Annotated in this window: 107 protein-coding genes, 1 pseudogene and 2 other annotated features; of the genes and pseudogenes, 88 read left to right on the forward strand and 20 right to left on the reverse strand. The window is 55.8% G+C overall.

Translation table 11 applies throughout. From position 1 onward, the window contains the following. From ACTHO6_RS00105 to ACTHO6_RS00115, 3 genes and pseudogenes are all read right to left on the reverse strand, one after another. Nucleotides 1-1,682: pseudogene (locus tag ACTHO6_RS00105) on the reverse strand (hypothetical protein); the annotation flags it as partial. Nucleotides 1,683-1,848: 166 nt separating this feature from the next. Continuing rightward, nucleotides 1,849-3,051 carry a hypothetical protein gene (locus ACTHO6_RS00110; RefSeq protein ID WP_440238093.1) on the reverse strand — a complete coding sequence of 401 codons (1,203 nt, stop codon included), beginning with the start codon at nt 3,049-3,051 and terminating at the stop codon, nt 1,849-1,851. A 108-nt stretch (nt 3,052-3,159) separates the two neighbouring features. Further along, nucleotides 3,160-4,044, reverse strand: a complete 885-nt coding sequence (locus tag ACTHO6_RS00115) for a glycosyltransferase family 2 protein (protein WP_440238095.1) — start codon at nt 4,042-4,044, stop codon at nt 3,160-3,162. Between the two features lie 143 nt (nt 4,045-4,187). Here ACTHO6_RS00115 and ACTHO6_RS00120 point away from each other — a divergent pair, with 143 nt between their 5' ends. Beyond that, nucleotides 4,188-5,612, forward strand: a complete 1,425-nt coding sequence (locus ACTHO6_RS00120) for a hypothetical protein (protein ID WP_440238097.1) — start codon at nt 4,188-4,190, stop codon at nt 5,610-5,612. A gap of 53 nt (nt 5,613-5,665) precedes the next feature. Here ACTHO6_RS00120 and ACTHO6_RS00125 read toward each other — a convergent pair whose 3' ends face one another. Beyond that, nucleotides 5,666-6,769 carry a peptidoglycan-binding protein gene (locus ACTHO6_RS00125; RefSeq protein ID WP_440238099.1) on the reverse strand — a complete coding sequence of 368 codons (1,104 nt, stop codon included), beginning with the start codon at nt 6,767-6,769 and terminating at the stop codon, nt 5,666-5,668. A gap of 93 nt (nt 6,770-6,862) precedes the next feature. Here ACTHO6_RS00125 and ACTHO6_RS00130 point away from each other — a divergent pair, with 93 nt between their 5' ends. Beyond that, nucleotides 6,863-7,207: a DUF1360 domain-containing protein gene (locus ACTHO6_RS00130; protein ID WP_440238101.1), complete on the forward strand. Its 345-nt coding sequence runs from the start codon at nt 6,863-6,865 to the stop codon at nt 7,205-7,207. Between the two features lie 6 nt (nt 7,208-7,213). Here ACTHO6_RS00130 and ACTHO6_RS00135 read toward each other — a convergent pair whose 3' ends face one another. Together ACTHO6_RS00135 and ACTHO6_RS00140 are read right to left on the reverse strand one after the other, a co-directional pair. Beyond that, nucleotides 7,214-8,401, reverse strand: a complete 1,188-nt coding sequence (locus ACTHO6_RS00135) for a glycosyltransferase family 2 protein (protein WP_440238103.1) — start codon at nt 8,399-8,401, stop codon at nt 7,214-7,216. Nucleotides 8,402-8,590: 189 nt separating this feature from the next. Next, on the reverse strand, nt 8,591-9,439 hold the full coding sequence (locus tag ACTHO6_RS00140) for a DUF1698 domain-containing protein (RefSeq protein ID WP_440238105.1): 849 nt from the start codon (nt 9,437-9,439) through the stop codon (nt 8,591-8,593). A gap of 216 nt (nt 9,440-9,655) precedes the next feature. Here ACTHO6_RS00140 and ACTHO6_RS00145 point away from each other — a divergent pair, with 216 nt between their 5' ends. From ACTHO6_RS00145 to ACTHO6_RS00165, 5 genes are all read left to right on the forward strand, one after another. Continuing rightward, complete coding sequence (locus tag ACTHO6_RS00145; RefSeq protein WP_440238107.1) at nt 9,656-10,522, forward strand: hypothetical protein; 867 nt, start codon at nt 9,656-9,658, stop codon at nt 10,520-10,522. 180 nt (nt 10,523-10,702) lie between these two features. After that, nucleotides 10,703-12,073 (forward strand): sugar phosphate nucleotidyltransferase, encoded by a 1,371-nt coding sequence (locus tag ACTHO6_RS00150; protein WP_440238109.1) that lies wholly within the window; start codon nt 10,703-10,705, stop codon nt 12,071-12,073. Beyond that, complete coding sequence (rfbG, locus tag ACTHO6_RS00155; protein WP_440238111.1) at nt 12,070-13,173, forward strand: CDP-glucose 4,6-dehydratase; 1,104 nt, start codon at nt 12,070-12,072, stop codon at nt 13,171-13,173. The genes ACTHO6_RS00150 and rfbG overlap by 4 nt, the downstream gene beginning before the upstream one ends. Further along, nucleotides 13,170-13,937: a glucose-1-phosphate cytidylyltransferase gene (rfbF, locus tag ACTHO6_RS00160; RefSeq protein WP_440238113.1), complete on the forward strand. Its 768-nt coding sequence runs from the start codon at nt 13,170-13,172 to the stop codon at nt 13,935-13,937. Before rfbG ends, rfbF begins: the two co-directional genes overlap by 4 nt. Nucleotides 13,938-13,968: 31 nt before the next feature. Further along, a complete protein-coding gene (locus ACTHO6_RS00165; RefSeq protein ID WP_440238115.1) occupies nt 13,969-14,865 on the forward strand; it encodes an NAD-dependent epimerase/dehydratase family protein in 897 nt (298 codons plus the stop codon). 75 nt (nt 14,866-14,940) lie between these two features. On the opposite strand, the gene ACTHO6_RS00170 is transcribed toward ACTHO6_RS00165, so the two are convergent. From ACTHO6_RS00170 to ACTHO6_RS00190, 5 genes are read right to left on the reverse strand one after another with little or no spacing between them, the layout of a single operon-like run. Continuing rightward, the gene (locus tag ACTHO6_RS00170; protein WP_440238117.1) at nt 14,941-16,368 is read right to left on the reverse strand and encodes an FkbM family methyltransferase; all 1,428 of its coding nucleotides are present in this window, start codon (nt 16,366-16,368) and stop codon (nt 14,941-14,943) included. A 24-nt stretch (nt 16,369-16,392) separates the two neighbouring features. Then, nucleotides 16,393-17,499 carry a glycosyltransferase family 4 protein gene (locus tag ACTHO6_RS00175; RefSeq protein ID WP_440238119.1) on the reverse strand — a complete coding sequence of 369 codons (1,107 nt, stop codon included), beginning with the start codon at nt 17,497-17,499 and terminating at the stop codon, nt 16,393-16,395. Continuing rightward, nucleotides 17,496-18,452: a GDP-L-fucose synthase family protein gene (locus ACTHO6_RS00180; protein ID WP_440238121.1), complete on the reverse strand. Its 957-nt coding sequence runs from the start codon at nt 18,450-18,452 to the stop codon at nt 17,496-17,498. Before ACTHO6_RS00180 ends, ACTHO6_RS00175 begins: the two co-directional genes overlap by 4 nt. Nucleotides 18,453-18,483: 31 nt before the next feature. Beyond that, nucleotides 18,484-19,725 carry a glycosyltransferase family 2 protein gene (locus ACTHO6_RS00185; protein ID WP_440238123.1) on the reverse strand — a complete coding sequence of 414 codons (1,242 nt, stop codon included), beginning with the start codon at nt 19,723-19,725 and terminating at the stop codon, nt 18,484-18,486. Continuing rightward, nucleotides 19,725-20,708, reverse strand: a complete 984-nt coding sequence (locus ACTHO6_RS00190; RefSeq protein ID WP_440238125.1) for a GDP-mannose 4,6-dehydratase — start codon at nt 20,706-20,708, stop codon at nt 19,725-19,727. The genes ACTHO6_RS00185 and ACTHO6_RS00190 overlap by 1 nt, the downstream gene beginning before the upstream one ends. A gap of 284 nt (nt 20,709-20,992) precedes the next feature. On the opposite strand from ACTHO6_RS00190, the gene ACTHO6_RS00195 reads away from it, so the two are divergent. After that, nucleotides 20,993-21,700: a hypothetical protein gene (locus tag ACTHO6_RS00195; protein ID WP_440238127.1), complete on the forward strand. Its 708-nt coding sequence runs from the start codon at nt 20,993-20,995 to the stop codon at nt 21,698-21,700. On the opposite strand, the gene ACTHO6_RS00200 is transcribed toward ACTHO6_RS00195, so the two are convergent. Further along, nucleotides 21,697-23,445 (reverse strand): phospho-sugar mutase, encoded by a 1,749-nt coding sequence (locus ACTHO6_RS00200; RefSeq protein ID WP_440238129.1) that lies wholly within the window; start codon nt 23,443-23,445, stop codon nt 21,697-21,699. The two genes, ACTHO6_RS00195 and ACTHO6_RS00200, sit on opposite strands and share 4 nt — an antisense overlap. Before the next feature lie 291 nt (nt 23,446-23,736). Between ACTHO6_RS00200 and ACTHO6_RS00205 the strand changes: the two genes are divergently transcribed. After that, on the forward strand, nt 23,737-24,705 hold the full coding sequence (locus ACTHO6_RS00205; RefSeq protein ID WP_440238131.1) for a GDP-mannose 4,6-dehydratase: 969 nt from the start codon (nt 23,737-23,739) through the stop codon (nt 24,703-24,705). A 171-nt stretch (nt 24,706-24,876) separates the two neighbouring features. Here the strand turns inward: ACTHO6_RS00205 and ACTHO6_RS00210 are convergent, their stop codons facing one another. After that, complete coding sequence (locus tag ACTHO6_RS00210; RefSeq protein ID WP_440238133.1) at nt 24,877-25,749, reverse strand: LysR family transcriptional regulator; 873 nt, start codon at nt 25,747-25,749, stop codon at nt 24,877-24,879. Between the two features lie 130 nt (nt 25,750-25,879). On the opposite strand from ACTHO6_RS00210, the gene ACTHO6_RS00215 reads away from it, so the two are divergent. The 3 genes from ACTHO6_RS00215 to ACTHO6_RS00225 all read left to right on the forward strand — a co-directional run bounded on the left by ACTHO6_RS00215 (nt 25,880) and on the right by ACTHO6_RS00225 (nt 27,893). Then, on the forward strand, nt 25,880-26,776 hold the full coding sequence (locus ACTHO6_RS00215) for a PhzF family phenazine biosynthesis protein (RefSeq protein ID WP_440238135.1): 897 nt from the start codon (nt 25,880-25,882) through the stop codon (nt 26,774-26,776). 248 nt (nt 26,777-27,024) lie between these two features. Then, entirely contained in the window at nt 27,025-27,261 is a 237-nt protein-coding gene (locus ACTHO6_RS00220) for a hypothetical protein (RefSeq protein WP_440238137.1), read from the forward strand. A 257-nt stretch (nt 27,262-27,518) separates the two neighbouring features. After that, nucleotides 27,519-27,893, forward strand: a complete 375-nt coding sequence (locus ACTHO6_RS00225; RefSeq protein WP_440238139.1) for a hypothetical protein — start codon at nt 27,519-27,521, stop codon at nt 27,891-27,893. 5 nt (nt 27,894-27,898) lie between these two features. On the opposite strand, the gene ACTHO6_RS00230 is transcribed toward ACTHO6_RS00225, so the two are convergent. Continuing rightward, entirely contained in the window at nt 27,899-28,966 is a 1,068-nt protein-coding gene (locus ACTHO6_RS00230; protein WP_440238141.1) for a superoxide dismutase, read from the reverse strand. A 169-nt stretch (nt 28,967-29,135) separates the two neighbouring features. Here ACTHO6_RS00230 and racE point away from each other — a divergent pair, with 169 nt between their 5' ends. The 12 genes from racE to ACTHO6_RS00290 all read left to right on the forward strand — a co-directional run bounded on the left by racE (nt 29,136) and on the right by ACTHO6_RS00290 (nt 43,277). Further along, nucleotides 29,136-29,948, forward strand: a complete 813-nt coding sequence (racE, locus tag ACTHO6_RS00235; RefSeq protein ID WP_440238143.1) for a glutamate racemase — start codon at nt 29,136-29,138, stop codon at nt 29,946-29,948. A gap of 103 nt (nt 29,949-30,051) precedes the next feature. After that, a complete protein-coding gene (locus ACTHO6_RS00240) occupies nt 30,052-31,104 on the forward strand; it encodes a GerMN domain-containing protein (protein WP_440238145.1) in 1,053 nt (350 codons plus the stop codon). A 174-nt stretch (nt 31,105-31,278) separates the two neighbouring features. Next, nucleotides 31,279-32,040 (forward strand): ribonuclease PH, encoded by a 762-nt coding sequence (gene rph / locus ACTHO6_RS00245; protein ID WP_440238147.1) that lies wholly within the window; start codon nt 31,279-31,281, stop codon nt 32,038-32,040. Next, on the forward strand, nt 32,033-32,626 hold the full coding sequence (locus ACTHO6_RS00250; protein WP_440238149.1) for an XTP/dITP diphosphatase: 594 nt from the start codon (nt 32,033-32,035) through the stop codon (nt 32,624-32,626). Before rph ends, ACTHO6_RS00250 begins: the two co-directional genes overlap by 8 nt. Nucleotides 32,627-32,672: 46 nt before the next feature. Then, complete coding sequence (locus tag ACTHO6_RS00255; RefSeq protein ID WP_440238151.1) at nt 32,673-33,197, forward strand: metallophosphoesterase family protein; 525 nt, start codon at nt 32,673-32,675, stop codon at nt 33,195-33,197. Nucleotides 33,198-33,352: 155 nt separating this feature from the next. Further along, nucleotides 33,353-34,645, forward strand: coding sequence for a trigger factor (gene tig, locus ACTHO6_RS00260; RefSeq protein WP_440238153.1), 1,293 nt, complete (start codon nt 33,353-33,355; stop codon nt 34,643-34,645). 170 nt (nt 34,646-34,815) lie between these two features. Continuing rightward, nucleotides 34,816-35,397 (forward strand): ATP-dependent Clp endopeptidase proteolytic subunit ClpP, encoded by a 582-nt coding sequence (gene clpP / locus ACTHO6_RS00265; protein ID WP_440238155.1) that lies wholly within the window; start codon nt 34,816-34,818, stop codon nt 35,395-35,397. Between the two features lie 20 nt (nt 35,398-35,417). Beyond that, nucleotides 35,418-36,683: an ATP-dependent protease ATP-binding subunit ClpX gene (gene clpX, locus ACTHO6_RS00270; RefSeq protein ID WP_440238157.1), complete on the forward strand. Its 1,266-nt coding sequence runs from the start codon at nt 35,418-35,420 to the stop codon at nt 36,681-36,683. Between the two features lie 206 nt (nt 36,684-36,889). Then, complete coding sequence (gene lonB / locus ACTHO6_RS00275) at nt 36,890-38,587, forward strand: ATP-dependent protease LonB (protein WP_440238159.1); 1,698 nt, start codon at nt 36,890-36,892, stop codon at nt 38,585-38,587. 272 nt (nt 38,588-38,859) lie between these two features. Further along, nucleotides 38,860-41,202, forward strand: coding sequence for an endopeptidase La (gene lon, locus ACTHO6_RS00280; RefSeq protein ID WP_440238161.1), 2,343 nt, complete (start codon nt 38,860-38,862; stop codon nt 41,200-41,202). Continuing rightward, nucleotides 41,199-41,873, forward strand: a complete 675-nt coding sequence (yihA, locus tag ACTHO6_RS00285) for a ribosome biogenesis GTP-binding protein YihA/YsxC (protein WP_440238163.1) — start codon at nt 41,199-41,201, stop codon at nt 41,871-41,873. The genes lon and yihA overlap by 4 nt, the downstream gene beginning before the upstream one ends. 51 nt (nt 41,874-41,924) lie before the next feature. Continuing rightward, entirely contained in the window at nt 41,925-43,277 is a 1,353-nt protein-coding gene (locus tag ACTHO6_RS00290; protein WP_440238165.1) for a protein O-GlcNAcase, read from the forward strand. 136 nt (nt 43,278-43,413) lie between these two features. On the opposite strand, the gene ACTHO6_RS00295 is transcribed toward ACTHO6_RS00290, so the two are convergent. Next, on the reverse strand, nt 43,414-44,355 hold the full coding sequence (locus ACTHO6_RS00295; RefSeq protein ID WP_440238167.1) for a DMT family transporter: 942 nt from the start codon (nt 44,353-44,355) through the stop codon (nt 43,414-43,416). 279 nt (nt 44,356-44,634) lie between these two features. Between ACTHO6_RS00295 and hemA the strand changes: the two genes are divergently transcribed. The 7 genes from hemA (at nt 44,635) to ACTHO6_RS00330 (ending at nt 51,637) form a co-directional block, all read left to right on the forward strand. Next, on the forward strand, nt 44,635-45,996 hold the full coding sequence (gene hemA / locus ACTHO6_RS00300) for a glutamyl-tRNA reductase (RefSeq protein WP_440238169.1): 1,362 nt from the start codon (nt 44,635-44,637) through the stop codon (nt 45,994-45,996). Nucleotides 45,997-46,068: 72 nt separating this feature from the next. Beyond that, nucleotides 46,069-46,887, forward strand: coding sequence for a cytochrome C assembly family protein (locus ACTHO6_RS00305; RefSeq protein ID WP_440238171.1), 819 nt, complete (start codon nt 46,069-46,071; stop codon nt 46,885-46,887). 24 nt (nt 46,888-46,911) lie between these two features. Further along, entirely contained in the window at nt 46,912-47,841 is a 930-nt protein-coding gene (gene hemC, locus ACTHO6_RS00310) for a hydroxymethylbilane synthase (protein WP_440238173.1), read from the forward strand. Beyond that, nucleotides 47,838-48,650: a uroporphyrinogen-III synthase gene (locus ACTHO6_RS00315; protein WP_440238175.1), complete on the forward strand. Its 813-nt coding sequence runs from the start codon at nt 47,838-47,840 to the stop codon at nt 48,648-48,650. Before hemC ends, ACTHO6_RS00315 begins: the two co-directional genes overlap by 4 nt. Further along, nucleotides 48,634-49,608 (forward strand): porphobilinogen synthase, encoded by a 975-nt coding sequence (gene hemB, locus ACTHO6_RS00320; protein WP_440238177.1) that lies wholly within the window; start codon nt 48,634-48,636, stop codon nt 49,606-49,608. The genes ACTHO6_RS00315 and hemB overlap by 17 nt, the downstream gene beginning before the upstream one ends. A gap of 5 nt (nt 49,609-49,613) precedes the next feature. Beyond that, entirely contained in the window at nt 49,614-50,906 is a 1,293-nt protein-coding gene (hemL, locus tag ACTHO6_RS00325; protein ID WP_440238179.1) for a glutamate-1-semialdehyde 2,1-aminomutase, read from the forward strand. 260 nt (nt 50,907-51,166) lie between these two features. Then, nucleotides 51,167-51,637: a hypothetical protein gene (locus ACTHO6_RS00330; protein ID WP_440238181.1), complete on the forward strand. Its 471-nt coding sequence runs from the start codon at nt 51,167-51,169 to the stop codon at nt 51,635-51,637. A 25-nt stretch (nt 51,638-51,662) separates the two neighbouring features. Here ACTHO6_RS00330 and ACTHO6_RS00335 read toward each other — a convergent pair whose 3' ends face one another. Further along, nucleotides 51,663-52,355 carry an alpha/beta hydrolase gene (locus tag ACTHO6_RS00335; protein WP_440238183.1) on the reverse strand — a complete coding sequence of 231 codons (693 nt, stop codon included), beginning with the start codon at nt 52,353-52,355 and terminating at the stop codon, nt 51,663-51,665. A gap of 117 nt (nt 52,356-52,472) precedes the next feature. On the opposite strand from ACTHO6_RS00335, the gene ACTHO6_RS00340 reads away from it, so the two are divergent. The 10 genes from ACTHO6_RS00340 (at nt 52,473) to ACTHO6_RS00385 (ending at nt 64,045) form a co-directional block, all read left to right on the forward strand. Next, nucleotides 52,473-53,285, forward strand: coding sequence for an alpha/beta fold hydrolase (locus ACTHO6_RS00340; RefSeq protein ID WP_440238184.1), 813 nt, complete (start codon nt 52,473-52,475; stop codon nt 53,283-53,285). A gap of 64 nt (nt 53,286-53,349) precedes the next feature. Then, nucleotides 53,350-55,224 (forward strand): bifunctional metallophosphatase/5'-nucleotidase, encoded by a 1,875-nt coding sequence (locus ACTHO6_RS00345; RefSeq protein ID WP_440238185.1) that lies wholly within the window; start codon nt 53,350-53,352, stop codon nt 55,222-55,224. Nucleotides 55,225-55,458: 234 nt separating this feature from the next. Next, nucleotides 55,459-56,010, forward strand: coding sequence for an HAAS signaling domain-containing protein (locus ACTHO6_RS00350; protein WP_440238187.1), 552 nt, complete (start codon nt 55,459-55,461; stop codon nt 56,008-56,010). Between the two features lies 1 nt (nt 56,011). Beyond that, a complete protein-coding gene (locus tag ACTHO6_RS00355) occupies nt 56,012-56,860 on the forward strand; it encodes a DUF4097 family beta strand repeat-containing protein (RefSeq protein WP_440238189.1) in 849 nt (282 codons plus the stop codon). 139 nt (nt 56,861-56,999) lie between these two features. Continuing rightward, nucleotides 57,000-58,037, forward strand: coding sequence for a uroporphyrinogen decarboxylase (hemE, locus tag ACTHO6_RS00360; protein ID WP_440238191.1), 1,038 nt, complete (start codon nt 57,000-57,002; stop codon nt 58,035-58,037). 16 nt (nt 58,038-58,053) lie between these two features. Continuing rightward, entirely contained in the window at nt 58,054-58,986 is a 933-nt protein-coding gene (gene hemH / locus ACTHO6_RS00365; RefSeq protein WP_440238193.1) for a ferrochelatase, read from the forward strand. 12 nt (nt 58,987-58,998) lie between these two features. Then, entirely contained in the window at nt 58,999-60,408 is a 1,410-nt protein-coding gene (gene hemY, locus ACTHO6_RS00370; RefSeq protein WP_440238195.1) for a protoporphyrinogen oxidase, read from the forward strand. Between the two features lie 175 nt (nt 60,409-60,583). Further along, the gene (locus tag ACTHO6_RS00375) at nt 60,584-62,050 is read left to right on the forward strand and encodes a LysM peptidoglycan-binding domain-containing protein (protein ID WP_440238197.1); all 1,467 of its coding nucleotides are present in this window, start codon (nt 60,584-60,586) and stop codon (nt 62,048-62,050) included. Between the two features lie 14 nt (nt 62,051-62,064). Next, on the forward strand, nt 62,065-63,063 hold the full coding sequence (locus ACTHO6_RS00380) for a phosphotransferase (protein ID WP_440238199.1): 999 nt from the start codon (nt 62,065-62,067) through the stop codon (nt 63,061-63,063). Beyond that, entirely contained in the window at nt 63,050-64,045 is a 996-nt protein-coding gene (locus tag ACTHO6_RS00385) for a hypothetical protein (protein ID WP_440238201.1), read from the forward strand. Before ACTHO6_RS00380 ends, ACTHO6_RS00385 begins: the two co-directional genes overlap by 14 nt. Before the next feature lie 45 nt (nt 64,046-64,090). Here ACTHO6_RS00385 and ACTHO6_RS00390 read toward each other — a convergent pair whose 3' ends face one another. Beyond that, the gene (locus ACTHO6_RS00390) at nt 64,091-64,276 is read right to left on the reverse strand and encodes a hypothetical protein (RefSeq protein ID WP_025847019.1); all 186 of its coding nucleotides are present in this window, start codon (nt 64,274-64,276) and stop codon (nt 64,091-64,093) included. A gap of 183 nt (nt 64,277-64,459) precedes the next feature. Between ACTHO6_RS00390 and ACTHO6_RS00395 the strand changes: the two genes are divergently transcribed. From ACTHO6_RS00395 to ACTHO6_RS00540, 30 genes are all read left to right on the forward strand, one after another. Next, nucleotides 64,460-65,938 carry a PP2C family protein-serine/threonine phosphatase gene (locus ACTHO6_RS00395; protein WP_440238204.1) on the forward strand — a complete coding sequence of 493 codons (1,479 nt, stop codon included), beginning with the start codon at nt 64,460-64,462 and terminating at the stop codon, nt 65,936-65,938. A gap of 15 nt (nt 65,939-65,953) precedes the next feature. Then, nucleotides 65,954-67,192: an ATP-binding protein gene (locus ACTHO6_RS00400; protein WP_440238206.1), complete on the forward strand. Its 1,239-nt coding sequence runs from the start codon at nt 65,954-65,956 to the stop codon at nt 67,190-67,192. 106 nt (nt 67,193-67,298) lie between these two features. Next, on the forward strand, nt 67,299-67,649 hold the full coding sequence (locus ACTHO6_RS00405; RefSeq protein ID WP_440238208.1) for an STAS domain-containing protein: 351 nt from the start codon (nt 67,299-67,301) through the stop codon (nt 67,647-67,649). Between the two features lie 33 nt (nt 67,650-67,682). Continuing rightward, nucleotides 67,683-67,926: a binding site (T-box leader), on the forward strand. Nucleotides 67,927-67,968: 42 nt separating this feature from the next. Continuing rightward, complete coding sequence (locus tag ACTHO6_RS00410) at nt 67,969-70,641, forward strand: valine--tRNA ligase (protein WP_440238210.1); 2,673 nt, start codon at nt 67,969-67,971, stop codon at nt 70,639-70,641. A gap of 43 nt (nt 70,642-70,684) precedes the next feature. Further along, a complete protein-coding gene (locus ACTHO6_RS00415; RefSeq protein ID WP_440238212.1) occupies nt 70,685-72,058 on the forward strand; it encodes a bifunctional folylpolyglutamate synthase/dihydrofolate synthase in 1,374 nt (457 codons plus the stop codon). Nucleotide 72,059: 1 nt separating this feature from the next. After that, the gene (murC, locus tag ACTHO6_RS00420; RefSeq protein ID WP_440238214.1) at nt 72,060-73,442 is read left to right on the forward strand and encodes a UDP-N-acetylmuramate--L-alanine ligase; all 1,383 of its coding nucleotides are present in this window, start codon (nt 72,060-72,062) and stop codon (nt 73,440-73,442) included. A 223-nt stretch (nt 73,443-73,665) separates the two neighbouring features. Continuing rightward, on the forward strand, nt 73,666-74,658 hold the full coding sequence (locus ACTHO6_RS00425) for a ketoacyl-ACP synthase III (RefSeq protein ID WP_440238216.1): 993 nt from the start codon (nt 73,666-73,668) through the stop codon (nt 74,656-74,658). Between the two features lie 132 nt (nt 74,659-74,790). Beyond that, nucleotides 74,791-76,077 (forward strand): hypothetical protein, encoded by a 1,287-nt coding sequence (locus ACTHO6_RS00430; RefSeq protein WP_440238218.1) that lies wholly within the window; start codon nt 74,791-74,793, stop codon nt 76,075-76,077. Between the two features lie 172 nt (nt 76,078-76,249). Continuing rightward, nucleotides 76,250-76,489 carry a DUF4321 domain-containing protein gene (locus ACTHO6_RS00435; RefSeq protein ID WP_440238220.1) on the forward strand — a complete coding sequence of 80 codons (240 nt, stop codon included), beginning with the start codon at nt 76,250-76,252 and terminating at the stop codon, nt 76,487-76,489. Nucleotides 76,490-76,497: 8 nt separating this feature from the next. Then, nucleotides 76,498-77,088, forward strand: coding sequence for a Maf family protein (locus ACTHO6_RS00440; protein ID WP_440238222.1), 591 nt, complete (start codon nt 76,498-76,500; stop codon nt 77,086-77,088). A gap of 99 nt (nt 77,089-77,187) precedes the next feature. Next, nucleotides 77,188-77,886, forward strand: coding sequence for a RadC family protein (radC, locus tag ACTHO6_RS00445; protein WP_440238224.1), 699 nt, complete (start codon nt 77,188-77,190; stop codon nt 77,884-77,886). 46 nt (nt 77,887-77,932) lie between these two features. Then, complete coding sequence (locus ACTHO6_RS00450) at nt 77,933-78,976, forward strand: rod shape-determining protein (protein WP_440238226.1); 1,044 nt, start codon at nt 77,933-77,935, stop codon at nt 78,974-78,976. Between the two features lie 14 nt (nt 78,977-78,990). Then, entirely contained in the window at nt 78,991-79,956 is a 966-nt protein-coding gene (gene mreC / locus ACTHO6_RS00455) for a rod shape-determining protein MreC (RefSeq protein ID WP_440238228.1), read from the forward strand. Continuing rightward, nucleotides 79,957-80,481 carry a rod shape-determining protein MreD gene (gene mreD / locus ACTHO6_RS00460; RefSeq protein ID WP_440238230.1) on the forward strand — a complete coding sequence of 175 codons (525 nt, stop codon included), beginning with the start codon at nt 79,957-79,959 and terminating at the stop codon, nt 80,479-80,481. 39 nt (nt 80,482-80,520) lie between these two features. Then, the gene (locus ACTHO6_RS00465; protein WP_440238232.1) at nt 80,521-82,965 is read left to right on the forward strand and encodes a peptidoglycan D,D-transpeptidase FtsI family protein; all 2,445 of its coding nucleotides are present in this window, start codon (nt 80,521-80,523) and stop codon (nt 82,963-82,965) included. 109 nt (nt 82,966-83,074) lie between these two features. Next, nucleotides 83,075-83,752, forward strand: coding sequence for a septum site-determining protein MinC (gene minC / locus ACTHO6_RS00470; protein WP_440238234.1), 678 nt, complete (start codon nt 83,075-83,077; stop codon nt 83,750-83,752). A gap of 20 nt (nt 83,753-83,772) precedes the next feature. Continuing rightward, nucleotides 83,773-84,567, forward strand: coding sequence for a septum site-determining protein MinD (gene minD / locus ACTHO6_RS00475; RefSeq protein WP_440238236.1), 795 nt, complete (start codon nt 83,773-83,775; stop codon nt 84,565-84,567). Between the two features lie 57 nt (nt 84,568-84,624). Next, the gene (locus tag ACTHO6_RS00480) at nt 84,625-85,755 is read left to right on the forward strand and encodes an FtsW/RodA/SpoVE family cell cycle protein (protein ID WP_440238238.1); all 1,131 of its coding nucleotides are present in this window, start codon (nt 84,625-84,627) and stop codon (nt 85,753-85,755) included. A 232-nt stretch (nt 85,756-85,987) separates the two neighbouring features. After that, nucleotides 85,988-86,188 carry a cold-shock protein gene (locus tag ACTHO6_RS00485; RefSeq protein WP_005832370.1) on the forward strand — a complete coding sequence of 67 codons (201 nt, stop codon included), beginning with the start codon at nt 85,988-85,990 and terminating at the stop codon, nt 86,186-86,188. Nucleotides 86,189-86,338: 150 nt separating this feature from the next. Then, a complete protein-coding gene (locus ACTHO6_RS00490) occupies nt 86,339-87,118 on the forward strand; it encodes a peptidoglycan DD-metalloendopeptidase family protein (protein WP_440238241.1) in 780 nt (259 codons plus the stop codon). Then, a complete protein-coding gene (locus ACTHO6_RS00495) occupies nt 87,111-87,947 on the forward strand; it encodes a M50 family metallopeptidase (protein WP_440238243.1) in 837 nt (278 codons plus the stop codon). The genes ACTHO6_RS00490 and ACTHO6_RS00495 overlap by 8 nt, the downstream gene beginning before the upstream one ends. A gap of 252 nt (nt 87,948-88,199) precedes the next feature. Further along, nucleotides 88,200-89,687, forward strand: coding sequence for an Rne/Rng family ribonuclease (locus tag ACTHO6_RS00500; protein ID WP_440238245.1), 1,488 nt, complete (start codon nt 88,200-88,202; stop codon nt 89,685-89,687). A gap of 52 nt (nt 89,688-89,739) precedes the next feature. After that, nucleotides 89,740-89,818, forward strand: a sequence feature (ribosomal protein L21 leader region). A gap of 10 nt (nt 89,819-89,828) precedes the next feature. After that, entirely contained in the window at nt 89,829-90,140 is a 312-nt protein-coding gene (rplU, locus tag ACTHO6_RS00505) for a 50S ribosomal protein L21 (RefSeq protein ID WP_440238247.1), read from the forward strand. A gap of 15 nt (nt 90,141-90,155) precedes the next feature. Beyond that, nucleotides 90,156-90,506, forward strand: a complete 351-nt coding sequence (locus ACTHO6_RS00510; RefSeq protein ID WP_440238249.1) for a ribosomal-processing cysteine protease Prp — start codon at nt 90,156-90,158, stop codon at nt 90,504-90,506. Nucleotides 90,507-90,513: 7 nt separating this feature from the next. After that, the gene (gene rpmA, locus ACTHO6_RS00515) at nt 90,514-90,807 is read left to right on the forward strand and encodes a 50S ribosomal protein L27 (RefSeq protein WP_440239379.1); all 294 of its coding nucleotides are present in this window, start codon (nt 90,514-90,516) and stop codon (nt 90,805-90,807) included. Nucleotides 90,808-90,987: 180 nt separating this feature from the next. Continuing rightward, nucleotides 90,988-91,581 (forward strand): Spo0B C-terminal domain-containing protein, encoded by a 594-nt coding sequence (locus tag ACTHO6_RS00520; RefSeq protein WP_440238251.1) that lies wholly within the window; start codon nt 90,988-90,990, stop codon nt 91,579-91,581. Nucleotides 91,582-91,585: 4 nt separating this feature from the next. Next, the gene (gene obgE, locus ACTHO6_RS00525; protein ID WP_440238253.1) at nt 91,586-92,863 is read left to right on the forward strand and encodes a GTPase ObgE; all 1,278 of its coding nucleotides are present in this window, start codon (nt 91,586-91,588) and stop codon (nt 92,861-92,863) included. 5 nt (nt 92,864-92,868) lie between these two features. Beyond that, nucleotides 92,869-93,534 (forward strand): PilZ domain-containing protein, encoded by a 666-nt coding sequence (locus ACTHO6_RS00530; RefSeq protein WP_440238255.1) that lies wholly within the window; start codon nt 92,869-92,871, stop codon nt 93,532-93,534. Between the two features lie 293 nt (nt 93,535-93,827). Then, nucleotides 93,828-94,289: a DUF1641 domain-containing protein gene (locus ACTHO6_RS00535; protein ID WP_440238257.1), complete on the forward strand. Its 462-nt coding sequence runs from the start codon at nt 93,828-93,830 to the stop codon at nt 94,287-94,289. Between the two features lie 30 nt (nt 94,290-94,319). Beyond that, nucleotides 94,320-95,498, forward strand: coding sequence for an NAD(P)/FAD-dependent oxidoreductase (locus ACTHO6_RS00540; protein WP_440238259.1), 1,179 nt, complete (start codon nt 94,320-94,322; stop codon nt 95,496-95,498). 68 nt (nt 95,499-95,566) lie between these two features. On the opposite strand, the gene ACTHO6_RS00545 is transcribed toward ACTHO6_RS00540, so the two are convergent. Beyond that, a complete protein-coding gene (locus ACTHO6_RS00545) occupies nt 95,567-95,719 on the reverse strand; it encodes a hypothetical protein (protein ID WP_440238261.1) in 153 nt (50 codons plus the stop codon). A gap of 186 nt (nt 95,720-95,905) precedes the next feature. Here ACTHO6_RS00545 and ACTHO6_RS00550 point away from each other — a divergent pair, with 186 nt between their 5' ends. From ACTHO6_RS00550 to ACTHO6_RS00580, 7 genes are all read left to right on the forward strand, one after another. Further along, the gene (locus ACTHO6_RS00550) at nt 95,906-96,349 is read left to right on the forward strand and encodes an ACT domain-containing protein (protein ID WP_440238263.1); all 444 of its coding nucleotides are present in this window, start codon (nt 95,906-95,908) and stop codon (nt 96,347-96,349) included. A 24-nt stretch (nt 96,350-96,373) separates the two neighbouring features. Next, complete coding sequence (locus ACTHO6_RS00555) at nt 96,374-97,678, forward strand: homoserine dehydrogenase (RefSeq protein ID WP_440238265.1); 1,305 nt, start codon at nt 96,374-96,376, stop codon at nt 97,676-97,678. Then, a complete protein-coding gene (thrC, locus tag ACTHO6_RS00560; RefSeq protein WP_440238267.1) occupies nt 97,675-98,757 on the forward strand; it encodes a threonine synthase in 1,083 nt (360 codons plus the stop codon). Before ACTHO6_RS00555 ends, thrC begins: the two co-directional genes overlap by 4 nt. Further along, on the forward strand, nt 98,754-99,683 hold the full coding sequence (gene thrB / locus ACTHO6_RS00565) for a homoserine kinase (RefSeq protein WP_440238269.1): 930 nt from the start codon (nt 98,754-98,756) through the stop codon (nt 99,681-99,683). Before thrC ends, thrB begins: the two co-directional genes overlap by 4 nt. Before the next feature lie 22 nt (nt 99,684-99,705). Then, complete coding sequence (pheA, locus tag ACTHO6_RS00570; protein ID WP_440238271.1) at nt 99,706-100,569, forward strand: prephenate dehydratase; 864 nt, start codon at nt 99,706-99,708, stop codon at nt 100,567-100,569. Between the two features lie 112 nt (nt 100,570-100,681). Further along, the gene (safA, locus tag ACTHO6_RS00575) at nt 100,682-102,028 is read left to right on the forward strand and encodes a SafA/ExsA family spore coat assembly protein (protein WP_440238273.1); all 1,347 of its coding nucleotides are present in this window, start codon (nt 100,682-100,684) and stop codon (nt 102,026-102,028) included. Nucleotides 102,029-102,039: 11 nt separating this feature from the next. Continuing rightward, nucleotides 102,040-103,068, forward strand: a complete 1,029-nt coding sequence (locus ACTHO6_RS00580) for a phosphotransferase (RefSeq protein ID WP_440238275.1) — start codon at nt 102,040-102,042, stop codon at nt 103,066-103,068. A gap of 77 nt (nt 103,069-103,145) precedes the next feature. Here the strand turns inward: ACTHO6_RS00580 and ACTHO6_RS00585 are convergent, their stop codons facing one another. Then, a complete protein-coding gene (locus ACTHO6_RS00585; protein WP_440238277.1) occupies nt 103,146-105,134 on the reverse strand; it encodes a bifunctional 2',3'-cyclic-nucleotide 2'-phosphodiesterase/3'-nucleotidase in 1,989 nt (662 codons plus the stop codon). A gap of 268 nt (nt 105,135-105,402) precedes the next feature. On the opposite strand from ACTHO6_RS00585, the gene ACTHO6_RS00590 reads away from it, so the two are divergent. Then, complete coding sequence (locus ACTHO6_RS00590) at nt 105,403-105,972, forward strand: BofC C-terminal domain-containing protein (protein WP_440238279.1); 570 nt, start codon at nt 105,403-105,405, stop codon at nt 105,970-105,972. A gap of 76 nt (nt 105,973-106,048) precedes the next feature. Here the strand turns inward: ACTHO6_RS00590 and ACTHO6_RS00595 are convergent, their stop codons facing one another. Further along, entirely contained in the window at nt 106,049-107,134 is a 1,086-nt protein-coding gene (locus ACTHO6_RS00595; RefSeq protein WP_440238281.1) for a hypothetical protein, read from the reverse strand. Nucleotides 107,135-107,267: 133 nt separating this feature from the next. Here ACTHO6_RS00595 and ACTHO6_RS00600 point away from each other — a divergent pair, with 133 nt between their 5' ends. From ACTHO6_RS00600 to yajC, 9 genes are all read left to right on the forward strand, one after another. Further along, the gene (locus ACTHO6_RS00600; protein WP_440238283.1) at nt 107,268-107,459 is read left to right on the forward strand and encodes a hypothetical protein; all 192 of its coding nucleotides are present in this window, start codon (nt 107,268-107,270) and stop codon (nt 107,457-107,459) included. 127 nt (nt 107,460-107,586) lie between these two features. Next, nucleotides 107,587-108,087: a crossover junction endodeoxyribonuclease RuvC gene (ruvC, locus tag ACTHO6_RS00605; protein ID WP_440238285.1), complete on the forward strand. Its 501-nt coding sequence runs from the start codon at nt 107,587-107,589 to the stop codon at nt 108,085-108,087. Continuing rightward, nucleotides 108,084-108,701 (forward strand): Holliday junction branch migration protein RuvA, encoded by a 618-nt coding sequence (ruvA, locus tag ACTHO6_RS00610; RefSeq protein WP_440238287.1) that lies wholly within the window; start codon nt 108,084-108,086, stop codon nt 108,699-108,701. Before ruvC ends, ruvA begins: the two co-directional genes overlap by 4 nt. Before the next feature lie 4 nt (nt 108,702-108,705). Further along, nucleotides 108,706-109,704 carry a Holliday junction branch migration DNA helicase RuvB gene (ruvB, locus tag ACTHO6_RS00615; RefSeq protein ID WP_440238289.1) on the forward strand — a complete coding sequence of 333 codons (999 nt, stop codon included), beginning with the start codon at nt 108,706-108,708 and terminating at the stop codon, nt 109,702-109,704. Then, nucleotides 109,701-109,919: a DUF2905 domain-containing protein gene (locus tag ACTHO6_RS00620; RefSeq protein ID WP_440238291.1), complete on the forward strand. Its 219-nt coding sequence runs from the start codon at nt 109,701-109,703 to the stop codon at nt 109,917-109,919. The genes ruvB and ACTHO6_RS00620 overlap by 4 nt, the downstream gene beginning before the upstream one ends. A gap of 202 nt (nt 109,920-110,121) precedes the next feature. Continuing rightward, nucleotides 110,122-112,059: a SpoIID/LytB domain-containing protein gene (locus ACTHO6_RS00625; protein WP_440238293.1), complete on the forward strand. Its 1,938-nt coding sequence runs from the start codon at nt 110,122-110,124 to the stop codon at nt 112,057-112,059. Between the two features lie 43 nt (nt 112,060-112,102). Beyond that, nucleotides 112,103-113,131 carry a tRNA preQ1(34) S-adenosylmethionine ribosyltransferase-isomerase QueA gene (gene queA, locus ACTHO6_RS00630; protein WP_440238295.1) on the forward strand — a complete coding sequence of 343 codons (1,029 nt, stop codon included), beginning with the start codon at nt 112,103-112,105 and terminating at the stop codon, nt 113,129-113,131. 117 nt (nt 113,132-113,248) lie between these two features. Continuing rightward, nucleotides 113,249-114,379: a tRNA guanosine(34) transglycosylase Tgt gene (gene tgt / locus ACTHO6_RS00635; protein ID WP_440238297.1), complete on the forward strand. Its 1,131-nt coding sequence runs from the start codon at nt 113,249-113,251 to the stop codon at nt 114,377-114,379. 15 nt (nt 114,380-114,394) lie between these two features. Further along, nucleotides 114,395-114,727 (forward strand): preprotein translocase subunit YajC, encoded by a 333-nt coding sequence (gene yajC, locus ACTHO6_RS00640; protein WP_440238299.1) that lies wholly within the window; start codon nt 114,395-114,397, stop codon nt 114,725-114,727. Nucleotides 114,728-114,824: the final 97 nt, after the last annotated feature.

Below are 114,824 nucleotides of genomic sequence, written 5' to 3' on the forward strand. Positions count from 1 at the left end.
AAAAGCGTGGTCTCGTGATCGCGGGCGGCTTCGAGCTGCTGGGTTGCCGTCTCCAGTTGGCGGGTCGTGGCATCGAGTTGCGAAGAGGTGCTTTGCAGCTGCAAGCTCGCGTCTTCCAGTTGCTTGCTGTTTTCAGCGAGCTGCTGCGAAGTGGTGTCCAGCTGTTGAAGCGTCTGGCCGTGCTTGTCGCTCAGCTCTTGATAGGCGAGGCGAGCGGCTTGCAGCTCGGCGTCTGTTTGTTCCAGCTTCTCTGTCCAGACCAGCTCCTGCTGTTCCCAATGCGTGATGCTCGCTTCAAGCTGTTGCTGCTTCGCCAAAAGCGTGGTCTCGTGATCGCGGGCGGCTTCGAGCTGCTGGGTTGCCGTCTCCAGTTGGCGGGTCGTGGCATCGAGCTGCGAAGAGGTGCTGTGCAGTTGCAAGCTCGCCTCTTCCAGTTGCTTGCTTTTTTCAGCGAGCTGCTGCGAAGCGGTGTCCAGCTGTTGAAGCGTCTGGTTGTGCTTGTCGCTCAGTTCCTGATAGGCCAGGCGAGCGGCTTGCAGCTCGGCGCCCGTTTGTTCCAGCTTCTCTGTCCAGACCAGTTCCTGCTGTTCCCAGTGCGTGATGCTCGCTTCGAGCTGTTGCTGCTTCGCCAAAAGCGTGATCTCGTGATCGCGGGCGGCTTCGAGTTGTTGGGTAGCGGCTTCGAGTTGTCGGGAAGCATCCTCGAGCTGCTGCGAAGCGGTGTCCAGCTGCTGAAGCGTCTGGTCGTGCCTGTCGCTCAGTTCCTGATAGGCCAGGTGAGCGGCTTGCAGCTCGGCGTCTTTTTGTTCCAGCTGTCCTTGCAAATGCTCCAGCTGGGTAAGCTGTTCCTGCTCGATATGCTGGGCGCTCTCGTATTCGTCGTGCATATGGTCAAACGCTTTTTTCCATGATTGCTCTTGCTGCTCCAACCGGGTGATCGTCTCCAGCAATTGCTGGCGTTCCGCAAGCAGTCCTTCGATACTGCTGTGCTGCTGTTGCTGCTGCTCCTGCAATTTGGCATGGATTTGCTCCTGCGAGGCGAGCAGCTGGCTCCACTCCGCTTCTTTTTGCCGCGCAAGCTCCAACTCCCTGTGGGCCTGCTCGTTTGCAGACTCGATTGCCTTCAGCTTCGCCAGTTGCTCATTCCATTGCGCTTCCTTTTTCTCGAAGCTTTCCACCCTGCGCTGGAGCAGTTCAATATGCTCCTGCAAGTGGGCTTCCCGGGCCTCCTGCCTGGAAATCGCCTCTGCCAGGAGAGGGGACTTTTCCTGGTTGTGCTTTTCTTCTTTCAGTTCTTCTTTCAGTTCTTCTATCGTTTGCTTCAGCTTGCCTTCCCGGTCTTGATAGGCGGAAATGGCCTTTTCACGCTGCTGCAGAAGGTTCTGGTAGTGGTCGAGCTTCGTTTCCAGTTCGGCGAGCAGGTTTTGCGACTGATCCGTGTACTGCTGCCATTCATTTGCTTTTTGGTCCAGCGTCGAAAGCGTTTGGTGCAGTTCTTCCAGTTGGGTTCGGTACTCCTGGTTTTCCTGGCTGATCGCTTCTATTTGTTCTTCAAGCTCCACGACGCGCAAACCAAGCTGATTGGCTTTGTCTTCGTAGTAGTACGCCTGCTTTTTCAGCAAAAGGAGCTTCTCGCTCCCTGCTTTGGGCTTGCTCGTGCTGGAGGTTCTCTTTTTAAGCACGGTGTTGTCCTCCTTTTTCCGTAAGATGATCCTCTATAGACATATGTAACGTATCCGAAATGGTGCCTGTATCCAGGGGGAGCAATCGAAACGGCCAAGGAAACGAAAAAAAGGGAGAAGCCATGGCCTTCTCCCGGTAGGAAAACGTCTCTTGTTTGCAGAGGCTTTACGGTGTGGTGATGACGATATCTCCGAAGGTGACGCAATCGCGCACCAGCAGTTGTTCGTCTGGAACGATGGTGATGCTGGCGGTAAAGACGATCACGCCGCTTGTATCGGTCAGGGTCAGGAGGATGACGTCTGGCAGACCCAGTCCTGTTTCGGCGAGAGTGAGCGAGTAGGTCAGGATCTCTTGGGCGCCGGTGGCAGTAAAGGTTCTTACCCCGGTACCTGTCACGACGAGACCCGTCAACAGCTCGATGCCAGGCAGGACGGTAATGCATGTCGGCGAACTGATCGAGGTCGGCGAGAAGCTGAAGCTTTGGTCGCCCAACAGGTCAGTCAAGACAGAGTCAAAGAAGTTAAAGGTAAACGAGCTGCTGGATGGATCGCAGCTTGGGCAGATATCGGCGATCAGCTGGATGGTACCGACGGCGAGTTCGAGCGGGATACCGATGCTGATCGAGACGTTCGGAATCAGTGCGTTTACGGACGCCTGGCAATCGCAGTTGCGAACTGGGAAGATTGGCGGGCATTGTGGCGGGAACGTGATCGGCGGGCAACGGAAGGAAGGCGTTGGCGAAGGAACAGGGATCGTGTTAGGACGTGGCGAGCAGAATTTGGCCAGCACTTCCAGTTTGACTTCCGCTTCGACCTGGATTTCCACGCAGATAATGACATCCAGTTGAACCATGCCGCCGAGGAGGACGTTTCCGGTTGGATTGCACTCCAGCGCGGTGATGCGGCAAACGATGTTGTCCTCGTCAAGTGGTTCAGGCAGGCAGAGTACGACCTCCTGATCGAACTGGACGGTTGTCGTAAATTCGCAGAGCGGCGTTCCGTCTGCGAAGATACGCACCACAACAGTTGCGCTGAACACGAAGCGGACGATACCTACGCGAACGGTGGTTCCGCCGACGGTGATGGTTTCGCGGCGAATGCTGACGACATTGCAAGAAGGTCCGGGAGATACAGGCTCCACGCACGAAATGGTGATATCTTGCCCGGCGCGAATAGCTGCGTCCACAAGCGCTCGACAATCGTCGGGAAGGGCAATCTTGTTTCGGTAGCTGTTAGCAAGAACGACCCAGTCGTACACCTTTTGGACGCGAATGCACTCTTCCTGAAGGTTATTCGGGATCGGAGGAGTAGCTGTCGGAGTCGGTGTAGGGAGCTGGCGACCCATAATGGGCTTCACAGGATGTTTCACCGTTTGAATCCTTCCTTTCCTAGGTGGATTTGCTTTGCAGTTACATACTATGTGGGCAACGGGAAATTTGCTTGTCAACGAATGCCCATTTTTTAGGTGAATGGCGGATCAGAACGGAATCTGGAACTGCTGAAAAAACCAGTTGTCATCGCGCTTTCTCTGGGCGAGGTAGCGGATGCGCTGGGCCGCCGCACCGCTGGTCAGGACGTCGTCTTCGATCTCGTTTGCATTCGCGTACACGATGAGTTTTTTCGTGGCCTCGATCCGCTGTTCGTTAAAATGGCTGTACGCCATCCGCAGCATGTTGTAGTAGATGTGCTCGTGCACCACTGTATAAGGATGGGTTTGCCGGAACAGATGCAAAATTTTCACGGAAGGATGCACCAGACAGGTAAATCCGAACAGCCACATTTTGATGGAAAACTCGATGTCTTCAAAACCCCAGACGCGAAAGCCGCGATCAAAACCTCCCACCTTCAAAAAAGCCTCCCGCGTGACGAGAAAGCAGCCGCCTGGCAGGATCGCGACCGGAGAGGGACGATGCGGGTTCGGATACCAGACGACGCCGAGCTTCTGATCGAGCTTTTGGCCGTAGCCGATCTTGTGCGGCTCGGTCATGGAGGCGATTCCGGGGGCGACACCGTCCGCTTTTTTCGTGAGGACCAGCTCCAGCATGCGGTCGATCCAAAAGTTTTCAAAAGTGAGGTGAGCATCGCAGAAGATCAAATATTTTCCGCGCGACTGCTCCACGCCCAGATTCCTGGCGGCAGCGGCCCCGATTCCTTCTGTCGTAATTAGCTTGATGTTTGGAGCGTTTTCCTGCTGGCGCAAAAAATGACAGCCATGATCGGTAGAAGCATCATCGACCACGATGACTTCATAGCTCATATTCGTTCTGGTGTTGACGAGGGAAGTAATCGTGGAGCGCACATTGTCGCCTTCGTTTTTTACAGGAATGATAATAGAGATCAGCGGCGGTTGCTCGACGGACATATGACCACTCCTTTCTAGTTGCCATGGTATGCCGTACAGCCTGGGAAGGAACGCCCAGTGCCAAAATTGCTCACTTTTGCCACTGGGCATTCATACAATATGGCGGAGCGAGTGAAGGAAGTGTCGTAAGGGAGTGAATGGAGATGGATGTCGAGGTCTATTACAGCGGGCAGCGTGGCGGAACGATGCCATATGCGGCTCTGCCTGCTTTTCGCTTATTTTGCAAGCAAAATGGATTTCAATTGAAGTGGGACCCGAAACAAAAACGAATCGATCTGGATTCGGGGTTGAAAGGAAAGGTTTGTGTTCTGTTCACGGGAAACTCTGCCACGGAAACAGCTTATGAGTGGGAGGTGCTGGGCAAGGTCCAGCGGTTCGTTTCCGATTCTGGCATGGAAGTCGTGCTGACCAAAAACAACCTCGCCCTTGCCAAAAATACCGATGTCGCGATCCGGTTCAGCATGAAGGAGCTGCGTCTGCTGGAAAAACCGCGGCTGGTGCTGTACCCACATGAGAACGAGCGGCAAAGAGAGCTCATCAGGTGTCTGCAGGCAGAGTTGAAGCAGACCGGAATCCCTTGCCATCACAAGGAAAGCAAGGGGGCCAAACAACCGAACGGAATCGTGCATATTCAGCTGCAAATGCCGCTGCGTACCGCCGAGCATCGGCGCAAGGCGTACGGAGAAAAAATTGCCTTCTACCTCGCTTCGGGAATTTTGGAGTATGTGCAGAGCGGCTTGCGCATTCATCCGCTGGCCTATCTCCCCCCGAACATTTTGAAGCTGTTTTATTCCAGCGTATGGACAACGGAGGCAGGTCGTGCCGATAGGACGCCGTTCGCAGAGGAGGAGGCGCAACTCCCCGATGAGACAGAGCAGCCTGATTATGCAGAAGCGGCGCCTACCGATGAACGCGAGGCCATCATGGAAAGCCGGCAGCAGGAAGCCGCTACGCCGGGAGAGAGCGCTGCTGAAGCGGAAGGTAGCGCACAACCGGCGGCGCAGGCAGTAGCGGGACAGGGAGAAGTAGCGCACAGCCAACCTCCCGTTCCCATAGAAGCAACTGTGCAGGAGCATGAACAGGAGCAGTCTGCGGAACCCAGGGCAGCGGCCGAAGTGTTTTTCGACTATACGTTGATTCATTCGGACTCAGCCGAGAAACCGTACCTGTTAATCGGCACGCTACAGGTCAAAAACACAGGGACAGAGACGTTGTACAATCCGGTCGTCTGTCTGCGGGTGACGCCTGTCGATTCGATCAAGATGGGCGGACAAATCTTGCCGCCCAAACTGGTGGAGACGTTGGCTGTGCAAGGAAGCAACGGGTTGAAGGGCTGGAGGTATCTCGATGACGACTGGTTCTCGCAGGCGATGGAGAGAGGCGAATATTGGATCGCTCCCATCCAGCCGGTGGTGATTCCTCCGCAGTCGGCAGAAGCGTTTCAAAATTTCCAGGTTTCCTTCCTGAAGCAAGAGTCGGGTAAAGCGATTGTCGTGGAAGGAATCGTCCTTTGCAACGATCAATCGGTGCATTTTTCCGCCAATAACCGCATCGCTGTATCGTTCTGAGCAAAAAAGCCACCATTTCCAAAGCGAAATGATGGCTTTTCCATTCGATGCGCTTACTTTTTCAAAAACATTTGCACGAACGTTTTTCCATATGGACCGCCATTCACGACCGCAATCCCGACGTGGTCGTAGGTAGGGCTGACGATGTTCGCCTTGTGACCCGAAGAGTTCATGAACATTTGATGAGCGCCGCTGACGGTCGGATTTTGGGCAATGTTTTCCGCGGCCGCAATATAATGAATACCAAAGGTGTCCATCATCTGGAAAGGAGAGCCGTACGTCGGAGAGGTGTGGCTGAAGTAGCCCTTGGCGACCATTTCCTGCGCTTTGACGCGCGCTACTTTGACCAGCTGCATGTCTACCTGATACGGAGCGAGTCCGCGGCTTGTGCGCTCCTGGTTCACCAGTTGCACCATTTCCTTTTCGTCGGCCGTAAGCTCGGCAGGCAACGGCACTTGTGTGCCTGGGCCTGGCTGTTGCGGAGTTTCCGGCTGGGCTGGCGTCGGCGCTGGCGTTACTGGCGGCTTCGGCGTTGGAGCTGGAGCCGGAGCCGGGGCTGGCTTAGGTTGAGGTGGGTTGTTCTTGTACTGGGCTTCGATCGCTTTGTACGTCTTGACATCTGCTTCACCTGTCAGCGTTTGCTGGTTGCGAGATTGGAACAGCATGACGGCAAAACGGGTCGAGTCGTCGAAATGGCCTGTCGCTGTTACCTTGTAGCCCAGGGCGGCGAGCATTTGTTGCAGTTCTTTGACGCGCTCACCGGTGGAACCGAGCTTGAGCGTCGCCGCCTGTTCGGCTGGCTGGGAAGGCTTGGCTGGTGTTTGGGGCTTCGGTGCGGGCTTTTTAGCAAGCGCCTGGTACGTCTGTTTCAGCTTGTCGTAGGTAGCCTTGTTGACGATTCCCGTTTGCTTGAGCTTGTATTTTTTTTGGAATTGTTTGACGTTGTACGCCGTATCGGAGGTATAAAGCTTGTCTACTTTCAGGTTATGGTCGAAGTGCAGGGCATCGAGCATTTTTTCCACTTCGAGTACACGCGTGTGATTCATCCCTTTTTTCAGCGGGGAAAAAGTCGTTTTGGCAAAGGCTGGTTGTCCGATCATGGTGAAGGTGACGGACAGGGAAAGGATAGCTGCCATCTTCGAAATTGTGCGATTCATGTCATCACGCCTTTCTCTGGTTTGTCGCCTCCCATGGTACTAGAGATTGTGCAGCAAGGAAAACCACAAAATATGGAAAAGAGGGAAAAGTGGATGATAGGCATCTCGTGGATTGACCTGGTCATTCTCGTGTTGGCCAGCTTTCGTCTCACTCATTTGATCGTGTATGACGAAATCACATCTTTTCTGCGCAAACCATTTTTTACCGTCGTCTATGAAGCGGACGCCACCGGGCAAATGAACCGTCAGTACCGATTCAAAGGGGGAAAAGTGCGCCGCGTGATCGGCGAGCTGCTTAGCTGCCACTGGTGCGTGGGCATATGGGTGGCCGTATTGACGGTTGCCGTGTATGCGTATGTACCAGCCGCCTATCCGATTCTGCTCCTGCTGGCAATCGCGGGAGCGGCGGCCGTTATCGAAACCAGGCTGTACATGTGAAGTCTGTCACGCTCTGGAAAACGTTTGGTACACGACAAATTCATCGTGAGAAAGCGGGATTACTTCTTCGGCCTGATAGCCTCCGACCAGCTTGTTTTGCAAGTACGGAACAGGCGATGGGGAAATGAGCGAAGAAGCAATGTCTACGCGATGAATGTTGGTGCGCGGATCGAGCGGAATTTCCAGGGCGAACTGCGATTTTTCCACGGTAAACGTTTTGGCTCGCACGCCATTTACGAGCGTAGTGAGCTGGAAAGGTTTTTCCAGCTTTGTGCGAACAGCGGGCACCTTGCCTTTGATGAGCAGGATGTAGGCGGGATTGGCGGGATCTGATTGGACGACAACGCGCAGGACAGGGGGAGCCCATGCGCCGGGAAAACGGTTCATGCTCGTGACCTGTGCGGAATTGGAAGGGAACGACTTGTATCTTTTCAACAGGTCAATGACGCCCATCCCGCGATATTGCGAGACGTGCGACACCCAGCCGCTGGGAATGCTTAAATAATGCTTGGCAAGCGACTTGAACACTTCCGGAATCCCGACCGAGTGCCACTGGGTTGTCGACTTGCAGGTGGCGTGGATGCGTGCGTTGGCGAAAAACTCCGGAACATAGCCGATCTGATGAAATTTGGCAATCCGCATCCAAAGCTCGTAGTCCATGCAGAAATGGAGTTTTTCGTCCACGCCTCCCATCTGCGCGATGACATGGCGGCGAATAAAAGCAGCGGGCTGGCAGATACAGCAGGAGTAGTACAGCTGCTTGGCGTCGGCGTGCGAGGAGGGGAAGGTATTGACGGCCTGGCTGTGTTCATTGATGACCTGGCATTTCCCATGAACCATTCCCCAAGCGGGGTGTTGCAGAAGCGCGGTGACAGCCTTGCGAATCGCTCCGGGAAGATAGGTGTCGTCCGAGTTGAGCCAGCCGATAATGGTACCTTGCGACATGGTAAAGCCTTTGTTGAGCGCATGGGATTGCCCGTTGTCCGGCTCGGAAATATATCGGAAGCGGCTGTCCGCACTGGCGTATTCCTGCAAAATCGCGAGTGTACCGTCTGTCGACCCGCCGTCGACCACGATCATCTCCAGATGGGGATAGTCCTGAAGAAGCACGCTGTTGATCGTCTCGCGAATAAATTTTGCCTGGTTGAAGGAAGGGGTTACGATACTGACGAGAGGCAGTTGCCCACTGGACACTTCTGTCACTCCTTTCCAAGAGTCAGCGCGGCAAGAAACAGCACGCCTGCAATAGAATATGTACAAGAATAGCCTTTGGCATCGGGATACCTTTCTTATTTTTGTGGGCGGAAAAAGCAAAAAGGCGTGGCGCCCTCGCGATGGAGAGGGAGCGCACACCTCGTTGTTCGTCCGCTGTGAATGCGGGCGTTACAGGTAGTCAGGCACCAATCCCGGGTTGCGGTAAATGCGCAGCAGCTCCGCGTACGAATCGGCGGCGGTTTCGCTTCCGCTGATCGCTCTTGCCACCATGGTGACGCGACCGATCGGGTAGTTGTTTTTGGTGCCGGAGCTGATCGTCGTGATGCTTTGCGGCAATACTTCAAAGAGCGTGCTGGCGAGCATTTCCCGCAAGCATTTGATGGAAGGCACCCAGTAGGTGGTGATGTCATGATAAATACGGTTCATGTTGCCGGGAGGGCCGTTGTAGATCATTTTGGATTCACGGTCGTCCAGGATACAGGCGGTCTCCAGAAGCAGATGTCCTCCTGTTTTGATGACACTGCGCGCTTGCGACAAGGTCCACAGCGGATCGCGCACGTGATAGAGGAGACCGGTATGCTGCACGATATCGAACAAGTTGTGGCGGATTTGCTGCGGGAATGGCAGCGGCACGGAAAAATCGTCCATGAGCAGCACTTTCAGGCCCTCCCACAGATTGTACGGAGAAATGTTGTACAGCGGGAGTACCTTGCTGCCGAGAATGTCTTTGCACAACTCAAAATTGGAGTACAAAGGCTGCATGCAATCGGTAGCGACGACCAGCGAGGCGCCGAGCTTCTCCGCCTCGAAGGCCCACATCCCGTCAAAGCTGGCGATGTCCAGAACTCTTTTGCCTGTGTAGTCGATATGCGCCCGGGACTTGCGCGTGCTCTCCCAGAGCGGTTCCAAAATTTTCAGACCGGGGGTGGCGATTCCAGGCCGCAGTTGAATCTTGTGGTACCATGTACGTTTTCCGATCTCGGCCAGGATTTCACTGTCTGTCCATGTTCCTCCCACTCCTATCCCTCCCTCGAGAAAATCGGCTGTCTTCGGCGAGAATGCGATCGTACTACATTACGATATGAATGCCGCAGAGGTCGGGAAACGGGTGTAATCCCCCATTCTCTGGCGCAGGGCGGCGGATTTAGGCAGCAGGTACAAGCAGTGGCCGTTTCCGCCCCGACCAAAATCGCATAAGGTGAAGGAAAAGGAATGTACAGGAGGGGTGCCCCGATGGCCTTGCCTATCATTTTCATGCACAGAGGCAACGACCAGTATCTAGCCTACAGCTTGCGGCAAGCAAAGCTCAGCAACCCCCAATCTCCCGTCTACCTGCTTGGCAAGGAGGGGAATCGCCCATTTGCCGCTCCGGGTATCATCTATGTCCCGATGGATGCGTATCAGCAGACGGCCCAGATGTTTGCGAAGGTGTACCGGCACATGCATGTCATGAGCTACGAATATAATCTGTTCTGTTTTCAGCGCTGGTTTATCCTCCGCGACTTCATGCGTAAAAACAGAATGCAGAGCTGCTTTTACCTGGACTCGGACGTGATGCTCTACACCAATGTCAGTCAGCCCGAATTTCAGTCGTTTTCCATGGAGTTCGCATGGACAAGTTTCATAGGCTTGGACACGCTGGATCGCTTCTGCAACATGACGATGCAATATTTTGTGAACCCGCACATGTTTCGGTTGCTCGTGCAGAAGACGCTCGAATTCGATCAGGTGATCGACGGAGTGCCGCTGGTGTCGGATATGGTGCTCTGCCTGCTGTATTTCCGTTCCTACTCCGGGCGCTCGCATACGCACGGGACGTTTGGCGACGCCTTTTTCGATGAAAATATTAACCGGCCGCTATGGGCCGAGAGTTTGGCAGGCAAGAAAAAAGTATATGCGATCGACGGAAAGCTTTTCTGTAAGGACCCGGTCAGCGGTGCCTTCAAACAGCTGTACTCGCTGCATTTTCAAGGGCTGACGGCCAAAAGCTACATGAAAGACTTCTGGTTCCCGCACATTCCGCAGCAGCCGGGAATCTACTTTTACGACTACGCCGCGAGCCGGTGGACTTTGCAAACGGAAGGCGCCCCCCTTCCATAGAACCCCATGCCCTGATGCCCCGACTAACACGTCGGGGCTTTTGTCTGGTAGGCACAGCATGCTGGAAAAGGGATGGAAAAAGCGGGTGAACAGACCATTTTCACTCGCAAAACAGTCACCCTCTACCATCGCTTCATATGATGATTCATGCATGAAGTTTAACGGACAGAGGTGGCCTGGATGAAACTGGTGTTGCTATCGGGCGGTTCGGGCAAAAGACTGTGGCCGCTCTCCAACGATGTTCGCTCCAAGCAGTTTTTGAAGCTGATTCGCAATCGGGAAGGCGAGCCGGAGTCCATGGTTCAGCGAGTGTGGCGACAGCTTGCTTCCCATCAATGCCTGGGGAAGGCCTTTATCTCGACGAGTCAAGCGCAGGTAGATCTCTTATACAACCAACTGGGGCCGAACGTCCCCTTGATTTTGGAGCCGCAAAAAAGGGATACGTTTCCCGCGATCGCCTTGATTGCCAGCTATTTGCACAGCGTCGAAGGCTTGGGACCAGACGAGGTTGTCACGGTCATGCCCGTAGACTCGTTTGTGGAGGACGATTTTTTTCAAAAGCTCAAGGGGCTGGAGCCTGTCATCAAGGAAACGGGAGCAGAACTCGTGCTGATGGGCGTTGCCCCGACATACCCCTCTACGAAGTACGGCTATATCATTCCGGCTCCCCTCCACAAAGGGCCGAAAAGCTGCCTGCAGGTCGAGCGTTTTACAGAAAAGCCTTCTGTGGAGGAGGCCAATCGGCTGCTTGCGCAGGGTGCCCTGTGGAATTGCGGCGTTTTTGCTTTTCGCTTGGGCTATCTGCTGGACGAATTGCGCAAGCGAAAGCTGTCTCCGAACTACGAAGAGCTGGTTGCGCGCTACGGGGAACTGCCGAAAATCAGCTTTGATTACGAGATTGTCGAGAAAGCCAAGCATGTCGTGGTGGTGCCATACGAAGGAGCCTGGAAAGACCTCGGGACCTGGAACACACTGACGGAAGAGATGAGCGATAGCTCGGTTGGGCATGTGCACTTGAAGGAGAGTGCCAACACGCACGTCATCAATGAATTGGACGTGCCGATTGTCACGATTGGCGTATCCGACGTCGTCGTGGCCGCGAGTCCGGACGGGATTCTCGTCTCGGCGAAAGACAAAAGCCATATCGTCAAAGATATCGCCAACGACTGGTCCCGACGGCCGATGTTCGAAGAGCGGCGCTGGGGCTGGTACCATGTGTTGCAGTTTCAGAAAATGAACGACAAGGTCGAGGTGTTGACCAAACAGCTTCACTTGCATGCCGGAAAAAATTTGAGCTACCAATATCATCATTTTCGCAGCGAGGTCTGGATGATCGTGGAGGGCGAAGGAGATTTTGTCCTGAATGATCGCTTGATCCGGGTAAAGCCAGGCGATGTGGTCGAAATTCCGATAGGAGCCAAGCATGCGATCAAAGCCATAAGCGACCTGGATATTATCGAGGTGCAGATGGGCAGCAAGCTGGTCGAGGATGATATCGTTCGGCTGGGCATGAGCTGGCATGACATTTTGGAAATGGTCAGGGAAGCATGATGGGGCAAGACAGGGCCTTTTGGCAGGGGAAAAGAGTGTTTCTGACGGGGCACACGGGCTTCAAAGGCTCGTGGATGTGCCTTTTGCTGCATGCGCTCGGGGCACAGGTGACCGGGTACGCGCTGGCAGCGCCGACAAAGCCCGGCTTGTTTGAACTGTGCCGCATCGACTCCTTGCTTCATTCCGTGACAGGGGATATTCGCGATCGCCAAAAGCTGGCCGAGACGCTGCTGGCGGCCCGGCCCGACATCGTCATTCACATGGCTGCCCAGCCGCTGGTCGGGCTGTCGTACGCCGAGCCAGTCAGCACGTATGAGACGAATGTGATGGGGACGGTTTACTTGCTGGAAGCGGTTCGTTCTGCGCGAGAGGCCGGGATTCCGGTCAGGGCGCTCGTCAATGTCACCACCGACAAATGCTACGAAAACAAGGAGTGGACGTGGGGGTATCGGGAGGTGGACACGCTGGGCGGGCACGACCCGTACTCCAACAGCAAGGCGTGCGCGGAGTTCGTGACCGCCTGCTACCGGGACTCCTTTTTTCAGAGGGGAAACGCGCGAACAGATTTGCCGCCGATCGGCATTGCGACCGCACGCGCAGGCAATGTCATCGGCGGCGGCGACTTTACGCCTGGCCGCCTGGTTCCCGATCTGCTCCGCAGTCTGCTCGCCGGCGAGCCGATGCAGCTTCGCCAACCGCAGGCGATCCGTCCCTGGCAGCATGTTCTCGAATCGCTGCACGGATATTTGCTGCTCGTGCAAAAGCTGTGCGAAGACAGCCAGCGCTACTCGGGGAGTTGGAACTTCGGGCCGGATGCCGACGATGCCAAAACCGTCGAGTGGCTGGCGGCGCGGCTGTGCGAAAAATGGGGGGCGCAGGCGAGCTATCACATCCCCGAACAAGCCGCCTACCATGAGACGACGTCCTTGAAGCTGGACAGCTCCAAGGCGCGAGCGCTTTTGCACTGGCGGTCGCACTGGACGGTCGAGCAGGCGCTGGATCGCATCGTCGAATGGACAAGAGCCTACCAGCGAAAAGAAGACATGCGGCAGGTGTGCCTTGCGCACATCGAGCAATACAGAAAGGAGGGGGCTTCATGAAGGTCGTCATTTTGGCTGGCGGCTACGGCACGCGCATCGGCGAAGAATCGCAGCTTCGGCCGAAGCCCCTGATTGAAATCGGGGAAAAGCCGATTATTTGCCACATCATGTCCATCTACTCGAAGTACGGGTACAACGACTTTGTCATTTGCCTCGGCTACAAAGGCTACATGATTAAAGAGTATTTCGCCCATTACTTTTTGCACCAGTCGGATGTGACGTTCGATTTTCGCCAGGGCAACGAAGTCATTTTGCACAATCGCTGCCGCGATCCATGGAGGGTGACCTTGATCGATACGGGCAAGGATACGATGACGGGTGGCCGGATCAAGCGCATTCAGCCGTTCATTGGCGACGAGCCGTTTATGCTCACGTACGGCGATGGCGTAGGAAATATGGATATCGCCGCGCTCGTTGCCTACCATCAGTCGCACGGCAAGCTGGCGACGATCACCGCTGTGCAGCCTCCGGGAAGATTTGGCGCGCTCGACCTTGCTGCCACGGGACAGGTCAAGGGCTTCCAGGAAAAGCCGAGTGGCGACGGAGGCTGGGTCAACGCCGGATTTTTCGTGTTGCAGCCAGAGGTCTTCTCCTATTTGGCCGACGACGCGACGGTTTTTGAGCAGGGGCCACTCGAACAGCTGGCGCAGGCAGGGGAGCTGGCAGCCTATCGGCACACGGGCTTTTGGCATCCGATGGACACGCTGCGCGATAAGAATTACCTGGAGTCATTATGGAAAAGCGGAAAAGCGGAGTGGCGGTAGCGCAGCAGGAAACAAGCGAGGGGGTCAGCTCATGAACGTATTGCTCACGGGAGCTACGGGCTTTCTGGGAAGCCATCTGGCACGAGCGCTGCTGGTGGCCGGCCATCAGGTGACGATCCTGAAACGGAGCACGTCAGACTGCTCCCGGCTGGCCGATATCGCCAGTGAGCTTGCCGCCTGCGATGCGGATGCGGCGGCCCCGCTTTCTGCTTTTTCCCGGCATGGCCCTTTTGACGCCGTCATTCATGCCGCAACCGCTTACGGACGCAAGGGCGAGTCGGACGCGGCGCTGGTGGAGGCCAACGTGCTGTTCCCACTGCGCCTGCTTCATGCGTGCTGCGAGCAGGGCACCCGGCTGTTCGTGAATACCGATACGTTTTCTCGTGCTTCGCTCGCCTTGGGCGCGACGCATTTGGCGGGCTATCATCTGACGAAAAAACAGTTTGCGGAGTGGGGAGCGCTCACAGCCGCTCGGCACGGGCTGACGTTTGCCAATATGCGGCTGGAGCATGTGTACGGGCCAGGCGACCAGCCCGACAAATTCATCCCGTACGTCATCCGCCACTGTTTGCAGGACGGAGCCAGGCTTGCCCTTACTTCCGGCGAGCAGAAGCGCGATTTTGTGTACGTGGACGACGTGGTGGAGGCGTATTTGCTCGTGCTGCGGCACAAAGACGCGCTGCCCATGGGGTACCTGGACTATCAGGTGGGTACGGGGAAAGCGACCACGGTTCGCGAACTGGTGGAAACCATTCATTCGCTGACCCGCTCGACGGCAAAGCTGCAATTCGGAGCGCTGGCGCAGCGGTCAGGGGAGCTGATGTGCTCGCAGGCCGACACGCGCATGCTTCAGGCGCTTGGCTGGCAGGGGCGTGTGTCGCTTGCGGAAGGATTGGCGCTGACCTTGCAACAAACAGCGAAAAATTGAAAACAACCCGGCTGCGCCCTTTCGTTTCGGGGGAGGCAGCCGGGTGTTTTTTGTTGGGTGTTCTTTCGCCGGGGATCAGAGCAGGATCGTCTTGTTCGTGCAAAACAGGTCGCCGTGAAACGGCTTGATGGCATCCAGCAGTTGGGTGTACGAGGTGATTTTCATCAGCCCGCCATCCCGTTTGATCAGGTACAGATGCGAGTAGAGCGCGAACAGCCGCAGGAACAGCTCATTCGGGTCCTTGCCAAAATACCCGCGCAGGTTGTCGGGATTGAACTCGATGACGAGGTCGGGGTCGAACGTTTTGAATGTGTCGATGCCCCCTTGCAATACCTGGATTTCAGAGCCTTCCACATCGAGCTTAATCAGATCGATCCGCGACAAGCCGCGGTCGGCGACCCAGTCGTCCAGGCGTGTACACGAGATGGTGTTCGTCGCGACAGAAGTCGCCTCGCTGGCGATAAACGACCAGCCGCCCCCGCGATCCACTTCGCAAAACTCGATGACGCCGTTTCTGTCAAAGACGCCGAGCGGCACAGGCTCGACATTGCTTACGCCATTATCGCGCAAGGTCTGGTGCAAAAAGGCGAGGTTGACGGCAGACGGCTCGAAGGCGTACACCTTGCCTTGCGGTGCCAGATGGCTGAGCGCGAGCGAGATCGTGCCGAGATTGGCGCCAATGTCCAGGCACGTGTAATCGGGCTGCACGACCCGCTTCAGGACGTTGAGCACATATTCCTCGTACAGCCCGCCTGCCATTTCGATGTAGTACAAAACGCTCTGGTCGGTCACACTGCCGTGGACGAGAAACGATTTGTCGTCAAAGGGCAAACGGAAGGTGACCGTTTTTTTTCCATCCTGCGGGATCGGAGCGTAGATGCGGATGATGTCGTCCTTGACCTCGAAGTGCAGATCGGGGCGCAGGTCGGCAACGTATTGCTTCAGCTCGGCGATGGTCGGATAATCCTTCAGGAGCGGGTTCGAACCGATGAAGCAACGGGCGTCATCAATGAGTACGACGTGATTCGGAACGGGGTGGGACAGGATGGCAGCCAGTTCCTCCAGGATCGGCGTATCCAGGCTGCCTTTGGCGGATTCGGCCGACAGCGGGATATAATGTCCGTCCAGCCAGAACAGACACGGCTCGGTGATGGAAGAAAGAAGCTCGGGCAGCACCTTGCCGCTGTCTCCGTGCAGGATGGATACGTGCCCGTCGGCGGCAAAATGGGTTTTGGCGGCGAGGTAAAGGGCCGGATCCAGCTCAATGGAATAAATGCGCGAAAATACCGCCTTTTGCGCATCCACCATGTAACCGCGATAGGTGCCTGTTTCAATGAAGGTGCGAATCTGATAACGTTTGCCGTACTCGGCGACGGCTGCGGTTTTGACCTCGTACGGCGGGGATTCCAGCAACCAGAAATCCCACGTCTCCTGAGCGGTGAGGGGAAACGGAATGCGCAACTCCTGTTTCCAAACCCGCCGGATTTCGTCCATGCGTGACATGAGCATACTCCTTTCGTGATTCGGTTATTTTCCAGCCACCTGATGCAGGACAGCGAGGGTCTGCTGCGCGCATTGAGACCAGGAAAACTTGCTGGCTTGCTGCAATCCTTTGGCGATGAGGTCAGACCGCACAGCCTGGTTTTGTACTTCGACCATTTTTCTGGCGATATCTTCCGGAGACACCGGATCGAATGTCAAGGCGGCGTCTCCGACGATCTCGGGAATGCTGCCGCTATTGGAGCAGATGATCGGCAGTTCGGTGCGCATCGCCTCCACCAGCGGGATTCCGAAGCCTTCAAACAGGGAAGGGAAGCAGAGGAAGTTGGCGTTGCGGAACAGATACGGCATTTCCTCCTGCGGAATGTAATCCAGCCAGGTGATCTGGTCGGACAGCTTGTGCTGGTTGATCGTCGCCATGACCTGTCCGTGCGCTTCCTGGGGCGCCCCGGTGAAGACCATGTGGATTTTGAGCTGGTGCTCGTCACGCAAATAGGCGAGTGCTTGCAGAAGCGAGACGTGGTTTTTGTGCCACCACGTATTGGCCGGATAAAAGCCGTAATGCCCAGGCAGCTTGTATTTGTGCCGGACAAGCTGATTTTTCGTCTCGTGGAACGGCAGAGAGAACTCATGGGCCGCGTCGAGATGGATGGCATGGACGCGATGCGGGGGCACCCCGAATTTGGCGATGATGCTCTGCCGCGAGTACTCCGACAAAGTCAGGACCGCATGGGCTTTCAGCGCCGAGGATTGGTACGTCGTCTTGCGCCACTGCAAGGAGCGCTCATCGAAAAACTGCGGATAGAACTCGTGCTGGATGTCGGGAATGTTGATGACGCTCGGAATCGTGACATCATACGGGTTCAGCACCAAGAGCGGGCAAAACCACAGGTCGAGGCGGAGGCCGCGAATCCAGCTGTGGAACTGCTTGTGCGTATCGAGGTGCTCGTGCACCATGACCTTCTGGATTTTCGGATGGCTGGGAAAGGTGCGGTAGTTCGTGCTGGTCAAAAACAGGAACCACTGGTTTTGATCGCCGCTTTGGATGGAGTACGCCAGCAGGTTTCGCACATACTGCTCCATGCCGCCGATTTTGCCGGGGATGCAGGCAAGCAGATTCACTCCGATTTTCACGGTGCCTTCACCTCTTCGTCGCGCATGTGCTGGCGATACCAGTCGATCGTTTGCTGCAAGCCTGTGAGCAGCGGAGTGGAGGCGGTAAAACCGAACGCCGCTTTCGCTTTATCCGTCGCGAGCTTTCGCCGCGGCTGACCGTCGGGCTTGCTGGCATCCCACACGATCCGTCCCTCGTACCCGCACAGCTGTTGGATCGTCTCCGCCAGATCGCGGATCGTCATTTCCTCGCCAGAGCCGATGTTGACCGGATCAGCGGAGTCGTAGTGCTGCGTGGCGAGCACGATCGCACGGGCGGCATCCTCTACATAGATGAACTCGCGGGTGACGTTGCCTGTGCCCCAGAGCACGATCTCGTCTCGGTTCTGTTCCTTGGCTTCCAGACATTTGCGGATGATGGCCGGAATGACATGGGACGTGTCCAGATCGAAATTGTCGTAGGGACCGTACAGGTTGACGGGCAGCAAGTAAATGGAGTTGAAGCCGTACTGCTCGCGATATGCCTGCGATTGCACCAGCATCATCTTTTTCGCCAGGCCGTACGGGGCATTCGTCTCCTCCGGGTAGCCGTTCCACAAGTCTTCCTCCCGAAAAGGGACGGGGGCAAACTTGGGATAGGAGCAGATCGTTCCGATGGCGACAAACTTCTTCACGCCAAACAGTCTCGCTTGCTCCATGAGCTGCGTGCCCATCATCAGGTTGTCGTAAAAAAATTTGCCGGGGTTTTTTTGATTGGCGCCGATGCCTCCTACGACAGCAGCGAGGTGGATGATGATGTCCGGTGTAAACGTCTGGAGCATGTGGACGATGTCGTCTTCTTTGCGCAAATCAAAGTCGCGGCTTCGCGGCACGAACACATGCTGGCAGTGCCGGGCTTGCAGCTGGCTTCGCACATGCTTTCCGAGAAAGCCTGCTCCGCCGGTAACGACGATTCGTTTGTCCGACAGATTCATGAAAGCAACACCTTCCTTTTCGCGGTTGTGGTCACAACGAAGGGACTGGATTCCTGTTTTTCAACAGCCAGCCAGCGACATCCCGGGGGTTTTTTTTGTATTGCAAATAAAACTGGTATTCCTGCGCGGAGAGGGGAAATACGTTTTGCACCTGAAAGCTGACGGTACCGATGCCGGCTGCCGCTTCGCTATCCGGCAGCACTTGCTGACGGCTGCAAACCAGCTCGACGATCGAGTTGGGTTCGTTGACGGGAACCGGGATGCTGGTTTCAAACGGACCGGCGGGAATGACGTGATAGCCAACGGGCGTCTGGTTGACCAAGACGTGCACATGAACCGGCTGGTGGAACAACAGGTTGGCGCCTTTGATGACCAGGGCGTGCATCGGCTGGGCCGGATCGACGTGCAGGTGCAGCCGATAGCGCGGCGGAACCCAGTGAGAAGGATGGCGGTTGCTGTCTACGAGAATCGGTGTGTTGCCGAAAATCCGGTGGCTTTTGAACAGATCGAGGTACCAGAACACTCCTTTTCCAGGATAGTGGGTAAGAAAATGGTACAGCCAATGGTTCGCGACCGTGCCAAAGTGGCGGACGCTGGCCAGCAAAATTTCCGGCAGGCCCAGATCGACCTCCAAGGCGATGGATTTACAGGCAGGATGCAGGCGGGAGGCGGCGAGAAAGTCTTGGATGTGTCCGACCGTATACGTTTTGGAGATGCGCATCCATAAATCGTAATCCATGCAATAGTGCAAGTTTTCGTCGACGCCTCCGACCGCCTGGAACACCTCTTTGCGAATAAAAGCAGACGGCTGGCAGATGATGCAAAACAGGAACAGCGCCTCGCGGGAAAAAGGCTTCGTCGGGTAGACGCTGGTGATCTTGTCATCGGCATTGATGTGCAGGGCGTTGCCGTACACCATGGCCCAGTGGGGATTGGCTGTCAGGGCGTTGATCGCTTTGGCGACGGCGCCCGGCCAGTATTTGTCATCGGAGTTCAGCCAGCCGACGATCTGGCCGTTTGCCATCGCGAGGCCCTTGTTAATCGCGTGCGACTGGCCGCGATCCGGCTCGGAAATGTAGCGGAAGCGGTTCCCCAGATGCGCGTACTCCTGCAAAATGCCCAGCGTGCCATCGGTAGAGCCGCCATCGACGACGATATGCTCGATGTTCGGATAGTCCTGGCTCAAGACGCTCTCGATGGTTTTGCGGATAAAAGCGGACTGGTTGAACGAAGGGGTAATGATACTGACCAGCGGCAAGTCCTGATGTCCCATCAGCCTTCCCCCTTTTTTCGCGCTTGTGTGTGCAGCGTGTCCCGCCAGTATTGCAGCAGATCGCGCATCGTCTGGTGGAAGGGAATTTCCGGCTTCCAGCCCGTTTGTTTGCAAAAAGCGGTGGCATCGCCGAGCAAGACCTCTACATCCGAGGGGCGCAGTCGGTCGGGATCAACCAGAACCTGAATAGGGGCGGTGGTGAAGGAGAGGAGCGTATCCAACACCTCTTCGATGGTTCGCGTGCTTCCCGAGGAGATATTGTAGACGCTCCCGGGCACGCCTCGTTCCAGTGCCAGCCAATACGCTTTGACGACATCGCGCACATCGGTAAAATCCCGCCTGGCTTGCAAATTTCCTACGTGCACCTGCGGGGGCTGCAAGCCCAGCTCGATCTGGGCAATTTGTTTGGCGAAGTTCGAAGTGGCAAATCGCTCTCCCCGTCGCGGCCCCGTATGGTTGAAGGTGCGCGTGCGAACAATGGACAGCCCGTAGCTCTGATAGTATTGGTAGCCAAGAAAATCCTGCGCGATTTTGCTGACGGCGTACGGACTCTGCGGGCGCAGCGGATTCGTTTCTTGCACGGGCAACTCTTCCGGATAGACCAGCCCGTATTCCTCGCTGGAGCATGCCACCTGGATTTTGCAAGGAATATCCGCCGCTCTGACCGCTTCAAAAATATGCAACTGGCTGACGATGTTGTTCATCATGGTTTCGGCAGGAAAGCTCCAGGAGGCGGGGACGAAGCTTTGGGCAGCGAGGTGGTAAATATGTTCCGGCCTGATCCGGGCAATCATCTGTTCGACAGCTTCGCGGTCTTGCAGTTCGCACTCCACGAGATGGATGCGATCCCGAATCGGCGCGATATGATCCATTCGGCTGCGTGCCCGATAGGTACCGTAGATTTCGACGTCGCCGCGCGAGAGCAGGTACTCTGCCAAATGGCTGCCGGCAAAACCGGTAATGCCTGTAATCAAAGCTTTCAAGAGGCGTCCCCCCTTGTTCGTGATGGGATGGCGAAAGCCGGCGTACCGACAAAAAAGCAAGAAAGCAGATGCTTTATATATAGTAAAAACATGCACATGCTGGCACGGCGAATGTCTTTTGGGTGCGCAAGGATCATCGACAATTGGCAGGAACCGCGAAAAAGGAAGGGGCGGCAGGTGCTTTACGCCTTTTTATCGCGCAAGGGGAGCAAATGACTACGCCTTTTGGCCGCACACCAAATACGATGAAGAAAAGAGCGCCGAAAGGGAGGGGTACCGACCAGATGGACTCCATCAATCTATATGAAAAACGGGTGTTTTCACAAAACGGCGAAGACGGCATCGTGGAGGAGCTGTTTTCCAGGATCGGGACGACGAATCGGTTTTTTGTTGAATTTGGCGTCGAAACGGGCGAAGAATGCATGTCGCGAAATCTGGCGTGCGTGCACAACTGGTCCGGGATCTTGCTGGAGGGGCATCCGCTGAAGCATCGGCTCTTGCAGCAACAGTATGCCGCCTATCCCCAGGTCGTCACTCATCAGGCTTTCATCACCAGGGAAAACATCGCGAGCCTGTTTGCCCGTTTGCGAGTCCCGACCGAGTTTGATTTGCTGACGATTGATCTGGACGGGATTGATTACTGGGTGTGGGAGGCGCTGTTCGCCTACAAGCCGCGGGTGGTCATTATCGAATACAACGCTTCGTTTCCTCCGCCGCTAAAAAGGGTGGTTGCCTATGATCCGGCGTTCACGTGGAAAGGCACGACCTATTTTGGCGCGAGCCTGACGTCGTTGGCCGGATTGGGGAAAAAGCTCGGCTATGCGCTCATCGGGACGGATTCGCGGGGGGTGAATGCGTTTTTTGTTCGCCAGGATTGGCTGGCGCAAGCCGGGTTTGCCGAGCTTACGCCTGAAGCAGCCTACCATCCGCCCAACTACGGCGCTGCCGGAGGGGGCCACCCGCCCGGCGATGGCCCCTGGCTGGAAATCTAGGCGGGCAAAAGCTGCTCCAGATAGGCAAGCACCGCTTTTTTTACATCTGCGAGAGCTTGCAGGGCCGTCTCCTCCGAAGTGTCCTTCACGCCAAAATACAGCTTGATTTTGGGCTCCGTACCGGATGGACGGATGCAAAACCAGCCCTGCTCGCCCAAGCTGTACTTCAAACCATCGCTTGTGGGCAGCGACAAGCGTTCCGACGCGTTCGTGGCCGACAGCCAGCGCATGCCGAGCAAATAGTCCTCCAGCGACGTCACAGGGCGTCCTGCGACAGAGGTCAGCGGCTTGCTGCGCAAAGCGGCGAGGAGGGCAGCCATGGTTTCCATCCCGTCCTTGCCCGGATACGTAATCGAGACGAGATCCTCCCGGTAGTAACCGTACGTGGCATACAGCTCCTGCAAACGCTGGTGCAGGCTGGAGCCTTGCGCGAGCTGGCAGGCACAGGCGTCAGCCAGCAGAAAGGCTGCCTGCACCGCGTCTTTGTCCCGGACAAAATCCCCCCGCAAATAGCCGCAGCTTTCCTCCAGGCCAAACAAAAAGGCATACGCGCCGCTTTGGACGAACTCTTGAATTTTTTCCCCGATGTATTTGAATCCCGTCAGCGTATCAATGGTGGTGACGCCATAGTCGGAGGCGATCGCCCGCACCATTTCCGAGGTGACGACGGTTTTTACGACAGCTGCCTGAGCCGGAAGCGTTCCTGCCTGCTTTTCTTGCGACAAAATATAGTCGAGCAGCAAGACGCCTGTCTGATTTCCGTTCAGGATGAGGTGCTGGTTCGGCCCTGTCCGGATCGCCACCCCGAGCCTGTCTCCATCCGGATCGGTGCAGATGATGAGGTCTGCGCCTTTTTTGCGCGCTTGCTTCAGGGCCATCCGGAAGCTTTCCGGCTCTTCCGGATTGGGGGTGGCAACCGTGGGAAACTGCGGATCAGGCTCCGCCTGCTCGGAGACGATTTTGACCTGCGTAAAGCCCAGCTCCTGTAGCCCTTGCGTGATCGGCCCGAGGGTCGTGCCGTGTAAGGGGGAGAAAACGATTCGCGGTTGATGCGTGCGGAGAGCAAGCTCGGCTGCGGGGAAGCGCAGTTGCTTTTGACAGGCCATGTAGGCGGCAAACACATCGTCTCCGATCATCTGCAAGAGGCCGTTGGCGATGAGCGCGCTCACTTCGCTCGTGCCGATGTGCAGTTCGTCTCCGGCCTGCTCGATTTTGGCAAAAATCCGCGCGGCCGCTTCCGGCGTGATTTGCCCTCCGTCTGGGCCGTAAATCTTGTAGCCGTTGTATGCGGGCGGATTGTGGCTCGCCGTAATGACGACTCCCGCCCGCGCTCCCAGATGGCGGACGGCGAACGAGAGCAGCGGCGTCGGGCACAGCTGCTCGAACAGGCAGGCTGTCAAGCCGTAGTGGCCGAGCACTTTGGCCGTCTCCAGGGCGAATGTGTACGAATCGGCGCGCGAATCGTAGGCAATCGCCACCTTTTGCGCAGCGGGGTCTGTCCCCTGTTCAAGCAGGTGCAGCGCCAGGCCAGCGGTAGCTTTGCGGATCGTGTATACGTTGATCCGGTTGATCCCCGGCCCCATGACCCCGCGCATGCCGCCCGTCCCAAAGGCAATCGGCTTGTAAAAGCAGTCCTCCAGCTTTTTTTCGTCGCCTTCCAGTTGTTCGAGCTGGCGGCGAAGCTCCGGCTCCAGGTCCGGGTATTCCTTCCATCTTGTGTAGTGGTTTCGCCACTCGTTTGTCATGGTTGTCTTCACTCCCCCGATAAATGCTGGTCGATGCTTTAAGATATTCCCGGAGGGGAGGGGAGTGAAGGCTCCGGGGAAAATTGCTTTTGGCTGCGGCCGGCAGGGGCTTGCCCGAAGCTGGTCATGGGAAGAGGCGCAAAACATTTGCCGGTCGGATTGCATATACATAATACAGTGCGAAATAGCCGTGCTGGACAGCACAGGAGCCAGCAAGGCCGACGCCGTGCGCTTTTCGATGGCGGGAGGGCAGTCGGCTCGCTGCTAGGGCAACGAGGGGAGATGTGGCTGATGAAAACCGCTTTCCTTACAGGAGTCACCGGGCAGGATGGCGCGTATTTGGCAAAATTTTTGCTGGAGAAAGGCTATCGCGTGGTCGGACTGGTGCCGCGTCGCAGCACCGTGGACCGTTGGCGGCTGGAGTATTTGGGGATCGCCGACGAGGTGGAGTACAAGGACGGCGACATTTTGGACCTGGCGTCTCTGACGAGGGCGCTCAAGACGGCGAAGCCCGATGAAGTCTATCACTTGGCGGCGCAAAGCTTTGTCGGCTCCTCGTGGGAGCAGCCGATTTTGACGGCGCAGTCGACCGGGATGGGGGTTTTGCACGTCCTGGAGGCGATTCGCGAGACGAATCCGGCGATCAAGATGTACCAGGCCTCCTCCAGCGAGCTGTACGGGCTGATTCAGGAGCCGCAGCAATCCGAGCAAACGCCTTTTTATCCGCGCAGTCCGTACGCCGTATCCAAGCTGTTCGGGTACTGGATGACGAAAAATTATCGCGAAAGCTTCCACATGTACTGCTGCAACGGCATTTTGTTCAACCATGAGTCCCCTTTGCGCGGGCTTGAATTTGTCACCCGAAAAGTGACGCACGCTGTCGCCCGCATTGCCGCGAACAAGCAAAAGGAGCTGCGGCTGGGCAATATCCAGGCGAAGCGCGACTGGGGGTTCGCAGGCGACTTCGTAGAGGCGATGTGGCTCATGCTGCAACAGGAAAAGCCGGACGACTACGTCATTGCGACCGGAAAAACGTCAACGGTCGAGGACATGTGCAAAATCGCCTTTGACTACGTAGGCCTGAACTATCAGGATTATTTGGTGATCGATCCGGACCTGTACCGCCCGGCAGAAGTCGATGTCCTGTTGGGCAATCCGGCAAAAGCGAAGCGGGAGCTGGGCTGGGCCCCGAAGACAAAGCTGACCGAGCTGATTCACATGATGGTCGAGGCCGATCTGCAGCGCGTGGCAAAAGCGTAGCGAGGCGAATTATCGCACGCGACTTAGGTGTCGTGGCGCCCAATTGCGCAGATGGGCGACATGGACGCGGGCATGCTCGCGAAAGACAGAACAATAGACGTGCAAGTAAGCGCAGGAAAGCTGCTGACCGCGCTCCCGGGTCAGCGGCTTTCCTGCGTTTTGTCATCATACTTACGATGGGGCAGAAAAGCGCTGGGCCAGCCGGATCAAAGCGTGAACGGCTGGCGAGGCGTCACGCAAGGAGCGCGCCGCCAGCCCGATTCGCCGGGTCAAGGACGGCGATAGCTCGCGGGCGACGACGGACGGAAGCCGGTCGGGCAGTGTCAGAGCGGGCACGACCGTCACTCCTACGCCGGCTTCGACCATGGCGAGAATGGTAGCGTTGTCCGCCACCTCATAGACGACATGGGGCGCCAGATTAGCAGCGGCAAAGGCCGAGCCGATCAGAGCTTCGCAGCCCGCCATCGGCATGATGAACGGTTCCGCTGCCAGTTGGGACAGCCCAAGCTCCTTCGCTGCCGCAAGCGGATGCCCGGCTGGCAGGACGGCGAGCAAAGGGTCCTGCAAAAGCAAAACGCCTTCCCACTCATCATCTGGCCAGGGGAGAAAGCCAACGTCTACGACGCCCGTCCGCAGCCACTCCTTGATCTCCGGATAGCTGCCCTCAAATAGTCGCGTGTCCAGCTCGGGATAGGAGCCGTGCAGCGCCTTCAACAGCCGGGGCAACAACTGGGTGGAGACGCTGGGAAACGCTCCCATGCGAATCGTTCCGGAAAGAGGAGCGCCGCTCGCTGCTGCTGCCACTCGCTTCATCTGGCTGACCTGGTCCAGAATAATCCGGGCAGAGGCGGCGATTTGCTCGCCGGTGGCTGTCAGTCTGACTCCTCCGCGTTCGCGGATGAACAGGGAGATGCCGAGTTCTTTTTCCAGCGAACGGATGGTGTGGCTGACTCCCGGCTGGCTCAAGCCGATTTGCTCCCCGGCGCGGGTGAAGTTGCCCGTGTTCATGACCGCAATCAATACTTCCATTTGAAACAGCGTCATCGGAGCCGTCATCCTTCCATGCGGTTTTTATCATGTCTGGCATGCCAAAGCTTCATTTTACAAGTCGGTCTTTCCCCCCTAAGATGAGAAGCAAGCACAGCGATTACTGGTGAAAAGGGAGAGGAAGCGAATGAAAACCATACGTGTCTACCATGTGGACGCATTTACCCATGAACCGTTTGCGGGAAACCCGGCAGGGGTGATTCCGGATGCAGGTACTTTGACTGTATCGCATATGCAGAAAATTGCCAATGAGTTGAATCTTCCTGAGTCGGCCTTTTTATTGCCGTCCGAACACCCGGAGGCAGATTTTCGCATCCGCTATTTTTCACCAACAGTCGAAATCAACTTTTGCGGCCATGCCACAGTGGCTTCCTCTTGGGTACTCGCAACCGAGCTAGGCTGGCTTGCCACAAGCAATCGCATCGTCTTTGAAACCAATGTAGGGTTGATTCCAGTCGAGCTGGAAACGGTAGAAGGCCAACTGCAACGGGTGCAGATGACGCAAATCAAGCCGTCGGTCAAAGAAATCGCGCTGGACCGCGAAGCCGTAGCGCGAATGGTCGGCATCTCTCCTGACGATCTGGATGAGCGCTATCCAATAAAGCTCGCATCGACAGGCGGCGTGCATCTGCTCGTTCCCGTCCGCACCCGCGCGGCGATCGACCAGGCCGAGCCTGCGTACGCCGAATTGGGCAGCATGAACAAACAGCACGGAATCACCACGACGCATCTGTTCACAACGGATGCGTCCAGCGGCTTCGATTTGTACACCCGCGACTTCGCTCCGGCAATCGGCATTATGGAAGACCCGGTGACAGGAGCCGCGAACGGCGCGTTGGCAGGCTATCTCGCGTTGGAAAAGCTGCTTCCTGCCGGGAAGCAGCATCAGTTAGTGATCGGCCAAGGGCACGCCATCGACCGTCCGGGGACGTTGTACGTGACGGTCGACATGACTGGGCAGGACCCGATTGTTCGGGTGGCCGGCGCGGCGCATGTGACGATTGCGGGGCAGCTGCGGGTGTAGGGGAAATAGGGGAAAGGCGAATAGATAGAGGAAAGAAAAGACGTTCCTGGGACAGGGCGTCTTTTTTGTTGAGAGGGATGGTGGGGGGAGATAAGAGGCTATCAAGCTGTTTTCTGTAAAAAAATAGAGGATGGCACTATGGAAGGGGTTGTTGAGTTATTTAAGAAGTAAAGGGGATTTATAGTCATTTTGTCTTTTGAATATTCTTCCATATTCGTTATAATGCTACTGGAGGAGGGATAAACATAATGCGTTGGCTATCATTATTGTCTCATTTTCTTGGTATTTATGTTGCTTACAGAGGTTTTGCGCTATTTACAGAGGAGGTAACAGGAACGGGAATTGCAGTTTCAGAATTTGGATTCCTGATAACTCCTCCCTACTTCGATGCGATAGGAATTACGCTAATGCTCGCAGGTATTCTATTCATGATTCTACCTTTTGTCATACGAGCTGCGAATCGATTGGGACGTGTTGAATCTTGATCGCTAGTACCGCCCGAACCGAGTAATCCAACTACCACAGCTACTAGAAAACCTACCTTCCCCCTGATTCCGACATCTTTTTCGAACCAATAGAATCAAGGACGTAAATCGAAGCCAACTCTCATGAAACGTTCCTTGCCCCACAAATATAAAGCTGTACAAGCTCCTTAAAGAAAAACGTTAGCACCAAGATCACGAACTCAAGGGACCACAAGAAAGCCAAGCAGAAACAGTTCCCGGACCAGGCTGTAAAATCGGTGAAACCGCTAGAAACCGTGCCCCGCGACCTGTTCGATTTCCGCGGGGCGCTCAGTACGGGCAACGCAGGCCCCAATACGGAGGGCCTTTTTTCTATCGTTATCGTACGCGTACGCAAATCCCAAGGCAGATCCGAAGTGGCTCCATCTATCCGCGCTCCCATGGAAGCAGAAGCCAGGTACAAAAAAATAGCGGACGGGTCTGCTTGGACAACCGCCACGCGCTATGTGACCGCCGACTTGATAAACGGGAGTCGTCGCCAAAAACACCCCACACAAACGGATGACACCGCCAAGCCGCTGAACAATCCGGTGAAACCGAGTCCCCCTTTCACCCCGATGCTGGGGGAGAACAGGGGGCTTTTGGCGCAATAAACCGCTCAAAACGGTTCCCAGCGCAGCTTCCGAGCCTGCTGGAAGCGCTCCTGCACGTAGGACCAATGGACGATGTTCCACCAGTTTTCCACGTAGTGGTCCCGCTTGTTTTGATACTTGAGAAAATAGGCGTGCTCCCAGACGTCCAGGACGAGCAGCGGAACCGTATCCCATTGCGCCAGGTTTTGATGCTTTTCGGCTGTCAAAATTTCCAGATGATGGGCGCGCGGCGACCAGACGAGAATCGCCCAGCCGGGGCCTTCCACTTTTCCCGCTGCTTGGGAAAACTGCTGTCGGAATGCGTCAAAAGACCCGAAGTACCGCTCAATCGCTTCCGCCAGCTCGCCTGTTGGCGCACCGCCTCCCTGCGGGCTCATGGACGGCCAGAAAAGGGTATGCAAATAATGGCCAGCCCCGTTAAAAGCCAGCTCGCGCTCCCAGTGGCGGATCAACTCGTAGTTGCCGCTTTGGCGGGCTTCGACCAGTTTTTTCTCTGCCGTATTCAGGTCATCTACGTACTTTTGATGCAGCTTCTCGTGATGAATCCGCATCGTCTGCTCGTCGATATACGGCTCCAGCGCGTTGGGCGCATAGGGCAGCGGGGGGAGCGTATGACGGCCAGGGGGAACGGGACGCGCGACGCGAACCGGCTCGCGTGCGGTTTCACGCACGGGCTGATACAGAGCGGCAGGAGGAAGGGCGGCCTGGTTCATCTGGGCGGGTGTTGCTTCGTGTGCCTCCGTGGCTCCCTGCGCCGCTTCTCTTTCCCCAGGCTCCTCGTGGGCGGCGATCGGCTCTTCGAAGCGCTCATCCTCCGTCAGTTGGGCCAGTCGCAAAAAATGGTGGAATTGCTCCTGCACCTGCTCCGCCTGCGCGATGAGTGCCGGAAGGATCTCTTTCGCTTCTGCCTTGCCCATCCGTGTAGCCTGCCTTCCTATTTTGGTAAATGATTCCTCAAATTTGTGCAGATGCCGCTCCAGCTCCCGGTTCAGTGTTTTTTGTTTTCGCAACTGATCGATCCATTGGCAGCCCCACTGACTCCAATCCAGCAATTGCTTGGCTTTCTCTTCCAAAAAAATCCCTCCTCACTTGGGCGCATCTCATCCTCAGATTATGAGCGCAGCCCAGAGAAGGTGCGACTTTCGCGGAGTACAAGAAAATTAAACTCCGCATATGGTAGTAGCACACATGTTTGAGTGGTATGCTGTACTATATTCATTACAACAGGGGAGACACATTTGCATGAGTAGAGATGGAGCGATTGCCGTCATTGATTCAGGAGTGGGAGGATTGACCGTAGCCAAAGAAATCATGCGTCAGCTACCCGACGAAACAATCATCTACGTAGGAGACAACGCGCGGTGCCCGTACGGCTCCAAGTCCCCGGAAGAGATTCGGACATACAGCTTTCAAATGATTGATTACGTCATGAATACGCCGCTCAAGGCGCTGGTGATTGCCTGCAATACAGCAACAGCGGTCGTTCTGGAGGAAGCAATGGCGTATTTGCCGCTGCCGGTAATCGGGGTGATTGAGCCGGGGGCGCGCGCGGCCGTTTCGGTGACGCAAAATGGACGGGTCGGCGTGATCGGGACAGAGATGACGATTCGCACGAAAGCGTACGAGCGTGCCCTCTTGCGTGCCGAGCCGGATTTATATGTGGTGGGAAAGGCTTGTCCGGCGTTTGTGCCGCTGGTAGAGAATCATCTGGCAAACTCGGACCAGGCACGAATGATTGTGGAAGAAGCGCTGGCCCCGTTGCTAGCCGAAGACCTGGACACCTTGATTCTCGGCTGTACCCACTATCCGCTCTTGGCGCCAGTCATCCAGGAGGTTATGGGGGACCGCGTCCGGTTAATCAGCTCTGCCGAGGAAACGGCGCGTGAACTGTCCGCACAGATTGCGCCGCTGACGGATCACGGACAGCAGGAGCCGCCCCGGCATCTGTTTGTCACGAGCGGAGACGCTGCGCGCTTCCGGACGATTGCCGAAGAGTGGCTTGCGCGCAAGGTGAACGTCCTGCATCACTCCCTGGAAACATCGATACAGTCGTAAAAGCGCGGCCGGCTGTCCTTTTTGCCAGACAAACATTCCACGCATAAACCCAAGCCCTGCTCGTATACATGGTAGTACAAAGTGTCTGGAGGAGGCTGGGGAAATGAAGATGGGACACATAGGCAAAATGACGGCCGTTCTGGGGGTAAGTGCCGTGCTTTTGTCGGGCTGCGGTCTGTTTGGCCCGGAGACGGAAACGAGCAGCATCGATGCACCGCCACAGTCACAGGTTTCAGCCGATCAGCCAAACGGCACCGTGTCACCGGATGTCGCCGTGCAAGGCAGCGAGCAAGCGGTCCAACAGACAAGCGAAAAGACCGTCTATCTGCTCGACGCAAACGGCTACGTCGTACCGGTGTCGCTGACGCTTCCGAAGTCGGAAGGTCCTGCCAAGCAAGTGTTGAGCTACATGGTCAAGGGCGGGCCTGTTGAGAGCATGCTGCAGGGAGGCTTTTCCGCTGTGCTACCGGCAGGGACGGAAGTGAAAGGGTTGGTTATCAAAGACGGCGTGGCGACGGTGGACTTTTCCAAAGAGTTCAAAACGTATGAGGAAAAAGACGAGAAAAAAATTCTCGACGCTGTGACACGGGCGCTGACCGAGTTTTCCAACGTGAAGACGGTGCAAATTTGGGTGAACGGAACCCCGCTAACCGAGATGCCGGCCGCCAGCACGCCGATCACGCAGCTGGACCGCAACCACGGCATCAATCTGGAGCTGGCGGACGGAGCGATACCGGGCAATACGTCAGCGGTTACGGTGTATTTCCAGGGACAGCTCGATGACCAGCGCACGTACTACGTTCCGGTCACCCGTCTCGTTCCGGAAACGGCGGACATCGCCAAGGCGACCGTGGAGGAGCTCATCAAAGGGCCGAAGCAAGGCTCGCAGCTGTTCAGCTCCCTGCTGCGGACGACCCGCGTGCTGGACGTGAAACAGGAGAACGATCTGATTACGGTCAATCTGAGCAGTGACATTCTCAAGTACGATGACGGCAAGGAAGCAAGCCCGGACGCGCTGCAATCCCTCGTCCTCTCCTTGACGGATTCGACAGGAGCCAAGCAGGTGCAGCTTCTCGTCGAAGGCAAGCCGCTTGCCAACGGCGAATTTACGAAGCCGGTGAGCCGTCCGCTACAGGTCAACCCGCTCGCGTTTTAATCAAGCCAAGCCTGTCTACCCACGCCCGGATGTTGCGCGCGTGGTTTTTCTTTTCGTCATGCGAATATTTGCAATTGGTGTAAATAAGAGAGAGTCGTTTGGGCAGTAGCAGATCGTTTCCTGCCTCTGGTATAATGAGCGGAGTGTAACAAAGCGATTTAGGAGGAACTTGGAATGAGAGTGGATGGCCGTGCCCATGACCAGTTGCGCCCGGTAACAATTACGCGCAATTACATTAAACATGCAGAAGGATCGTGCCTGATCGAAATTGGAGACACCAAGGTAATCTGTACGGCAACTCTGGAGGATCGGGTACCGCCTTTCATGCGTGGCGGCGGGAAGGGCTGGATCACAGCCGAGTATTCCATGCTTCCCCGCGCGACAGCGACCCGCAACGCGCGCGAGTCTTCCAAAGGAAAAGTCGGAGGACGCACAATGGAAATCCAACGCCTGATCGGACGCGCGCTGCGTTCGGTGGTGCATCTGGAGGCGATGGGAGAACGCACAATCTGGCTGGATTGCGACGTGATCCAGGCGGATGGCGGTACGCGTACGGCCTCCATTACAGGAGCGTACGTGGCGATGGTGGACGCCATGCAAAAGCTCGTGGAGAGCGGCGTCTGGAAGCAACTGCCGCTGAACGATTTTCTGGCGGCGACATCCGTAGGGGTGATCGGTGAAGAGACCGTACTCGATTTGAACTACCAGGAAGACTCGACAGCGACCGTTGACATGAACGTCGTCATGACGGGCAAAGGCAAGTTCGTCGAGCTGCAGGGCACCGGCGAGGACGCGCCGTTTTCTCCGGAGCAACTCCAGGAGATGATCGCACTCGCGAAAATCGGGATCGGCAATCTGATTCAAAGCCAAAAGCAGGCGCTCTCGGATGTTCCCCTGACGTTTGCCGAAAACGTAGCGGAGGAAAGTCATGTCTGATCGAAAAAAAGTCGTTTTGGCGACACGCAACCAAGGAAAAGTCAAAGAGTTTAACCGACTGTTTGCCGATTACGGCTGGGAAGGCATCAGCCTCGCGCAGTACGAGGGCGTGCCGGAAGTGGTGGAGGACGGGGACACGTTTGAAGCCAACGCGCTGAAAAAGGCAATCGAAATCTCTACATACTTGCAGCTGCCGGCTCTTGGCGACGACTCCGGACTGGAGGTAGATGCGCTGGACGGACGCCCGGGCGTCTACTCCGCCCGATACGCCGGGGAGGAAGCGACGGACGAAGAGAACTGGCGCAAGCTGCTAAACGAGCTGGCTGACGTGCCGATGGAGCAGCGCACGGCGCGTTTTCGCTGCACGCTGGCGTTCGTTGTTCCTGGCGAGGAGCCGATTCTCGCGACGGGTGCCTGTGAAGGGCTGATCGCACGCGAGCCGAAGGGAACGAACGGCTTCGGCTACGATCCCGTCTTCTACATTCCCGAGCTGGATAAAAGGATGGCGGAGCTTTTGCCGGAGGAAAAGAACCGGATCAGCCACCGGGCCAAAGCGATGCAGAAGCTGCTGGAGGCCCTGAAATAGCGGGGCGAACAGCCCGACAGAAGAGAACACGGGAGAGTGAGGCGCGATGGGCATTCTCGTCGTAAGCGACAGCCACGGTCTTGTCCGAGAAGTAGCGCAGGTGGCAGGCAGGCATGCTGTCGACAACATTTTGCACTGCGGCGATTTTTGCGTCGATCACAGGCGCGAGCCGTTTTCCCGGATGACGCTGGTGAGAGGAAACTGCGATGCTCCTTCTGAGGTTCCCGTCGAGCAGCAGACCAACTGGCGGGATCTTCACATCCTGCAAACGCACGGGCACCTCTACGGGGTCAAAAGCTCGCTTCTTCGCCTGCATTACCGGGCAGAGGAGGTCGGAGCGAACGTGGTTGTCTTCGGTCACTCGCACGTCCCTGTCTGCGGCGTGGAGCGGGACATCCTGTTTGTGAATCCGGGGAGCCTGCAACTGCCGAGAGGCTTTGACGTGCCGACCTATGCGATCATCGAGGAGACGGGCGTCACGCCAACAACGGTTCAGGTGGCCGTCACCTTTTACGACTGCCAGGGCAACCTGGTGCGAGAATTGGGCGGAAGTTATTCGATTCGACGCTGAATGCCGATGCGAGTGCGAGTGGCTTCTTGTCAAATCAACAATTTATGCTATACTAGAATGGTTATAATGGCTAGAATATTATCATCCGAGCCTGCGAAGATACCATGGCGCGGCTGGCGATGTTCTGTTGATTCGATTTAGGAGGGGAAGTTTACGTGGCAGCAAAATGGGAAAAGGTAGAGAATAACCAGGGAGTCCTGACGGTTGAAGTAGATGCTTCGCAAGTAGACGCAGCATTGGATCAGGCGTTTAAAAAAGTGGTGCAAAAGGTTCAAGTTCCAGGATTCCGCAAAGGAAAAGTACCTCGCAAATTGTTCGAATCCCGTTTTGGTGTAGAATCTCTGTACCAAGACGCGCTCGATATTCTGCTTCCAACCGCTTACGGACAAGCTGTTCGTGAAACGGGCATCGAGCCGGTAGATCGTCCAGAGGTGGACGTAGAGCAAATGGAAAAAGGGAAAAACCTGATCTTCAAAGCGACTGTAACCGTGAAGCCTGAAGTGAAGCTCGGCGACTACAAAGGTCTGGCGATCGAACACAAAGACTTCACCGTGACAGACGAGAGCGTGGAAGCTGAACTGAAGCGCATGCAAGAGCGTCATGCTGAACTGGTTGCCGTTGAAGAAGGCACGGCTCAAGAAGGCGACATCGCCGTCATTGACTTCGAAGGTTTCCAAGACGGTGTCGCCTTCGAAGGCGGAAAAGCAGAAGACTACTCTCTGGAACTGGGTTCCGGTACATTCATCGCTGGTTTCGAAGAGCAACTCGTAGGTCTTGCGATCGGCGAAGAAAAAGAAATCAAGGTAACCTTCCCGGAAGAGTACCATTCTCCTAACCTCGCCGGAAAAGAAGCGGTATTCAAAGTGAAATTGAACAGCCTGAAGCGTAAAAACCTGCCGGCTTTGGACGACGAGTTCGCCAAAGACGTGAGCGAGTTCGACACGCTGGAGGAACTGAAAGCGGACACCAAGAAAAAACTCGAAGAAAAAGCTGCACAAGAAAAAGAACAGTATGTTCGTGAACAACTGGTTCTGAAAGCAGCGGAAAACGCGGAAATCGATCTGCCAGCCGTGATGGTTGAGCATGAGTTGGACCAAATGGTGAACGAGTTCGGCCAACGTCTCCAATACCAAGGCATGACACTGGAGCTGTACTACCAGTTCTCCGGTATGGATGAAAGCCAGCTGCGTGACCAACTGCGTGCAGATGCGACCTCCCGCGTGCGCACATCCTTGACACTGGAAGCAATCGGCAAAGCGGAAAACATCGAAGCGACAGAAGAAGATGTAAACGAAGAGCTGAACAAGCTGGCTGGCGTATACGGCCGTCCTGCTGACGAGCTGCGCAAAATCTTCACGGCCCAAGACAACATGTTGGCTCTGTACCGCGATGTGCAAATTCGCAAAACGGTTGATTTCCTGGTTGCACAAAGCAAAGTAAGCGCATAAGCTTAGGAAGAACGCATGATTGGCCAGTGGTCTGGCTCTCTTGGACACTGGCTGTACCAACTACAAGGCACGATGCACTCGTGCCTTGTTTTTCCACCATCGACTTTTTGGTAAAATCCTTCTCAATCGAAAGGGGAATCCCTTTTACCGCAAAGGAGGAAAGATACATAATGCTAATTCCTATGGTCATTGAGCAAACGAGCAGAGGCGAGCGCTCCTACGATATTTACTCGCGCCTCCTGAAAGACCGGATTATTCTGTTGGGCACCGAGATTGACGACGAAGTAGCCAACCTGGTGGTGGCCCAGCTGCTCTTTTTGCAGGCGGAAGATCCGGAAAAAGACATTTCGCTATACATAAACTCTCCAGGCGGTTCTGTCACGGCAGGCATGGCTATCTATGACACCATGCAGTACATCAAGCCGGATGTGTCCACGATTTGCGTGGGCATGGCTGCCAGCATGGGCGCATTCCTTCTCGCTGCTGGCGCCAAAGGCAAGCGGTTTGCTTTGCCAAACAGCGAAGTGATGATTCATCAGCCACTCGGCGGCGTGCGTGGACAGGCAGAGGACATCCGCATTCATGCGGAATGGATTTTGAAAACGAAGCGCCAGCTGAACCAGATTTTGTCCGAGCGTACAGGTCAACCTTATGAGCGGGTCGAGCTGGATACGGATCGCGACAACTTCATGAGTGCAGAAGAAGCCAAGGCCTATGGATTGATTGACCAGATTATCGAACGCAAAAACTGACCCGTTGTGAGGTGAAGCGCATGTTTAAGTTTAACGACGACAAAGGCCAACTGAAGTGCTCCTTCTGCGGCAAGTCCCAGGAACAGGTGCGCAAGCTGGTAGCCGGTCCTGGTGTCTACATTTGTGACGAGTGTATCGAACTGTGCAACGAGATTGTGCAGGAAGAGCTGGGCACGGAAGAAGAAATCGACATGAAAGAAATTCCGAAGCCTGTGGAGATCCGCAAAATCCTGGACGACTATGTCATCGGTCAGGATCTGGCGAAAAAATCGCTGTCGGTAGCGGTGTACAACCACTACAAACGGATTAACTCCGGGGCGAAGATCGAGGATGTGGAACTGCAAAAATCCAACATCCTGCTGATCGGTCCGACAGGTAGCGGGAAAACGTTGCTCGCCCAAACGCTGGCGCGTATCTTGAACGTGCCGTTTGCGATTGCGGATGCCACCTCTCTGACCGAGGCCGGCTATGTGGGCGAAGACGTGGAAAACATTTTGCTCAAGCTGATTCAGGCTGCTGACTACGATGTGGAAAAGGCGGAAAAAGGCATTATCTACATCGATGAAATCGATAAAGTTGCGCGTAAGTCGGAAAATCCTTCGATTACACGCGATGTTTCCGGGGAAGGCGTGCAGCAGGCGCTCCTGAAAATTTTGGAGGGCACGGTTGCCAGCGTTCCGCCTCAAGGTGGACGCAAGCATCCGCACCAGGAATTCATCCAGATCGACACCTCGAACATTCTGTTCATTTGTGGCGGTGCTTTCGATGGCGTAGAGCAAATCATCAAGCGCCGTCTGGGGAAAAAGGTAATCGGCTTTGGCGCTGATTTTGCCGATGGGGTCAAAGGCGATCTGAAACCAGGCGAGTACCTCAAGTACATCCTGCCGGAAGACCTGCTGAAATTCGGTCTGATTCCGGAGTTTGTCGGCCGTCTGCCTGTTCTAGCTACCTTGGAGCCGCTGGACGAGGAGACGCTCGTGCGCATCTTGACCGAACCGAAAAACTCGCTGGTGAAGCAGTATCAAAAGCTGCTTAGCCTGGACGGCGTCGAGCTGGAATTCGATGAGGGCGCTCTCCTGCAAATTGCCAAAGAGGCGATCAAGCGCAATACGGGAGCGCGCGGTCTGCGTGCCATCATCGAGCAAATCATGCTCGACATGATGTATGAGCTGCCTTCCCGCGAGGACGTGACCAAATGCGTCATCACGGAAGAGACCGTACGCGACAAAGTGAAGCCGCGCCTGATGACCAAAGAAGGCCGCGAGCTGCACGGCGAAACAGCATAAGCTTTGTTGGACCCAACCATCCCGTTTGCACGGGGTGGTTTTTGGTTTTTTCGCGAAAGGATGTCTTTTTCCTTCCATATTCATCCAGTTTGCTTGCGGATTGATGGTTTACGCATACGCTTGCGGGGCAATACTACTTGATATCGTTGAAGAGCGCTTTTGCATATGCGTAAAAAAGCTGCAAGGACGCATGGGAGGGACTGCATATGGACTATACCACGTTGGTCATTGCTGTCATTGAAGTGGTGGTTGGGATTGTGATCGGCACCTACTTCTGGAATTTGCTGCGAGCGCAGAGAAACACGAAGACTTCCACGGAAAAAGAATCGCGAAAAGATCTGGATTCGATTCGCAGAATGAGAATGATCGCCTTGACAGAACCGCTGTCGGAAAAAACGCGTCCCGCGACCCTGGAGGAAATCGTGGGGCAGGAGGATGGGCTGCGGGCGCTGCGTGCCGCGCTGTGCGGACCGAACCCGCAACACGTCATCATCTACGGGCCGCCGGGAGTGGGCAAGACCGCTGCTGCCAGGGTCGTGCTGGAAGAAGCGAAGAAAAATCAGCTGTCGCCGTTTACGGCTGACGCCAAATTTGTGGAGATTGACGCCACGATTGCCCGGTTTGACGAGCGGGGGATCGCGGACCCGTTGATTGGCTCTGTTCACGATCCGATCTATCAAGGGGCGGGCTCGCTCGGTCAGGCGGGCATTCCCCAGCCGAAGCCGGGTGCGGTCACCAAAGCGCACGGCGGGATGCTTTTTCTCGATGAAATCGGGGAGCTTCACCCTGTGCAAATGAACAAGCTGCTAAAAGTTCTGGAAGACCGGAAAGTCATGCTGGAGAGCGCCTATTACAGCGAGGAAAACAATCAGATTCCGTCGCATATTCACGATGTGTTCAAATACGGGCTGCCTGCCGATTTTCGTCTGGTCGGCGCGACGACAAGGCTGCCTGAAGAGCTTCCTGCCGCCCTGCGCTCTCGTTGTCTGGAGATTTTCTTCCGGCCGTTGAAAGGCGGGGAAATCGGCAGCATCGTGCGCACAGCCGTTCCCAAGATGCAGATGACCATCGAGGACAGTGCAGTGGCAGTCATCGAGCGTTACGCCACCAACGGTCGGGAGGCGATCAACACGTTGCAGATCGCAGCGGGAATTGCGCTCACCGAGGAGCGCCGTACGATCATGGCGCAGGATGTAGAGTGGGTGGTGCACAGCAGCCAGAAATCGCCGCGTCCTGAAAAACAGGTACACGATACGCCGCAGGTCGGGCTGGTGAATGGACTTGCGGTCTACGGGCCGAATATGGGCAGCGTCATGGAGCTGGAAGTGACGGCAACGCCTGCCGCTGTGCCCGGCCAGGGCAGAATGACGATGACGGGCATGGCAGAAGAAGAGGAGATGGGCAGCCGCAGCCGCACGATTCGCCGCAAGTCGATGGCCAGAGGCTCGATCGAAAACGTCCTGACCGTGTTGAACCGGATGGGAGTTCGCCCGTACGACTACGATCTCCATGTGAACTTCCCGGGCGGGGTTCCTGTCGATGGACCTTCGGCGGGGATCGCGATTGCGACTGCGATCTACTCGGCGATCATGGAAGTGCCGGTAGACAATTTGCTCGCCATGACGGGCGAAGTGAGCATTCATGGCAAAGTGAAGCCGGTAGGGGGCGTCGTCGCCAAAGTCGAGGCGGCCCGGCAGGCAGGGGCGACGCGCGTGCTGATTCCCGAGGAAAACTGGCAGAGCATTTTCGCCGATATGAGGGGAATCGAGGTCATTCCTGTTTCGACCGTCTCGCAAGTCTTAGAACTGGCTGTGCCGAAGGTCGCCGTGCAGGAGGAGGAAGCGCCAGGGTTCACCCTGCAGATTCCAGCGGAGGATCTCGCCTCCTCGCCGATGACCCTTTAACAGTCGCAAGCGCCCGCGGATTAGACATCGGATGGTGTTTGCGCTACAATGGTAAAAAGCTTCTGCTTGCAAAGAGCCCGGGGCCCTACCCGGCCTGTAACGGGCTCCCCGAATTGGTGGGGATGGACGCGTCGGACCGAGTGTCTTTTCTGCGTGTCGTTTGGGGTGATTCGGATATGCCGGGTGGGCAAAAAACGGCTTTGGGAGCCGTTTTTGTCTGTTATCAGGCTCTTGGCAAGAAGGGATAGATCAACAAGGAGAGGTGCATCCGCTTGGGCGAACGTTCCGGTAAACGAGAATTACCGCTTCTCCCGTTGCGAGGATTGCTTGTGTATCCGACCATGGTACTCCACCTGGACGTTGGACGGGAAAAGTCCATCCGCGCATTGGAGCAAGCCATGGTGGACGATAACAAGATTTTGCTTGCGACACAGGAAGAAGTTCATATAGAAGAGCCAGAGGCAGAGCAAATTTACAGCATCGGTACCGTTGCGCGTGTGAAACAAATGCTGAAGCTGCCAAACGGCACAATCCGTGTGCTGGTCGAGGGACTGCAACGGGCCAAGATCGAGGAATATCTTCAACAGGAAGATTATTTCGTTGTGTCCGTTACATATTTGGAAGAAGAAAAAGCAGAGGAAAATGAAGTGGAAGCCTTGATGCGTTCGCTGCTCAACCACTTCGAGCAATACATCAAGCTGTCGAAAAAAGTTTCCCCGGAGACGCTGACATCCGTGACGGACATTGAAGAGCCGGGGCGACTGGCTGACGTGATTGCCTCCCATCTGCCGCTGAAGATGAAGGACAAACAGGAGATTTTGGAGACGGTCAACATCAAGGAGCGACTCGAAATTCTGTTGGATATCCTGAACAACGAGCGCGAGGTGCTGGAGCTGGAGCGCAAGATCGCCAACCGCGTGAAAAAGCAGATGGAGCGCACGCAGAAGGAATACTACTTGCGCGAGCAGATGAAGGCCATTCAAAAAGAGCTCGGCGACAAGGACGGCCGTCAGGGAGAAGTAGATGAGCTGCGCGCTCAGCTGGAGAAATCCGACGCTCCCGAAAGAATCAAGGCCAAAATCGAAAAAGAGCTGGAACGTCTGGAGAAGATGCCGGTCACTTCTGCGGAAGGGGCTGTCATCCGTACGTATATCGACACGCTGCTTGCTCTGCCGTGGACGAAAACGACGAAGGACAATCTGGACATTCACCATGCGCAAGAAGTGCTGGACGAGGATCACTACGGACTGGAAAAGCCGAAGGAGCGCGTGCTGGAGTATTTGGCGGTACAAAAGCTCGTCAACTCCATGCGCGGGCCGATTCTCTGTCTGGTTGGGCCTCCCGGCGTCGGGAAAACCTCCCTCGCCCGCTCGATCGCCCGCGCGCTGGATCGCAAATTCGTGCGCATTTCGCTCGGGGGCGTGCGTGACGAAGCAGAAATTCGCGGGCATCGCCGCACGTACGTGGGCGCTCTGCCAGGTCGCATCATCCAGGGGATGAAGCAGGCGGGCACGATCAATCCGGTGTTTTTGCTGGATGAAATCGACAAGCTGGCGTCCGATTTCCGGGGCGACCCGGCCTCGGCGCTATTGGAAGTGCTGGACCCGAATCAAAACGACAAGTTCAGCGACCACTACATTGAAGAGACGTACGACTTGACGAACGTCATGTTCATCACGACGGCGAACAGCCTCGACACGATTCCGCGCCCGCTTTTGGACCGGATGGAGGTCATTTCGATTTCGGGCTACACCGAGCTGGAGAAGCTCAACATCATGCGCGGCTACCTGCTGCCGAAGCAGATGGAGGAGCACGGGCTGGGCAAGGATAAGCTGCAAGTACACGAAGACGCGATGCTGAAGCTCATCCGTCTGTACACGCGCGAAGCCGGCGTGCGCAACCTGAACCGGGAAGCGGCCAACGTCTGCCGAAAAGCCGCCAAGCTGATCGTCAGCGGAGAGAAAAAACGCGTCGTTGTCACCGCGAAGACGCTGGAGTCGCTACTCGGCAAACCGCGCTTCCGCTACGGCCTGGCCGAGAAAAAAGACCAGATCGGTTCCGTAACGGGGCTGGCCTGGACACAGGCAGGCGGCGATACGCTGAACGTAGAGGTCAGTATCCTTCCAGGAAAAGGAAAGCTCACCTTGACCGGAAAGCTGGGCGATGTCATGAAGGAATCCGCGCAGGCGGCCTTCAGCTACATCCGCTCCCGTGCCGAGCAGTGGGGGATTGACCCGCTTTTCCACGAGAAAAACGACATTCACATCCACGTTCCGGAGGGCGCGATTCCAAAAGACGGACCGTCCGCAGGGATTACGATGGCGACGGCGCTTGTATCGGCGCTCACGCACATCCCTGTGAAAAAAGAAGTGGGGATGACAGGCGAAATTACGCTGCGGGGAAGAGTGTTGCCGATTGGCGGCCTGAAGGAAAAGTGCATGTCCGCGCATCGCGCCGGACTTACGACGATTATTTTGCCAAAAGACAACGAGAAAGACATCGAAGATATACCAGAGAGCGTGCGAAAAGAGCTGACCTTCTATCCGGTCGAGCATCTGGATGAGGTCTTGCGCCACGCCCTGACCAAACAGCCGACAGCAGGTGAAACCGCATGAAAATCACTTCTGCCGAGTTCGTCATCAGCGCTGTCGGACCCAAGCAATACCCGCAGGACGGCCTGCACGAGATCGCGCTGGTAGGCCGCTCCAATGTGGGCAAATCTTCCTTGCTCAACAAAATGATGAATCGCAAAGGGCTCGCGCGCATCAGTTCGCGCCCAGGGAAGACCCAGACGCTCAACTATTTCCGCGTCAACCAGATGCTCTACTTCGTCGACTTTCCCGGCTACGGCTACGCCAAGGTCGCGAAGACGATCAAGGAACAATGGGGCAAGATGATCGAGGGCTATTTGAAAAACCGGAAAGAACTACGGTTTGTCATTCAATTGGTCGATATTCGTCACGCCCCGTCCAAGGACGACGTGGCGATGTACGAATGGTGCAAGCAGATCGGCATTCCGACGGTCGTCGTCGCGACCAAAGGAGACAAAATCGCCCGCGGACGCTGGCTGCAACACACCAAGATCATCCGCCAGACCTTGAACATGCGCGGTAGCGATACGATCATCGTGTTTTCCTCGGAAACGGGACAAGGCAAGGATGAACTGTGGGGAGAAATCCTTCGCCGGCTGCGGGAAAACGACCAGCCCGCGCAGGCGGAAGCAGAAGCAGCCGAGGCGGCGGACTCTTCGGTTCCAGCCGCCGCTGCGAGCGAGACAGAACAGTAACAGAGATACAGTCAAGGACCCAATCCGCAAGTGGGAAGGGGAGGCAGCTTTGTGAGCAAACGGGCTTGCTTTGCCGTACGCGGTGTGATCGAAGGCTTCTACGGAACGCCCTGGACGCATGCAGAGCGGCTGGACATGATTGATTTTTTGCATCGGCACGATTACAATGCGTATTTCTACTCGCCCAAAGACGATGTGTTTCTGCGGGAGCGCTGGATGGAGCCGCATCCCCAAGAGGCGATGCAGCAGCTGGATGAGCTGATTGACAGCACAAGGCAGCGCCAGATGCAGTTCGTCTACTGTCTCAGTCCTGGTCTTAGCATGGAATATGCGAATCCGGCCCACACGGAGTTGCTTGTGAAAAAATATCGGACGATGTACGACAAAGGCGTCCGGTATTTTTCCTTGTTGTTCGACGATATACCGATGCACCTGCTGCATGAACGGGATATCGCGCAGTTTGCCCATCTGGCAGACGCCCACGTCCAGACGATCCGGCGCGTCTGGGAGTGGATGCAGGAGTGGGGAGAAGCGATCAAGCTGGTCGTCTGCCCCACCCAGTACAACGGGATTGGCACAGAACCGTACATCCAGTATCTGGGCCAGCATTTGCCCGAAGAGATCGACTTGTTCTGGACGGGGCGGTTTGTCTGCTCGCCGTACCTGACGGATGGCGACGCGGTGCGCTTCGGCGCGTACACGGGCCACAAGCCGTTTTACTGGGACAACTACCCGGTCAACGACCTCGCGATGGCAAATGAGCTGCACATCGGTCCCTTGCGTCATCGCGATCCGGACTTGTGGCAGCACGCTGCGGGATACGTAGCCAACGCGATGTCGCTGCCCGAATGCTCGAAAATTCCGTTGATCACGACGGCCGCCTATTTGCGCGATCCGCAAGGCTACGATCCGTGTCAGGCCTGGAAGCAGGCGGTGGCGGAGGTAGCGGGCGAGGACGATGCCGAAGCCTTCTTCACGTTTGCGGATAACGTGCAAAGCTCGTTTTTGTGCGAGATAGAGTCGCCGCGGCTGCTGGAAGCGTTTCTTTCCTTTCGCTTTCAGTTTTTGCAGGGAGACCGCAAACGGGCTGTCTCCGAGTTGACTCTGCTGTTCCGGCAAATGGAACAAACCGCTCACCAGCTGCTCGGCGGAATGAGCAATCTCAAGCTCGCGAAGGAAGCGCGGCCATGGATCGAGAAATACCGCCATTGGGCCAAGGTCGGCCAGTCTGCCGTCGCCTTGATCGACCACGGAACGAGCGGCAAAATTCCGCAAGCCGCCTATCACCTGATGCGGCTCAAGCAGTGGATCAGGCGCACGGAGCGCTTGCCGCAAAAAGTATGCGGCCAGGTCATGCAGTTGTTTGTGGACGCCATTTTGCAGGAGGTCCGAAAGAGCAACTGAGCAAGCGGCGGCTTGGCCTGGGGTCGTCTGCGGTTTCATGAAAAAAGGTTCCTTTCCCTTGGAGGAGAAGGAACCTTTTTTGGTGGGGGGCTGCGCCAATGGCTTGGGATTGGCCCAGCCAGGTTTGGCGAACCATTCAGGCCGACTCGCGGCCTTCCGTTGCCTTCCTTTTCCGCGAGCGCGCTTGCGCAAGCCATTGCCCGACCGGAAGCTCTGCCAGAATCATGCCGGCAAAAATCATCAGACAGCCGGTCAGCTGTCTGCCGCTCAGTACCTCGTGGATAAAAACGTACGAAGTCAGTGCGGCGAACACCGGCTCCAGCGCGAAAATGAGCGCTACCCTTGTCGAGCTGGTTTGCTTCTGCAAGGCCGTTTGGGCCAAAAAGGCGAGGGCCGTTGCGAAGATCGAAGTGACGACCAACCCTGTCGCTACTTCCGGGATGAACAGGATCGCCGGATCAAACGCCCGGCTCCAGTCTTCGAAGAAAAAGGCGTAGAGCCAACTCATGAGCGCAACCGTCCCGAGCTGGATGATCGCAAGCGGCCATGCCGCGAAGCGCGGCGCGTATTTTCCGGTAAAGACAATCTGCATGGCGAAGCAAAGCGCACAGCCGAACACGAGCGCGTCTCCCAGGTTGAACGAGAAGGTCTGATTTTGTGTCAATAGATACAAGCCCGCTGCTGCCAGAATGACGCCAATCACCGCGACAGGCTTGATTCTGTCGCGCAAAAGCCAAAAGGAGAACAGCGGAACCAATACGACAGACAAGCCCGTAATGAATCCGGCTTTGGACGGCGTCGTGTACAAGAGGCCGACGGTTTGCAGCGCGTAGCCGAGACAGAGCCAAAAGCCGAGGATGATCCCGGCGCGAACAATCGGGCCGCGGAATGCTGCGAGCTGACGGCGGGAGCGAATCAGGAAGACGACGAGCAAAAACAGGGCAGCCACCGTGAAGCGGACAGCGTTGAACGTGTTGGGGGGCAGCGAGGCGATCGCCTGCTGTACGATCAAAAACGTCGTCCCCCAGACCAAAGCGATAAGAAACAGCGTACTATCTGCCATCCATGGTTTTCTCAAGGCTTTCTCTCTCTCCTCCCCGCTTGTTTGCGAAACGTTCGTTTGGTAGACGTATAGCCAGCATCATACGTGATTCGCCCCCCGATTTCAAGCAGCTTCGTTCGCCATTTGTCGCTTTTTGCCGCGAGTGAAAAGCCGGGGTTCGACTCTATCAGCGTCAAGTCTACGGTCCGTTAATAAACTTTTCACAATTACTCGTGGCCGATTCGGGACATAATGTTATAATAATAGTGCATTTTACATATGGCGTATGCATGTATGTCATTCTGGGAGGACATTATGGATATTCTTTTGCTGGGCTTAAACTACAAAACGGCACCTGTCGAAGTACGCGAAAAGTTTACATTTAGCGATGATGGGACTGCGCGCGCTCTTCATCTTCTCTCCCAGACGAAGAGTATTGCGGAATGTGTCATCCTGGGGACATGTAACCGTACGGAACTGTATGTGGTCTGCGATCAGGCCAATATCGGCCGTGACTATACACGTCGCTTTTTGGCAGAATGGTTCGGCGTGGACAAAGAACAATTCAAAGATCACCTGTATATAAAAGAAAATGAACAGGCCATCGATCATTTGTTCCGCGTGTCTGCCGGTCTCGATTCCATGGTGATGGGAGAGACGCAGATTCTCGGACAAGTCCGCGATGCGTTTTTGATGGCGCAGGAGCTGAAAACGACCGGAACGGTGTTCAACACGCTGTTCAAGCAAGCGATTACATTTGCCAAGCGCGCGCATACAGAGACGGCAATCGGCCAGAACGCCGTATCAGTCAGCTATGCAGCCGTGGAGCTGGGGAAAAAGATTTTCGGCTCCTTCGCCGGAAAATCCGTCCTGATTGTCGGAGCAGGCAAAATGAGCGAGCTGACGGCCAAGCATTTGCACGCCAACGGCGCCGAGCGCGTCATGGTCGCGAACCGCACGCTGGAGCGGGCGCAGCTTTTGGCGGAAAAATTCAAAGGGGACTCCTGTACGATGGAGCAGTTGCCCGAAGCGCTGCTCACTGCCGACATCGTCATCAGTTCAACGGGAGCGAACGGATACGTCCTCGGCAAAAAGGACCTGGCCCCCATCATGAAGCAGAGAAAGCACCGTCCGCTGTTCATGGTGGATATCGCGGTTCCCCGTGACCTGAATCCCGACCTGCACGATCTGGATAACGTCTTTTTGTACGATATCGATGATCTGGAAGGAATCGTCGCGAGCAACGTCGCGGAGCGCTCGCGGGAAGCGGAGCGGCTGAACGTGATGATCGAAGAGGAGATTGTGGCCTTCACGACTTGGTACCAGACGCTGGGCGTAGCGCCGCTGATTGCCGCGCTGCGCGAGAAGGCGCTCAGCATCCAGAGCGAAGCGATGCGCAAGATAGAAAACAAGCTGCCGAACTTGACCGAGCGCGAAATGCACATTATTCGCAAGACGACCAAAGGGATCGTCAATCAGCTCATGCACGATCCGGTCGTGCGCTTGAAGGAAATGGCAGCTACCAAATACGGAGATGAAGTGCTGGATATTTTCACCAAAATGTTTGCCCTGGAAGAAATCCTGGAACGCAAAGAACAGGAAGCGATCTGGGCAGACGATACAAGCAAGCAGCCAGCAGCTCGCGAGCAGGTCCTGGCTTCCCGTGTGCCGAAATAAAGACCTTCTCTTCTTTGCAAAAGATGATACTGCCATCGATAGAAACCGATAGGGAAAGAGGGGAGAGAGTGCATGGCCGAGGTGAGATGGATCTACGACCTGACGATCTTTCTCTACGCTGCAAGTGTTCTCTTCTATTTTAACGACTTCTTGCAAAGCAACCGGAAAGTCAATCGTTTGGCTTTCGGGTTGCTTGTTGTCGTTTGGGCCTTGCAAACCGCTTTTTTTGTCTCGCAGACCGTGATGAAAGCTTATTTTCCTGTCATCACACTGTTCGAGACACTGTTTTTTTACTCCTGGGTGCTGGTAAGTCTATCACTTGCCCTCCACTATTTTTTTCGTATCGATTTACTGGTTTTTTTTACAAATATTATCGGCTTTGTCGTCTTGGTCATGTCGATGTTCCTGCCGGAGACGCCGATCGTCGCGGTATCGGATGTCTTGACCTCCGAGCTGCTCTTGACGCACGTGACGCTGGCGATGTTCAGCTATGGCGCGTTTTCGCTGTCAATGATCTTTTCCGCGATGTATCTGTTGCAGCATAAAATGCTCAAGGAGCGGCGCTGGACCCCGCTTCTGCGCAGACTGCCCAGCCTGGACCAGTTGGAGGGCTACGCCTACCGGATGAACATGCTCGGCGTGCCGATGCTGCTTCTTTCGATTGTACTGGGGATCATTTGGGGAAAAATGGTGTTGCCGGAAAAATTTTTACTGGACTCCAAGGTGGTCACTTCCATGCTTGTGTTGGCTAGCTACTCGTTCTGGCTGTACAAGCGCTATCGGGATACGCTGCAAATGCGCAGACTGGCCCAGTGGAACGTCCTGGCGTTTTTGCTTTTGCTCATCAATTTTTTGGGAATCACGCCATCTACATTTCACAGCTGGTGGTAGTGGCTGTTCATCAAGGAGGCTGTCATGGGAAAATGGAGAGTAGGGACGCGTCGCAGCAAGCTGGCGCTCACCCAGACGAATTGGGTCATCGAAAAGCTGAAGGCGCTCGCGCCGCAGGCTGAATTTGAGTTGCACGAAATCGTGACGAAGGGCGACCGCATTCTCGATGTTACGCTGTCCAAAGTTGGCGGAAAAGGGTTGTTTGTCAAAGAAATCGAGCAGTCTCTGTACGAGAAGGAAACGGATTTTGCCGTGCACAGCCTGAAGGACATGCCGGCTGAATTGCCGGAGGGTCTCGTGATCGGAGCGATTCCGAAGCGGGTTGATCCGCGGGACGTCCTTTTGTCCCCGGACGGAAAGACGCTGGATGAGCTGAAAGAGGGGGCGCTGATCGGCACCAGCAGCTTGCGCCGCAGTGCGCAAATTCTCGCCTATCGCCCGGACGTTCAGATCGAATCGCTTCGCGGCAACATTGATACGCGTATCCGCAAGCTGGAAGAAGGCAACTTCGATGCGATCATCCTGGCGGCAGCGGGACTGGCGCGCGTCCACTACGAAGGACACATTTCGCAATTTTTGCCGGTGGAAATCAGCCTGCCCGCCGTCGGCCAGGGAGCGCTTGCGATCGAATGCCGCGCCGATGACGAAGAGACGCTGGCCCTGTTGAAACAGCTGGACGACGAGCCGACGCGGCTGGCGGTAACTGCCGAGCGCAGCTTCCTGCACAAGCTGCAAGGCGGCTGCCAGGTTCCGATCGGAGCCTACGCGATCGTAGGAGAAGACAAGCAGATCACCTTGACCGGGATGGTCGGCTCGCCGGACGGAAAGCAGATGTTCAAACAGACGGCGACTGGCCACGATCCACTGGCGCTCGGCGTTCAGGTAGCGGAAGCGCTCCTGGCGCAAGGGGCTGGCGAGGTACTCGCACAGGTGCTGCGGGAGAATCAGGAATGACAGTCGGCGGATCGCGCGGGCCGCTTGCGGGCAAGCGCATCATGGTGACTCGCGCCAAAAGCCAGGTGCAGGAGCTTGTGGACAAAATCGAGCGATTGGGCGGGGCGGCATACGCCTTTCCGCTTCTGAAAATGATTCCTCCTGCGGACACAACAAGGCTCGACGAAGCCATCGCCGAGCTGCCGAGCTACGACTGGGTGATGTTCACCAGCGTCAATGGCGTGCGTTTTTTTCTGGAGCGCATGGAAGAGGTGGGCGTCGGCTTCGACAGCTTTACGGGGAAGATTGCGGCAGTCGGGCCCAAGACAGCGCAAGCTCTGACCAAGCACGGACTTGCGGTTGCGGCCCTCCCCTCCGATTATGTCGCCGAGGGCTTGCTCGCGAGTTTGCGCGGTGAGCTTCAGCCCGGGCAGCGCGTGCTGCTGCCGCGAGCCGATATCGCACGCAAGGCTTTGCCGACGGAACTGAGAAAGCTGGGGCTTGCGGTAACGGAGGTAGACGTCTATCACACGGTGATCGACGGGTCACTCGCGCCGGAAGCGGCCAAAGAACTGCAAGAAGGCCGAATGGATGTCATTTTGTTTACCAGCTCATCTACCGTGACTCATTTCATCCAGGCGATGTCGCCGTTTGCCTCGCCAGGCTGGCTGGATCGGGTGCGGATTGCCTGTATCGGTCCGATCACGGCCGAGACAGCCAGAAAAAACGGGCTTGCTGTCGACGTGGTCGCGAGCGAGTACACCGTGGATGGACTGCTAGAAGCTTTACTAGAGAATCTGGGAGGGAATGGACATGGCACTCACATTTGATCGTCATCGCCGTTTGCGCAAAAGTGCGGCAATGCGCAATCTGGTACGGGAAAATCACGTTCGCGTGGAAGATCTGATTTACCCGCTGTTTGTAGTGGAAGGGACCGGCATTAAAAACGAGATTGCTTCCATGCCTGGCGTGTATCAGCTCTCTCTGGACGTTTTGGCGGAAGAAATGAAGGAAATCGTCGAGTTGGGCATCCAGTCCGTCCTGATGTTTGGCGTACCGGAGCACAAGGACGCCTGCGGAAGCGAAGCGTACAACGACGAGGCGATTACACAGCGAGCCATCCGTCAGATCAAGGAAGCCCATCCGGAGATGATCGTGATTGCGGATACGTGCCTGTGTGAATACACCGATCACGGCCATTGCGGCATCATTCGCGAAGGCGAAGTCGTCAATGACGAGACACTGGAGCTGCTGGGCAAGACAGCCGTGTCCCAGGCCAAGGCCGGGGCAGACATTATCGCGCCATCCAACATGATGGACGGTTTTGTGATCGCGATTCGCCAAGCGTTGGACGAAGCGGGCTACTCGCACATTCCGATCATGTCCTACGCCGTGAAATACGCTTCCTCCTTCTACGGACCGTTCCGCGATGCGGCTGGTTCGACGCCGCAGTTTGGCGACCGCAAGAGCTACCAGATGGATGCGGCAAACGCGCGGGAAGGCTTGCGCGAAGCGGCTTCCGATGTGAAGGAAGGAGCAGACTTTTTGATCGTGAAGCCAGGGATGGCCTTCATGGACATGGTGCTTCGCCTGCGCGAGAACTTCAACCTGCCGATTGTCGCCTACAACGTCAGCGCCGAGTATTCCATGGTCAAAGCCGCCGCGCTAAACGGCTGGATCGACGAAGAGCGGATTGTGATGGAAACGCTGGTGGGCTTCAAACGGGCTGGCGCGGACCTGATTATTACGTATCACGCCAAAGATGTCGCAAAATGGCTGGCGAGGTGAGAGAGATGACAAGAGAAAAATCGGCGCTGTTGTTTGCAGAAGCGCAGCATTACATACCAGGCGGGGTGAACAGTCCGGTGCGGGCGTTCAAGAGCGTCGGCGGCGACCCTGTCTACATCGCCAAAGGCGAAGGCTCGCGGATTTTTGATGTGGACGGCAACAGCTATATCGACTACATCGGTTCGTGGGGACCGCTCATTCTCGGCCATGCGCATCCGCGCGTGCTGGCCGCGATTACGGAAGCGGCGGCACTGGGCACGAGCTTCGGGGCGCCGACAGAGCGGGAAACCGAGATGGCCAAGCTCGTATGCGAGCTGGTGCCATCCGTAGAAGTCGTGCGCATGGTCAACTCCGGTACAGAGGCGACGATGAGCGCCCTGCGTCTCGCGCGCGGCTATACGAAGCGCAACAAAATCATGAAGTTCGAAGGCTGCTACCACGGCCACGCCGACAGCCTGCTGATTAAAGCCGGCTCCGGTGTCGCGACGCTCGGTCTGCCGGACAGCCCCGGGGTGCCGGAAGGAACGGCGTTGAATACGATCACGGTGCCGTACAACGATTTGGACAGCGTGAAGCTCGCCTTCGAAACGTTCGGCGACGATCTGGCGGCCGTCATCGTCGAGCCGATTGGCGGCAACATGGGGGTCGTCCCGCCACAGCCCGGCTTTTTGGAAGGGCTGCGCGAAATTACCGCGAAATACGGCACGCTGCTGATTTTCGATGAAGTCATGACGGGCTTCCGCGTCGCGCTTGGCGGAGCGCAGCAGCTGTACGGCATCAAGCCTGACCTGACCACGATGGGCAAAGTCATCGGCGGCGGTCTGCCGGTAGGGGCCTACGGCGGCAAACGGGAAATCATGCAGCAGATTGCCCCGGCAGGACCGATCTACCAGGCGGGAACGCTTTCCGGCAACCCGCTGGCGATGGCGGCAGGCTTGGCCACGCTGCAAGAGCTGAGCAAGCCGGGCGTGTACGCCTACCTGGAAAAACTGTCTGCGCGTCTGGGCGAAGGGCTCGCGGAAAATGCGCGCAAGCTGGGGATCCCGCACACGCTCAACCGCGTGGGCTCCATGGTGTGCCTGTTCTTCACCGATACGCCTGTCATCAACTACGAGACAGCGAAAACGGCTGATCTGGAGCGCTTCTCCGCCTACTTCCGCTACTTGCTGGACGAAGGCATCATGCTCCCGCCGTCCCAGTTCGAGGGAATGTTCGTCTCGGTGGCGCATAGCGAGGAAGATATTGAACGCACGATCGAAGCAAGCTACCGCGCGATGCAAAAAACGTTGAAAGCGTAAGGAAAGCGTGGACGAAAAACAGAAGCAAACACCTCTTGTCGGAAGGCAGGAGGTGATTTTTTTTCTGTAAAGAAACCTGTCATCTAGCAGGAATTGGCAGGGCGTCTGAGAATACAGTAGCGACGGTTCCTTCCCCTCCGCTAAAAGATGAGGGATCAACACCTGTTTTTCCTGTCGGCCAAAGGTCTTGTTCGTTTTGGTTTCACCATTTCGAACCCAGGTCCGTATGCTGTAAAAAAAGCAGGGACGAGGTGTAGAAGGTGGCGACAGTCATCCAGGCCCACGTGCGCGGCCCGCGCGGCCGGATCAAGCGCGGCCAGGTCATTCCGTGGAAAAAGGCGAAAAAGAAGCTGCTGAAAAAGCCGCACAAGTGGTACGGAATCGATCATGGGATTTCCTTGTTTGGTAATCCTACTAAATGGAATCTCCGGCGGGCCAGGAAGACGTTTTCCTGCCAAAAAGCCTACAAGTATTGCCTGCATGCCGGCGACAAGAAAAAGCAGCGCATTCCGAGAGCCTTGAAGCGGTTTACACGCGACAACCGCAAGCAACTGGAGAAAATGGTGAAAAAGATTCAGGCGATGCCCAAAGGAAAGCTGAGAAAAGCAATCAGAAGCGTACCCAAGGGGTTGCTGACCTGGGCGGAAAAAACGTTCATCCGAAAAGTGCTGCTCTGCCGCCGCAAGCATCTAAAAAAAGCGTGGAAGCGAGTCTCCAAGCTTTTTGCCTGAGCCGCGCTCTGCCAGGCGGTGGCTGTCAGCTTCCGACACGGGTGTCCAGTTGTTGCCCTACAAAGCTGTCCAGTTCGTCCATGACCGACTGCAATACGCCCAGAGAACGGGAAACATCGAGTCCCACGTCCAAGGAATGCTTGGCCCCCTCAGGCAGATACAGACGAACGTTTGGCCGGGAGCAGGCGATTTTTTCAAGCGCAGCCGGATGGTAGTAAGGGTCTTGCGTGCCGGAGACAAGCAGTATGTGCTGCTTGACAGCAAGCAGATCGGCTGCGAGCGATTCCTCTGTCAGCAGGGGCGTCAACAGAACGGCTGACGAGCGGGAAAACGCAGAGGCGTGGAGCAGGCCGCACGCAATCGGAACCGTCCCGATGGATTTTCCCAGGAAAAAAATCTGTTCGTACGCCCGCTTGGCGAGCAGATGAGAGACAAGCTGCTTCGCGTCTGCTTGCAGCCACGCGCTTTTTTCGGCGAACGGACTGTTCCAAAAGGCCGCGTCGCCTTGTCCGAACGAGTAGTGTACGTGGACGATATCTACCTGCTTGCGCAAAAAAAGCATCGTCGAGTAGTACAAATACGGTTTGTCGAAGGAATAGCTGGCGCCGGGAAAGACAAAGCAGAGTGCCCGGGACGGCGACTCGCCAGCCTGGATCAGGGTGTAACGAAGGGGACGGCCTTCTAAGCCAAGCAGGGAATCTTCCATGGTCTGAATCATCGAGGAAAGCCTCCTTCTTTTCTCAAAATTGCACATGGGTTATTTTTCCAATCATACGAACATAAGCAGCTGCTGGCAAGCAAAAAGTGGAAAAAAAGCAGAAAGGAGCAAGTTCAAATGAAAAAAGAAGCACAACTGACAAATGGCATCAAACTCGCGTATGTGGAGGAAGGAACGGGAGAGACCATCGTCCTGCTGCATGGCTTTTGCGGCAGTCTGCATTACTGGGACAAGCTCGTGCCGCTGTTGGCCCGCTCGTACCGCGTGCTGGCCGTCGATTTGCGAGGCCACGGACATAGCTCCGCGCCTGACGAAGCGTACTCCATAGAGCGGTTTGCCGAAGACATTGCGCTCTGGGCAGAGGAAGTCGGGCTAGAAAAGTTCCATCTGTTCGGCCACTCGCTCGGTGGCTACATTACGCTCGCTTTCGCAGAAAACTACGCGGACAAGCTGCTCAGCTTCGGACTGGTTCATTCCACGCCCTATCCCGACGACGAAGCGGCCAAGGCCAATCGCGACAAAGGAGCCGACAGCATTCGCGAGAACGGCATGGAGCCGTTTATCAAGGCGCTCGTCCCCAAACTGTTCGCCCCGCAGCATGTCGCGTCGATGACAGCGGAAGTCCAGGCTGCCAAACAAATAGGCGTGGCGACCAGCCCGATCGGGGCGATCCGGACGCTTTCCGCCATGCGCGATCGAAAAGACCGCAACCACGTCTTGCAGGAGACGGCGCTGCCTGTGTTGTTGGTCGCAGGCGCAGAAGACCAGATCATCCCGGTCCCCAAAACGTTCGTGCTACAAAAAAGCAACGTGGTTCAAGCGCTTTTGCCTGATGCCGGACATATGGGGATGGTCGAAGCACCGCAACAATTGGCAGGGGCAATAGGCGATTTTGTCGAAAATATCAGGAAAAAGTCCCCATTGTTCTAGCAAATTTTGTTATAATGGAAGAGATATCCTATCATGTTTACATAGACGAGAGGGGAATTCGGGAATGAAAAAAGCACGTCGAATCATGATGACAGCGTTTGCATCTGTCGTATTTGCATCGCTCTTGTCTTCTTCCGCACTCGCGGCTCCGCTGCATCCTGTCCGGCACGTGGACTGGATGGTGAAAAAAGCGATTGTAACAGCTGGACAAAATGGCGACCTGGCGCTGGACCGCGCGGTTACGCTTGCAGAGGCGACGGTTGTTTTCTCCAAGCTCAAAGGCGCCCAAATCGGGGTGGCCGCAAAAGGCGCGCACTGGGCGACTCCTTATCTGGACTGGGCAAAAGCACAGGGCGCGGTAAGCCAGGACGACTTCAAAAATCCGGGCCAAGTGCTGACTTCCACCAAACTGGCGCAGGTGGCGGAAAAGCTGGGCTACAAAATCGCGCTCGACAAGAAAGCAAGCGTGACGCGCGGCGAATTTTTCCAGGCATTGGGTGATGCGGCTACAACCCATGTCACGATTGCCCATACGAACGATACGCACGGACACATTCAGGAAGACAAGGCCCAAAAAGAGTTCGGCTTCGCCAAAATCGCGACCTTGCTGAAGGAATGGCGTGCGGAAAACGACAACTTCCTCCTGCTGGACGCGGGTGATACGTTCCAGGGCACGATTTTCGTGAACCAGTTCAAGGGAGAGTCGGTCGTTCCTATCCTGAACAGCCTCGATTACAACGTCATGGCAGCGGGCAACCACGAGTTTGACTTCGGCTACGAGCAATTGCTCAAGCTGCGCGACCTGCTGGAGCATCCGGTCATTTCCGCGAACGTGTTCAAGGCAGATGGCAAAGAGCTGCTCTTGCCAACCTTCCAGGCGGAGATCGGCGGCAAAAAGTTTGCGTTTGTCGGCCTCGTAGCCGAAGACACGCCGGTGCTGACTCACCCTGACAACGTCAAGGGCCTGACCTTCAAGAACCCGGTCGAAGTAGCGAAAGCCGTTGTCCCTGAACTGAAAAAACAAGTAGATCACGTCATCGTCGTTTCCCACGTCGGGGTGGACGTCGACCGCGAAATCGCGAAAAACGTACCTGGCATCGACCTGATCGTTGGCGGTCACTCCCACACCCCGCTGAAAGGGCCTGAACTGGTCAACGGCACCTATATCGTACAGGACTGGGAGTACGGCAAATCGCTGGGACGCGCTGACCTGTACTATCTGGGCAAAGAACTGGTAGCATTCAGCGGCGGTCTGAAAGAATACGATGAGACCGTCGTGGCAGACCCGGAAATTGACAAAATGGTTCAGGAGATTGTGAAAAAAATTGATACGGTCATGAACGTGGTGATTGCGAAAACCGAGGTTCCGCTCGATGGCGACCGCACGCTGGTTCGGGCGAAGGAAACCAATGTCGGCAACCTGATTGCCGATATCATGCTGGAGCGCACCCAGTCCATCAAAGGATACGAAGCGGATGTAGCGCTGGCAAACGGCGGCGGTATCCGCACGCAGCTTCCGGCTGGCGACATCACGAAGAAAGATTTGTACACCCTGCTCCCGTTCGAAAACAATACGCTTTCCATTGTGGAAGTGACGGGAGAAGAGCTGAAGCAGGCGCTGGAAAACGGCGTAAGCCAGGTGGAAACAGGCGCGGGACGCTTTCCGCAAATCAGCGGCATGAGCTTTACGTACAACCCGACCAAGCCTGTCGGCGAGCGCGTTCTGGAAGTAAAGGTAGGCGACAAGCCGCTTGATTTGACCAAAACGTACAAAGTCGCGACCATCGACTTTTTGGCAGCAGGCGGAGACGGCTACGAATCGTTCAAAAAGCCGTTCTTCAATACAGGCTTGTCCATGTACAGCATCGTGGAAGAAGCGCTGATGAAACAGAAAGTAGTCAATCCGAAAACAGAAGGCCGCATCGTCGAAGTGAAATAAGCGTGCCCGCAGGAAAAAGGACAGGGACAAAACAGCTCCCTGTCCTTTTGCATCAGAAAGTACCTTGCGATATCCAGTACCTGTTTGGTAAGCTGTGACACGGGTGAAGGACATGGACGTACAGTTGAAAAAAGAAGTCCTGGCGCTGCGTTTGCTCGCCTGGACAACAATTTCGCGGGGAGTGGCGAATCTTCCATCGCGGCGTCAACGAGATGATCGAGGAGGGACTGGGAGATGACAAGGCGTGAATTTATGGACGAGCTGGGTGCGCTGCTTGGCGATTTGCCGGACAAGGAGCGTCTGGACATTCTCGCCGATTATACGGAGCATTTTTTGATCGGGATCAAGCAGGGAAAAAGCGAACAGGAAATAGCCGACAGCCTGGGCAGTCCCCAAGCGTTGGCGCGCGAGCTGCTCGCAGGCTACCGGATCGACCAGGCGCAATCGAATGCGTCCGTGGGCAATATGTCCAGGGCGATCATAGCCACCATCAGCCTGGGCTTTTTCAACCTCGTGTTTGTCCTGGGGCCGTTGCTCGGGCTGGTTGGCGTATTGATCGCCTGTTACGCGATCTCCCTCTCGCTTTTGGTGGCGCCGTTCGGCATTTTACTGGAGTACGGAGTTCCCGCGCCGTCCCAGGAGCGGCTTCTGCTTTTGTTCGGAAGTCTGGTTTCAGTCGGGCTGGGAGGAATGCTGGCGGCAGGCTTGCTGCGTTTGAGCAGGTGGCTGTACCGTCTATTCCTGAAATACCTCCAGTTTAACGTGCAGATGATTAGGGGGAAATAAGATGGGGAATGGGGGAAAGAAGCTGTTCGGCATAAGCTTGCTGCTGTTCGTCGTGGGGGTGTGCGGTCTCGTCTGGCTGTTCTCCAAGCAGGAGTACTTCGCGTTTTCCCTAAAGAAAATCGAGGAGCAGCGTACGATCGAGCAGCCATTCCAGTCGGTGGTCGTAGAGGCGGGAACAGCGGATCTGGTCATGATGCCTACGACAGCGGCACAAGCGACTGTGCGCTTGACGGGTGAACTATCGGAGCAGCAGAAGGAGTGGCTACAGCTGACGAGCGAGGTCACGGCGGACGGAACGTTGCGCGTACAGGTGCAGGAAAAGCTGCATGTGACGCTGTTTTATCCGGGCAGTGGGGAGTTGAAGCTGGAGATCAGGCTGCCGGAAAAAGCGTACGAGAGCATTCGGCTGGAGACGGCGACGGGAGATATCACAAGCGGAGCGCTCACAGCGAAAACGGGGGAAGTATTTTCCGACACCGGCGATGTGGAGTTGACCGGGTATGCGGGAGAACGCCTGGAGGTGCAGACAGATACGGGCGATGTGAAGCTTGCCGATATTCGGGCGAGACTGGACATCGACAGCTCCACTGGCCAAATCGACAAGTTGGTTTTACCCGAGCTGACGCACGATGTAACGATTCGCACGGACACGGGCGATGTGCGGATTTTGGTGGAAAAGCAGCCGGAAGCCGCGCAACTGGAGCTGGAATCCGATACGGGAGACATCGAGGTCAACTGGGCGCCTCTCTCCTATGCGAAAAAAGAGGAGCGCAGCATCGAGGCTTCCATCGGGACAGCGGGTCCCAAGCTGTCCGTGAAGAGTTCTACCGGAGATATCCGCATTCAATAGAAGAAGTTTGGCAACAATGATGGATAGGATTGGAAATGGGCGAAACGAAAAGATTTTGACACAAAAGAGTCATTCCTTGTCGAATAGCCAGTGGTATCATATGGAGGGGATAGATTATTGTGCAAAGAGAGGTTTATTCATGACTTCCAAACCGTTTAACGATACGTTTCTGAAAGCATGCCGCGGCGAGGCGACAGAGCATGTCCCTGTCTGGTACATGCGCCAGGCCGGACGCTATCAGCCCGAATACCGCGCCATTCGCGCGAAGTATAGCTTTTTTGAGATGAACTACATACCGGAAGTATGCGCGGAAGTGACGCGGTTGCCCGTAGAGCAGCTGGGCGTGGATGCTGCGATTCTGTTTGCCGATATCATGACGCCGTTAAAACCGATTGGCGTCGACGTAAACATCGAGTCGGGCATCGGACCCGTGATCGGCAATCCGATTGAATCGTTGGCAGATGTAGAGCGCCTGCTCGACCTGGAGCCGGAGACGCATGTGCCGTATATTTTGGAATCGATCAAGCTGTTGCGCGAGCAGCTGTCTGTCCCGCTGATCGGCTTTGCGGGAGCGCCGTTCACGCTCGCCAGCTACATGATCGAAGGCGGCCCTTCCAAGCATTATCACAAGACCAAAGCGTTCATGTACACCGCACCTGCTGCGTGGCAGGCTCTGATGGAAAAGCTCGGCGACATGACGATCACTTACTTGAAGGCACAGATCAAGGCGGGAGCCCAAGCGGTTCAGGTGTTCGATTCCTGGGTTGGCGCGTTGAACGACGAAGATTATCGCGAGTACATAACGCCTGTCATGACGCGAATTTTCCAAGCGCTGAAAGAAACCGGCGTGCCGACGATCTATTTCGGAATCGGGGCGGGCCATCTTCTGCCGGATTGGAACCGCTTGCCTGTCGATGTGATCGGCCTCGACTGGCGCACCTCGATTACGACTGCGCGCAACATGGGCGTGACCAAGACGTTGCAGGGCAACCTCGACCCGACGCTGCTGCTGGCTCCGTGGGAGAAGCTCGAAGCCAAAGCGAAAGCCATTCTCGACGAAGGCACGAAACAGCCGGGATTCATTTTCAATCTGGGGCACGGTGTATTCCCTGACGCCAAGGTAGAAACGCTGCAAAAATTGACCGCGTTCATCCATCGCTACAAAAGGGACGTGTGAGCAGGAGGGGAAAAAGATGGCAAAGCCAAAAACGGGGCTTTTGTTGATGGCGTATGGAACGCCGCGCAGTCCGGAAGAAATTGAGCCGTACTACACGCACATTCGCCGTGGCCGCAAGCCGCCGCAAGAGCTGCTCGACGACCTGAGAGCGCGCTACGAGGCGGTAGATGGCCTGAACCGGTTTGCCGACATTACGGACGAGCAGGTGCGCGCGCTGGAGCGGGAAATGAATCAGCGCTATCCGGATCGGGAGTTTGTCGGCTATCTGGGGCTCAAGCATATCGCGCCGTTCGTGGAGGACGCGGTGGAACAAATGAAGCGCGACGGAATTACCGAGGCGATCAGCCTGGTGCTTGCTCCGCATTACTCCAGCTACAGCGTCAAAGAGTACAACAGGAGAGCTTGTGAGCATTCCGAAGCGATCGGCGGACCGAAAATCGAGAGCATCGACAGCTGGTATTTGGAGCCGGGCTTCATTGGGTACTGGGCACAAGCGATTGGGGACACGCTTGCCGCGATGCCAGCTGAAGAACGCGAACAAGCCGTCGTCATTTTCTCTGCGCACAGCCTCCCGGAGAAAATCCTGAAGGCCGCAGACCCGTATCCACAGCAACTGGAGGATACGGCCAAGCTGATCGCCGAGCAGGCGGGCATTGAGCGCTACGCCATCGGCTGGCAGAGCGCCGGCAACACGCCGGAGCCGTGGCTTGGCCCTGACGTCCAGGATTTGACGAGAGAGCTGTACCAGACGCATGGCTACCGTTCCTTTGTCTACTGTCCGGTCGGCTTCGTAGCGGAGCATCTGGAGGTTTTGTACGATAACGATATCGAATGCAAGGCAGTGACGGAAGAGCTGGGTGTTCAGTACCATCGTCCCCCGATGCCTAACGCCAGACCTGCGTTTATCTCCTGTCTGGCTGATGCCATCGGGAAAAAGCTGTCGAAGTAGGGGATGGATTGCATGAACGAGAAAGCTTGTCATGTAACGATTGTGGGCGGCGGCATCACCGGATTGACCGCTGCTTTTTACTTGCAAAAGGAGATCGAGGCGAAGCGCCTGCCGATCCGCTTCCAACTGATCGAGGCGGAGGACCGTCTGGGCGGCAAAATCAGGACGTGGCGGCATGAAGGCTTCGTCATCGAGCTGGGGCCGGATTCCTTTTTGGAGCGGAAAACAAGTGCAGGAGAGCTGGCGGCTGACCTCGGGCTAGCCGATGAGCTTGTCCGCAACAGTACAGGGCAGGCGTACATCTGGCACAAGGATCGGTTGATGGCGATTCCGGAAGGGGCCGTGATGGGCGTGCCGACCCGGCTGATGCCTTTTGTGACGACCGATCTGATTTCCTGGCCGGGAAAAATCCGCGCAGCACTCGATCTGGTGTTGCCTGCTTCCAAAGGGAACGAAGATGTTTCCGTGGGAGAGTTATTCCGGCGCAGGCTTGGCGATGAGGTCATTGACAACCTGATCCAGCCGCTTCTGTCCGGCGTCTACTCCGGCGATCTCGACAACCTCAGCTTGCTCGCGAGCTTCCCGCAGTTCGCGCAAATGGAAAAACAGCACCGCAGCCTGATTTTGGCGATGAAGCATTCCCGCCCGCCGGCGAAGACACCGGACAAGCCAAAAGGCATTTTCCTGACGCTGGCCAACGGCTTGCAATCGCTCGTGGAAGCGATCGAGAAAAGCTTGCCTAGTGAAGTCGTGCTGAAAAACAGCGGGGTAGCCAAGCTGGAAAAGCAGGCGAACGGCACGTACACGCTCGTTTTGACAAACGGACAGGTAATCGAGACGGACGCCGTTTTGTTTACGGTGCCGCATGCGGTCTCGGAGCCTTTGCTCAGACCGTATGCCAGCGTGCCTGCTCTTCCCGCCGCCAAGCCGCATATGGTCGCGACGATTGCGATGGCCTTTTCCGAGAGCGGGATTGAACTGGGGAGGGAAGGGACAGGCTTCATCGTGCCGCGGCACTCTGGCGCGACGATTACGGCCTGCACGTGGGCCCATCGCAAATGGCCGCACATGGCGCCGAAAAACAAAGCGCTTTTGCGCAGCTTTGTGGGGAGAGCGACAGAACAGGCGTTCATGCAGATGACCGATGAGGAGATTGTAGAGGTCGTGCTGCGCGATTTGCGCAAAATCATGACGATTCGCGAGCAGCCCGAATTTTATCGGGTGACGCGTCTTTCCAATGCCATCCCGTACGTAGTCGGCCACCAGGCTTGGGTGCGGGATGTGAGGCAGAAGCTGCAAGCGAACCTGCCGCGGGTGTTGGTGGCAGGCGCCTCCTATGATGGAGTCGGCGTGCCAGATTGTATCGCGCAAGGAAAAAAGGCCGTTTCGGAATTGATCGCATCTTTGCAACCGGGGAGATAACCCCGGTTTTTCCTTTTTTCGGTGCTAAACCGCTCGTCCTGTCCATATAGTATAGGGAAATGTCCTGCACTTGGTCGACAAGAGGCTGATTGTCTTGCGTATCGACCTTGGCGCAACAAGGCGTTGCCCAAAAACAGCTTGGCAAAGCCAAGTTTTCGAAAAAGGAGGAGCACGAATGGCGTTACAGGATGGGCTGCTTTCGTTTGCCATCAAGGAGACCATTTTCCTCTCATCCGATAGAGCCGGGATCGGCGAGTTGCAAGAGCTGGAATTGGTACCCGATGTCGAGGTTTTAGAAAATGATTCCTACGTCTCCATCACCGGCTGCTTGCAGTTGATAGGAAAATACGAGCCGATCAGGGAGGCCGCAGAAGCGAACGGCGGCGGGACGGAAACCTTGGTTGAGGCTGTCACTTTTCCGCCATTTCGCCAGGAGGTGTCGGAGGAGGGGACGTATGGCTGGGAGGAACAAATCGGCCATCGCATCCCGTTGAACATTACCATTCCGTTGGATCGGATTGCGGAAATCGGCGATATTTACGCCATTGTGGACAGCTTTGACTACAAGCTGGAATCGCCGCATCAAATGCTGATTGACGCCGACCTGAAAATTATGGGGATTCTCCTTGGCGAGAATCAGGCGCAGCCGGCTTCCGCCCATCAGGAGTCAGCGGAGGGGGCGCAGACCTGGGAGTATGCCCATGTGGCGGACGAGACGCCGCAAACGTACGCCGCGCCTTCTTCCCTGGACGATATCGAGGAAAAGTTGACCGCTTTGGAGGAAGAGTTGAAGCGGCAAGCCTTGCCGACGTCCTACGATTCGCCTGAAGCGCCTTCCGTATTCGACGCCCCTGCGATCGCCTACAACCGGCAGGAGGAGTACCAGCAGCAATACGGGGAAGTGCAGGAGCCGTACGGCGAGGTCCAGGAGCTGGCCAGGAGCGAGTCGCAGCAGCCCTGGATCGCGAATCCTGCCTCCTACGGGTCAGATGGGCAGGCAGAGGCCCAGTACGATTCCCCGGCGTACGATGCGCTTGCCTATCGCGACCTTCAGACGACAGAGCCTGTCAACAGGCAGCCGGAAACAGAGGAGCCGACTCTGGCCATTCACGAAAAGGACGATGTGGATTACGCGCGGGTCGCTACCGAGCCAGCCGATTCTGCGTCTCCTTACGAAGCGGAGCAGGTGCAGGAAGTGCATGCGGAAGGCGAGGAAGAAGCGGCAGAGCCGGTCGTCGCGCAGCCGGAAGTGACGGAGGAGACAGAGCTCAAGGTAGCCATCTCCGGCAAGGCATCCCGCGAAGAGCGAAGCAATGTCAATATTACGTCCATTTTCTCGCAAGCCACTCGCGCCAAGCAGGACGCGCAGGCCAGCGAGGCGGACTCTTCGTCCGGCTCTTCTCGGCACAGCGCGGCTGTCAGCACCAGTCCGGCGACCATGGAGGCGGTGCAAAATCTCACTTCCTTTGTGCGGCGCAAGGAAGAGAGTACGAGTCAGCTGAAAGTGTGCATCATCCAGCGCGATGAGACGCTGGAGCATATTTCCCAGCGCTATTCGCTGCCCGTTTCCAAAATCGTGGAAGTGAACAGGCTGGCTTCCGAGCAGGTTGTCGCGGGACAGATTTTGTACATCCCACAATAAAGGAGTGGGGGACCGTGGATAAGATCGATCTCTCCGAAGTGTGCCAGCATTATCGAGCGCGCGTGATCCGTATCACGCCGCTCGATGACTGCTATTTACTGGAGACTAACCGGGGCCCCAAGGAACTCCACGTCTGGCCGCGTGTGGATGTGATGCGCTGGTCGTTTGCCTGGCGCGAGCGATTGGCTCGTCAGGGGTTTCGCGCAGTGGAAAGGTTTATTCGGACGCGGGACACCAAGCCGTTTCTCGTGGTGGGCAAGCGCGGTGTCACCATGACCGATCACGTCCGGCATATCGAAGCCTGCGAGCCTCGCGCCGAACTCGCCCGAAGCTGCGGAAGAGTCATCGCGATGATGCATCTGTCCCAGCAGGAGAGTCCGCTTCTCTCCGGCGCGGATTACTTGAAGCAGGAGCAAATCGCTGCCGATGCAAAGTGGACGCGGGCCAAGGCTTTTGCAGAAGCGTTCCGCAGCAAATACGGACGCGAGCCGGGAGAAAATAGGTGGGTAGCCGAGCTGATGCAGCCGATGCTCAAGCGAATGGAACGTTCCTCGGCCATGCTCTCGCATGAGAGTGTGACGCCAGATACGGTCAGCGTATCGCACCGGGAATTGCAGCGGGACAATTGGGGCATGGTGAAGGGCGAGCTTTACTTGCGCGGCTTTTTCCGGCCAGCTTTGTCCGTGCAGCAGCGGGATGTGGCGAGCTTTTTGCGGGATCACTACCTGACGCACAAAGACATCAGCCAGATCGATGCCTTTTTGGACGGCTACGAGGAGGTCAAGCCGCTTAGCTACAGTGACTATACCTTGCTGCTTGCCTTTATGGCTCGTCCCCGGGAAGTATTCCGAAGCATCGAAGCCTATACGAAGCGGGTGGCAGGCAAGGAAGAGGCTTCCGTCAAAGCGATTGAGCAGGCCCTGCGCATTCAGGAGTCTGTCGACCAGTTGCTCCAGCATATTGCCTACCGGGCAGAGCAATCGAGGAGGGAGGGAGTACATGAGCCGCTATGAGGACATTTATCCGTTGTTCCAGGAGTACGACATGTACGCGCAAAGCATCGAGCTTTTGAAGGAACCGAACGTGTACAAGGCGGCGACTCCCTATGGCTCCTACGTCTGCAAACGGTCCAATATGCCTGCCAAGCGGCTGATTTTCGTAAGCGACATGCTGCGCCAGCTACAGCAGCGAGGCTGGGACGGGGCGGTTCCGTTTACGTACACGAAATTCGACGATCCGTTTGTGGCGCTCGGGGACTCCTTGTACTATGTGACCCCGTGGCAGCCGGGAAACGAGGAGTGGAAGGAACAGCCGTTGGCCTGGGCTACCCCGGCGATCGAGCGGCTCGCGGAACTTCACCACCTGACGCAAAATTACCGGTTTGACGACCCGCGCCAGGTGGAGCCGCTGATCGATTCGCTCTTGCATCGCTGGCAGTATTGGCAAAACCAGATGGAAAAAGCGGCTGAGGTAGCGGGAGGACGGCAGTACCCGTCTCCGTTTGATCTGGTGTTTTTGGCCAACAAAGGGTTTATTACGGAAATGAGCCAGACAGCGACGGAGCTGTTGACGGACTGGAAGGAGCGGCACGAGACACATGCGCATTTTCGCTTGTCGCTGATTCACGGCTATCCGCACCCGGCCCATATCGTGCCGGATCGTCAAGGCAAGGGAAAGCTGCTCAATTTTGATCGGGCCAGCTTCGATACGCCTGTGCGCGACCTCACGCTGTTTTACCGGACGTATTTTCAACTGGCGGGAGATGAAGCAGGCGCTTCCCAGCTGTATCATCGCTATGCAGCCATCTTCCCGTTGCGGCCGGAGGAAATCGAGCTGCTGGCATCGTTTCTCTCGTATCCGGAGCGAATCATGAGAGACATCGACATCTATTACTACAATCGCCGGGATTGGAGCGAACTGTACGCGGTGAAGCGCCTGGAAAAAGATATGGACCGCCTGATGCGTCTGCATCGCTGGGTCCAGCAAGCCTTTTAACGAGCAACGTCTCACAAGGTGGGGCGTTGCTTTTTGTCTGTTGCATTACAACCACTCCAGGACGATGGCGACGTACAGGACGGCGAGCAGGCCGAGCAGAATGACGTCAAACGAGGTGGGAAACAGGACGGTGCGGATGAACTGAAAAATCATCAACGGGATCAGCACTTGCTTGCATCCATATTTGATTCGCAGGTAGGTAGGATTATACTTCCAGCGAAAATTCATCATCGTACATCACCTCATTTCAGCATATGCGAGGTTTCCTGGGACAGTGCCTATATTTCCTGCGGACAAACGCCGCTTCACCCTACGGGGATTTTCGCTCGGTCACGGGCGACACAGGTTTGAGAAGGGGAGGAAACGGGAACGTATAGGGCAGGAAGGCCAGGACGAACTTGTAAAGGTGAGCAGATGATCTGGAAAATAGCACTCTACTTGTCTGGAATCGGTGTAGGAGTGTATGTGCTGTCCGGGATGCCGTACGATGCGAAAGGAGGATTGGCGATTGCCATTGCGTGCATGAGTGCTTGGGCATATGTATACAATCGGGACAACCGCCAGCTGATGAGGGAGACGCTGTCGTCGGTCAGCACGCTTGAATCCAGGCTGACTCAGCAGCTTGCCCGCACGGAGTGGATGAATCGGCAATTGGCGCATGTCGCAGAGCTGAAGCAGCGTTATGAGGAACTTTTGATTGCCAGCAACAAAATCAGCGTGAGCGACGTCCATTACGATAGGATTCATCAAGTAACCAGTGAGCTTGCAGACGCCTGGTTTGGCAAAATCCATACGCTTGTGTATTTAGGCATCAGCTGGGAGTCCGAACAGGGGGATGTCTATTTTCGCATCGAACGAGGCAAAAGGGACGATCACGCTGCGGTGCAGTTGATCGAGGAGCGCGTTGTCGTCTCGGAGCAATGGGATACGGCAAAAACGCCGCGTTACGTCCGGCTGGTCGCGCAAACCGCCATCGACGCGTACGTCATGGAGACAAAAGAACTGGAACAATCTTTTTTTCAGTTGCTGCTCGTGAATGTGCGGGGGCTGATTTTGCGGTGTCTGCATGAGCATCAGTCGACAGAGCTGAAGGAGCTTGAACGGGAGATGGGCCTCGCCCGCAGAATCCAGTCGATGCTGATTCCGAAAGAGGAATGGCAGGTGAACGGCCTGCGCGCGAGGACGGTTTACGTTCCCGTCACGTACGTAGGAGGAGACTACGTCGATTTCGTGCAGATCAATGAGCGCTACACCTGTTTTATCGTGGCGGACGTATCGGGACACGGTTTGCCGGCGAGCATTTGGGCGACGGGAATTCGGATTGCGGTTCGGGCCGTTTTGCAGACGAGCTCGGCCCCGGAGGACATTTTGCAGCGGCTGAACCGGCTTTTGTACGCCGATCTGGCGAAAACCCGCTCGTATATTACCATGCTGGTCGCCGTCTACGACGCAGCGGACCACCGGTTGCTCCTTGCCAGGGCAGGTCATCCGCAGCCGCTCTATTTGTCTGCCACCCAAAAAAACGTGCTTCGCTGTCGGGGCGGGGTAGGACTAGGGCTTTTGGCCGATAGCACCTATCAACGGGAGGAAGTACCCTTAACAGAGGAAGGGATCTTGCTGCTCTACACCGATGGATTGCTGGATACCGGAAGAAAAGAGGTGCAGCGCAGCTCTCACGGCCTTCTCGAAGATCTGGCCGCCTTGCTGGACGAGCCAGACAAGCAGGGGACGATGGAGCGCGTTGAATCGTATCTGTGGGCGAAGACGCGCCAAGGCCAGCAAGCAGATGACATTTCCGTTTTGATTTTGCAGTTTCAGTCCGGTTCGCATGCTGGACCACGGAGAATGGAAACTCCTGCACTGATGGGAGTACCCGAGCTGAAGCGCCCGTGAATAGGAGGATGAACGGTGATTCTGTGTGAACAGTGTCCGGACAATCCCGCTTGTCGCACCTGTCTTCTTGAGCTCCGTTCCGGCGGGTCTGCCCAGAAAGTGCTGCCGCCCCGCAAGGTGAAGGTGACGGAGCTTGCGACAATGGAAACAAGTCAAGCCCAATTGATAGCCGTCAGCCGGACAGCTATCGGCCTGCTAAGTCCGGCCAAACCGTTGCATGGACGCCTGGAGGTCGAGCTCGCTTTCGATTTTCGCATTATCGGCAGCGGGCTGCAGGGAATCAACGGTGTTTCTTACTATGTCGTGGATATCGAAAAGGTATTGCGCAAGCAAGAAGTGCTGGAGCGGTTGCTTCTGGAAGAGTTTCATACGTGGCATCTGCACAGCGAGCTTGACCCGACAGACGTATTGCATCGTTGGCAGAATCAGGATGACGAGCGAGGACGTCTCATCAAGCAGGAGCTGCAAAAGCTGTCGATCCTGCGCCAGATCGAGACGATTTTTCTGTATCTGTTTGACGATGGCAAAGTACGTCCGCTTGGCTCGAACCGCGCGGACCCCGATATCGAGGCAGAAATGCGGCGGCTGATGGGCGAGGCGATCATCCACGGCAGCTCGTTGCGGGAGCAGATTGTCAGTCGCGACGGGAAAAAAGTATTTGAAATGTACGCGTCGATCTTGCCGGACAAAACGTGTGGGATTGCGCTGATTGATGTGACGGTTGCCATCGCGGAAGAACGCAGAAGAAAGCGGCGCGAGTGGGAAATATACAGAGATATTCTCGGGGTGGCCACCTCGGGCAAGCTGTTGCTGCTCAGCGACGAGGAGCTGTTTATTTTGCTGCGCGAAGGATACAAATCGCTTGCGATGGACGTCCAAAGACCGGAGGATTTGGCTTTGCTCAGGAGTGCGTTCAAGCGCAAGCTGGAGCCGCTGGGATTTGTCGCCAATCGCTTTTTGCACTTTTTGGTAGCCGTCAACGAGGCCGCCTCGAATACGCTCAAGCACGGCAGCGGGGGAACGATCACGCTCTATATTGCCCACGATCAACGGCTCTGCCGGGTGGTGATTCACGATCAGGGCCAGGGGATTTTGCTGGAGGATTTGCCGCGCGCGACGCTGCAGCAAGGATTTTCCACGCGCAATTCCATGGGAGCGGGCTTTCACGTCATGCTGCAATACTGCGACCGAATCTATTTGAGCAGCACGGCGGCAGGAACGAAGCTGATCCTGGAGTGTGCGCTGTCAAGCTGATGAACATTGGGGAAAATGCCAAATGTTTGCAAGCGGGATGAAGCGGGTAACATGAGGGAGAGAGACAAAATCAGGTGACCCAATACCTATTGAGAGGAGTTTGAGCATGGACTACCGAGCAACAGAGACGAACGGGCAGGCTACGCTGTTTTTCGCCGGAGAGCTGGACATGGCGGTGGGAGATCGAGTGGGTGAATTGCTCCAGCAGTACGGGGGACGCAATCATTCCGTTACCGTCGATTTTCAAGGTGTATCCTTTGTGGATTCTTCCGGTATTGGAAGTCTGTATTTTACTACAAAAGAACTGCTTGCTTCCGGAAAACAGGTAGAGATTGTCAATGTCCGCGAAGAAATTCTCGATATTTTAAGCGTACTCGGCTTCACGGAGGCGCTTGGCATCACGGTGGGAAAAGCGGACGAAACCGGGTTTGACGCGAAACAGCGTGATTGTATATAATAAACAAAGGCAACGATATCACAACTGCATATCGGATCAATGATGATCGGGAAGAGTAGGTCAGGACCCCTTTGCAGAGAGGAGAATCAGTTGCTGGAAGATTCTCTAAGGAGAGCCGGACTGAAGGTCGCCCGGGAGTTGTTTTTGGTGAACACGATGTGTCTAGCCGAAAGCGGTTCGCAGCCGTTATCTTGTTTGAGGGAACATACGCCGGGCTTTTCCAGCCGTATGTATGTTAACAAAGGTGGTACCGCGAAATAATCCTTTCGTCCTTTGGATGAAGGGTTTTTTTATTTTTCCTAGAGGAGGAAGCCTACCCATGTCAACTCAGCCAACAACCGACATCGACCAATTGCTGCCGAAGAACTACGACCCGAAGGCAGCCGAAAGCAAATGGTATCCGTACTGGATCGAAAAGCAATTTTTCAAAGCGGAACGCGACCCGGCGAAGCGTCCGTTCACGATCGTCATCCCGCCTCCGAACGTAACGGGCAAGCTGCACTTGGGCCATGCGCTCGATACGACGCTGCAAGACATCATTACCCGCGCGAAGCGGATGCAAGGCTACAGCACGCTGTTTTTGCCTGGGATGGACCACGCCGGGATCGCCACGCAAGCTCGCGTAGAAGCGACATTGCGCGAAGAAGGCATCTCTCGCCATGATCTCGGACGCGACAAGTTCATCGAAAAAGTATGGGAATGGAAGCACATTTACGCTTCGCATATCCGCGAGCAGTGGGAGAAGCTGGGTCTTGCGCTGGATTACTCCCGCGAGCGTTTTACGATGGATGAAGGCTTGTCCAAAGCCGTGCGCGAAGTATTCGTTCGCCTGTACGAAAAAGGGCTGATTTATCGCGGGAACCGCATTATCAACTGGGACCCGGTTGCCCGTACCGCCCTGTCCGATATCGAAGTGATTTACAAGGAAGTAAAAGGCGCTCTGCACCATATGCGCTATCCGCTCGCGGACGGCACCGGCTACATCGAGGTGGCGACGACCCGTCCGGAAACGATGCTGGGCGATACGGCTGTCGCCGTCCATCCGGAAGACGAGCGCTACAAGCACCTGATCGGAAAAACCGTGATTTTGCCGATTGTCGGTCGCGAAATTCCGATTGTCGCGGATACGTACGTCGATCCTGAGTTTGGCTCCGGGGCGGTAAAAATCACGCCAGCGCACGATCCGAACGACTTCGAGCTGGGACTGCGCCACCAACTGCCGCAAATCGTCGTCATGGACGAGACTGGCACGATGAACGAGCAGGCAGGCATCTACAAAGGACTGGACCGTTTTGCCTGCCGCAAGCAAATCATCAAAGACCTGACCGAGCAAGGCGTCATGTTCAAGATCGAGGAGCACATCCACCAGGTAGGTCACAGCGAGCGCAGCGACGCTGTCGTAGAGCCGTATTTGTCTACGCAGTGGTTCGTGAAAATGCAGCCGTTGGCCGACCTCGCGCTGGCCAACGCCAACAGTGAAGAGAGCGTCAAATTCGTTCCGGAGCGCTTCAAGACCAACTACCTGCGCTGGATCGAGAACATTCGCGACTGGTGCATTTCCCGCCAGCTCTGGTGGGGCCATCGGATTCCTGCCTGGTACTGCCAGGAGTGCGGCGAGACAATCGTATCCCGCGAAGATGTCACCGAATGTCCGAGCTGCCACAGCCACAAGCTGGAGCAGGACAATGACGTGCTCGATACCTGGTTCTCCTCTGGTCTGTGGCCGTTCTCCACGCTCGGCTGGCCGGAAGAGACCGAGGACATGAAGTATTTCTATCCGACCAACGTCCTCGTAACCGGCTACGACATCATTTTCTTCTGGGTGGCGCGCATGATGTTCTCCGGTCTGGAATTCACCGGAAAAAGCCCGTTTGAATCCGTATTGATTCACGGCATTATCCGCGACTCCGAAGGCCGCAAAATGTCCAAGTCGCTCGGAAATGGCGTCGATCCGATGGAGGTCATCGAAAAATACGGCGCGGATGCCCTTCGCTTCACACTGGCGACGGGCAATTCGCCAGGGAACGACCAACGCTTTTACTGGGAAAAAGTCGAGGCAAACCGCAACTTCGCCAACAAGATCTGGAACGCCTCGCGCTTTGCCCTGATGAACCTGAGCGGATTTACGTACGACGATATCGATCTCAGCGGCGAGCTGTCCACCCCGGACAAGTGGATTCTCTCCCGTCTGCAAGCGACCATCGCCGATGTGACGCGCCTGACCGACGCGTTTGAATTCGGAGAAGCGGGCCGCATCCTGTACAACTTCATCTGGGATGACCTGTGCGACTGGTACATCGAGATGGCGAAGCTGCCGCTGTACGGCAGCGACGAAGCCGCGAAAAAGACGACGCAATCCGTGCTCGTGACCGTGCTGGATCAAACGCTCAAGCTGCTCCATCCGTTCATGCCGTTCATCACCGAGGAAATTTGGCAGGCCTTGCCGCATCAAGGCGAGAGCATTACCGTAGCTCCTTGGCCGACGGTGAACGACCAATGGATTTTTACCGAGGCAGAGAGCGAGATGACCATGTTGATGGAAATTATCCGCAGCGTGCGCAATATCCGTGCAGAAGTCAACGTGCCGATGTCGAAGAAAATCGAGCTGCTGATTAAACCAAGCGATGCGACCTCCGCGGCTCGCCTGGCGCGCGGCGAAGAGTACATTGCCCGCTTCTGCAATCCGGAGACGCTCACGATCAGCGAGGAGCTGGCCATCCCGGAAAAGGCGATGTCTGCCGTTGTGACGGGAGCGGAGCTGTTCTTGCCGCTGGCTGGCTTGATCGACATCGAGCAGGAGCTGAAGCGCCTGGAAAAAGAGCTGGCTACGCTGCACGGCGAAGTGGAGCGGATTGAGAAGAAGCTGAACAATCCCGGCTTTATGGCGAAAGCGCCAGAGAAGGTCGTGGAAGAAGAAAAGGCGAAAATGGCTGACTACATGGAAAAACGGGATAAGGTCATCGCTCGCCTTGCCGAACTGAAGGGCGAATGATCCGCCGTACCCACGCATATTTTTGAGAATGGAGCATTTTGGTATGCATGCAGAAGCACAATTTGTTGAATACAAAGAGGCGCTCGACTGGCTGCATGGACTGCTTCGCTTTGGTCAGCGGCCCGGGCTTGAGAGAATGCAGTGGGCACTTGCGCAACTGGACCATCCGGAACGGAGAATTCCGTTCATCCATGTGGCAGGCACCAATGGAAAAGGTTCAACGTGCGCGTTCCTGACGCACATGCTGATGGAGGCCGGCTACAGTGTCGGTACATTCACCTCGCCTTATCTGGTAGATTTTCGCGAGCGCATTCGCTACAACGGGAGCATGATCGAGGAAGCCGATTTTCTCCGGTTGGCCAATGAGGTCAAGCTCGTAGTCGAGCGCTGCGAGCGCGAGACGGCATATGGCTCGCTTACGGAGTTCGAAGTCATCACGCTGATCGCCATTCTCTATTTTTCGAGAGTGGCGAGACCGGCTGTCGTCGTCTGGGAGACGGGGCTGGGGGGACGCTTGGATTCGACCAATGTCGTGCTGCCGCTCGTTTCCGTTATCACAAATATTGGCATGGACCATACACAGGTGTTGGGCGATACTCTGGAGGAGATTGCCCGTGAAAAAGCTGGCATCATCAAGCCGGGCGTACCTGTCGTCACGGGCGAGACCCGCCCGGAAATACTCGCTGTGTTCAAGGAGCGGGCTGTCGAGACGAAGAGTACCGTATACAGCCTGCAGGAGCATTTCTTTGTCGAACAGCTCGAAGAAAAGCTGGGGCAGCAGCGGATTCGCTACCACAGCATTCATCGGCGCGAGGAAGCAACCTATCGCTTGACCCTGAACGGCATTCATCAAACGACAAATGCAGCGGTCGCGTTGATGACCATTGATGTCTTGCGCAACTATTTCTCTTTCCTGCTGGAGGAAGAAGAAATATCCCGTGGTTTGCAACAAACACGCTGGCCTGGTCGTCTAGAAGTCGTCTCGCCAAGACCGCTTGTGATCTTGGACGGGGCACACAACCAGGAGGGAATGGAAGCACTCGCCAATAGCCTGGAGCGGCTTTTGCCGGAAGAGGCAGGGCTGCACCTGCTGTTTTCCGGATTGGCTGATAAGCCGCTTTCCGCGATGGCAAAAGCGCTTGCGCCCGTGAAGGCGAAAATCAAGTCGCTGAACGTGACATCATTTGACTTTCCGCGTGCAGCAGAGGCAAGCGTGCTACGCGAGGCGTTTTTGCAAGGCGGATGGGCGGAGGAAACCCTCGAAACCGTTCCGGACTGGCGAGCGTTTCTCCTTTCTTGGATGCGGGAGAAGCAATCAGCGAAAGCGGATGACTGGTTGGTCGTCTGCGGTTCGCTCTACTTCATCGCCCAAGTACGCGCATTCTTTCCGACTACAGTAGAAGAGGCAGGTGAATAGGGTGGATCAGGCTAGGCACGTCCACTTTGTGGGCATCGGCGGATATGGCATGAGCGCCATTGCCCGCGTCTTGATCGACCTTGGATACAAGGTAACCGGCTCCGATGTCGCCATGAACGAATTGGCGAAGAAGCTGGAAGCGAGAGGGGCGGTCGTTCATATCGGCCACAACGCTGCCCACGTGGAGGGAGCAGACATCATTGTTTACTCGACCAGCATCCCCAAGGACAACCCGGAGGTCGTCGCAGCGGAAGCGAAGGGAATCCCGGTCATGCACCGCTCCCAGATGCTCGCCCGCATCTTGAACGAACGAACAGGGGTAGCCGTTGCCGGAGCGCACGGCAAGACGACCACGACCTCCATGATTTCGCATGTGCTGGAAGAGTGCGGGGTAGACCCGACCTTCATCATTGGCGGAGAGCTGATGAATGCGGGCACGAATGCCAAGGCAGGGACGAGTGATTTTGTCATTGCGGAAGCGGACGAGAGCGATGGCTCCTTTTTGGAATACAGACCGATGTACGAGATTGTGACCAGCATCGAGCCGGACCATCTGGAGCACTTCGGTGGCGATTTCAACAATTTGAAACAGGCGTACGTTCAGTTTTTGAGCCATCTGAAGCCGGGGGGCAAAGCGATTTTGTGCATCGACGATTCGCATGTGCGCGAAGTGATGTCTTCTGTCGCAAGCACGGTAGTAACGTATGCGATCGATCCGGCTTTTGTGCCGCAGGCCGAGTTTCGCGCCGTCTCGATCGAGTGCGGAGATCGCCGCAGCACATGTCAGGTGTACCATCGGGATCAACTGCTTGGGACGCTCGCGCTTACCGTTCCGGGCAAGCACAATATCGCCAACGCGCTGGCGGCGATCATCGTCTGCCTGGATGCGGGGCTTACGTTTGAACAGATTGCCCATGCCCTGACTACCTTCCGGGGAGCGAAGCGCCGATTCCAGATCATCGGAGAGGCGCGCGACATACTCGTGGTGGACGATTACGCACACCATCCGACGGAGATCATCGCGACGTTGAACGGAGCCAAGGCGTCCGGCCGGCGGGTCATCGCCGTTTTCCAGCCGCAGCGCTACACGCGGACGTATTTTTTGATGGATGAGTTTAGCCGCGCGTTTTCGCAGGCGGACGAAGTCATCATTACGGATATTTACTCCCCGGCTGGCGAAGCCAAAATCGAAGGGGTAAGCTCCGAGGTGCTGGTTGAAAAAATCCGCACCAACAGCCATCCGCGCGCGCAGTACATTCCGACCAAGGAACAGATGCAGGAGCAGCTGGTCAAAGAATTGCAAGCTGGCGACCTGGTGCTGACTATGGGCGCGGGAGACATTTGGAAGTCCGCTTACTGGCTGGCAGAAAAGCTGGAAAAATAAAAGCAGCACGCGTTTCTGCAAGAAGAAAGACTTGGTTCGAAATTGGAGCCAAGTCTTTTTTTTTTATACAGATATGAATGGATAAGGATGACCCCGTATTAGAAGGCTTGGGTCAAAGGCTTGGCGCAGCCACGCTTTCCATGTGGTAAAATAAAAATTAGTATCAGGTATTAATATCTGGTGATATAATGTAGTCACAAACAAGCGGAGGTGATGATTCGATATGGTGAATACAAATGTAACTTCTTCCCGGATCACGGCGATCGGCACCTATGTGCCAAGCGGTGTGCTGCGCAATGCCGATCTGGAAAAGATGGTGGAGACATCCGACGAATGGATTGTGCAGCGAACGGGCATCCACGAACGGCGCATTGCAGCAAAAGATGAGTTTACAAGCGATTTGGCGATTGCGGCCGTAGAGAACATGGCCGCTGCCTATGGCAAAAATCTCACAGACGTCGACTTGATCCTCGTGGCCACGAGCACGCCGGATTTTCCGTTTCCGAGCGTCGCCAGCCAAATCCAGGCTCATTTCGGCATCGCGCTGGCGGGCGCCATGGATCTTTCCGCCACATGTGCTGGGTTTACGTACGCGCTGCACACCGCGAACGCGATGATCGCCTCCGGGCTGCACCGCAAAGTGCTGGTGGTGGCAGCCGAAACGCTTTCCAAGGTGACCGACTACACCGACCGCACGACCTGCATCCTGTTTGGCGATGGAGCGGGTGCAGTGCTGGTGGAAGCCGACCCGGACGCTCCCGGTTTTCTCGCCGCCTATTTAGGCTCGAAGGGAGACGGCGGCATTCACGTCTACCGCTCGGGGCTTGCGACGAGCATGGATGGCAGAGCGCTTGCGGGGAACGGCTGTATCGTGCAAAATGGCAGAGAAGTGTACAAGTGGGCGGTCACAACGGTACCGGCAGGCATGCAGGAGGTTGTGAGCCGCGCGGGCATGACGCTGGATGAGGTGGACTGGTTTATTCCGCACAGCGCCAATTTGCGCATGATCGAATCGATTTGCGAGCGCAGCGGCTTTCCGCTCGAAAAGACATTGTACAGCTTGGCCTACTACGGCAATACATCGGCGGCTACCATCCCGCTTGCGCTCGAACTGGGCATCGAGCAGGGCAAGGTCAAAGCCGGAGACAACATTTTGCTGTACGGCTTCGGCGGGGGACTCGTCCACGCCGGACTGCTTGTGACCTGGCAGCCGTAAGCTTGTTTCGCAGAGCGGCTTTGTGCCGTGCCGTGCGGCCATTTGGCCATTTGCTAGATTTGCTAGAACAACAGTCATAACCCGTCCCGGCCAGGCGTAAGCTAGTACAAAGAGCCTGCAAGCTGGGAGGGCATGAGCGTGAACGGAGACAAGAAAAATCATGTAACAGTCAAAATGAACGGCAGGTTTTGGGATGAAAAGCGCGAGACAGGCAAGCAGGAGGCGAGCGTGAAGCGCACGCCCAAAGACGATACGCCACGGGTAAACATTCAGGGGCCGCCGATCTCTTTTCCCGGCGTCCTTCCTCCGAAAAAGGAACATGACGCCTGGGAACGAATGATGCAGCTGAGAGGGGCCGCCCAGAGGGAAACGAGCAGAGAGCCGGGGCCGATTCTGGGCGATGCGCCCGAACCCGAAGCGATGCCGCAACAGGAGGAGCTTTTCGCGGCTTACAGCAGCTCCGGTAACAATCCGGCCAAACGCTTTCTGGCTTTTTGGCCGAAAACCCCCATGTGGCGCACGGCGCTGACGACAGGAGGAGCAGTCGCGATCGGGCTGCTATTCGGCTTCTTGGTGCTGTCGGTGTTCACGCAGAAGGAATTTTCGCAATCGTACGGATCGTTTTTGAGCGACACCGTACAGACGCTGACGGCATCCGATGCAAAAGGCGGACAGGAGACGCCTGCTGGCCCCGGTTCGTCCGAGGCAGCCGCTGGCGCAGGGACAGCAAACGGAAAAGGTCCGGCTGTCGCGGAGCAAAAGGTATCCTTGCAAATGCCGCCGATCAGCATGTTCGTCGCCCAGGCAGGCGTGTTTCAGCCGGACGCCTCGCCGCAGTCTGCGGTGGAGCCGCTGGCGAAAGCGGGAATCCCGCACCTGTTATACAAGGATGGCGGCAAGCAGTACATGTTCGCAGCCGCAGCGCCGACGCGAGACGCCGTATTGGGCTTTGCCGCCAGCCTGAAAAACAAAGGGATGGATGTATACGTCAAGGAGTTTGCTTTTCCTGCCTTCCAGGGAGCCGTTCCGGTGAGCAAGGCAGCTGCGGCCGCAGAAGGGCCGAATGTGCAGGCGTTCTTCGACAACGGCGTGAAGCTGGCGCAGGCGCTCTCTGCCCAGTCCGGCCTGATTATTACAGCCGGACAACTCTCTGCCTCCGCGCAGGAGACGGCTGACCTGAAAGAATGGCATCGCCAATTTCTGGAGGAAAGCCGACTGATTCAGGTGCAGGATGCGTGGAAGCCGCTGTTCGAAGGGATGGTCAACGGAATCAATCAGGCGTTGGCGGCCCGCGACAAGATGGCGGAAGCGAGCGCCGGAAAAAAAGGGGGAAGCGCCGAATCGTACGCATGGCAAGTACAGGCGGGCGTGCTCGGATATTGGGAGAGCTACGCAAGCTGGGTGCAGCTGGCCCGCTGAAACGGATAAGCGAGTGCCGATCAGGCTTCCGCAAGATTTCTTGCAGGAGGCCTTTTCTTTTTATACAGTAACTACCAGGAGCAATCAGGGATTGTTTCACCCCTTCCCATTTGCTAAACTTATGGTTGGCAAAAAGAGAATCCCTTCATAAAAAGGGAGTTGGGAACAAGGAATGGGGAAAGAAACGCTTACGCTCGTGTTTCTACTGGTGAGTGGTCTTTTGGGCGGTAGCATCGTCGGGGAAATTCTCGGTCCCTGGGTGCCTTTTCTGACCAAAAGCGAAATGATTAGATGGTCACCTGCGGCAGATTTAGAAATTTTGAAGTACGACCTGAACTTTCAGGTCAAACTAAATCTAGCCAGTATCGGGGGGCTTGCCCTCGCGTTTTGGATACATCGACGGATAAAGTAGGTTGAAACATGACGACAGAAAAACACGACACGCTCATTCTAGCTTCATCATCGCCTCGCCGACGAGAGCTGCTACAGGCGCTGGGTATTCCGTTTACGGTCATGACCAGCGATGCGGACGAGACGACGGCGCCTCATCTAACTGCCGAGCAAGTGGTAGAGGAGTTGTCCTTGCGCAAGGCAAAGGCAGTAGCCGATCGCCTGTCGGAAGGTCTCGTGCTCGGTTCGGACACGGTTGTCGTACTGGATGGACAGATTTTGGGCAAGCCTGTAGACGAAGCGGACGCGTTTCGCATGCTGTCCATGCTCCAGGGGCGAGAGCATACCGTGTATACCGGCGTGGCCCTGGTGGATGTAGCGACTGGACGCACAGAAGTGGCGCACAGCCACACGGATGTGAGAATTCGTCCGCTGAGCGAAGCAGAGATCAAGTCGTACATTGCAACGAAAGAGCCGATGGACAAAGCGGGTTCTTATGCGATTCAAGGGATTGGAGCGACAATCGTGGAGGGGATAACCGGGGATTACTTTACGGTGGTCGGCCTTCCGCTTGGTTTGACCTCCAACCTGCTGGCGCGTTTCGGAATGCCCGTTTTGTAGGAAAGCTGCGCTTGCGTGCAAACGACAACGGCCAACCGCCTCACGACCTACTTCCTGTCAGCCGTTGACGATCATGAGATAGGTGGGAGGCGGCGAGAAATGGCAGTAAATACCTGTAACAAAACAGACGTCAAAAACGTCCCTTACTATGACCGTCCACGTGAACGACTGCTTCGCGAAGGAGCGGTCCATCTGTCTGATACAGAGCTTCTTGCCATTTTGCTTAGGACAGGCAGTGAGCAGGAGTCAGTCTATCAGTTGGCTCAGCGCTTGCTAGCCAAATTCGGCGACCTGCGTGGATTGGCGCAAGCCTCTCATGCTGAGCTGAGAGAAGTGAAAGGGATCGGCCCGGTAAAAGCGGTGGAACTGCATGCGGCCTTTGAACTCGGTCGCAGAATGGTTGGCGTACCGCGGCAAGGGCGCCCCTCCATTCGTCTGCCTCGCGATGTGGCTGACCTGATGTCGCCTGAACTTGCTCATTTGACACAGGAGCACTTTGTTTGTCTGTTTCTAAATACGAAAAACCACGTGATTGGCAAGCAGACTATTTTTGTAGGCAGTCTGGACGCTTCCATCGTGCATCCGAGAGAAGTCTTCAAAGAAGCGATCCGTCGCAGCAGCGCATCGGTCATTTGCCTACATAACCATCCAAGTGGGGATCCGACACCTAGCAGGGAAGATATCGCGATCACGCACACGCTGCGGGAAGCGGGGGAACTGGTAGGGATTTCCTTGTTGGATCATGTGATTATCGGGGATGGCAGGTACGTCAGCTTGAAAGAGCAAGGGTACATGTAGGCTGTAACATCGCTTGTCATTGTATAATATTGGAAGGAGTTTTTTTATGTTTGGTGGATTTACACGTGACTTGGGGATTGACCTCGGCACTGCCAATACACTCGTTTTCGTAAAGGGAAAAGGAATTGTCGTGCGTGAACCTTCGGTAGTAGCGATTCGCACGAACAACAATTCCATTGAAGCCGTAGGGAATGCGGCCAAAAGCATGATCGGCCGCACGCCTGGCAACATCGTAGCTGTACGTCCGATGAAGGACGGGGTTATCGCGGATTTTGACACGACCGCAACGATGATGCGCTATTTCATCAATCAGGCCCAAAAAAACCAGGGGTTGTTCAGCCGTCGCCCGAACGTGATGGTCTGTGTGCCGTCGGGAATTACCGCTGTAGAAAAGCGCGCCGTTGAAGACGCGACAAAGCAGGCGGGCGCACGCGAGGCGTACACGATCGAGGAGCCGTTTGCCGCTGCGATCGGAGCCGACCTGCCTGTATGGGAGCCAACGGGAAGCATGGTGGTCGATATCGGCGGCGGTACGACAGAAGTGGCAATTATTTCGTTGGGCGGGATTGTCACGTCCCGTTCCATTCGCGTGGCCGGAGATGAGATGGATGAAGCGATCATCCAGTACATCAAGCGCCGCTACAACCTGATGATCGGGGAACGCACAGCGGAAACCTTGAAGCTGGAGATTGGTTCAGCCATCGCGCCAGAGGAACCGGAAACCGTGGACATTCGCGGTCGCGATCTGGTGACAGGCCTGCCGAAGACGCTTTCGGTCAGCAGCACGGAAATTGCAGAAGCGTTGGCAGAAACCGTCGCGGCTATTATTGAAGCGGTGAAGGTGACCCTGGAGAAGAGTCCGCCGGAGCTTGCCGCAGACATTATGGATCGCGGGATCGTATTGACTGGCGGGGGAGCGCTTCTGCGCAATCTCGACCGCCTGCTCAGCAAGGAAACAGGTATGCCCGTGCATGTTGCGGAAAATGCGCTGGATTGCGTAGCGATCGGGACAGGTCGAGCTTTGGAGAATATCCACCTGTTCAAATCGAAACAAGGCATCACCTCTTCCCGGCAAAAACGGGGCAAATAAACGGAGGGTAGGGCATGTCGTTTTTCGGGAATAAGCGGCTTATTATCGTACTTGTAGGCTTGGTCCTGCTCATCTCCGTCGTGGGCTTTACTTCCCGTGAACGGGCTAACCTGACTTGGCCAGAAATGTTTTTCAAAGATACGTTCAGCGTGGTGCAGGGCTTGTTTTATCGCCCTGCCCAAGCTGTTTCTGGCTTTTTTCGGGAAATAGAAGACGCGTACAGCGTCTACGAAGAAAACAAGGCTCTCAAGGCAGGGTTGGATCAATATGCCCGGCTGACGGCGGAACTCCACGATCTCCAGGCAGAGAATGAACGACTGCGAAAACAGCTGGATGCGAAAAACAGGTTCAAGTCGTCGTACAGTCTTCTCTTTGCGGAAGTCGTGGCGCGCAATCCCGATACGTGGAACAACGTCATTACCATCGATCTGGGGCTGAAGAGCGGCATTAAAAAAGATATGGCGGTCATCACGGAAAAAGGGATGATCGGACGTGTACAGAGTGTTGCCAACTTTTCCGCTACGGTTGAATTGTTGACCAGCTATGAACGGCGCGACCACATCTCCGCCGACATTCAGGCCACGTATATCGTCGACGGCAAGCCTGTCCATGAGCCTGTCAGCGGTGTCATCGAGGAATACGACCCGCAGGAGCGATTGCTGGTCATGCGCAAAATTCCTTGGGGCAAAAAAATCGAACCGAAGCAGCAAGTCATTACCTCCGGCCGGGGGGGAGTGGTTCCGCGAAATCTGCCGATCGGCTACATTGTCCGGGTGGTGCCGGACGACTACGGATTGACGCAAACGGCTTACATACAGCCGAGCGCAGACTTTTCGCAATTGAGCGAAGTGATGGTGGTAGAGCGCGACTTTACCATTTCGCCTAACGGTGACCTGATCCCCAAGCAGTCGACTACTCAGGGACAACCGTCCCATTCGACGGGGACTTCCTCCGCAACGACTGGCGGAGGTGGGCAATAAATGGCGCGGTTTTTATTGACGCTGGGTGTCGTGGTCTTGTTTGTTCTGGAAGGGACAGTCATGCAGGTCCTCTCACCTGATTTATGGGGACTGTCATGGATGACAGTCCCTCGCTTCGCGCTCGTATGCTGCATCTTGATTTCCATGTATCTCGGGAGACGGGAAGGGCTGTACTACGGGCTTGCCTTCGGCTTTTTACAGGATGTCCTGTTTGGGCAGATGATTGGGATCTACACGATGTCGATGATGGTAGCCAGCTATTTTGCCGGCCTGATCGTGCTGTTGTTTCAGCGCGGACTCGGCATGATATTTGTGACGAGCTTTTTGATCCTGTTCGGGCACGAGTGGCTCTTGTACTCCCTCTACCGTCTGTTTTCGGTCGCTCCCTATGATGTGCAATGGATTCTGACCCATCAAATTTTGCCCACTGTATTGCTGAATCTCGTCTTCGGCCTGATCGTGTACGTACCGATCAAAAACGGCTGCAACAAAGTGCTCGCCAACAGGGAAATGCATGTGGAGTAAAAAGGAGCAAGGGATGATCCGGAAAGGAGAGAATGACACGTGGAAGAGCCCAAAGAATCCCAATCGCACATACCCATGCGGCTTAACGTTTTGTTTTTGATCGTCTTTTTGTTCTTTGCCGCCATCATTTTACGGCTCGCCTTCGTTCAGCTGGTAGAAGGGGAGCAGTATCGGCACGAGCTGGAAAAGTTCAGTATCCGCGAGCTGCCGATCCCAGCGCCGCGCGGCCGGATTCTGGACAAAAATGGCGAAGTGCTTGTGTCCAATAAGCCTGTGTACACGGTTCAATACGTAGAAGAGCAAGGGCAGGACATCGATGAAGAAAAAGTAGCGGATCGTCTGGCGAAAATTTTGCTGCCTGACGGAGAAAAAATCGGCACGGACAAGGAACTGCTCAAAAAGACCATCGAGCTGCGCTCCACGTTGCCGATCGCCTTCAACAGCGAGGAAACGAATGCGCTGAAAAGCAGGATAGCCGCCAAACTGCAAGCCGTTCCGAAGCAGGAGGCTGTCGACAGCATGTCGGACTTCGAACTGGTCAAGACGGCTCTGTACGTCGGTTTGCGCGTGCGCTCGCCTTTTGACGACAAGCAGCGCAACGATGTCATCAAAAAGCTCAATGCCAGCACAAAAGGAGCAGGAAAGATACTGACGGAAGACAACACCACGGACCTGGAACTGCTCAAAATGGCGATCAGCCTGAACATGAAGCTGGTGCTTACGCTGGACAAGGAAGACCGCGACGCGCTGGTGAAGGAAGTGAAGGCACAAATTCGCAAGCTTCCGGCTCCGGACGGCTTGTCGGACAAATCGGACATGGACTTGCTGCGCTACGCTTCCTTGTTTGAACTGGATGTCCAGCTGCCGCTCACCGCGGAGCAGCGGCAATTCCAATGGCACAAGCTTTCGCTCTTGCAGGAAATGCGCTCTCCGCAGATGCCGAGCTATATTCCGCGCCGGGTGAAGGTGAACATCAGCGAAGAAGAAATGTTCCAAATCGAAGAGCGGCGCACGGAGCTGCCGGGGATTAGCGTCGTGCTGGAGCCGGTCCGACAGATTTTCCAGGACCCGGACGGCTCTGCTTTCGGGACCCATTTTCTCGGCTATATCAACGCCATTCGTCCCGAGAGCCTGAAAGAGTATCAGGCACAAGGATACAACGCGATTGACCGCGTCGGCGTAACCGGACTGGAGAGCTACTATGAACGGTATTTGCGCGGCAAAGACGGGATCATGGACGTCTACGTGAACAAAAATTCAGAGACGATCAAAAAAGAAATGCGCCCCGGAAGGGAACCGGAGCCAGGCAACGATCTCGTGCTGGCGATGGACTGGCGCTATCAGAGCAAAGTGGAAGCGATTTTGAAGGAAGAAGTAGAAGCGTTTAAAAAACGGCCGAATACGCCGAAAGAATTCAAGGATGCGCACGTCCTGGTGATGAATCCGAACACGGGCGAGATTTTGGCGATGGCCAGCTACCCGGATTACGATTTGAACCTGTACTACGATCGCAAAAAGTTCAATCAAAATTACGCATCGCTCATTTTGCCGAACGAGTCCAATCGGTTCATCTATACGCCGTATCCTCCTGCGTCCACCTACAAGCCGTTGTCCGTCATGATTGCCTTGCAGGAGGGGCTGACGACTCCGAACGAAACGATCTACGACCGTGGCGGGCTGGAGGTCGGTGCTTCCTACAAGCGCAACTGGAAGCCTGGCGGGCACGGGGCCGTCAACGCTCGTCGTGCGCTGCAAGTATCGAACAATACGTATATGTACGAAATGGCGATCCGTCTTGCCAGAAAGGGCAAGGAGGGCTGGGAAAAGCAGTTTTCCGTGCTGGATTACTACAATGCCCAGTTTGGTCTCGGGGTGAAGACAGGGATCGACCTGCCTGGCGAGAAAACGGGCTGGGCGAACCCGAACCTGTACTACGGAAACCTGGCCGACGCGATGATCGGGCAGTACGATTTGTTCACTCCGATGCAGATCGGCCAATATATCTCCACGATTGCCAACGGCGGTTACCGGGTTCGTCCGCACCTGGTGAAGGAGATTCGCAAAGGGACGACCGATCCGAAAAAACCGGGCCAGACGCTTGCGCAAATCGAGCCACAAGTATTGAACCGGGTCAACATCGATCCGAAGTACATCCAGGTCGTCAAAGAAGGGATGCGCATGGTGACGCAGCCAGGCGGTACGGTTCAGCGCTTCAACGGCTTGCCGTTTACCGTGGCGGCGAAATCCGGTACCGCGCAGACAGGCAGAAGCGCGGAAAACGCCCTGGTTGTAGGCTTTGCACCGTATGAAAATCCGCAAGTAGTGTTCGTCGTCATCGCGCCAAACAGCTTGCGGGACGGAACCTCCAGTTCCGATGCGACGGGGCCGATTGCCCGTCGCCTGCTGGAAGCATACAACGAGTTGAATCCCGGCGTTCTCACAAACGGAGTTCCGATTTCCAATCCGCCCTCCACACGGAAATAACGAGGCGAGGCCCTCTTCTGGCAGCATTTGACCCGATTCGGCAAATTTTTCATGCAGAGCAGGAGAAATCTTTCTGTATGGCGAATGGTAACGGTCGAGGTGAAACCGGGTGACGACTGTGAAAAGCAAGGTCACAATCAAAGGGACGAAAGAGGGGCTCGTCTTCTTTATGGATGATGCCTGTTCCTTCGACGAACTGCTGGAAGATGTGCGTGAAAAAATAGAGCACAGCCACCAGCAGATATTGTCGGGGCCACTCATACGGGTATCGATCAAATTAGGAAAACGTTACTGCTCGCCTGAGCAGCAGGAGCAGTTGACACAAATTATCCGGCAAAAGGGAAACCTCGTGATCCACACGATCGAAGCAGACGTAATCACGCGGGAGGAAGCTTTTGCTGAACGCCTAAAAACCCAATTTTCCCTACAGGTAAACACCGTACGCTCTGGTCAAGTGTTGGAGTTTGACGGCGATTTGCTTTTGCTAGGGGATGTCAATCCCGGGGGAACGATTCGCACTACAGGAAGCATATACGTGTTGGGACATCTGCGCGGGTACGCCCATGCAGGTATTACCGGCGATACGCAAGTCATTATTGCTGCTGCTGCAATGAGCCCGACCCAGCTGCGGATTGCCGATGTCATCAGCAAGCCGGGGGAGGAATGGACGAATCAATCCGGAGGCACAGAGTTTGCCTATCTGGAGAATGAGACCATGCTCGTGGCAAAAATGAACTACCTGTCGCGAATACGCCCGGATCTTGGCGCGAAAAAGCGTGAGGGTTGAAGGGAATAGGAGGAACGGACGTGGGTATTGGAATAGTCGTAACTTCAGGAAAAGGCGGCGTGGGCAAGACGACCACATCCGCGAATTTGGGAACAGCGCTTGCTTTACTGGGCCAAAAGGTGTGCATGGTGGATACGGATATCGGCTTGCGCAATCTCGATGTCGTCATGGGACTGGAGAACCGGATCATTTACGATCTGGTAGACGTGGCTGAAGGGGTATGCCGTCTGCCGCAAGCGTTGATTAAGGACAAGCGGTTCGAAAACCTGTCGCTTTTGCCAGCCGCCCAGACCAAAGACAAATCGGCGGTCTCTCCCGAACAAATGGAGGAAATCGTCACGCAGTTGAAGCGCGAGTTTGATTACGTCATTATTGACTGCCCGGCCGGAATCGAGCAAGGCTTCCGCAATGCCGTAGCAGGGGCGGATCAGGCAATCGTCGTCACGACTCCCGAGAAAGCGGCCGTGCGTGATGCCGATCGCATCATCGGCCTTTTGGAGCGGGAAAAAGTCGGGATGCCCAAGCTCGTCATCAACCGCGTGCGCTCCCATATGGTGAAAACGGGCGACATGCTCGATGTGGAAGACATTTTGGATTTGCTTGCCATTGACTTGATCGGGGTCGTACCCGATGATGATTATGTCATCAAGTCCGCCAATCAGGGAGAACCGGCCGTCATGAATCACGAATCGCGGGCGTCGATCGCGTATCGCAATATCGCGCGGCGCTTGCTCGGAGAAGCCGTCCCCCTCCAGCCGCTGGAGGAAAAGGCGGGCGTGTTTCATAAAATGCGTAAGTTTTTTGGGTTAAAATAGGGTATACATGGCTCCCCTTCGTTTGCAGAGGGGAGCCACGTTTTCTAGGAGGAAAACATGGACCTGGAAAAACGTCACTTAAAATCGATTGACTGGACCATTCTATTGATTTTGGCAGGGCTGGGCGTGTTCAGCTATCTGGGGATCTCCGGTTCGGCTGCCGGAGTGGAAAAGGCCCATCAGCAGGTGATGTGGTATGTGATCGGGTTTGTTGTGCTCGGCGTCACGCTGCTGTTTGACTATCGGCTGTTTCACAACCTCGCCTACGTTTTGTATGCGCTTGGCCTGATCCTGTTGATCGGGGTCTTCCAGACAGAGCCGATCAACAATACGACCAGTTGGTACGATCTGGGGCCGGTTCTGTTTCAGCCATCGGAGCCGATGAAGCTGTTTACGATTTTAACAGTCGCGCGCTACATGGCCAAAAGGGCGGAGGATCCGGACCGCTTCTACTATTTTTACCAGCTGATCCCCGTAGCGATGCTTGTCGGCGTTCCGTTGTTGCTCATTTTGGTTCAGCCTGACCTGGGGACGGCGATGGTGTTTACGGGAATGCTGGCCACCCTGCTCATCGTCGGCGGAATCCGCATGAAGCACGTCTTGTACCTGGGAGGCATTATTGGCAGCTTCTTTGCCGTCATGACGCTTCTGTACGAGTACAGGCAGGACATTTTTTTCAAGATCATCAAGCAGTACCAGTGGGATCGCATCGTCTTCTGGATGGACCCTGATCTGGAGCCGATGGGACGTGGCTTCCAGTTGAAGCAGGCATTGATTTCGATTGGCTCGGGTCAGCTTTTCGGAAAAGGCATCGACACCCCTACACAGGCGAGCTTTGGCTGGGTACCGGTCGGGGAAAGCGACTTTATTTTCACGGTGATTGCGGAAAAGCTTGGCTTCGTGGGTGCCGGTCTGCTGATGATCCTGTTCTTCGCCTTGATTTACCGCATGATCCGCATTGCGATGGAAGCCAAAGATCCGTTTGGCTCGTATGTCGTAGCTGGCGTGGTCGGGATGCTCACCTTCCAGATTTTTGAAAACATTGGCATGACGATTCAACTGATGCCGATTACGGGGATTCCGCTGCCGTTTATCAGCTACGGTGGAAGCTCGCTGCTGACGAACTTTTTAATTATCGGGGTCGTCCTCAATATCGGCATGCGCAAAGATAAATTGAGATTTGACTAAATGCGTGACAAATCGAAAATCATGTGATAAAATCATCCTAAGTTAACCATTTTTACAAGTTATAGTGGTTTGGATGATTGGTTATGGAGTCGTACGATTGGGAGAGACGTCACCATTGTCAATCGCAATTGTACGGCTTTTTTCCTTGACGCAAAAGGCTTATCTGTAAAAAAGGGGTTAACGCTACACTTTTTTCGCCTCATGGGGCGAATGTTCAGGGAGGTTTTGCTTTATGCAACAAGGTATCGTAAAATGGTTTAACGCTGAAAAAGGGTACGGATTCATCCAAGTTGAAGGTGGAGACGATGTATTCGTACACTACAGCGCAATTCAGTCTGAAGGTTTCAAATCTCTGGACGAAGGTCAAAAGGTTGAGTTCGAAATCGTTCAAGGTAGCCGTGGACCACAAGCTGCTAGCGTAACCAAACTGTAAACGTAACTTCGACACATTCAAAGGCAGTCTCTCAATGGGGAGACTGTCTTTTTTGCGTAGTCGGATAGGGATAAGCTTGGGAGCAGGCGGCATAAAGCAGGCAGACAAGTCATAACATGGAACAAAGGCTTGGCCTGCGGAGGGATGGACATGTTCGGTGGAGCAAATCGTGTAAAAGAAAGACGGCGGGAGCGACTGGAGCGAATCCGTACCCAATCACGAGACAGTTTCTCTCCCTACGTGGACGACTGGAAAGACCCGATCGAAGTGGAGACGGACCCATTCGGGTTTTCCTTGAAGGAAAACGACGAAGGGAGACAGCCGCCTTCTCATGAAAAATGGGGACTGCAAATGTTTGGGGCCGTCCTTTTGCTGGGGATGGCGTACGTCTTGTTCCAAACGTCGTTGATCCCCGCCAACTGGAAACATTCCGCGCGAGAGGTCATGACGCGGGATTTTAACTTCGCAGGAGTGGCGAATTGGTACGAAGCCCGATTCGGCCCGATCCCTACCCTGCTGCCCCAGGTTCCGGGTCCAAGCGCGGTGCCCGCCACCAGTACGGCCAAGGAGGTGTCGATCTGGCGGCTGCCTGCCAGCTGGAAAGTCGTGAAAGCCTATGAAGCGGACAATCCGAAGGTGGTGCTGCGTACAGGCGCGGGCGAGCAGGTGAAAATCGGGGAGGCGGGCTGGGTTTCCTACGTCGGGGAGCAGCCTGGCTTTGGCACGACTGTCATCGTCCGGCTGACAAAAGGACGGGAAGTGTGGCTGGGCAACCTGGACAGCGTCGGCGTGGCAAAAGACGAGGTGCTGTCACCCGGACAGGTGATTGGAACGGCACGGGTGGTGAACGGAAACGAGCGGCATTTGTACTTCGCAGCCAAAACGGACGGCCAGTTTGTCGATCCGCTGGAAGTGATCCCGTTTGAATAGCGGCGGATGGCTGGGCATACGCTTTCGCATTCACTTGCTCTTTTGGGCGGTAATCGGTGTATCCGTGCTTACCGGCCACTTTCTGGAAGTAATTACGCTGTTCGTGATCGTCCTCATTCACGAGCTGGGACACGTGGCGATGGCGCGCGAGCTGGGCTGGAGAGTCCAGGAGGTCCAGCTGCTCCCTTTTGGCGGGGTGGCGACGGTAGAAAACAGCTACGCGACAGACCCGCTGGATGAGATTGCAGTGGCGCTTGCCGGGCCGTTTATGAACATGGTCATGATGGCGGCCTCGTACCTGTTTTGGTACACGGGAGTTTGGACGGAAGACTGGTCCCGGTTTTTTCTGGTGAGCAACGCTACGATCGCGCTCTTCAACCTGTTGCCGATCTGGCCGCTGGATGGCGGGCGGATCGTGCTGGCGACGCTATGCTGGTTTATGTCCTATCGCCAGGCAGCGCTCGTCTCGCTGACGGGCAGCACCTTGCTGGCGGGCATCCTCGTCGGGGTGTCGGGTTTCGATCTGAAGTTCAATCTGCTCATTATCGGGGTGTACCTGCTCGTGACGAACATCCAGTCGTTTTTGCGCTTCCCGTATCAATTCTTTCGCTTTTTGGTAGAAAAGTACGGCCGCAGGCAGGAAGCAGCGGCTGTGCAGGCCATCCGTGTCCACCCGGAGGAGACGGTACTGGCGGTGTCCCATAAGCTGCGCCGAGGCCGGTCCCATCTTTTTTACGTGCAGGGAGCGGGACTTTTGGCAGAGGAACAGCTGCTGCACGCCCTGTTATTCGAACAAAAGCACGATGCTGCGGTGGGCAAGCTCCTGTAACGGCTAACGCTCACCGGATGCTGGCGGACGCCGTTCCAGCAGCAGGCAATCGCGCAAGCTTCCTTCGTGCCATGCCTGGCGGGGAAGCTTTTTTCTTTTGGCGTAGCCGTCTGCTCTTTGGCCAAAGCGTCGAGCGGGACGGGGGACATCGCGCCTTTCTTTTTCCGAATGCCTATGGTAGATTACTCCTGTGTGTCCGGTCAACCTGCTGGGGCTGCCGGAAAAGGACGGAAAAGACGGAGTGTGAATGCAGTGAGGCAATTGGCAATAAGCGGCAAGGGCGGCGTGCGGATCGCTTATCTCGCGGATGAACAGCTGATCGAGTGGCGGACGCAGGAGACAGGCGAGCACGTCAGCGCAGGGGATGTTTACTACGGACGGATCGCAGACGTAAAGCAGGGAATCCAGTCTGCTTTTGTGGATATCGGATGCGGGCAAAACGCTTACCTGTATGTGGATGATACGCTGCCAGGCCCCGCTATGGGCAAGGGCAAGCCGAGCATTTCCGAGCGTGTGCAAGCAGGGCAGTATGTCATCTGCCAGGTCATCAAGGAAGGTTCAGAGCGCAAGGCGCCGAAAATCTCGCTGAAAATCAGCCTGCAAGGGCGCTATCTCGTGTACCTCCCGCTGGAAGAAGGGTGGTCGCTTTCCCGTAAAATCAGCGCCTCCGAGGAGCGGCAGCGGCTGGAGCAGATCATCTCGCCGTTGCTTGGAAGCGGAGAAGGCGTCATTGTGCGGACGGAAGCGGCCGGCGTGGAGCGGGAGCGGTTGACGAGCGAGCTGGCCTATTTGCGCGCGCGCTGGGAAGGCGTGTGCCAGCAGGCGCATGCACAAAAGACACCAGGCCGAATCGGCGGCGATCTGGATGTGGTGGAAGCGGCGCTGCGCGATGCGTTGGCGGAAGGGCTCGATGAAGTGGTGGTGGAGGATGCCACTACGTATCGGCAGGTACAGGCGGTGCTGGACGTCTTCGCGTCAGATGCGCAAAGACTGCTACGCAAGCACACGGGCAAACAGCCGCTGTTTGACGAACTGGGCGTGGAGGCCAAGCTGGAACAGGCGCTCCGGCGCGAGGTGCCGCTTGGAAACGGCGGCTATCTCGTGATGGACAGGACAGAGGCCATGACCGTGATCGATGTGAATACCGGATCGTTTACCGGAGGGGGCGGGCAGCAAAGAGAGCAGGCCGTCACCGCAACCAATCTGGAGGCGGCAAAGGAAATCGCCAGACAGCTTCGGCTGCGCGACATCGGAGGTATCGTCATCATTGATTTTATCGATATGAAGGAGCCGACCAACAAAGAAAGGGTGCTGGCGACGCTGAAAAAAGAGTTGGCTCGGGACGTAGCTCCATCGACCGTGCATGGAATGACGGCGCTGGGGCTGGTCGAGATGACGCGAAAACGGGTGAGAGCCAGTCTTGCGGAGCGGTTGACGGAGCCTTGCGCAGCGTGCCAGGGACGCGGGCGAGTCTTGCGCGCCGAGGAGAGTATTCGGCGGTTGCACACCGAGCTTGCCGGGCTGGCCCGTTCGCAGCAGGCAGAGGCGGCTGTCGTGGAGCTGTCCGCCAGACTTTTTCCGCTCGTGGATGACGAGGAAGCAGCCGCTGAACAGAGCTGGCCGCTTCGCATCTACAAGCGCGAAGAACCGCGGCTTGCTCCGGACAGCTACCGGATCACGTATGTGGGACAGGCGGCGGAGGCAGAGCGTTTGTCCGAAAGCAACCGGAAAAGGACTTGACTGGGCGACAACAGCTATGGTAATCTAGTGTTTGTCATGCAGCTATGTCTTGTGCATACTGTAACCGCACGAATCGGGTACAGAAGTCGCCGCCAGACGGCGCACCCGTAGAGGCGAGTCTGAGTATAGGAGGTGCACACAGTGTACGCAATTATCGAAACCGGTGGAAAGCAATACAAAGTAGAAGAGGGTTCCGTTCTCTTCATCGAAAAACTGGCTAGCAACGAAGGAGAAGTTGTTACTTTTGACAAAGTTCTCTTCGTAAGCAAAGACGGCAAAGTTACTGCAGGGGCTCCTACAGTAGCTGGTGCAACGGTAACTGGTAAAGTAGAAAAACACGGTAAAGGCGCGAAAATTATCGTGTACAAATACAAAGCCAAGAAAAACTACCGTCGCAAACAAGGTCACCGTCAACCGTTCACCAAAGTTGTGATCGAAAAGATCAACGCGTAATTTTGGTGTCCTGCTATGATCGAAGTGATCGTGAGCCGTGCGCAGCACGGTATCCATGAAATTTGTATTTCCGGACATGCCAATGCGGGTGCCTATGGGGCGGACATCGTTTGTTCCGCCGTATCCGGCATCAGCTTTGGTATATTGAACAGCGTGCAGCCGCTGACAGGACTTGCGCCGCAGGTTTCAGTCGCCCAAGAAGGCGGCGGCTTTCTGAAGTGGACACTCGCTTCCGCGGAAGCGGCGGACATACTGGAAAAGCAGCAGCTTTTGGCTGAAAGCATGGTGATTGCCCTGCTGTCGGTTGCGGCACAGTACGGGAAGTACGTAAAAGTGAATGACCAAAAATGGCAGGGAGGTGTCTGATATGAACATGCTGTTTCAATTGGACCTGCAATTTTTCGCATCGAAAAAAGGGGTAGGTTCCACAAAGAACGGACGCGATTCCATTTCCAAACGTCTGGGCGTGAAACGCGGTGACGGTCAATTCGTTACTGCCGGAAACATCCTCGTTCGCCAACGCGGAACGAAGATTTACCCAGGTGCGAACGTAATGAGAGGCGGAGACGACACTCTGTTTGCAACAGCAGATGGCGTTGTTCGTTTCAAGCGTCTGGGCCGTGATCGCAAGCAAGTCGTGATCGAGCCGGTTGCTTCCGAAGCGTAAATAGTTGATGAGGGAAAACCCAGCGTCGAGGCTGGGTTTTCTTTTGCTTTTCGCGCAAGCGAAGCGCCGGGGAACGGCTTGCCGTCAAAATAGTTGGCGCAGCCAAGTTTTCTCATTGTCCCGGCGGCTTTTATGGTACAATGGGTACGAAAGAAATTCTTATCGACTTGGGTGAATGTGATGGGGGACGAGCGGAGGCTGTTTACGCATCAGACCGACCAGCTGTTGGCCGTACTGAACCGGCAGCGGCATGACTGGTTGAACCACGTTCAGGTTCTGCTCGGCTATTTGCATATGAACCGTACTGAGCAGGGAGAGGCGCATCTGAAACGCATCGCGCAGATGGCGATGCAGGAATCCATGATCGCCCGTTTGAATAGCTCCCTGTTGTCCGTCTTCTTCTTGACATTCAATGCGCTGAACAAGGAAATGCTTTTGGAAGTAGACGTGTGCAATGATGTGGATCTCACGCGAATAGCTTTGGACGAGCAGCACTTGTTTCAGTTGGTGTCAGAGATATTGTGCACAGTGAACGATCATGTGGACCAAGATGGCTACGAGCCAGCCAGTATGCACGTAAGCTTGCAGGCGGACCAACGAGGCGTTCATTTTCGTTTTGACCTGGCCGGAGAGCTGAATGCATCCGGAATGGAAAAATTGGAAAAGCTGATACGGGATAGCGAACAAAGTACGGTGGAGGTCACCGAGTGGATACATACGAAAGACGAATGGGTTCTGGACTTATTGATCCCATTCGCGCAAGGAGAGAGGTGACACCATGTTTGTCGATCAGGTAAAAGTGTATGTAAAGGGCGGAGACGGTGGTAACGGAGCCGTTTCTTTTCGCCGGGAGAAGTACGTGCCGCTTGGCGGACCGGCAGGCGGCGATGGCGGAAAAGGCGGCGATGTCGTGTTTGAAGTCGATGAAGGACTGCGCACGCTCGTCGATTTCCGCTACCAAAGACACTTCAAGGCGCCGCGCGGAGAGCACGGACGCAACAAGTCGCAGCACGGAGCCGGGGCGGAGGATCTGATCGTCCGCGTACCGCCGGGCACGACCGTCATCGATGATGATACAAAAGAGGTCATCGCCGATCTTGTGGAGCACGGCCAGCGCGCCGTCATCGCCAAGGGCGGGCGCGGCGGACGAGGGAATATCCGTTTTGCCAATGCGTCCAATCCGGCGCCGCATATTTCGGAGAACGGAGAACCGGGGCAGGAGCGCTACATCGTCATGGAGCTGAAGCTGATTGCCGATGTCGGTCTGGTTGGGTATCCGAGTGTAGGAAAATCCACGCTGCTTTCCAGTGTGACAGCGGCGAAGCCCAAAATCGCAGCGTACCATTTTACGACGCTGACGCCGAATCTGGGCGTTGTAGATTTGGGCGAGCAGAGCTTCGTCATGGCTGACTTGCCCGGTCTGATTGAAGGCGCACACGAAGGCGTGGGGCTGGGGCACCAGTTCCTGCGGCACGTAGAGCGCACGCGCTTGATTGTTCACGTCATCGACATGGCCGGGGTGGATGGACGCGATCCGTACGAGGATTACTTGCAGATCAACCGCGAGCTGAAACTCTACAACCTGAAGCTGGAGGAGCGCCCGCAAATTATCGCTGCCAACAAGATGGACCTGCCGGAAGCGGCGGAAAACCTGCGGCGCTTCCAGGAAAAAGTACCGGATGCGAAAATATTCGAGATTTCGGCAGCGACCAGACAGGGCGTGCAGGAGCTGATGTACGCCGTGGGCGACATGCTTTCTGCGATTCCGGCCAAGCCGACGGTCGAGGAAGTCGTGGAAGCGGAAGAACGCGTGGTGTTCCGGGCGGAAAAAGAGCCGGAGCCATTTGCGATTACCCGCGATAACGATGTGTTCGTGGTCAGCGGCGAGAAAATCGAGAAGCTGGTGCGGATGACGAACCTCAACAGCTATGATGCCGCTCAGCGATTTGCGAGACAGATGCGCAGCATGGGCGTGGACGATGCCTTGCGCAGGCACGGTGCAAAAGACGGGGATACCGTTCGGATTGGCAAATTAGAGTTTGACTTTGTGGAGTGACAAACATGATTGATATCCCATCCCTTACCCCTTTCATGGCGGACAAACGCTTCCAACGCGGTGCTACTTTGCCGATGATGATCGCAAGACAGGTCCAGGCGCCCATTCAAGTCATGGTAGAGCATGTCAAAAGCAGTTATCTCGTTGTCTCGCTGGAGATGAAGGCGGAGGCCAGAGCCGAACTGCTCGGATCAACAGTACGTGTTCGGTGGGAATCGGATGCGGCGGTGAACACGATTGATCTGGAGGTCATTTCAGAAGAGACGGTGTGGCCCATCAAGCTGTTGGCGATGGTTCCGGTCAGCGTCGGCGTCGAAATTGTGCCAAGCCGCAAGCAGGAGCCTCTCTCTCCGGGAATCGACATCCGTGTCCCGTACAAGGTGATGGGAGCAAGACCGATCGAGGAAAAAGGGGAGGCTGTGCTGCTGAAATTTTCCCCCACAAGGCTGATTCTCGGAACAGAAGGCTACGTGGCGAAGGGAGAGTTTCTCCACCTCTCGTTCACGGTTCCGTCGACCGGCCAGGAAATCGTCACGATGGCCAAAATCGTGGAGAAAACCTTCGACGACAAGCAGACCGTGATCGAGTTGATTTTTACGGATATCAATGATAAACATCACCAAGTCCTCAAAGAGTATTATAAATCTCTCGCGTCTGCCGCTTCTTCCTAAGGAAGCGGTTTTTTTCCTTTGCTGTTCCGGCGAAGAAAGTATATAGTAGAATACGTAGAGTTCTGAATCGAGCCTGTTCACTTGGTGAATTTGTTTTGTGCGCTTTCCTGAATATCACTTTGTGAAATCTTGCACTTTTTGATTCTTCCACGCTGTTGTACATTTCGCTTTGTGAAAAATGTTACAAGCACACACTTGTTTGTCGGTATTTGGGGAGAATGGCGGCCGTTACTCGTATGAACAGGCATCGAGAAAGAAGGCCTCTATCCCAAAGCAAAGGAGGACGTTTTTTCATGTCTCAAGCAACCACGCACCCAGCTCATGCTGAAGTAGCCAGCACCAGCACCGCTACCCTGGCCCCTCAGCAAAAGGATGTACTCGATCAGCTGATGAAGCCGGAAGTTCAAGAATCGTTGAATGTATTGGTGGCAAACCTGCCGAAGCTGGCCGAGATGACAACCATCCTCACCAAAACGTACGACCTGGTACAAACCGTAGCCAACGACGAAGTGCTCATCGACGACATCAAGAACGGCATGAAAGAGTTCGTAAAACCGATCTCTGACAAGGCAAAAGGCATCGCACAGGCGGCGATCGAAGCCAACGACCGCGCGCACGCAGAGGAAGCTACCATTGGTTTGTTTGGCATGCTCAAAATGCTGAAGGACCCGAACGTACAAAAAACATTGCGTTTCGCCCAGGCATTCCTGGACGTTTTGGCCGAGCGCGAGCAGCAAAAACGCGAATCACGATAACCAACGAGAGACAAGGACGGAGGATTGGGCATGGCGAAGCATATTCTCATTTTGGGCGGCGGCTACGGCGGATTGCTGTCCGCTTTGGCTGCACGCAAATACATGACGGCGGAAGAAGCGGAAATCACGCTTGTGAACCGTTTTCCTACTCACCAGATCATTACGGAGCTGCACCGCCTGGCAGTAGGAAACCTGTCTGAGCAAAACGTGGCGCTGCCGCTGGAAAGACTGTTGCGAGGCAAAGACATCAACCTCGTGATTGATACCGTGGAAAAAATCGGTCTCGAATCGCAGCGCGTGACGCTGGCGAGCGGCGAGTCCATCAAATACGATGCGCTGGTGATTGCGCTGGGCAGCGAAACGGCATTCTTCGGCATTCCTGGCCTGCAAGAGTACAGCTTCACGCTGAAATCCGTAGAGGAAGCAAACCGTCTGCGTGCGCACCTCGAAGAGCGCGTAGCTGCATACAGCAAGAGCAAAAACAAAGCCGATGCCACCTTCGTGGTTGGCGGTGGCGGTCTGACCGGGATCGAGCTGGTTGGCGAATTTGCAGACATGCTGCCGGACCTGTGCCGCAAATACGGCGTTGATTTTGCGGATCTGTCCATCTATTGCGTAGAAGCAGGACCATCCATCCTGGCAGGCTTTGCCCCTGATCTGGTAGAGCGTGCGAAAACAAGCCTGGAAAAACGCGGCGTCCAGTTCCTGACGGGCGTTCCTGTAACGGAAATGAAGGAAACCACTGTGTGCCTGAAAGACGGCCGCACCATCGAAACCAAAACCATGGTGTGGACAGGCGGCGTACAAGGCAACCGCGTAGTGGCGGAATGCGGCATTGAAGTGAACCGCGGTCGTGCAACGGTTACCGAATACCTGCAATCCACTTCTCATCCGGAAGTCTTCCTCGCGGGCGACAGCGCGATCGTGATGGGACCAGAAGGCCGCCCGTACCCGCCGACTGCTCAATTGGCATGGCAAATGGGCGAAGTAGTGGGCTACAACCTGTTCGCACACTTCAACGGGTCCAAAATGGACACGTTCAAGCCAGTATTCTCCGGTACGCTGGGAAGCCTAGGCCGCAAAGACGCCATCGGAACGATCGGCGCAAGCCAACTGAAGCTGAAAGGCTTGCCTGCTACCTTGATGAAGGAAGCGAGCAACGTGCGCTACCTGACGCATATCAACGGCCTCTCCGCGCTGGCCTACTAATTTCTTTCATACGAGTAACACGCATGAACCCGGGATCTGGTATCCCGGGTTTTCGTCTGAGTAGCCGATTACTTGTTGCCGCTCGGGTCTTCGACGATGTTCGGCGATTGCGCCATTTTTTTGCCCCGCAGGTCAGCGCCAAACTGCTCCAGATTGCCTGGCTTACCCGCCGGGTGATTGTTGCGACGCTCCGATTTGTCGGTCTTTCCACGTCCTGCCATCTGCTCACCTCCTATCCACCAGCCGCCGTTAGTTTGTGCGAAGAAAGACAGGCTCATGTAACGAGAGAGAAGGAGTCGAACAAGATTTTCTGAAAAAAGAGGCGGCCAAGGATTGTCATTGCGCGCGCGATCCGTTATAATGTCCTCTATGCAGAAACAATTGTTTTTCTCAGGAGGACATTACGCGTGAAACGGGACGAAAAGTTCTACTTGATACGATCTGACATCTTACCGGAATCGATCGTGAAGACGATTGAAGCGAAAAAGATGCTGGAGTCCGGCGAAGTGGACACCGTGAATGAGGCAGTGGAGCGGGTAGGGCTGAGCCGAAGCGCCTTTTACAAATACAAGGACGGTATCTTTCCCTTCAATGCCATGATGAGCGAAAAGATCATGACGATCACGTTTTCGCTGGAGCACATGTCCGGTTACTTGTCCAAGGTGCTTACGTATGTAGCAGAGCAAGGCGGGAACGTCCTGACGATCAATCAGACGATTCCGTTGCAGGGGGTTGCCAACATTTCCATGTCTGTCGATATGGCCAACCTGCGCGTATCCAGCACGGAATTTCTGGAGAGCTTGCAAGAAATCCCCGGCGTTCGCAAAGCGATGATCGTCGGTAGAGGGTAAACGAAGGGTAGGAGGAGAGAAACCATGGAGAAAGAAAGCATCAAGCTGGGGTTAATGGGGTTTGGCACAGTCGGAACAGGAGTTGTCCGCATCATCCAGGCGCATCAGGACGATTTGCAAAAGCAGACAGGTCTGGGAATTGAGATCGCGAAAATTCTTGTGCAGGACAGAGAGAAATCCCGCACGATTTCTTCCCTGGAAAATCGGCTGACGACAGAGCCTGCTGAGCTTCTGGATGATCCGGACATTGAGGTGATCGTCGAGGTCATCGGCGGCATTCATCCGGCGAGGGAGTACATTCTCGCGGCATTGGAACGCGGCAAGCATGTGGTGACGGCCAATAAAGACCTGATGGCGCTGCACGGAGCCGAAATCTTGAACAAGGCGCAGGAAAAAGGCTGCGATGTGTTTTACGAAGCGAGCGTGGCAGGCGGCATTCCGATTTTGCGCGCCCTGGTGGAAGGCTTTTCCTCTGACCGCATCACAAAAATGATGGGCATTGTCAACGGGACGACCAACTACATCCTGAGCAAAATGAGTCAGGAGGGAGCAGACTACAGCGACGTGTTGAAAGAGGCGCAAGCCCTGGGATACGCGGAAGCCAATCCCGAGTCTGACGTGGAAGGCTTCGACGCTGCCCGCAAAATGGCCATCCTGGCTACACTCGGCTTTCGCGTGCCGATGAAGCTCGAAGACGTGGACGTCAAAGGAATCAGCTCGGTAAGCAAGGAAGACATCGCCTACGGCAAGCAGTTGGGCTACGAAATCAAGCTGTTGGGTCTGGCCAAGCGCGATGGCGAAGCGATCGAAGTGAGCGTGCAGCCGACCATGGTGCCCAAATCGCACCCGCTGGCTTCCGTCAACGGCGTGTTCAATGCGGTGTACGTCCATGGCGAAGCGGTTGGCGAGACGATGTTCTACGGGCCGGGCGCAGGCGAGCTTCCAACGGCAACTGCCGTGGTGTCCGACCTCGTTACGGTCGTGAAAAACAGCAAGCTGGGGGTGAACGGACGCGGAACAGTCGCGCCGTACAAGGAAAAAATCCTCAAGGACGACAGCCAAAAGCAGTCGAAATATTTTCTGCGGATCGTGGTGGCAGACAAGCGCGGCGTTTTGGCGCAGATCACCCAGCTTTTGGCTGACAAAAACATTTCCCTGGAGCAAGTGATCCAGCAGCCGTACAGCAAGGGCGGCGAAGCGGAAATCATCATGGTGACGCATTTGGCTGCGAAAAGCGACATGGACAGAGTCATTGCCTACATGGAACAAATGGACATCGTATCCAAGATTGCAAGCTGCTACCGGGTAGAAGGGGGAGACAAAGAATGAATGCGGATCGACAATCTGGCATTATCGCGCGCTACCGGGAGTTTCTCCCGGTTACGGACAAGACGCCGCTCATCAGCCTGCACGAAGGAAATACACCGTTGATTCACGCGCCCAACCTGTCCAAACAGCTTGGCGTCGAGCTGTACGTGAAATACGAGGGGCTGAATCCGACAGGCTCGTTCAAGGACAGGGGCATGGTCATGGCCGTCGCCAAGGCAGTAGAGGAAGGCAGCAACACGATCATGTGCGCTTCCACCGGCAATACGTCGGCTGCCGCCGCTGCTTACGCTGCACGCTCCGGCCTGCGCTGCATCGTGCTGATTCCGAGCGGCAACATCGCTTTGGGCAAGCTGGCGCAGGCGATTGCGTATGGCGCGGAAGTGATCGCCATCGACGGCAACTTCGACGAGGCGCTGAACATCGTCCGCGACATTACCGCGAAAGAGCCGATCACGCTCGTCAATTCCGTCAACCCGTACCGGATCGAAGGGCAAAAGACAGGAGCGTTCGAGGTGTGCGACGCCTTGTCTGACGCTCCGGACATCTTGGCGATTCCCGTTGGCAACGCCGGAAACATCACCGCCTACTGGAAAGGCTTCCAGGAGTACAAGGAAGCGGGCAAATCCAGCCGCTTGCCGCATATGTACGGCTTCCAGGCGGCGGGAGCGGCGCCTCTCGTGCTCGGACAGTCTGTCCCCAACCCGGAGACGATCGCAACGGCCATCCGTATCGGCAACCCGGCAAGCAAGGAGGGCGCCCTGAAGGCGATCGCCGAATCGAGCGGACTCGTCGACAGCGTGACCGATGAGGAAATCATGCAGGCATACCAGCTTTTGGCGAAAACGGAAGGCGTCTTCTGCGAGCCGGCATCTGCCGCTTCGCTGGCGGGCATCATCAAGCTGCATCGGGCCGGGAAGCTTCCGCAAGGGGCCAAAGTAGCTTGCGTCTTGACCGGAAATGGCTTGAAGGACCCGAATATCGCCCTGAAGCTCGTAGGAGAAGAGCCGCGCTCGGTGCCTGCGACACACGAGGCCGTCATGGAGCTGGTTCGCCAGAGCGGGAGCGAAGTCGCGTCATGAGCGGACAGCGCGTAAAAGTAACGATTCCCGCAAGCACAGCCAATCTGGGTCCGGGCTTCGATGCTGTGGGAATGGCTTTTCAACTGTATTCGGTCGTGGAAATGGAAATCAGTGAGCGGACAACCGTCGAGCTGGTTGGCAAGGAGCTGCAAGGAACCCCGGCGGACAAGAGCAACCTGTTGTATCAGGTAGCCGCCGGTTTGTTTGCCGAAGCCGGGCTGGCAGTACCGGGGCTTGCGATACGGGCATCGAGCGAAGCTCCCCTGACGCGCGGGCTGGGAAGCAGTGCCGCAGCGATTGTCGGTGCGCTGGTGGCGGCGAATCAGCTTGCCGGGGAGCCGTTTACCCGCGAAGAGCTGTTCGACCGGGCGACAGCGCTGGAGGGGCACCCCGACAATGTAGGGGCCGCCATGTTTGGCGGTATCATCGTGGCGACTATGCCACAGGAAGCGGGAGAGACTGTGCCGTATGTCCGTTTCACTCCCCCCGTCGGCCTGCAAGCGCTCGCGATCATCCCGGATTTTATGCTGGAGACGCAAAAAGCGCGCCACGTTCTGCCGCAGGTGTACAGCAAAGAAGATGTTGTATATAATGTGGGACATAGCAGTTTGCTCGTTGCCGCATTGGCACAGGGCAGACTCGACCTGATGGGACGGGCCATGTCGGATCGGCTGCATCAACCGTATCGCGCCAAACTTGTTCCAGGCTTGACGGAAATTCTGGAGAAAGCGACGGAACACGGTGCCATAGGCGCTGCCCTGAGCGGCGCGGGGCCTACGATTCTTTGCTTCTTTTCTTCCGAGGAGGAGAAGAGGCAGTTGAGCGCATTCGTGGACAGGGTAATGAACGGACACGGCATTGCCTACCGTGAATTGATTTTGCAGCCGGACGACAATGGCGTACAAGTAGAAATCCATCAGAGATAGAACATAGTGGATAGGAGAACGCATGGAGAAGAAACTCGCTTTTCTCGGACCACGCGGAACGTTCACGGAAGAGGCGGCTCGGGCTTTCGTACAAGACCAGCCGATCTCGCTCGTTCCGTACCCGAGCATTATCGATGTGCTGAACGCCGTTTCCGGCAAGGAAGTGGCATTCGGGGTCGTGCCGATGGAAAATTCCATCGAGGGAACTGTCAATTCCACCCTGGACTGGCTCATTCACGAAGTCGACCTGCCGATTATGGCCGAGCTGGCGCTGCCCATTACGCAAAACCTGCTGGTGGCAAAACGAAACGAGCCATTGCCGCTGTCTGCCATTACGAAGGTCTTGTCGCATCCGCAAGCGATCGCCCAAAGTCACAACTTTTTGCGGGAAAACTTGCCGCACGCCCAGATCGAGTACGTAAACAGCACAGCGCTTGCAGCAAAAACCGTGAGCGAGCATCCCGAAGAACCATGGGCCGCTGTCGGCACCAGGCTGAATGTGGACATTTATCCGCTGGAATTCGCGCGCGAGCAAATTCAAGATTATTCGAATAACTACACCCGCTTTGTGCTCGTCGGTCTTGAGCCGCTTGCGCTGCCGGCGTCTGCGCGCGAAAAGACGACGATTCTCGTCACGCTGCCGGAAGACTTTCCGGGGGCCTTGTACCAGGTGCTGGCGGCGTTTGCCTGGAGAAAGCTGAACCTGTCGCGGATTGAATCCCGCCCGACGAAAAAGGGATTGGGAAGCTACTATTTTGTCATTGATATCGAGCAAAAAATGGACGATGTTCTGCTGCCGGGAGCCTTTGCCGAGATTGAAGCGATCGGCTGTCAGGTGCGCCAGTTGGGAACGTATCCGTTTTACCTGCAAGAAGCCAATTTGTAGAAATTGGCTTCTTGCTTTTTTCTCCCTCGCTCAAGAAAGCAAAGGCGTAAAGGAGCAAAACGCCCATGGGTGCATACCATGGTAGGGAGTTTTCACGCGAGGGAGGAGAAACATGAGGATTCACATCGTACAAAAAGGCGAGAGCATGTGGAAGATCGCCAAAAAATACGGCGTCGATTACAAGGAACTGCTGCGCTTGAACAGCCAGATCAAAACTCCCGACACGATCTATCCAGGAGCGAGAATCAAAATTCCGGCAAAGCGCGTTCCTGTCAGGCCACAGCCACGAACAACGCCTCACCCGATGAGCGAGGCGGCTCCATATGTGAAAGAACGACCGATTACCGAACCAGAGTCGGATGACGTGCCGATGCAGATTGAGCGGCGTCCGATTGAGCGGGAAGAAGAAGAGGAGGTACGGATTGAGTCGGAATCCAAACCACGAGTAAGCTCGGAGATTCCGCATACGCCGCCAGCGAAGGAGAGGCCCCCGGCTTCGCCAGCCCCGTCTGTGTCGCCAGAGACGATCCGGCCAACGCCTACACCTACACCTACACCGAAAACGCTGCCGGAGAGGGTCGTTCCGAAAGCGCCGACTGGACCGAATCTCAACCTGGAACCGCAGAGGCCACCAGTGCCAACGATGCCAGCCCGGCCCACCGTTCCGCCCGTGCAGCCAACGCAGGTAAGCCCGTATATCTACCAGCCTCCCAGCCCGCCGAACATCCCGATGCCGAATCTACCGCTGCTGCCGCCTACACAGATCAGGCCGCTTCAGCCGCAGACACCGCCTGCTATCCAGTGCCCGCCATGCCCGCCTGCTCCGATTCAGCCAAACAGACCGCCAGCCCAGGTGAGGCCGTTTTCGCCGCCGCCACCGCCGCAGATGCGCCCGATGCCGCCGGCACATCCGCAGCAGCACATGAGACCGCTGCCGCCTGCGCCACAGTTTCGGCCATGCCCGCCTGTGCGACCTTGCCCGCCGTGCGCAGCTCCGAGAATGCCTTGGCCGCAGCAGCCGGGAAGGCAGCAGCTCAGCCCGCAGCACGTGGGGCCAGGACCGTGGCCAAGGCCGTTCGCAGGACCGGGACAGCCCATGCCGCCATTTCCGGGGATGATCCCATTCGGAATGGCTCCGATGCGTCCACTGCCACTGTATCCGCAACCGCCGATGCATCCACCGCATCCGCCCATGCCGATGCCATATCCACCGCCTCTGCCAAGACAGCCTCATGCGAAGTTGCCTGCATGCCCAGAACAAGTGGAATCATCGTCATCATGTGAGTGTTCTTCGGCCAGCCCGGTGTACAGAAAGCGCAGACGCGTGAAAAGCAGCCGTGGCCCGCAGCCGTTTCCCAACAACATGATGCTTCCCCCTACCCAGTGCGTCGCCTCCATGCCCGAACAAGGCGCATGGCCAAACTGGGGAGACGGACTCGATGAATCCTCTTCGTACTGAGAGGGACGGCTATGAACAAAGGACTCATACCGGCGATCGAAAAAGCGTTTCGTTGTCAGGTGCATGGGGTTAAGCCGAAGAGGAACGTCAATTTGCTCAAAACAGACCGGGGACACTGGATCCTCAAAGGGTATAAGCAGGTGGAGAAGGCAGTATGGGTCACGGAGTTAGCCGACGCCTTGAGGCAAAAGGGCTTTATTCACACGGTGCACTACGTCTCCGATACGGACGGGGCCAAAATCTTTCCGTTCGAAGATCGTTATTACACGATCATGAAGCTGATCGACGGCGAGGAAGCCGATAACGCGTCCCTCTACGACGTGAAAAAGACAGCGGAGACACTGGCTCGTTTTCATGTCGCGGCGCAAGGCTTTCCCGTCTCTCACTCGTATGCGTACGAAGGCAAGCCGAATTTGCTCGACAAATGGGAGAGCCGCCTGGAATACTTCGAGCGTCTCACTTGGATGATCGAGCAAAACGGCCCGCAAAACAAGCTGGAGCAAATCATCGCTCACGCTGCCGATGAAGTGTTGCGCGACGGTCAGCAGCTATTGCAGTCTGCCTACAAGCTGCCGTTGACGCCGGAAATGTTCGCGGCCATGGAGAGAGGGACGCTTGCGCATCGTGACGTTGCGAGCCACAACTTTTTGCTCACCCAGCGAGGAAGCTGCTATCTCATCGACCTGGATACGGTCGGCCACGACATCCAGCTCGTCGATCTCGTCCAGCTGATGTCGCGTATGCTGCTGATGCAGGACTATCGCATGGAATCGTTTGTGGAAGCCATGGAAGCGTACAGCAATGTCAATTACTTGAGCGACACGCAAATCTGGACGGTTCATCAACTGCTTCGTTACCCCGATAATTTTTTGCGCGAGGTGACAGGATTGTACAGCAGGCGACCAGGCTACCATATGCGCGGGGTCCTGCAGCTTGTGATGCTAGAGGGAAGACTTGCCCAAAACCGGCAAAAATTTTTGAATGACGGGGAGCGCATCTTTCAGCGCTCGCCGTGGGGAGAATATCATTTTGTTGGATAAACGTGCGCTTGCGCGATTACGGAAAAAACATCCCTCTTTCTTTGCAAGAGGGATGTTTTTCATGGGAAACGCCATGCTTACTTGGAAGCTGACTTGGACAGATCGATGGAGAACTTGGCAAAGCCGGATTCCAGTTGGCCGATGAATTTCAGGTTGGACAATTTTTCTGCGAACGGCTTCGCGTCAGGCGAAGAAGTGAAGGTTACGTTGACTTTTTCTTTGATAGGCGCAAACGTCCAGTTGTTGTCTGCTGCCGGATTGATGTCTTTTTGGCTCAGAATGTAGTCGATCACTACTTGGCGGTTTTCATCCGGAGAATCGATGACGATGTTCTTGCCGTCCAGACCGGGGAAGTTGCCTCCGCCGCCTGCGCGGTAGTTGTTGGTGACGACGATGAACTTGTCTTCCGGTTGGACTGGCTTGCCGTTGTAGGACAGGTTTTTGATGCGGTTCGCGTCTTTGTTTTCCAGCTTGCCATCAACCGCGTATCGGGATGGCTGTGTCACGTCGATCTGGTAGGTTACGCCATCGATCACGTCATAGTTGTAAGTAGGGAACGCTTCGTTTATGAGCGGCTGTTCTTCCGTTTTCTTCACATCAATCTGGTTGAATTGGCCTGCGGAGCGCTCCAGCCATTCTTTCAGTTGGGAACCGTCGATCAGGACAGCCTTCAAGGTATTGGGATAGATGTACAGGTCCGATACGTTTTTGATGGCGATTGTGCCCGCCGGGATGTTGGTGTAGTAGGTTGCGCCGTTGCGGCCACCTGCCTTGAACGGAGCCCCTGCGGACAGAACCGGAATGCCGTCGTATTCCGTGCCTTTGATGTTTTTCTCGACGAACCATTTTTGTGCATTCGTGACGATCTGGATGGACGGGTCATCCTGCACCAGGGCGAAGTAGCTGAAGATCGGGGAAGATGTTTTCCCTACGGCGGAGCGCACCCACTCCACTGTGTGATCGTGGTCTTCTTTTACCGCATCGAGAACGGCCTGGTCTGCATCGGCCAGGGAAGTCTTGTTCGTTTTGTCGTAAATCGGAATCGTTTTGGTAACCGAATCAGCGACCTTCCATTTGCCGTTTTCCTGTTTCAGCGTCAGGTCGATCACGCCGAGGTTGTTGCCCCAGTAGCCAGGCATGACAGCCGGTTTGCCGTTGATGGTGCCTTTTTCGCCGTCAACGCCGGGGATGTTTTGGAAGTCGGGTCCGGGGAACACGAGGTGGGAGTGACCGAACAGAATCGCGTCAATGCCCTCTACTTTGCTCAGCTGGTAGCTCGCGTTTTCCAGGTTGGCTGCCGGTTCTACCGGGCCGATGCCGGAGTGGGGAACCGCGACGATGATGTCGGCGCCTTTTTGCTTCATCACAGGGATGAACGTTTTCGCGCTTTCCACGATGTCTTTCGCGATCACCTTGCCTTCCAGGTTGGCTTTGTCCCACTGCATGATTTGCGGAGGAACGAAGCCGATGACGCCGACCTTCAAGGTTACTTCTTTTCCGCTTTCGTCCTTGAACGTGCGCTCAAGGATTTGATAGGGAGTGAACAAGTTTTTGTCGTTGGCCGGATTGTTGTCCTTGTCGTCGATGTAGACGTTGGCGTTGATATAAGGGAATTTCGCACCCTTCAGGCTGCGATCGAGATGCTCCAGACCGAAGTTGAACTCGTGGTTCCCGATGTTGCCGACATCGTAGCTCAACAGGTTCAGCGCCTTGTACACGGGGTGGGTTTCGCCGTCTTGCAGCGGATCGATTTTGGCCACGTAGTCGCCCAGCGGGTTTCCTTGCAGCAGATCGCCGTTGTCGATGAGGATGCTGTTTTTGGCTTCTTCCCGCGCTTTTTTAATCAGCGTAGCGGTTTTGGCGAAGCCAAACTCATCTGTGGATTTGTCTTGATAATAGTCGTAGTTGACGATGTTGGTATGAAGATCGGTTGTCTCAAGCAGGCGAAGCTTCAGGGTGGAGCCGGTTTCGGCGTTGGCAGGGGTGACGGGGAAAGCGAGAGCGCTGACAACGAACGTGGTGCTGAGGAGAAAAGCGGCCAGCGATGGTTTGTTTGCTTTTTGCATGTTTGGATTGCCCTCCATAAATTCGCAATAAATTCGCAATAAATGCCAAGCAAAAATAGTTTATCACTAGAATCTAGCAATTGGTAGAGAATTGCAGGGAAAGATGATGAAATTTTCCCCATTGACAAAAAAGAGAGAAGGTTGGCTCGATTTGTCGTTTGCCCTCGATCCATTTCTCGCCAATTACGAATCCTTGAGAGATTCGCGTATGTGCCCCTTCGAATATGGCAAAACTAGGAAAAAAGGCATAAGAAGGGGTTCATCAACCATGCGGGAAAAATGGATGGTGTACGCATCGTGGAGCGCAGCGCTGCTCACAGGTGTCGTCGTGGGCATCCTGCTGACAGGCAGCGGAGGCAAGGTGAACGGGCTGATCGGACTGCTGCATGCAGACGTCGGCAAGACGGCAGCCGTGGCAGGAAAGCCGTATGAAATGGTGCTTGCGCGCAGCTATCTGTGCGGCGTCCGGGATGAAGAGCGTCAGCCGATCGCGGCCGGGCATTTGCCGGAAGTGATCGGGGATTATAAAGGCTGGGAGATCGTGGCAGCCGGTCCGAGCCAAATGATTCTGATGAAACGGGAGCAGGACATTTCTCCTGCATGCAAGGCGAACGGCCATTTTGGCTTGTCGGCGGACGGCATGCTGACCTTGTTTCACGGGGTGCCCGCGGAGCAGGACGTCATCCAGACCTTTTACCGGATCAATACGGCGAAAATGGAAGCGAGCCTGCCCAAAGAAGAGCTGGAGAGCTTGAAGCGGGGCATCCGCATTCGCAATCTCGCAGAGTACAACAGCGTGCTGTCGACGTACGGAGAGTTTCAATTGGACAGCGAATAAAAACCAGAGCAAAAAGCCGGCGCTCCCGCAGGAGGATGGTCGGCTTTTTGCTGTGCTGCTCGCGGCTCGTTACGTGCTACAAGTCAAGCGCGGTAATCCGCCACCTGTCCCACGGCGTGGAACGGCGCAGCACAAATGTCCACTCTTCCTTTTTTTCGTGGTGGTCCGGCGTGAAATAGGTCAGATGGACATGGACTTCCGAGAGCAACGGCCCCCGTTCGTCAGCGGGAATGACGATCTCGGTCTTGCGGACGGATTCGACATCCGCCAGCCGGGCAGGCAGCGTGAAGCCGTCTGTCGTCATGTGCAACACATGGCTGTCCTGTTCATGCAGGGCGGTGAGGAAATAGCCGACCAGTTCCTCGGCAGAAGCGCCCATGATCGTCGTCGCCAGAGAGCCGGACGCTTTCTGGATCATCAGACTGTGGCTGGGATCGGGTTCCTTGCGTTTATGGGTCGAGCTTCCGAAAAAGTGGATGCAAAAATGGCCGGGAAAGTCATTGCCCGCAATCGCCCCTGCCCCGTGCGGCATGCCGTGCATGGAAGCGGCAAAAGAAACACCGTTGACCTCGACCCGAATCGCCCTGCGCTTCCAACTCCATTTGCCTTGGTACACGTTTTTCATTGTCTGCGTATCCGTGCGCGTCAGCGGCTGCACATCGGCATGCCTGCTGCCTGCGCGGCGCTGGACGAGGAACCGCTCGCCTGTCTCCAGGTCGATGACGGTGGCGTAGGCCATGCGTCCGAAGGTGTGTTTGACTTGCTCCCACGGTGTCGCGTTGGCATAATGCACCCGCTCCACCTGGGCGACCAGTTCCTCGATGCGCCGCTGCACATCGGTCGGCAACAGATATTGCAGCGGCTTGTTGCTCTCGAACAAATGCCCGTCGTGGTCGTACACAAACGAGTGTTTGTTGACGGTCAGGGTGGCGCGAACCCAGTGAGGATTCACGAAGGCCGCCACCTTTTTCGCGGCAAACAGCCGCTTGACGAACGAATGCGGGGCGGGAAAGCGGAGCGTAGAGTGAAAAGGCGAGGCTGGCGAGACCGAGACAGACACCGTAATCGGCTCTTTGCCCTTCGCTTCGGCGGGATGCGTCAGGCTCAGGCAGAAGACGGCGAGAAGAGTGACGAGCAAGAAAGCGGCTGGTAAGCGTCGCACCGGATCAGGCACCTCCACCTGATATGGTTTCTCGACACAGATGCGGCCATGAGCTGTAAATCTTGGCATCATAAGGCCAGATGCGGGGCGCCATACTGTATGCATACGGCGATCGAAGGAGGAATCTTTGCAGATGTCTACCATGCCCAGAGGTAGCTACAAAGACCAGTTCCACCAGCGTTTGTACGTTCAGCTGAACCAAGGACACAACAAGCTCAATTACCGACAACTCAACAGGATCCAAGAGCAGATGCAGAGCGGCGTAGATGAATACGCGCACATGCAGCATGATGTGTCGGACTCGCTTGGAATGAACAAACACTAAAAACGACGCCGTATGACGACCCGTTCCTTTTTCGAGGAGCGGGTTTTTGCATGGAAATACACGTTCGCTTTTTGGCCGCTTTGTGATACAGTAGGGAATAGAAACTTTGCACACCGGAGAGTGGACCATGCGCATAATAGGAATCGACCCTGGCATAGCGATCGTTGGCTTTGGGGTTGTGGATAAACAGGGCAGCCAGTTGCGCCCCGTCCAGTACGGAAGCATTCAGACAGAGGCAGGCTTGCCCGTCCCGCTTCGCTTGAAGCAGATTTTCGAAGCGATGCAAAGCCTCCTGGAAACGTACCGACCGGATGAAATGGCAGTCGAAAAGCTGTTTTTCAATAAAAACGTGACAACGGCCTTCACGGTGGGGCAGGCGCGCGGCGTCATTCTGCTTGCGGCGGAACTGGCCGGGGTGCCCGTGTACGAATATACGCCGATGCAAGTCAAGCAGGCGGTGACCGGCTACGGCGGGGCAGAGAAAAAGCAAATCCAGGAAATGACCAGGCTGCTCCTGCGGCTGAAAGAAACGCCGAAGCCGGACGACGTGGCGGATGCATTGGGCATCGCGATTACGCACGCACAGTTTCGGGCGTTCATCTCCATCTCGGAAGGAGCTCAAACATGATTGATTTTATAGAAGGGACACTCTGTTACCTCGATTCGGAATACATAGTAGTAGAAGCCGGAGGGATCGGGTATCGCCTGTTTTGTCCCAATCCGTACCAGTTTGTCCGCTACGAGGGCAGCAAAACCAAGCTGTACACGCACCACCACGTCCGCGAAGACGCGATCTTGCTCTACGGCTTTGCCACCCGCGACGAGCGCGACCTGTTTCGCAAGCTGCTCGATGTGAACGGCATCGGGCCAAAGGGCGGCCTGGCGATTCTCGCGGCGGCAACTCCCGAGCAGTTGGTCATGGCGGTGCAACAGGAAAACGTGACCTATTTGACGAAATTCCCTGGAATCGGCAAAAAGACCGCGCAACGCATCATTCTCGATCTCAAGGACAAATTGGTCGGATACACGCCCGCGGCGATTTTGACTGTCGCGGCGGGCGATCTGACGGCAGGCGGGCAGGCGGTTTCCGCGCTGAACGAGGCGCTCGACGCTTTGACGGCACTCGGGTACTCGGACGGCGAGCTGCAAAAAATCCGAAGCGCACTGGCGGAAAAAGCAAAAGAGGGCGAGCGTGTGGAAACACTCATCAAACAGGGGCTTGCCCTTCTCATGAGGGGGTAGGATTTTGGATCAGCGCATTATTACGACGCAGATGAACTGGGAAGAAGATGCGGCGGAGCTGAGCCTCCGTCCTCGCTATTTGAATGAGTACATCGGGCAGCAGCATGTCAAGGAAAACTTGAAAATTTTCATCGAAGCGGCGAAAATGCGTAAGGAGTCGTTGGACCACGTCCTGCTGTACGGACCGCCAGGCCTGGGGAAGACGACGCTGTCGCAAATTATCGCCAACGAGCTTGGGGTCAACATCCGCACGACATCCGGGCCTGCCATCGAGCGGCCCGGCGATCTGGCGGCGATTTTGACCAATCTCCAGGAAGGCGATGTGCTGTTTATCGACGAGATCCACAGGCTGAACCGGAGCGTGGAGGAAGTGCTCTATCCGGCCATGGAGGACTTTGCGCTCGATATTATCATCGGCAAAGGGCCGAGTGCCCGCAGTGTGCGTCTCGATTTGCCGCCGTTTACGCTTGTGGGCGCGACGACGCGGGCAGGGATGCTCTCCGCACCGCTGCGCGATCGCTTCGGGGTGGTGAACCGCCTGGAGTTTTACACCGTTCCCGAGCTGACCTTCATCGTCTCGCGGGCAGCGGATATTCTTCAAGTGGTGATTCGCGAAGACGGCGCCGAAGAAATCGCCAGACGCTCACGGGGGACGCCGCGTGTGGCCAATCGCCTGTTGAAGCGGGTGCGTGATTTCGCCCAGGTAAAAGGAGAGGGCGTCATCACTGCGGAGATTGCCAGGGAGGCGCTGGAACGCCTGCAAGTAGACGCCTGCGGTCTGGATCATATCGACCATAAACTGCTTCTCGCCATCATCGACCGCTTTGACGGCGGTCCGGTCGGTCTCGATACGATTGCGGCCACGATTGGCGAGGAAGCGCAGACGGTGGAAGACGTGTGCGAGCCGTACCTGATGCAGATTGGCTTTATGCAGCGGACGCCGCGGGGACGTGTGCTGACCCCGAGCGCGTACCAGCACTTTGGGCGGGAGATGAAATCATGAATCCAATAGCCAAGCTTCTCATTATCGGCGGAGCCGTGCTGATCGTCATCGGCCTGCTGTGGCAGGTGGGCGGCCGCTTTTTGCCGTTGGGACGCCTGCCTGGGGATATTGTGGTGGAAAAGGAAAACGTCAAATTTTACTTTCCCATCGTAACGTGTATCGTCATCAGCATCGTGCTGTCTCTCGGGATGTATTTGTTCCGGCTTTTCAAATGAAGCCGAGCGTTTTAGGCACATCTAAGTATTTGTCTGCCATCGGGGCTGGATTTCCCGGTGGTTTTTTTGTTTGCGCGGCCGGGGGCCCATTTTGCGGACAAGGGCAGGAAAATCGCCGGTGATTGTCGAAAAGGATGGGAGTACATGCCAATTTTCGACGAAAGACGAAACAGATCAGGAGAAAGGAAGGACGTTGGACGACATGAACAAGAAGTGGATGGGGAAAGTCCTTTCGGTGAGCCTGATGACAGTTGCTCTCCTGGGGGGACCGGCGCCGGCCGAGGCGGCTTCTGACCAGATCCGGGTCGCGCTCTTCGTGGATACGGGAAAAGGATACAGGGGAGTGGTTCCTTCCGTTACGCTGACAGCGGAGAAAGGAATGGAAGTGACGTTGGCAGGACCGGGAGGCAAGGCAGAGCTGCCGGAATTAAACGGAGAAGCTGCCCGTTACCGGGTGGATGAATATCATCTGATCGTGGCGCAGACGCCAAACTGGAATGACGCGCAGCAAATCGCCCAGCTGTTGAGCCAGCGAAAATACGAAGGCTCGATTCAGGTGGCGAAACGGAGCGGACAGACCGTTTACCAGGTTGTCAGCGGTACATACGATACGTATCAGGCGGCAGCGAATCAGGCGGCTGTCGTGGCTCAGGCGACGGGGCAAAAGCCGATCGTCCAGGGACCGCTCCGGCTGGAAGCGGGACAATTCAAAAGCTTGAGCGAAGCCCGCAAATGGCAGGAGGCGTTTACGCAAAAAGGAATACCGGCATACCCCGTGCTTTTGGCCGACGGCGAAAAAGTCAAATACGCCGTCTGGATCGGCGACGAGGTCAGCCAGGAAGCGCTCTTCGCATTGGCGCGCAAAGCGAGCAGCGCTTTTTCAAATTTTGCCTACAAGGCGCCTGCCAGCCAGGCGTACGTCGTATTGAAGCAGGATGTGTACGGTTCGCCAGACGAGCCGATCTGGAAGTACGTATTTTCTCCGCAAGCCAAGCTGACGGTCGAGGCGAAAAAGGCAGAGCCGGAAGCGTTGGTCGGCGTCGTCGAGCGTGATCAGCGGAAGTACCGCGGCGAGATCGAGCTGTCGGAATACAACGGTCACCTGACGGTTGTGAATGAACTGCCGCTGGAGAAGTATCTGTACGGGGTCGTCGGTTCGGAAATGGCTCCCGGCTGGCCGCTGGAAGCACTGAAGACGCAGGCGGTTCTGTCGAGAACGAGAGCGCTGTGGCAAGGAAACAAATACGGGATCGCCAATGTCTCGGATACGGTGACAGAGCAAGCGTATTACGGCTATGGAAAAGAGTCGGAGGATGTGCGCAAGGCGGTGGATGCAACCGCAGGGGAAGTCATCTACTACCAAGGCAAGCTCGTCGAGTCGCTGTTCTACTCGAATGCAGGCGGGATGACAGCCGATGGCACCGAAGTATGGGGAAATCCCGTTCCGTATTTGCGGCCTGTCGAGAGCGACGACACGTATCCGCTGGAGACGGCGAACCTGTGGTATCGGGTACAGCTTGCGGATGGAACGATCGGATATGTGCGAAGCGACCTGGTGCGGCTGACAGGCACTGATGCCAATGGCGCGAGAATGGCCGTCATTACGACGGAAAACACGAATTTGCGTACGGGTCCAAGTACCACGACCCACAAGGTGCTGTCTACCCTGCCGAGCGGCGCCGAGGTGACGATTATCGCCGAGGAGGCAGAAGAAAACGCCTATGCGTGGACACGCGGCCCGTTTACCTCCGCTGAACTGACGGCCTTGCTCAATGCGAACCAGGACAAAAACAAGGCACCGCGCATTCCGGGAAACGTCACCAGCCTGAAAGTGACGAAGCGAGGACCGTCCGGGCGTGTGATGGCGATGGAGGCGAACGGGGTACAGATTGCCGTTTCTTCTCCGGATGCCTTCCGCTCGCTGTTCCAGCAAGGGGGCAGCCCGCTTCGCAGCACGAAGTTTGATGTCGAACTGATTCAGGGCGGCAAGCAGGGAGAGCCGCAGTTCCTGTTCCGCGGCTTCGGTTTTGGGCATGGCCTCGGGGTATCGCAATACGGCGCGCGTGCAATGGCAGAGAGCGGGTATGACTACAAGCAGATTTTGCAACACTATTACCAGGATGTGACAATTGGCAAGTAAGGCTTTTGCCACATGAACTGGCATAAAAGGAGTTACGATTTTTGTGGACGTGCAACAATTTGATTTTGAACTGCCGGAGCATCTGATTGCCCAGCATCCTTTGGAAGACCGGACCTCTTCGCGTCTGCTCGTCTTGGACAAAGAGACCGGAGCCATTTCCCACCGGCGCTTTACCGACCTGATCGACCATTTGCAGCCGGGAGACGTGTTGGTCATGAATGACAGCCGCGTGCTGCCAGCGAGATTGATCGGGGAAAAGGCCGAGACGGGGGCGAAAATCGAGGTTCTCTTGCTGAAATCGCTCGGGGATGATCGCTGGGAGACGCTGGTGAAGCCAGGCAAGCGGATGAAGCCGGGAACGGAAGTCGTCTTTGGCAACGGACTTTTGCGCTGCGTATGCGAAGAAGTCACAGAGACAGGCGGGCGGATCGTACGCTTTTTGTACGAGGGCATTTTTTACGAGATTCTCGATCAATTGGGGTCCATGCCGCTGCCTCCTTACATTCATGAGCAGCTCGAAGACAGCGAGCGGTACCAGACGGTGTATGCGCGCGAGCGGGGTTCGGCCGCTGCGCCGACAGCCGGGCTGCACTTCACCAAGCCTTACTTGGAGCAGATCGCCGCAAAAGGCGTACAGCTCGCGTACGTGACGCTGCATGTCGGACTGGGAACGTTTCGGCCTGTAACGGCTGACACGGTCGAGGAGCATGTCATGCATGCCGAGTATTACGAGATTCCGGAAAAAACCGCCGAGCTGGTGAACCAGGCCAAGGCGGAGGGGAGAAGGGTCATCGCGGTGGGAACGACCTCGTGCCGGACGCTGGAGACGGTCGGGCGCGCAAACGGCGGCAAGCTGATCGCGACGTCGGGCTGGACGGACATCTTTATTTACCCGGGATATACGTTCTCCATTCTCGACGGGCTGCTGACGAATTTTCATTTGCCAAAGTCGACGCTCGTCATGCTGGTCAGCGCGCTTGCCGGCAAGGAGCATGTCATGCGCGCGTACAAGGAGGCTGTGCGGGAGGAGTACCGCTTCTTCAGCTTTGGGGATGCCATGCTGATCGTCTAAAAAAATGACACATTTGACCGCATAAGTGTATACTTATAAGGCGGGTGGGTTTACTTCACTCTCAAGTTTTCTTATAATAGGAAAGACTTACATACATAGCTTGAGGAGTGCGACGATTTGGCTGTACGCTACGAATTAATCAAAACATGCAAGCAAACAGGCGCCCGTCTCGGAAAGCTGCACACTCCCCATGGGACGATTGACACTCCTGTCTTCATGCCGGTCGGCACGCAGGCGACGGTCAAGACGATGAGTCCCGAGGAGCTGAAAGCGATCGGAGCGGGCATTATCCTCAGCAACACCTACCATCTGTTCTTGCGTCCGGGGCATGAAATTGTCCGCGAAGCAGGCGGGCTGCACGGTTTCATGAACTGGGATCGCGCCATTTTGACAGACTCCGGCGGATTTCAGGTATTCAGCCTGAGCAATCTCCGCAAGATTACAGAGGAAGGGGTTTCCTTCCGCTCACATCTGAACGGGGAAAAGCTGTTTATCGGCCCGGAGGAGGCCACCCAGATTCAAAACGCGCTCGGAGCCGATATTTTCATGGCGTTTGACGAGTGCGCTCCCTATCCTGCGGAGTACGATTACGTGAAACAATCGATGGAGCGCACGACCCGATGGGCGGAGCGTTGCCTGAAGGCGCATGCGCGTCCCAACGAGCAGGCGCTGTTTGGCATCGTACAAGGCGGGATGTTCAACGATCTGCGCGAGCAAAGCGCCAAAGATCTCATCTCCCTGGATTTTCCGGGATATGCGATTGGCGGGCTGAGCGTGGGGGAACCGTTTTCCTTGATGTACGAAGTGCTGGAGCATACCGTTCCGTTGCTTCCGGCAGGCAAGCCCCGCTACTTGATGGGCGTAGGCTCGCCCGACGCTCTCATCGAAGGCGCGATTCGCGGCATCGACATGTTTGACTGCGTCTTGCCGACGAGGATCGCTCGCAACGGGACATGCATGACGAGCCAGGGACGACTGGTCATCCGCAATGCCAAGTACGCGCGCGACTTTACTCCGCTCGACCCGAATTGCGACTGCTACACCTGCAAGAACTACACCCGTGCGTACATCCGCCATCTGATTAAGGCGGAGGAGACCTTTGGCATCCGTTTGACCACCTACCACAATCTGCATTTCCTCGTGAAGCTGATGGAGCAGGTGCGCCAGGCGATTGCCGATGACCGCTTGCAAGATTTCCGGGACCAGTTTTTCGCTCAGTATGGATTGAGTGAAGATAGATCTTTTTAATCGAGGGGGATTTTTATGGACGGCTTGACTCAGTTTTTACCGATTATCATCATGTTTGCGATTTTCTACTTCTTGCTGATTCGTCCGCAACAGAAGAAAGCCAAACAGCGCAACGCCATGCTCGCCGCTCTGAAAAAGGGCGACAAGATCGTCACCATTGGCGGCATGCACGGTACGATTCAAGATTTGAACGACGACACGGTGACACTGCGCATCGCGCATAACGTCAACGTGACGTTTGATCGCGGCGCTATCAACAGCGTGGTTTCCAGCAGCAACGAGCCGACCAAAAACGAACCGGCCAAAGCGGAGGCAAAAGGGGAAGCAGAAAAGGAAGAATCCAAATAAAACGCAAAAAAAGCAGGCGGGGTGCAGTTCACTCCCGTCTGCTTTTTTATGCGTTGATGCGGCAAAAGGCATCAGGACCGTTTGGCCCGCGACACGT

Source organism: Brevibacillus sp. SAFN-007a, from assembly GCF_051967035.1.
GTDB lineage: Bacteria > Bacillota > Bacilli > Brevibacillales > Brevibacillaceae > Brevibacillus.

What these genes read in the sequence shown, in the direction of transcription:
- ACTHO6_RS00115 (WP_440238095.1), bottom strand. Translation starts at nt 4,044, where the DNA reads ATGTCCGTCGAGCAACCGCCGCTGATCTCTATTATCATTCCTGTAAAA.
- ACTHO6_RS00120 (WP_440238097.1), top strand. Translation starts at nt 4,188, where the DNA reads ATGGATGTCGAGGTCTATTACAGCGGGCAGCGTGGCGGAACGATGCCA.
- ACTHO6_RS00125 (WP_440238099.1), bottom strand. Translation starts at nt 6,769, where the DNA reads ATGAATCGCACAATTTCGAAGATGGCAGCTATCCTTTCCCTGTCCGTC.
- ACTHO6_RS00130 (WP_440238101.1), top strand. Translation starts at nt 6,863, where the DNA reads ATGATAGGCATCTCGTGGATTGACCTGGTCATTCTCGTGTTGGCCAGC.
- ACTHO6_RS00145 (WP_440238107.1), top strand. Translation starts at nt 9,656, where the DNA reads ATGGCCTTGCCTATCATTTTCATGCACAGAGGCAACGACCAGTATCTA.
- ACTHO6_RS00150 (WP_440238109.1), top strand. Translation starts at nt 10,703, where the DNA reads ATGAAACTGGTGTTGCTATCGGGCGGTTCGGGCAAAAGACTGTGGCCG.
- rfbG (WP_440238111.1), top strand. Translation starts at nt 12,070, where the DNA reads ATGATGGGGCAAGACAGGGCCTTTTGGCAGGGGAAAAGAGTGTTTCTG.
- rfbF (WP_440238113.1), top strand. Translation starts at nt 13,170, where the DNA reads ATGAAGGTCGTCATTTTGGCTGGCGGCTACGGCACGCGCATCGGCGAA.
- ACTHO6_RS00165 (WP_440238115.1), top strand. Translation starts at nt 13,969, where the DNA reads ATGAACGTATTGCTCACGGGAGCTACGGGCTTTCTGGGAAGCCATCTG.
- ACTHO6_RS00170 (WP_440238117.1), bottom strand. Translation starts at nt 16,368, where the DNA reads ATGTCACGCATGGACGAAATCCGGCGGGTTTGGAAACAGGAGTTGCGC.
- ACTHO6_RS00180 (WP_440238121.1), bottom strand. Translation starts at nt 18,452, where the DNA reads ATGAATCTGTCGGACAAACGAATCGTCGTTACCGGCGGAGCAGGCTTT.
- ACTHO6_RS00185 (WP_440238123.1), bottom strand. Translation starts at nt 19,725, where the DNA reads ATGGGACATCAGGACTTGCCGCTGGTCAGTATCATTACCCCTTCGTTC.
- ACTHO6_RS00195 (WP_440238127.1), top strand. Translation starts at nt 20,993, where the DNA reads ATGGACTCCATCAATCTATATGAAAAACGGGTGTTTTCACAAAACGGC.
- ACTHO6_RS00200 (WP_440238129.1), bottom strand. Translation starts at nt 23,445, where the DNA reads ATGACAAACGAGTGGCGAAACCACTACACAAGATGGAAGGAATACCCG.
- ACTHO6_RS00205 (WP_440238131.1), top strand. Translation starts at nt 23,737, where the DNA reads ATGAAAACCGCTTTCCTTACAGGAGTCACCGGGCAGGATGGCGCGTAT.
- ACTHO6_RS00210 (WP_440238133.1), bottom strand. Translation starts at nt 25,749, where the DNA reads ATGACGCTGTTTCAAATGGAAGTATTGATTGCGGTCATGAACACGGGC.
- ACTHO6_RS00215 (WP_440238135.1), top strand. Translation starts at nt 25,880, where the DNA reads ATGAAAACCATACGTGTCTACCATGTGGACGCATTTACCCATGAACCG.
- ACTHO6_RS00220 (WP_440238137.1), top strand. Translation starts at nt 27,025, where the DNA reads ATGCGTTGGCTATCATTATTGTCTCATTTTCTTGGTATTTATGTTGCT.
- racE (WP_440238143.1), top strand. Translation starts at nt 29,136, where the DNA reads ATGAGTAGAGATGGAGCGATTGCCGTCATTGATTCAGGAGTGGGAGGA.
- ACTHO6_RS00240 (WP_440238145.1), top strand. Translation starts at nt 30,052, where the DNA reads ATGAAGATGGGACACATAGGCAAAATGACGGCCGTTCTGGGGGTAAGT.
- rph (WP_440238147.1), top strand. Translation starts at nt 31,279, where the DNA reads ATGAGAGTGGATGGCCGTGCCCATGACCAGTTGCGCCCGGTAACAATT.
- ACTHO6_RS00250 (WP_440238149.1), top strand. Translation starts at nt 32,033, where the DNA reads ATGTCTGATCGAAAAAAAGTCGTTTTGGCGACACGCAACCAAGGAAAA.
- ACTHO6_RS00255 (WP_440238151.1), top strand. Translation starts at nt 32,673, where the DNA reads ATGGGCATTCTCGTCGTAAGCGACAGCCACGGTCTTGTCCGAGAAGTA.
- clpP (WP_440238155.1), top strand. Translation starts at nt 34,816, where the DNA reads ATGCTAATTCCTATGGTCATTGAGCAAACGAGCAGAGGCGAGCGCTCC.
- clpX (WP_440238157.1), top strand. Translation starts at nt 35,418, where the DNA reads ATGTTTAAGTTTAACGACGACAAAGGCCAACTGAAGTGCTCCTTCTGC.
- lonB (WP_440238159.1), top strand. Translation starts at nt 36,890, where the DNA reads ATGGACTATACCACGTTGGTCATTGCTGTCATTGAAGTGGTGGTTGGG.
- yihA (WP_440238163.1), top strand. Translation starts at nt 41,199, where the DNA reads ATGAAAATCACTTCTGCCGAGTTCGTCATCAGCGCTGTCGGACCCAAG.
- hemA (WP_440238169.1), top strand. Translation starts at nt 44,635, where the DNA reads ATGGATATTCTTTTGCTGGGCTTAAACTACAAAACGGCACCTGTCGAA.
- ACTHO6_RS00305 (WP_440238171.1), top strand. Translation starts at nt 46,069, where the DNA reads ATGGCCGAGGTGAGATGGATCTACGACCTGACGATCTTTCTCTACGCT.
- hemC (WP_440238173.1), top strand. Translation starts at nt 46,912, where the DNA reads ATGGGAAAATGGAGAGTAGGGACGCGTCGCAGCAAGCTGGCGCTCACC.
- ACTHO6_RS00315 (WP_440238175.1), top strand. Translation starts at nt 47,838, where the DNA reads ATGACAGTCGGCGGATCGCGCGGGCCGCTTGCGGGCAAGCGCATCATG.
- hemB (WP_440238177.1), top strand. Translation starts at nt 48,634, where the DNA reads ATGGCACTCACATTTGATCGTCATCGCCGTTTGCGCAAAAGTGCGGCA.
- hemL (WP_440238179.1), top strand. Translation starts at nt 49,614, where the DNA reads ATGACAAGAGAAAAATCGGCGCTGTTGTTTGCAGAAGCGCAGCATTAC.
- ACTHO6_RS00335 (WP_440238183.1), bottom strand. Translation starts at nt 52,355, where the DNA reads ATGATTCAGACCATGGAAGATTCCCTGCTTGGCTTAGAAGGCCGTCCC.
- ACTHO6_RS00340 (WP_440238184.1), top strand. Translation starts at nt 52,473, where the DNA reads ATGAAAAAAGAAGCACAACTGACAAATGGCATCAAACTCGCGTATGTG.
- ACTHO6_RS00345 (WP_440238185.1), top strand. Translation starts at nt 53,350, where the DNA reads ATGAAAAAAGCACGTCGAATCATGATGACAGCGTTTGCATCTGTCGTA.
- ACTHO6_RS00350 (WP_440238187.1), top strand. Translation starts at nt 55,459, where the DNA reads ATGACAAGGCGTGAATTTATGGACGAGCTGGGTGCGCTGCTTGGCGAT.
- ACTHO6_RS00355 (WP_440238189.1), top strand. Translation starts at nt 56,012, where the DNA reads ATGGGGAATGGGGGAAAGAAGCTGTTCGGCATAAGCTTGCTGCTGTTC.
- hemE (WP_440238191.1), top strand. Translation starts at nt 57,000, where the DNA reads ATGACTTCCAAACCGTTTAACGATACGTTTCTGAAAGCATGCCGCGGC.
- hemH (WP_440238193.1), top strand. Translation starts at nt 58,054, where the DNA reads ATGGCAAAGCCAAAAACGGGGCTTTTGTTGATGGCGTATGGAACGCCG.
- hemY (WP_440238195.1), top strand. Translation starts at nt 58,999, where the DNA reads ATGAACGAGAAAGCTTGTCATGTAACGATTGTGGGCGGCGGCATCACC.
- ACTHO6_RS00375 (WP_440238197.1), top strand. Translation starts at nt 60,584, where the DNA reads ATGGCGTTACAGGATGGGCTGCTTTCGTTTGCCATCAAGGAGACCATT.
- ACTHO6_RS00385 (WP_440238201.1), top strand. Translation starts at nt 63,050, where the DNA reads ATGAGCCGCTATGAGGACATTTATCCGTTGTTCCAGGAGTACGACATG.
- ACTHO6_RS00390 (WP_025847019.1), bottom strand. Translation starts at nt 64,276, where the DNA reads ATGATGAATTTTCGCTGGAAGTATAATCCTACCTACCTGCGAATCAAA.
- ACTHO6_RS00395 (WP_440238204.1), top strand. Translation starts at nt 64,460, where the DNA reads ATGATCTGGAAAATAGCACTCTACTTGTCTGGAATCGGTGTAGGAGTG.
- ACTHO6_RS00405 (WP_440238208.1), top strand. Translation starts at nt 67,299, where the DNA reads ATGGACTACCGAGCAACAGAGACGAACGGGCAGGCTACGCTGTTTTTC.
- ACTHO6_RS00410 (WP_440238210.1), top strand. Translation starts at nt 67,969, where the DNA reads ATGTCAACTCAGCCAACAACCGACATCGACCAATTGCTGCCGAAGAAC.
- ACTHO6_RS00415 (WP_440238212.1), top strand. Translation starts at nt 70,685, where the DNA reads ATGCATGCAGAAGCACAATTTGTTGAATACAAAGAGGCGCTCGACTGG.
- ACTHO6_RS00425 (WP_440238216.1), top strand. Translation starts at nt 73,666, where the DNA reads ATGGTGAATACAAATGTAACTTCTTCCCGGATCACGGCGATCGGCACC.
- ACTHO6_RS00430 (WP_440238218.1), top strand. Translation starts at nt 74,791, where the DNA reads ATGAGCGTGAACGGAGACAAGAAAAATCATGTAACAGTCAAAATGAAC.
- ACTHO6_RS00435 (WP_440238220.1), top strand. Translation starts at nt 76,250, where the DNA reads ATGGGGAAAGAAACGCTTACGCTCGTGTTTCTACTGGTGAGTGGTCTT.
- ACTHO6_RS00440 (WP_440238222.1), top strand. Translation starts at nt 76,498, where the DNA reads ATGACGACAGAAAAACACGACACGCTCATTCTAGCTTCATCATCGCCT.
- radC (WP_440238224.1), top strand. Translation starts at nt 77,188, where the DNA reads ATGGCAGTAAATACCTGTAACAAAACAGACGTCAAAAACGTCCCTTAC.
- ACTHO6_RS00450 (WP_440238226.1), top strand. Translation starts at nt 77,933, where the DNA reads ATGTTTGGTGGATTTACACGTGACTTGGGGATTGACCTCGGCACTGCC.
- mreC (WP_440238228.1), top strand. Translation starts at nt 78,991, where the DNA reads ATGTCGTTTTTCGGGAATAAGCGGCTTATTATCGTACTTGTAGGCTTG.
- mreD (WP_440238230.1), top strand. Translation starts at nt 79,957, where the DNA reads ATGGCGCGGTTTTTATTGACGCTGGGTGTCGTGGTCTTGTTTGTTCTG.
- ACTHO6_RS00480 (WP_440238238.1), top strand. Translation starts at nt 84,625, where the DNA reads ATGGACCTGGAAAAACGTCACTTAAAATCGATTGACTGGACCATTCTA.
- ACTHO6_RS00485 (WP_005832370.1), top strand. Translation starts at nt 85,988, where the DNA reads ATGCAACAAGGTATCGTAAAATGGTTTAACGCTGAAAAAGGGTACGGA.
- ACTHO6_RS00490 (WP_440238241.1), top strand. Translation starts at nt 86,339, where the DNA reads ATGTTCGGTGGAGCAAATCGTGTAAAAGAAAGACGGCGGGAGCGACTG.
- ACTHO6_RS00510 (WP_440238249.1), top strand. Translation starts at nt 90,156, where the DNA reads ATGATCGAAGTGATCGTGAGCCGTGCGCAGCACGGTATCCATGAAATT.
- rpmA (WP_440239379.1), top strand. Translation starts at nt 90,514, where the DNA reads ATGCTGTTTCAATTGGACCTGCAATTTTTCGCATCGAAAAAAGGGGTA.
- ACTHO6_RS00520 (WP_440238251.1), top strand. Translation starts at nt 90,988, where the DNA reads ATGGGGGACGAGCGGAGGCTGTTTACGCATCAGACCGACCAGCTGTTG.
- obgE (WP_440238253.1), top strand. Translation starts at nt 91,586, where the DNA reads ATGTTTGTCGATCAGGTAAAAGTGTATGTAAAGGGCGGAGACGGTGGT.
- ACTHO6_RS00530 (WP_440238255.1), top strand. Translation starts at nt 92,869, where the DNA reads ATGATTGATATCCCATCCCTTACCCCTTTCATGGCGGACAAACGCTTC.
- ACTHO6_RS00535 (WP_440238257.1), top strand. Translation starts at nt 93,828, where the DNA reads ATGTCTCAAGCAACCACGCACCCAGCTCATGCTGAAGTAGCCAGCACC.
- ACTHO6_RS00540 (WP_440238259.1), top strand. Translation starts at nt 94,320, where the DNA reads ATGGCGAAGCATATTCTCATTTTGGGCGGCGGCTACGGCGGATTGCTG.
- ACTHO6_RS00545 (WP_440238261.1), bottom strand. Translation starts at nt 95,719, where the DNA reads ATGGCAGGACGTGGAAAGACCGACAAATCGGAGCGTCGCAACAATCAC.
- ACTHO6_RS00555 (WP_440238265.1), top strand. Translation starts at nt 96,374, where the DNA reads ATGGAGAAAGAAAGCATCAAGCTGGGGTTAATGGGGTTTGGCACAGTC.
- thrC (WP_440238267.1), top strand. Translation starts at nt 97,675, where the DNA reads ATGAATGCGGATCGACAATCTGGCATTATCGCGCGCTACCGGGAGTTT.
- thrB (WP_440238269.1), top strand. Translation starts at nt 98,754, where the DNA reads ATGAGCGGACAGCGCGTAAAAGTAACGATTCCCGCAAGCACAGCCAAT.
- pheA (WP_440238271.1), top strand. Translation starts at nt 99,706, where the DNA reads ATGGAGAAGAAACTCGCTTTTCTCGGACCACGCGGAACGTTCACGGAA.
- safA (WP_440238273.1), top strand. Translation starts at nt 100,682, where the DNA reads ATGAGGATTCACATCGTACAAAAAGGCGAGAGCATGTGGAAGATCGCC.
- ACTHO6_RS00580 (WP_440238275.1), top strand. Translation starts at nt 102,040, where the DNA reads ATGAACAAAGGACTCATACCGGCGATCGAAAAAGCGTTTCGTTGTCAG.
- ACTHO6_RS00585 (WP_440238277.1), bottom strand. Translation starts at nt 105,134, where the DNA reads ATGCAAAAAGCAAACAAACCATCGCTGGCCGCTTTTCTCCTCAGCACC.
- ACTHO6_RS00590 (WP_440238279.1), top strand. Translation starts at nt 105,403, where the DNA reads ATGCGGGAAAAATGGATGGTGTACGCATCGTGGAGCGCAGCGCTGCTC.
- ACTHO6_RS00600 (WP_440238283.1), top strand. Translation starts at nt 107,268, where the DNA reads ATGTCTACCATGCCCAGAGGTAGCTACAAAGACCAGTTCCACCAGCGT.
- ruvC (WP_440238285.1), top strand. Translation starts at nt 107,587, where the DNA reads ATGCGCATAATAGGAATCGACCCTGGCATAGCGATCGTTGGCTTTGGG.
- ruvA (WP_440238287.1), top strand. Translation starts at nt 108,084, where the DNA reads ATGATTGATTTTATAGAAGGGACACTCTGTTACCTCGATTCGGAATAC.
- ACTHO6_RS00620 (WP_440238291.1), top strand. Translation starts at nt 109,701, where the DNA reads ATGAATCCAATAGCCAAGCTTCTCATTATCGGCGGAGCCGTGCTGATC.
- ACTHO6_RS00625 (WP_440238293.1), top strand. Translation starts at nt 110,122, where the DNA reads ATGAACAAGAAGTGGATGGGGAAAGTCCTTTCGGTGAGCCTGATGACA.
- yajC (WP_440238299.1), top strand. Translation starts at nt 114,395, where the DNA reads ATGGACGGCTTGACTCAGTTTTTACCGATTATCATCATGTTTGCGATT.